A 90359-nucleotide genomic window follows, 5' to 3' on the forward strand; every position below is an offset into this window, starting at 1 on the left:
TTGTTACTACTTGCATTTCTGCGCTGGGCTACCAGGACTCGAACCTAGAATGACGGTACCAGAAACCGTAGTGTTGCCAATTACACCATAGCCCATGGTGTTACAAGTACCCCCGACCGGATTCGAACCGGCGCTACTGCCGTGAGAGGGCAGCGTGCTAGGCCGCTACACAACGGGGGCCCTAGCGATCCTGCATCGAGAGCGTGGGTGCGACCCAGATGATCTCGCGGGAAGGATCTGTACCCCCGACCGGATTCGAACCGGCGCTACTGCCGTGAGAGGGCAGCGTGCTAGGCCGCTACACAACGGGGGCTTGTTACTACTTGCATTTCTGCGCTGGGCTACCAGGACTCGAACCTAGAATGACGGTACCAGAAACCGTAGTGTTGCCAATTACACCATAGCCCACCAAAACTCAACCCCGGCGAGGGGTTTTGTTCGGCTTGCGCTTCTCGTTCGGATCTTTCGTTCCGCTCGGGCGGCGCAGGAAGAACATTACCCGAAGGTGTCCGGCGCTCCAAAACGGGTATTGCCCGCCGGGCCTGTCCGGCGGATCAGGGCCGAGCGGTCCCCAGCAGTCCGGGCAGCTGATCGAGCCCGCCGATGCGGACGAGTTCGGGCCGTCCACCACGCCCGCCCCGGTCCAGCCAGATCCCCCGCAGCCCGGCGGCGACCGCCCCACCGGCGTCGATGTCCGGCTCGTCCCCCACGTACGCGACCTCCCGCGGCTCCAGCGCCAGTGCGTCGCAGGCGGCGTGGAAGGCGCCGGCCTCGGGCTTGGAGACGCCCAGCTCCACGGCGCACACCACAGCCTCGAAACGGTCCCGCACACCGAGCGTGCGCAGCTTGCGGTCCTGGTTGTGGATGCTGGAGTTCGACAGCACCGCGTGCCGGAACCCGTCCGCCAGCAGATCCAGCACGGGCAGCACATCCGGGAAGAGCGACCAGGCGGCCTCGTAGTGGGCCGCGTGCCGAGCAAACCAGAGGTCGGCCTCCTCGTCCTCCAGCGCCGGCGAGACGAACTCCCTGACCCGGTCCCGGCGCTGCCCCAGGAAGTCCGTCTCCCCGGCGGCGAACCGCGCCCAGTGCGCATCGGTGATCGTCCGCCATGCGGCGAGGGCCTGCTCGACGGAGTCGTATCCGTCGGGCAGGCCCTCCTGTTCGAGGTGCTTGCGCATGCCGACGCGGTCGGCGCCGGTGTAGTCGAAGATCGTGTCGTCGATGTCCCAGAGGACCGCGCGGATCGTCATGGGACCCAGCGTATGCGTCTACGCGGCGAGCATGGTGGGCTTCGCAGTGGTCAGCAGGCCGATGAACACGATCTTCAGGCCGTCGATCTCCTCCGGGGAGAACAGATCATCCGGACCGCCGGGCGCGCGGTCATGGAAGGGGCTGCCGACTTCGTACAGGTCTCCGACGTCGAGCACACCGCGCTTGGCGACCACGTCAATGATCAGCGTGATGAAGTCCAACTGTGCGGCACTCAGCTGTTTTCCCACGATGAAGCCCTCGAAGGCCTGCTGAGCCGCCTGCCGGTCGAGTCCGCACAAGGCGCGGACGAAAAGACCCAGACCTCCCATGGCCCGCACGTCGTCCAGATCCTCGGGCGAGGCCACCGCTTCGGCGAGGAAGATCTCTTCCAGGCCGGCCAGGTCGTCTTCGGTGATCTGCTCGTTGTGACGCAGCTTGTGCACGGTCGGCTGGTCCTCGTGACGCAGCAGATATGCGCGGGCCTTCTGGCGGAACCTGTGCTCGTCCGTGCCTGTCGGCATGTCCTTGATGTCCGCCTCGGAGATCTCACCGAACTCGTCCTCGAAGTCGGTGTAGACGATCTTCCGCTTGGCCTTGGCGTCCACCAGTTTGGCCAGCCCTCGCAGCCTCCTGCGCAGGTCTTCCAGCATCGGCAGGGTGGCGTCCTGCCACCACTCTTCGCCCGCTACCGCTTCCAGCAGCTCCACCTGTTCGGCGACGGCCGGGATATTGGTCTTGCCGAGCAGGTCCTCCGCGATGTCACGGATCTTCTGGCGCAGCTTGGCGTATTCCTTGCCGCCGTCCAGCGCCGCGAGCTGGAGCCGGAAGGCGATGAGGTCGAACCGCTTGGCCTCCTCGCGGGTCTCGTCGGGGTCCGGTTCGTGGTCGCTGGGCAGGCGGAGCAGCTTCTCGCGAACCGCGTGTTCGGCGTCTTCGTCGATGCGGTGCCAGGTGCGGAAGTCGGCGAACGTCTCGATCTCACGACGGTGCGGCCGGACGAGGAAGTTGTCCAGGTTCATCCCGGCAACGGTGGCGTGCAGGCGGTGGGCCAGGGCCCACCGGACAGACGGCTCCGTCGCGATGGCGTCGGGGCCGCCGTCACGGGCCGGGTCCGGCTGCTGTCGGCGGTCGAGGCTGCGCAGCAGGTCCAGCTGCAGGCCGAGCAGACGCTCACTCAGGGCAGGCGCCTGGCGGGCTTCTACGCCGGCGAGCTCGCTGTTGAAGAAGTCGATGTTGCCGCAGAAGTCGAAGACCCGGAAGTTCTGCTTGGCGTGATCGGGGTTCGTCTCGTCCGGCCCGAACAGCGCCGGGCGCAGCCGGGTGCCACGGCCGATCATCTGCCAGAACTTGGTCTTGGAGAAGACCGGCTTGGCGAAGACCAGGTTGACGACCTCCGGCACGTCGATGCCGGTGTCCAGCATGTCGACGGAGATCGCGATGTCGGGCTCCTTGCGCGCTGCGGAGAAGTCCTCGATCAGGGCCTGACGGTAGGTCTCCTTGTACGTGATCACTCGCGCCTGATGGCCGGCGCCCTTGGGATAGTTGGCGTTGTACCGGGCCTCGATGAATCGGGCGTGCTCATTGTTCTTCGCAAAGACGATCGTCTTGCCGAGGCGGTCGCCACCCTCGACCCGGTGGCCCTGGGTAACCAGAACCTCCAGCATCTTGTCGACGGTGTCCTCGTTGAACAAGATTCTGTTCATCTCGTGACGGCTGACGGCATCCGGCCTCTCGCCGTCCTCGGACCACTCCTTGTCATCCCATTCGGCCTTCTCCTCCTCGGAGAGATCCTCGTAGCGGATGCCGTGCTCCATGAACTTCAGCGGCACCTTCACGGCCTTCGGCGGCACGAGGTATCCCTCGCCGACCGCCTCGTTCAGTCCGTAGGAGTCGGTGGGGACGCCGTCCTCCAACTGGAACAGCTTGTACGTGTTGCGGTCGATCTCGTCCTTCGGGGTGGCGGTCAGGCCGAGGAGCAGCGAGTCGAAGTAGCGGAAGATCGCGCCGTACTTCGCATAGACGGAACGGTGGGCCTCGTCGATGACGATGAGGTCGAAGTAGCCGGGGCCGAAGCGGCGGCGGCCCGCGGTGTCCGTCACGTCGATCTGGTTCATCATCGTCTGGTAGGTGGAGACGAAGACGTGCGCCGACGCGGACTTGTCGTCCAGAAGACTGGCGACGGGGGTGTTCGGGAGGTGCTCCTTGAACGCCTTCATCGTCTGGATGACCAGGGCCTCACGGTCGGCGAGGAACAGCACGCGTTGAGCCCAGCCGGCCTTCTTCAGCTGGTCGACGAGGGCCACGGTGGTACGGGTCTTGCCGGTGCCGGTCGCCATGACGAGGAGGGCTTGGCGCTGGCAGTCACGTTCGTACGTCTCACCGACGCGCTTGATGGCGCGCAGCTGGTACGGGCGTCCGGCGATCTTCTCGTTCACCGGGGTCGTCGTCAGGGAGAGACGGCCCGCACGCTGCCGCACATGCCAATGGAGCTGGTCGTGGGTGAGGAAGCCCTGGACCTGGCGGGGCGGGTAGCGCAGGCCGTCGTCCCAGAGGTAGGTCTCGTAGCCGTTGGTGTAGAAGATCACCGGACGCCGGTTGAACTCGGCTGCGAGGGCGTCCGCGTACAGCTTGGCCTGCTGCTGGCCGTCGCGGGGGTCGCGGCGGGTGCGCTTGGCCTCGACGACGGCAAGGGGCTTGCCGTCCGCGCCCCACAGGACGTAGTCGACGTAGCCGTTGCCGGAGGCGGTCTGTATGCCGGTCACCGGACGTTCGACGGTGAACTTCCCCGCCGAGTCGGTCCCGGAGGCCGCCAGATCCCAGCCGGCCTCCTTGAGGAGAAGGTCTATGAACGTGTCGCGGGTGGCGGCCTCGTCGTAGTCGTGGGTGTCCTGGACCTTCTGGTTCGCGGCCTTGGCGGCGGCGACCTGGGCCCGGAGCTCGGCGAGCTGGGCGGCGAGGGCTTCGCTCGCGGCGCGGGCCTTGCCGAGCTCGTCCGCCTGCTGCTGGTAGCGCTTCTGGTCCTCCTCTGCCTGCTTACGCAACTCCGCCTGCTTCTTGAGGCGGGCCTCAGGAGAGAGCGGGCGCGGAATGGCGGTGGAGTCGAACTCCATGCCCGCGGTGGGGAGGTCGTGGGCCTGGCCCGTATAAGTGCGGGCGAACCAGTAGAGCGAGTGGAACAGCTCGCGCAGGCTCGCGGCGGCGGCCTGCGGGGGTACGGGGCCCTGTTTGTGGACCGCCTGGTTGCCCTGGCGGCGGATGATGTCCATCTTCGCGTTCACGGTGGGCCCGACGAGCGTCCGGAACGACGGCTCGTGGAGCATCGCGTTGAGGTCCATCTTGTACGGGGCCCGGAGCGAGGTGTCCTTGTCGTACATCCAGTGCACGGCCAGTTCGATCGCCCGACGGGCGTAGAAGCAGGCGGTCCGGGGGTCGGCGTAGGTGAGGCGCTCGGCGCGGCTGGCTTCTTCGTAGAGGGCCGGCCACTCAGCCTTGAGGAAGGCGAAGTTCCCGGCGGGGCGGGCGAGGTGGCGGGCGGCGGCTTCATCGGGCGACCGGCGCGGCATCGGGGGGCCGGGAGTGGGGCGCGGCCCCGGCTTGGGCGGACTCGCCTCTCCGCTGCTGTCGCCGATGCCGTCGTTCCCCTGGTTGCTGGCCATCGCTGTGGCGCCCCTCTCCCCTGTGCCGGTCGCTGTACGCGTCCGTGAGCTACGTGATGTGGCAGCGCCGACCGCACCCCGGGTCTCCCCAGACCGGGCGCGGTCGGCGTGGTGGTGCGGTTGTGCAGTGTTTCGCGTGCGGTGTTACGGGTTACGCGGCTTCATGATCCCAGAGCTGCCCGGCGAAGGCGCGCTGTTGGAGGGATTCGAAGAGCTCGTCGAGGGTGGCGAGGTGCGACTCATGTCGCTTCTTCGTTTCTTCAAGCGCGTCCAAACGCGATGCGAACTCCTGCTGCAGCCTGAGGGGCGGAAGCGAAATGGGGAGTACTTTCAGTTTGGCACCCGTGAGGTGAGCAATAGTGGCCGTCGACACGTGGTCGGACAGTCCGCCCCTCAAGCTAAGGATCCGGAGCATCCATACCAAATACTCCGCTCGCGCCAACTCGACATTGGGCCTTGCCCTATGCAGCGCCTTCTGGAAATAGCAATCCTCGACTTCACCTCGCCAGATCGCAGCCCGCCCCGGCTCCCCGCCCTCACAGATCATCAAGTCACCTGGAACAAGTCCGTAGGTGATCTTATCCTTGCCGTCGAAGTCCATTTCGAGGAGATCCGTGGTATTAATCCGAAACCACTGAACATTCGCATTGCGGAGATACGGGCGACTATTCCTTCCGGTTTCCCTCTTGGCATCGAGCATTTTTCCGAGTCGGGTATCACAGACTTCACCAAAAGGAAGTACTGGCCAGCCCTTTGGATTCAGTACGGGATCGCCGAACATGTCGAGGAAGATGGACTGGGCGAGACCATGGAGGAGAAGGATGGCCTCACGACGCTTGGCACGGAGTGCGTCCACCCGATCAAGAACTGCGGCGATACGATGCTGCTGGGCAAGCGAAGGAAGTTCCATCCCCAGTTCGCCAATGTCACTGCGATTCACCTGAAGGAAGGTGGCACCTTTCCCTTTTGCGACCAGCTCTCTCTCTTTAAATGTGACCCAATGCCACAAGAATTCCTGATTCAGACCCACCCTCGCACGCAAAGCGGCCACGCCACGCCCCAAGCAAAACTCTCCATCCGACCACACTTTCGCACCAATTGATGCGCGAATACTCAGGACAATATCACCGGGTTTTGAGAGCTTACTTGCTTCCGTCGTCCATTTCTTAGGGGCAAGCCTACCCGCCGAGAAATCACCTGCCCCAGCAATGAGAGCCCACCCTTCTCTCGTAGTATTATATGAAGCCCCATTCGGAGCTTGCCCCATGATGATGTCGCACACTCTGGAGAGTTGCGTCTTTTCAGTCACGCGAGCAACTCCTTCAACTCTTCCATGCTCTTGGAAATCTCGGCTTCCAGACGTTCCACGTCGGCCAGGATTTCGAGGGGAGATCGGGTCCTGATCTCCTCATGGATGCTTTGTTTGTAGCGGTTCAGGGACAGGTCGTAGCCCTGGGCCGCAATGTCCGCCTTGGGGATGCAGAAGCTCTGTTCGGTCCTCGCGCGGTCGCGCTCTGAGGTGCCTCGGTTGAACCAGCGAGTCAGAACGTCCGGAAGGTTGTTCCTCTCGTGCTCCTCCTCAGTCAGAGGCTTGTCCGCAGGCGTCGGGCGGACGCCGAGGCGGTCTTCCGGGAGGAGTTCGTTGCGCTTGTCGTCCAGGGAGAGGCCGTCGGCCTTGACGTCGTAGAACCAGACGTCCTCCGTGCCGCCACTGTCGGTGCGCGTGAAGAAGAGAATGGCCGTCGAGACACCGGCGTACGGCTTGAAGACGCCACTGGGGAGCTTGACCACCGCCTGGAGCTGCTGCTCCTCGACCAGCATGCGGCGAAGTTCCTTGTGGGCCTTTGTGGAACCGAAGAGGACGCCGTCGGGGACGATGACGGCCGCACGGCCACCAGGCTTGAGGAGGCGCAGGAACAGAGTGAGGAAGAGGAGTTCCGTCTTCTTGGTCTTGACAATCGACTGAAGGTCCTTCGCCGTCGACTCGTAGTCGAGGCTGCCCGCGAAGGGTGGGTTGGCAAGGATCAGGGAGTACTTCTCGGACTCGCCGGCCGCCGACTCCGCGAGGGAATCGCGGTAGCGGATGTCCGGGTTCTCCACGCCGTGGAGCAGCATGTTCATCGAGCCGATGCGGAGCATCGTGGAGTCGAAGTCGAAGCCGTGGAACATCGACTCGTTGAAGTGCTTGCGCTGTTCCGCGCCGAGCAGTGCTTCCTTATGGGTGCGCTTCACGTACGAGGACGTCTGCACCAGGAAGCCAGCCGTGCCACAGGCCGGGTCACACACCTCGTCGCCAGGGCCGGGCTGGGTCATCTCGACCATCAGGTCGATGATGTGCCGAGGCGTGCGGAACTGGCCGTTCTGTCCGGCCGAGGCGATCTTCGCGAGCAGGTACTCGTAGATGTCGCCCTTGGTGTCACTCCGGTCCATACCGAGGTCATCGAGGAGGTCGACAACCTTCGCGAGGAGGTTCGCGTTCGGGATGGTGAAGCGGGCGTCCTTCATGTGATGCGAGTACGTCGAGTCGTCGCCGCCCATGCGGCGCAGGTACGGGAAGACGCCTTCGGCGACGATCCCGTACATGATCTCGGGGTCGCGGACCTTGAAGTTCTGCCAGCGCAGATCCTGCTGGTCCGCGTCGAAGAACGGGTCGGGGTCAGGCGTGCCCGTGGCGTTCGCCCTGCGGTCCTTGACCGTCTGGAGCTCGTCCAGGCGCTTGATGAAGAGCAGGTACGTGATCTGCTCCATCACCTCCAGCGGATTGGAGATGCCACCCGACCAGAACGCGTCCCAGACGCGTCCCACCTTGCTCTTCACTTCACCGGTAATCACTCTGGGAGCTTACTTCCGCCCGCTGACACCGGGAGTCACTGCGGCATACCCGACTCTACGCTCCGTAACGGCGGAGTCGCAGCCTCATTCAGGGTTGCGTCCCAAGGCTCTCGTTCTCCTTGATCGACGCGACCAGAGCGGACAGGCCAGCCCGGGTTGCGACGAGTATCACGTCCGGGTCGTCGCTCTCACGCAACCGGAGCGTGCCGTCTGGCGCAGCGGCCAGGTTGACGCAGTTCGCAGCCTCGCCGCTGAACGATGACTTCTGCCATACCAAGGGAGCCACGGGATTCCACTTTCTCTCAGAGTGAGCGCATGACGTGCAGGATGAGATCCCGCGACTTCGACGGCCCGAGCGCACACGCCTCCATGCGGTCCAGCACCGTCCGGTACTTGGCGACCTGAGCCTCGCTGTCGACGAATACGGAGCCATGGTCCGTATCCAGTTGAACGGTGTCCAGCTGCGGAAGCGGGCCGCCGAACCCCATTCTCAGTGCGGCCTCGTGGACGATCGCCGTCACCGGAGTCGGCCCGCTCCCGTGCAGAACCGCCTGGCGCTTGAGCCTGTGGGAAACCCGGTGTTCCACCTCGTACGGAGCCAAGGCAGGCACTCGCGCACGACGACGGGAGCGCCCAGGTCGCCGCCGTGGACGGCGGGTTCCGGATGTCGCTGCGCACTCTCCTGACCGTGCTGCCCACATGATCTCCATGCGCCCCGGAAGCGTCGGCTGCCTCGTATGGCCCGGCTCGGCGACTGGCCCTCTCACTCCAGAGGGTTGAACCCGGTCAACTCAGAGCGACGTCACGCTTGACCCTGGGCTCCGGCGCCTGGCAGCATCGGAAGCAGCAAACAAAACATCGCGCATATGGCTGCGCAGACCCTGTGGCCGTCCCTTCGGGGGCGGCCACAGACGTGTTTCAGGGGAGGTTCGGTGCATCTCTGCTACATCGACGAGGCCGGTAACGGGCAGACGCTCGATCCGGCCAAACCGGATGCGCCGCCCGTACTCGTCATCGGCGGATTCACCGTTCCCCGCTCCCAAGTCAATGAGCTGACCTGGGACTTCCTCAACGTCAAGAAGCACTACCGGCCCCAGTTGCAGCACGTCATGCATCTGTCCGAGCTGATCCAGCACGAGATCAAGGGGTCCGACGTCCGCAAGAACCTGCGGGTCGGCAACCACAACTGGCGCCGGGCCGCGATGGAACTCGTGTCGTCCCTGCTCGACATACTGGAACGCCACGACGCGCGGCTCCTCGCCCGCGTCTGGATCAAGGAGGAAGGGCTCGCGTTCAACGAGTCCGGCGTCTACCCGACCTCCGTGGGTTCGTTGACCGAGACGTTCCAGGCTCAGCTGGCGCACGAACATTCACGCGGGATGATGGTCCTCGACAGCCGCACCAAGGTGAAGAACGCGCCCAACGTGCACTACGTGACCACCCGCAAGTACCGCACGGGCGGGGACGGTCTCCGGGGGATCATCGAGTCCCCCGTCTTCGGTCACAGCGACACGCACACCCTGTTACAGGTCGCGGACCTGGTGGTGTCGTCCTTGCTGTTCCCGATCGCCTGCCATGCCTATCTCAACGACCTCACGTGGAACGTGCACTGCGACGACGCCTACACGCCGCTCCGGGAGGAGTTCGGTGAGCGTCTGAAGAAGCTCCAGTTCCGCTACCAGGATCCGAACGGGAAGTGGCGCGGCGGCATCGTGGTCTCGGACCGGCGCACCGCGCAGTCCTCCAGCCTGATGTTCGGCGACGGGAGGCGTGTGGGAGCCGGGGCCGTCATCCCCGGGCAGCAGGCCGGCCCGCGCGGAGTGCCGCAGGCGCCGTGAATGGCCGGGGCCGGGGGCTCCCCGTGGGAACCCCCGGCCTCCACCACGTACGTACGGCCGTTACGCGGCCAGCTTCGCCAGGGCCGCGTCGATGCGGGCGAGCGTCTTCTCGCGGCCCAGGATCTCCAGGGACTCGAAGAGCGGCAGGCCGATCGTGCGGCCGGTGACGGCGACGCGGACCGGGGCCTGGGCCTTGCCGAGCTTCAGGCCGTGCTCCTCGCCCGCGGTGAGGATGGCGTTCTTCAGGGCGTCCGCGTTCCACTCGGCGTCGGCCAGCTTGGCGCGGGCCGTGACGAGCAGGGCGTCGGAGCCCTCCTTCATCGCCTTGGTCCAGGACGCCTCGTCCGTCGCCGGCTCGTCGAGGAAGAGGAAGTCGACGTTGGCCGTGATGTCCGAGAGGACCGTGACGCGGGTCTGGGCGTGCGGGGCGATCGACGCGAACCGGTCCGCGTCGAAGGCCTCCGGGGCCCACGGGGCGAACGGGGCCTTCAGCCAGGGGCCGCAGGCCTCGGTGAACGCCTTCACGTCCATCCGGCGGATGTGCTCCGCGTTGATGTGCTCGCACTTCTTCAGGTCGAAGCGCGCCGGGTTGGCGTTGACGTCCTCGATGTCGAACGCGGCCACCATCTCCTCGACGGAGAAGATGTCGCGGTCCTCGGCGATCGACCAGCCCAGCAGGGAGAGGTAGTTGAGCAGCCCCTCGGGCAGGAAGCCGCGCTCGCGGTAGAGGTTGAGCGAGGCCTGCGGGTCACGCTTGGAGAGCTTCTTGTTGCCCTCGCCCATGACGTACGGCAGGTGGCCGAAGGCGGGGGTGTCCTTGGCGATGCCCAGCTCGATGAGCGCCTTGTAGAGGGCGAGCTGGCGCGGGGTGGAGGAGAGCAGGTCCTCGCCGCGCAGGACGTGGGTGATCTCCATCAGCGCGTCGTCGACCGGGTTGACCAGCGTGTAGAGCGGGGCGCCGTTGGCGCGGACGATGCCGTAGTCCGGCACGTTCTCCGGCTGGAAGGTCAGCTCGCCGCGGACCAGGTCGTTGAAGGTGAGCGCCTCGTCGGGCATCCGGAAGCGGACGATGGACGTCCGGCCCTCGGCCTCGTACGCGGCGGTCTGCTCGGCGCTCAGCTCGCGGCAGTGGCCGTCGTAGCCGGACGGCTTGCCGGCGGCGCGGGCGGCGTCGCGGCGGGCGTCGAGCTCCTCGGTGGTGCAGTAGCAGTGGTACGCGTAACCGCCCGCGAGGAGCCTGTCGGCGACGTCCTTGTAGATGTCCATGCGCTGCGACTGGCGGTACGGGGCGTGCGGGCCGCCGACCTCGGGGCCCTCGTCCCAGTCGAAGCCGAGCCAGCGCATCGACTCCAGGAGCTGGTTGTAGGAGTCCTCGGAGTCGCGGGCGGCGTCGGTGTCCTCGATGCGGAAGACCAGGGTGCCGCCGTGGTGCCGGGCGAAGGCCCAGTTGAACAGGGCGGTGCGGACCAGGCCCACGTGGGGGTTGCCGGTCGGGGAGGGACAGAAACGTACACGGACTGGTGCGTTAACCACGCTTGATCACCTTGTTGGTGAGAGTGCCGATGCCTTCGATGGTGACGGCGACCTCGTCGCCGACATGGAGGGGTCCGACCCCTGCGGGAGTGCCGGTGAGGATCACATCGCCCGGGAGCAGCGTCATGGCTTCCGTGATGTGGACGACCAGATCCTCGATCGAACGGATCATGTCGCTCGTACGGCCCAGTTGGCGTTGCTCGCCGTTGACCGTGGCCTGGATGGTCAGGTCGTGGGGGTCGAGGTCCGTCTCCACCCAGGGGCCGAGCGGGCAGGAGGTGTCGAAGCCCTTGGCCCGCGCCCACTGCTTCTCGCGCTTCTGGGCGTCGCGGGCGGTGACGTCATTGGCGCAGGTGTAGCCGAAGATGACGTCCTTCACGCGCTCGCGCGGCACTTCCCGGCACATGCGGCCGATGACCACGGCCAGCTCGGCCTCGTGATGGAGTTCGTTCGAGAAGGAGGGGTACTCGATCGCGTCGCCGGAGCCGATCACCGAGGTGGTGGGCTTGAAGAAGGCGACGGGGACGTCCGGTACCTCGTTGCCGAGTTCCGCGGCGTGCTCCGCGTAGTTGCGGCCGATGGCCACGACCTTGTTGGGGAGCACGGGCGGCAGGAGGCGGACCTTGCTCAGCGGGACCTTGGTGCCGGAGAGCTCGAACTCGGCGTACGGAATGCCCTTGATGATGTCGAGGACGAGACCATCGGGCCCCTCGCCCTCGACGGCGCCGAAGGCGACATTGCCGTCGATGGAGAACCTGGCGATGCGCACGGGATGCTGTCGCCCCTCACTTGCTGGCTGAAGACTGACGCTCCAGGCTAACGCGTTGCCCGGCGGGGATTGCCCCAATTGCCGGGCGGCGTGACGGGGCGGCCCCGCCGGGCGGGGCATCGGCGCGGGTGAGGGGACGGCGCCCGCGTCACTCCGCGACGGCGGCGGTGACCGGGGCCACCATGAGGATGGTGCGCCGGGGGTTGGCCGTCTGGGTGGGCAGGTCCACGGCGTGCTCCGGCTGCTCCGGCGTCCGCAGATCTTCGGCGTCCTTGAGGTGCGCCAGCGTGGTGCGCCGGGGGTTGGCAATGTTGCGGAACATCATCGTCGTCTTCATCTGCCGTTCGGACCCTGTCGGTACGGGCGCCGCCCGGAGGGGCGCCGGTTGTCGGATTTGCCATCCCTGTAAAGCGTCAGGCTAAACATCCGATTCCCTGCGGGAGCCCGGAAGAGACGGCGATCATCATGTGAGTTTGCTCACGACCGCACCGACAATTCCCTCATTTCAGGCGCTCGATCACATCGACAGAAACGGACATTACGGCACTGAATTAGTCATTCCACTCCTGACCATGGCGACTGGGACACCCTTTACGCTTCGCCGATTCAACCGTAATCGTCCGCTTTATCCATGATCACGCTCCACTGCTTGTTACTCAATCATCACAACGCGTCACCCAGGTCACAGCCCGGCACGGGGCCCTTGTTGGAGATCCGGCACTGTGCTGGAATTCCACGCACCGCCGCGGGTTTCAAGCCGGCGCGCAGGGGCGCAACGGAGCGCCGAGTGGCGGCGGAAAGGGGAAGGACGCCGGTCACTCACGACCACCATGGGGCGGGCACAACGCCCCACGACGCCGACACCGTTCCATCGCTTCGCGCGGAGGAACGCCTGGTCCAGAGGTTGCGACGCTAGTGCAGGGACGTTTCAAGAGGGATGGCAGCGCTGCGGCGGAGCAGGAGCCGCACGGCGGGACCGACCGCGGTCCCTCGGCCCAGCACGCCCAGAACCCCGGGCCTGCCGCGGCCGGTGACAACGGCGACCGTGCTCAGCGCCCCGGTGCCACGGCGAACGGCGACACCGATCCGATCTCGTCGCTCAAGTCCCGAAGCCCCGTCAGCACCGGCTCGCGAGTCGCTCTTCGCAACTGGCGCATCAGTACGCGCCTGGTCTCCCTGCTCGCCCTTCCCGTGGTCGCCGCGACCACGCTGGGCGGACTGCGGATCAACGACTCCATGAACGACATCCAGCAGCTGGACCACATGCAGCTGCTGACCAGGATGACCAAGCAGGCGACGTCGCTCGCCCAGGCGCTCCAGGAGGAGCGCGACCGTTCGGCCGGTCCGCTGGCCAACGGGGTGAAGCCCGACGACTTCAAGGTCACCGAGCCCCGCAAGAAGACCGACCGGGCGAAGACGGCCTTCCTCGACGCGACGACCTCGATCGGCGACCCCTCCGGCGACGAGGCCCTCGAAGGCATCTATTCGAGCGTCACCCAGATCGCGAGCCAGCTGGCCGAGATCCGGGACATCCGCAAGACGGCGTACAGCAAGGACACCCCGAGTCTCCAGACCGTCGACCAGTACAGCCAGCTCATCACCTCGCTGCTGAGCCTCTCGCAGGACATGGCGCAGGCAACCAGCAACTCGGAGATGGTCAAGCGGACGCGGGCGCTGGCGGCCTTCTCCTCCGCCAAGGAGTACGCCTCGGTCCAGCGCGCGATCATCGCCGCGGCCCTGCCCGGCGGCAACGACAAACAGCCGCACCTCGACGAGAACGACAAGCAGTTCGGCCGCGCCGCACTGCGTAAGGAGGGCTCGGCGCTCCGCTCCTTCAAGGCCGTGTACCAGGCGACCGGCAACAACGCCGACGAGCTGACCGCCACGCTGGACGAGGGCAACCCGGAGATCAAGGCGGCCAACACCTACGCGAAGAAGGTGCTGGACAGCCCCTCGGGCATGACCGGCACCGCGCGCCGCTCCTACCTGGACTGGTACGACCAGAGCTCCACCAAGATCCAGGCCATGAAGACCATCGAGGAGACCCTCCTCAGCGACATGGAGGGCAAGGCCCGCGAGCTCCGCGACGAGTCGAAGCGCGAAGCGATCATCAGCGGTGCGCTCATCCTGCTGGTGCTCGGTGTCTCGCTGGTCGGTGCCTTCGTCGTCGCCCGGTCGATGATCCGCTCGCTGCGCCGCCTCCAGGACACCGCTACGCGCGTCGCCCAGGACCGGCTGCCCGAGCTCGTCAAGCAGCTCTCCGAGGCCGACCCGCAGGACGTGGACACCTCGGTCGAATCGGTCGGTGTGCACTCCCGGGACGAAATCGGCAAGGTGGCCGCGGCCTTCGACGACGTGCACCGCGAGGCCGTCCGTCTCGCCGCCGAGCAGGCCCTTCTCCGGGGCAACGTCAACGCGATGTTCACCAACCTCTCGCGCCGCAGCCAGGGCCTCATCCAGCGTCAGCTCTCGCTCATCTCCGAACTGGAGTCGCGCGAGGCCGACCCGGACCAGCTCTCCTCGCTCTTCAAGCTCGACCACCTCGCGACCCGTATGCGCCGTAACGGCGAGAACCTCCTCGTCCTCGCGGGCGAGGAGCCGGGCCGCCGGTGGACCCGGCCCGTCCCGCTGGTCGACGTGCTCCGTGCCGCCGCCTCCGAGGTGGAACAGTACGAGCGCATCGAACTGGCCGCAGTGCCCGCCACCGAGGTCGCGGGCCGCGTGGTCAACGACCTCGTGCACCTGCTCGCCGAGCTGCTGGAGAACGCCACGTCGTTCTCCTCGCCGCAGACGAAGGTCCGGGTCACCGGTCACGCGCTGCCCGACGGGCGGGTGCTGGTCGAGATCCACGACACCGGCATCGGTCTCTCCCCCGAGGACCTCGCGGCGATCAACGAGCGGCTCGCCTCGCCGCCCACCGTGGACGTCTCGGTCTCCCGCCGCATGGGTCTGTTCGTGGTCGGTCGGCTGTCCCTGCGCCACGGCATCCGGATCCAGCTGCGGCCCTCCGACTCCGGTGGCACGACCGCGCTGGTCATGCTGCCCGTCGATGTCGCGCACGGCGGCAAGCAGCCGGTTCCCAAGCAGGCACCCGGGCAGCAGTCCGGCGCCCCCGGCGGCCTGCTCGCCGGTGGCGGCGCGACGGGCGCGGGCAACGGCCCCCGTCCCGGCCTCGGCGGCGCCCCGTCGGGCCCGGCCGGCCGTCTCGCCTCGGGTCCGGGCGCCTCGCGCGGCCAGGTCGGTGCGGGCTCCGCGCCGCGTGCCGCACTGCCCTCGCGCGACGGCGGGCCCCGCCACCAGCAGAACCCGCAGGGCCAGCAGAACGCCGGATTCCAGTCCGCCGGGCTGTCCAACACCGGACCGCAGGACGTCTCCCGCCCGGAGGCGCAGCGTCAGGGCGGCGGCCTCGCCGGCGCCTTCGGCAACGGCGCCCGCCTCGGTGCCCGCGGCCAGGGCGACGGAGCGGGTCGTACGGACTCGGGCCGGCCCGACCTGTTCGGCCAGAACCACCAGGACCAGAACCGCCAGGACCAGAACGGCCCGCAGGGCGGCCGGCCGAACGGCCCCGCCCCGTGGCAGCCGTCGCAGCCGCAGCAGGCCCGGCAGAACCCGGCCGGCCAGGGCGGCTTCCAGCAACCCGGCGGCCAGGGCGGGCCCGACCGTCAGCTGCCCCCCGTCGGCGGCCCGCGTGCCGAGCTGCCCGGTGGCAACCCTTCCCCGAGCTCTCCGAGCAGGGGATACCCCACTCCGCAGCGTCCGCAGACCACCAGCTGGGGCGCCGAGGAGCAGTCCGCGCCACGGCGTACTCCGCTGGACGCCCCGCGCGGTCACGAGGAGCCCGAGTCCACCGGTCAGTTCCAGCGGCCGATGAACCCGCCGCTCACCCCGCGGGCGCCCATGGACGACCGGCAGGGTCCCGGCTCCACCGCCGAGTTCGCCCGCCCGGACTTCTCGGCTCCGGCCCCGCAGGCCCACGCCCCGCAGGACCTCTCCGCCCAGGACCCGGCGGGCACCGCGCAGTTCGCCCGTCCCGACTTCGGGCAGCCGCAGCCCGGCCGGGCGCAGGACCAGGGACTGCCGGCCCCGCGTCAGCGCGGCCGGGACGACGAGGACTTCGGTGCTCCGCGTCCGCCCGCCGCGCCCACCGGTGACGGGCAGTACCGTCCGGTCCTGCCGCCGCAGCCGCAGCCCGAGGCGCTGCCTCCGGCGGCCGGTCCCGGGGACGGTCGTACGCCGCTGTACGACACCCTGGAGACGAACTGGTTCCACGGCCCGCAGCAGGGCGCCCAGCAGCCGCCCGCCGAGCCGCAGGCGCCCGCGCCCCTCCCCCAGCAGTCGGCCCAGGAGCCTTTCGCTCCCGCGGCGCCGCAGCGCGGCGGAGGCGACCCGGGCAGCACCACAAGTTCCTGGCGCCCCTCGCCGAACGACGAACTCGTACGGCAGGCGGAGCGGGTCAAGAAGCCCGCGGCAGGCGGAGTCACCACCTCCGGACTGCCGCGCCGAGTGCCTCGCGCCAACCTGGTGCCGGGCACCGCTCAGCAGCAGAACCATCAGTCCGGTCCGCAGGTGTCACGTGCCCCCGATGACGTACGCGGGCGGTTGACCAATCTCCGCCGGGGCATCCAGCAAGGGCGGCAGGCCAACAACGGCCAGTCGACCGGCAGTTTCCCACTCGGCCCCACTCACCAGCAGGAGCGTTAGTTGAGCCCGATGAGTCAGGCCGCGCAGAATCTGAACTGGTTGATCACCAATTTCGTGGACAACACCCCCGGGGTGTCGCACACGGTGGTGGTCTCCGCCGACGGACTCCTGCTGGCCATGTCCGAAGGATTCCCCCGTGACCGTGCCGACCAACTGGCGGCCGTCGCCTCCGGGCTGACCTCGCTGACCGCGGGCGCCTCCCGGATCTTCGAGGGCGGCGCCGTCAGCCAGACCGTGGTGGAGATGGAACGCGGGTTCCTCTTCCTGATGTCCATCTCGGACGGCTCCTCGCTGGCCGTCCTCGCCCACCCGGACGCCGACATCGGTCTGGTGGGGTACGAGATGGCCCTGCTGGTCGACCGTGCCGGCACCGTCCTCACCCCCGACCTCCGTGCCGAGCTCCAGGGCAGCCTGCTCCATTAGGCGGCCATGGATCGATGACAGACTCGATTGCCCCAGCCCTCAACCCTCGCCCGTCCGGCCGCTTAGAGCCCCCCACCGGCCCCTTCAGACGGCAAGCCGACGCACTGCTGTCACGCCCGGAGGATTCATGACCCCGCCACCCGCCTCACCCGATCCGTACGGCGCACTGCACCACGCGTCGTACGACGGTGAAGGCGACCAGCCACTGGTCCGCCCGTACGCCATGACCGGTGGCCGGACCCGGCCGCGCTACCAACTCGCCATAGAGGCACTGGTCTCCACCACGGCCGACCCCGCGCATCTGGGGACGCTGCTGCCCGAGCACCAGCGGATCTGCCACCTCTGCCGTGAGGTCAAGTCGGTGGCCGAGGTCTCGGCGCTGCTGTCGATGCCGCTCGGTGTGGCCCGGATTCTCGTCGCGGACCTGGCGGAAGCCGGCATGGTGGCCATCCACCAGCCGGGCAATGGAGAGGCCGGCGGCGCGCCGGATGTGACACTGCTCGAAAGGGTGCTCAGTGGACTTCGCAAGCTCTAGTGGCGGTGCTGCCCGCGCCACCACCTCGGCGAAGATCGTGGTGGCAGGGGGCTTCGGCGTGGGCAAGACCACGTTCGTCGGTGCCGTCTCGGAGATCAACCCGTTGCGTACGGAAGCCGTGATGACGTCCGCGTCCGCGGGCATCGACGACCTGACGCACACCGGGGGCAAGACGACGACGACCGTCGCCATGGACTTCGGTCGCATCACCCTGGACCAGGACCTGATCCTGTACCTCTTCGGTACGCCCGGTCAGGACCGTTTCTGGTTCATGTGGGACGACCTGGTCCGCGGCGCCATCGGCGCCGTCGTCCTCGTCGACACCCGCCGCCTCGCCGACTGCTTCCCCGCCGTCGACTACTTCGAGAACAGCGGGCTCCCCTTCGTCATCGCCCTCAACGGCTTCGACGGACACCAGCCCTACACCCCCGACGAAGTACGCGAAGCCCTCCAGATCGGCCCCGACACCCCGATCATCACGACGGACGCGCGACACCGCGCCGACGCCAAGAGCGGTCTGATCACGCTCGTGGAGCACGCGCTCATGGCACGGCTCAAGTAAGCACAAGTCGGTATTGCCATACGGTAGTTACCGTAGTCGGACGGGGGTGGACTGTGTCCTTTGACACGATCCACCCCCGTATTCATAACGTTTCGACAGAGAATTGCCCAGCGTTCGACACCCGACGCATCCGATTGGTGCCACTGCGCTCACCTGAGCCCCGCCTTTTGACGGGGCTCGTTCTTTATGCCCGTTTTATCTGAGGCCTGGGCCACTCGGAATGACAGGTTCCGACTGTTTGGAACGCGGCCGGTCCCCGTGCTGGAATTCGACGAACTCCCGAGTAGTACGGCCCTGAACAAAACACGGCACAGCGTAGGTGCCGACGCCGAGAGGTTGTTGGTCGAGTGAGGCGAAACAACGCGGGCTCCACGGCGCAGCAGGAGCGGGGCAACTTCACCCCGCCGCCGCGCGCCGCGGCGTCGTCCGCCGATGCGTCCGACGCGGCGGTGTCCGCCGGCGGCAGCGGCCGGTTGTCCCCGCGCAACTGGCGGGTGCCCACCCGGCTGAACGCGATTCTCCTGATCCCCGTCCTGGTCGGCCTGGTCATGGGCGGATTCCAGGTGAAGGGGTCGATCGACACCTGGCGCGAGGCACAGGACGCCGAGAAGACCGCGCTGATCGTGCGCGCGGCCGCCGAGTACGGCCAGGCGCTCCTCAACGAGCGTGACCTCTCCGCCCAGCCCCTCCTCTCGAACAAGCGTGACGCCGCCGTCATCGGCCAGGTCCAGGCCGCCACCGACAACGCCGCGGGCAAGTTCAACGAGGCTGTGAAGGGCATGCCCCGGAAGCAGGGCCTGGAGCGGCGCCTCCAGCTCTTCCGACTGGAGGAGCCCACCCTTCCCGAGCTGCGCAAGGCGGCCTTCGCCGAGGCCCTGGACCCGGTGAAGACGGAGGAGGGCTACGTCAAGGTCCAGCACTCCCTGATGGAGTTCAGCAACGAGCTGGGTCTGGGCACCGGCAACATCACCAGCTACGGCCGTACGGTCTACGCGATCGAGCTCGCCAAGGCTGCAGAATCGCTTCAGCGCTCCATCGGTATGCATCTGCTGGTGCGTCCGAGCCAGGAGAGGGCCAAGTTCGACGCCCAGGTCAAGGCCTTCGGCTCGTACAACTACCTGGAGCAGATCGCGCTCGGCGAGTTCACCTCCGGTGGTACGGAGGCCGACGCGGCCCGGCTGAAGCAGGTCTTGGCCGCCAAGGCGGACGAGGGTGCCGAGCAGCTGAAGAAGGCCAAGGAGAAGGCCGACGCGGCGGGGACCCCGTTCGTCGCCCCGCCCAGCATCGACGGCTCGGTGTTCGACGGCATGGCCCAGCAGATCGGTCAGGGCAAGTCGCCCGAGAAGCTGGCCGCGAAGGGCATCACGCCCGAGACCTGGATGGCCGCCGCCACCGCCAAGTTCGACGGCTACACCACGGTCGAGGACGAGCTCGTCGACAAGGCGGTGACCGAGGCCGCGGACATCTCGTCCAGCGCCCGGAACGACGCCGTCGTCAACGCCGCCGTCGTGATCGTCGCCCTGCTGGCCGCCTTCGTCCTGGCCGGCCTCATGGCCCGGCAGATGAGCCGCTCGATGCGCCGGCTGCGTACGGCCGCCTTCGGGATCGCCGAGCAGCGGCTGCCGATGCTGGTCGACCAGCTCTCCCGGGCCGAACCGGGCCGGGTCGACACCCGCGTCCAGCCGATCCCGATCCACAGCCGCGACGAGATCGGCGAGGTCGCCCGCGCCTTCGACCAGGTGCACCGCGAGGCGGTCCGGCTGGCGGCCGAGCAGGCCATGCTGCGGGGCAACGTCAACGCGATCTTCACCAATCTCTCGCGCCGCAACCAGTCGCTGATCGAGGGCCAGCTGACCCTCATCACCGACCTGGAGAACAACGAGGCCGACCCGGACCAGTTGGAGAACCTCTTCCGGCTCGACCACCTGGCCACCCGTATGCGCCGCAACGGCGAGAACCTCCTGGTCCTCGCCGGCGAGGAACCCGGCCGCCGCTGGAACCAGCCGGTCCCGCTGGTCGACGTGCTCCGCGCCGCCTCCTCCGAGGTGGAGTCGTACGAGCGCATCGAGCTCTCCGGGGTGCCCGAGACCGAGATCCACGGCCAGTCGGTCACCGACCTCGTGCATCTACTGGCCGAACTGCTGGAGAACGCCACCACGTTCTCCTCGCCGCAGACCAAGGTGCGGGTCACCGCGACCCGGCTGCCCGACAGCCGCGTGGTGATCGAGATCCACGACAAGGGCATCGGCCTCACCGCCGAGGACTTCGCCGACATCAACCACAAGCTGGCCAACCCGCCGACCGTGGACGCCGCGGTGTCGCAGCGGATGGGTCTGTTCGTGGTCGGCCGGCTCTCCGACCGGCACGGCATCCGGGTCCAGCTGCGCCCCTCGGGCGAGCAGGCCGGAACCACGTCGCTGGTCATGCTGCCGGACGCGATCACCCACGGCGGCGGCGGCGAACCGGCCGCCGCGGCGGACGACTTCACCGTCTCCTCGATCATTCCGGAGCAGCAGAGCTTCGAACAGCAGCCGCCCCAGCCGCACATGCGCACGGCGGCGGAGCTCGGCTTCGACGACTCCCGCTACGAGCAGCCCTCGGCGGAAACGGCGCAGCTGGACCCGGTGGGCCGTTCGCTGATGCGCGAGGAGCGCCGGGCGGCGCTGGGTGCGCAGACGGCGGGCGAGCACCCGCAGTTCCCGCAGGATCCGTACGCCGACGGCCGGTACGCCGGGAACGGATACGCCCAGGAGCCGCAGCAGGCGCCGTACGAGGGCGGGTACGACCCCTACCGCGCCGACCCGGGCTTTGCCCAGCAGCCCGAGCAGGGTCTGCCCGGTGGCTATGCGGAAGCCACGTACGCGACCGGTGAGACCCTGCAGCCGTCGTACGAGGAGCAGTTCGCTCCCCAGCCCCATCAGGACGACTGGCCGGATCAGGGCGCCTACCAGGGTGCGTACGAGCCGTCGGCACCGGCGGAAGCGGAATCCGTCCCGAGCGCCCCCGCCGAGCCGCAGGAGCGCGTAGGCTTCGATCATCCGGGGCCCACGCCCAACTCCGGCCACGAGCTGACCGAAGCCGGTCTGCCGCGCCGGGGCGGTCAGCAGCACTGGCAGCCCACCGGTCGTGGGAACAACCGGCCCGTCGCCGCGCAGCAGCCGCAGCCGCAGCAGCAGCAGGAGGAACTGCCGCAGCAGCCGTCGCCCGCGCAGCAGGACGGGAACGGCTCCGACGACTGGCGCTCGGCCAACGACGAGCGCTGGGAGCGGGCCGAGAAGCTCCGGGAGCCGAAGGCGGGCGGGATCACCCCGTCCGGACTCCCCCGACGGGTGCCCAAGGCCAATCTGGTCGAGGGCACGGCGGAGCAGACTCTGCAGGGCGGCCCTCAGGTTTCCCGTGCCCCCGAGGACATCCGCGGCAGGTTGAGCAACCTGCGGCGGGGCGTACTGCGGGGACGCAGCGCGGGTTCGGACGACAGTAATACCTACAACCAGGAGCGTTAGTGTGAGCCCGATGAGCCAGGCGGCGCAGAATCTGAACTGGTTGATCACCAACTTCGTGGACAACACCCCCGGGGTGTCGCACACGGTGGTGGTCTCCGCCGACGGACTCCTGCTGGCCATGTCCGAGGGATTCCCCCGTGACCGTGCCGACCAGCTGGCGGCCGTCGCCTCCGGGCTGACCTCGCTGACCGCGGGCGCCTCGCGGATCTTCGAGGGCGGCGCGGTGAATCAGACAGTTGTGGAGATGGAGCGCGGATTCCTCTTCATCATGTCCATTTCCGACGGATCGTCCCTTGCCGTTCTCGCACATCCGGACGCCGATATCGGTCTGGTTGGTTACGAAATGGCCCTTCTCGTCGACCGTGCGGGCAGTGTCCTCACCCCGGACCTCCGTGCTGAACTGCAGGGAAGTCTTCTTAACTAGTAGACAGACAGTGCGTTTCACGCCACCGGGCCATAAGGTGCGGTGGCGCGGACCCACTGGGATCGGGACCGGCAGTCGGAGGAGGAATCGTGGACACACCCCAGGACGGACACCCGTACAACGGTGGCCGACAGGTACCGGGTGAGCACGGGGACAACCGGTTCAACTTCCCCTCCACACCCAGCGGACAGGGCGCCCAGCAGCCTTACCGGCCCTACCAGCAGCCGCAGCAGCAACAACAGCCGCAGGGCAGCCAGCAGGGTTCCGGGTGGCCCCCGCAGCGTCCGCACCGTTACGACCCGCCCCGGACGCCCCGTATTCAGCCGGTACAGCCGCGGCAGACCCCCGAGCCTGCCGCGCCCTCCGCGCACAATCCGCTGGTTCGTCCGTACGCCATGACCGGCGGCCGGACCCGACCGCGCTACCAACTCGCCATTGAGGCGTTGGTCAGTACCACGGCCGATCCGTCCCGGCTGCAAGGGCAGTTGCCCGAGCACCAGCGGATCTGCCGACTGTGCTTCGAGATCAAGTCGGTCGCCGAGATTTCGGCACTGCTCTCGATCCCGCTCGGCGTTGCCCGGATCCTCGTAGCCGACCTGGCAGAGGCCGGACTCGTCGCTATCCATCAGCCCGGCGGCGACGAGTCCGCCGGCGGCCAGCCAGATGTGACACTGCTCGAAAGGGTGCTCAGTGGACTTCGCAAGCTCTAGCGGCGGAGCAGCCCGCTCCACTACCTCGGCGAAGATCGTGGTGGCAGGGGGCTTCGGCGTGGGTAAGACCACGTTCGTCGGTGCCGTCTCGGAGATCAATCCGCTGCGCACCGAAGCCGTGATGACGTCCGCGTCCGCGGGCATCGACGACCTGACGCACACCGGGGACAAGACCACCACGACGGTGGCGATGGACTTCGGTCGCATCACCCTGGACCAGGACCTGATCCTGTACCTCTTCGGTACGCCCGGTCAGGACCGTTTCTGGTTCATGTGGGACGACCTGGTCCGCGGCGCCATCGGCGCCGTCGTCCTCGTCGACACCCGCCGCCTCGCCGACTGCTTCCCCGCCGTCGACTACTTCGAGAACAGCGGGCTCCCCTTCGTCATCGCCCTCAACGGCTTCGACGGACACCAGCCCTACACCCCCGACGAAGTACGCGAAGCCCTCCAGATCGGCCCCGACACCCCGATCCTGACCACGGACGCGCGACACCGCGCCGACGCGAAGAGTGCGCTGATCACGCTCGTCGAGCACGCGCTCATGGCGCGGCTGCGGTAGGGCCCCCACGGTCCGGACGTACGAAAGGGCCCCGCACTCCCGAGGGAGTGCGGGGCCCTTTCACGCGTTGCGGGTCAGCCCTGCCAGGAGTGTGGGGCGCGGAAGCCCGGCGTGCGCTCCAGGCGGCGCCACCCGGCGGTGTTGCGGCCGCGGTGGGCGGCGGGAGCGGCGGGCTGGGCTGCGGCGCGGGCGAGCAGGACCGCGGTTATCGCGGCCAGCTCCTCGGGGTCGGCGAGGCCCTTCTCGACGCGCAGGACGGACTCGGCAGCAGTGGTCATGGGTGGTTTCTCCGTCTTCTCGGCAGGCAGGTCTTCGCGGGCTCGGCAGGGGACTGCGCGGAGTGCGGACTACTGCGGGGGGTTGCCGTGCTTGCGGGACGGCAGGTCGGCGTGCTTGGAACGGAGCATGGCGAGCGAGGCGATCAGCACCTCGCGGGTCTCGGCGGGATCGATGACGTCGTCGACCAGGCCGCGCTCGGCTGCGTAGTACGGATGCATCAGTTCCGCCTTGTACTCCTTGACCATGCGCTTCCGCATGGCTTCCGGGTCCTCGGCGTCGGCGATCTGCCGACGGAAGATGACGTTGGCGGCGCCCTCGGCGCCCATCACCGCGATCTCGTTGGTCGGCCAGGCGTACGTCAGATCCGCACCGATGGACTGGCTGTCCATCACGATGTACGCACCGCCGTAGGCCTTGCGCAGGATCAGCGAGATCCTCGGCACCGTGGCGTTGCAGTACGCGTAGAGCAGCTTCGCACCGTGCCGAATGATTCCACCGTGCTCCTGATCGACCCCGGGCAGAAAGCCGGGTACGTCCAAAAGAGTGATGATGGGAATGTTGAATGCATCACACATCTGGACGAAGCGGGCCGCCTTCTCGGAGGCCTCGATGTCCAGGACACCGGCGAGGGACTGCGGCTGGTTGGCGACGATGCCGACGACCTGGCCGTCCATGCGGGCCAGGGCGCAGACGATGTTGCGGGCCCAGCGTTCGTGGATCTCCAGGTAGTCGCCGTCGTCGACGAGCTCCTCGATGACCTTGTGCATGTCGTACGGGCGGTTGCCGTCGGCCGGGACCAGGTCCAGCAGGACGTCGCCGCGCCGGTCGGCGGGGTCGTCGCTCGCGGCGGCGGGCGGGTTCTCGCGGTTGTTGGAGGGCAGCATCCCGATCAGGTAGCGGACCTCGGCGATGCAGGTCTCCTCGTCGTCGTACGCGAAGTGCGCGACGCCCGAGGTCTCGGCGTGCACATCGGCGCCGCCGAGCCCGTTCTGGGTGATCTCCTCGCCGGTGACCGCCTTGACGACGTCCGGTCCGGTGATGAACATCTGCGAGGTCTCGCGGACCATGAACACGAAGTCGGTCAGCGCCGGGGAGTAGGCCGCGCCGCCCGCGCACGGGCCGAGCATCACGCTGATCTGCGGGATGACACCGGAGGCCCGGGTGTTGCGCTGGAAGATCCCGCCGTACCCGGCGAGCGCGGAGACGCCCTCCTGGATACGGGCGCCCGCGCCGTCGTTCAGCGACACCAGCGGAGCACCGGCCGAGATGGCCATGTCCATGATCTTGTGGATCTTCGTGGCATGGGCCTCGCCCAGCGCACCGCCGAAGATCCGGAAGTCGTGCGCGTAGACGAAGACCGTACGGCCGTCGACCGTGCCCCAGCCGGTGATGACACCGTCGGTGTACGGCTTCTTCTCCTCCAGGCCGAAGCCGGTCGCCCGGTGCCGGCGCAGCTGCTCGACCTCATGGAACGAACCCTCGTCGAGGAGCAGCGCGATGCGCTCACGCGCCGTCAGCTTGCCCTTGGCGTGCTGCGCCTCGGTCGCCCGGTCACTCGGTCCGCGACGGGCCTGCTCACGCAGCGCCAGCAGTTCGGCCACACGGCCACGGGTGTCACTCGGCTCGCCCGGGGTTTCGTCCACAACGGTCATGTACCGACCCTACGAAGCCGAGCAACCAAACCCTGCCGTCGACTCCGTACAGTCTCCTGACCCGTTTCCTGGTGAAGCCCGACAGAATCCGGGCGGCGTGCAGGCGAAGTACCAGCCAGTACGGGTCACTCTTTGTGCGAGTTCGACAAAGGCTCACTGTGGTCTGCTGCACACCCCTGTCAGCCTCCGGGTGTGGTCCGGTCGGGCGTTCCGGACGCGTTTGGCGTCCTGGGCGCGTTCAGTGTCCTGGGCGCGTTCAGCGTTCTGGACGCGTTGGACGTCGTCCAGCCGGTCGCGCACCGGGGCATCGGGGTGGGCGATGGTCAGCAGCACCGCCTCGTAGAAGGCGTCCCGTACGGCGGCGGGCATCACGTCGGACGCGTCCAGACAGAGCGGCACCCGCTGGTCGGTGAGACGGTTGCTGATCTGCTTCTCGACCGTACCGCTCCTGGCGGGCACGTCGGAGCTCGGTGAGAATACCCCGGCCCTGCGGCCCCACTCCTCCTGGGCCGGGCGCGAGGTGAGCCGGGTGAGCAGATCGCGGGCCTGTGCGGAGTTGCCGAAGAGCGCGGCGAAGTCGGCGGACACCTCGCGGCCCTTGATCCTCGGGCCCGAGGGCAGCAGCGGCGCGGAGTCGGTGAAGGCGGCCCGCCCGCTGTGGTCCCCGTAGAAGGACCGGGCGAAGGAGCCCTGGTGCTCCAGGTCGCAGCCGCCGTCGAAGAGCAGTCCGCGCCCGCCGGGCACGCCCCGGTGGTCGCTGAGCAGGGCCCGGCGTGCGGCGTCCGGGTCCTGGGCCAGCAGGCCGGCCCACAGGCTCCAGGCGTTGATCACCGGAGCGTCCGTCCAATTCAGGTCCCCGGTCGCCCATCGCTCGTACAGCACCGGGCCCGCCGTCTGCAGGATCAGGTCCTCGATCCAGTCGCTGCCCGGCCAGCCGGACGCCCCGTCGTCGCCCATGCCGATGCACCAGGAGGTCAGCGGCGCGGGGTAGGAGGGCGGCGGCCGGTCCTTGCGGTACCAGACGATGCTCTTGAGGTCCGCCTTGAGCGGTACCCAGAGACCGGCCTCTATGCCCTCCGCCTCCGGCTGCCAGGGCCTGCCGTACTTCGCGCCCGCGCCCTTGCCCAGCGGGTGCAGCCGCCGCTCCGCGGCGTACTCGACGAGGTCCCCGACGCCCGGCAGGATCGCGATGTCGGGCGGGTTGCCCGCCTGCACCGCGGCGAGCAGGACCTCCCGGGTGGCGGCGGTGCCCTGGTAGGTGTACGGGGTGCCCAAGGTGTCCAGGACGGCCTTGAAGTGGGTCTCCTGGTTGTCGGTCCACGGCCCGAGGATCGTCACCTTCGGCTGGTCGTCGCCGCCGCCGGGCGCGGCGAGTCCGCAGCCCGCCGCGGTCAGCGCCAGACACAGGACGAGCAGAAGGGCGCGGGCGCGCAGCATCATCCGGTCCTCCAGTAGTCGGCGTTCAGGTGCCGGCCGATGCCGATGGCGGGCAGCAGCACGATCAGGGCACCGGCCGCGAGCGCCCCGTAGTAGATGCCGCTCTGCCAGCCCTGGGCCGCCAGTCCGGCGCGGACCCGGGTCGATGTGTCGGTGACGGCCTGCTGGGATCCGGCCAGGTCGCTGTGGTCGTGGGCCTGTTGCTCGATCCGGATCAGCCCGTCGCGGGCGGCGCCCAGCCGGTCCTGGGTGTTGCTCGTCGCGATCAGCGGGCCCGTCGCCAGGAAGACGACGGCCAGCAGCGAGACCAGCAGGCAGAGATCGAGGCTGTGGCCGCAGCGGGTGCGCAGCACCCACAGTGCGGAGAGGGTGATCACGACCATGGCCAGCAGGCCGAGTTCGGCGACCGCCCAGCCGGACCACTGCGAGGGACTCATCGAGCTGAACGCGTCGATCCGGGCCATCTGGTGCCCCTGGAGGATGTCCAGGCGCGGCACCACACCGGTGCCCTCGCGGGTGAGGAGCATCTCGGCCTCGGCGAACTTCTCCTTCTGCATCAGGTCGTCCGACACGTACTTCACCGCGCCGGGGGTGATGGAACTGCTGTACGAGGTGAGCACCCCGTTCACGGTTTCGAGCACGCCCCGGCCGCGGTCCCCGTCGATCTGTACGTCGGAGAGCCGGGACAGGCCCTGGTCGGCGGCGGCGAGCTGGTTCTCGTAGCGGGCACCGGCACCGACCACATCGGCGATGCCGTACTTCACGGAGCCCTCGGCCTCCTTGTGGGCGCGCAGCAGGGCGAGCTGGGTGGCGGCCACGCCCTGCACGGCGGGGGCGCCATGGGTGCGCATCTCGCCCGCCGAGATCTGGACCTCGCGGTACGAGACGAGCAGGGCGCTCATCGAGACCAGGGCGGCCACCAGCATCGCGGCCAGGTGTCGCTCCAGCAGCCGCCGGGTCCTGGACCGGTAGACGTTCCTGCCCGATCCGGGTCGGATCCTCACAGCGGCCTCCCGCAGTCGATGCAGAACACGGCCGCGGGTCCGGCCGGATGGTCGCAGTGCGGGCAGGGGACCGCCGGTCCGTCCCGGGTCGTCGCGGGCAGCTCCACGGGGTGTCCGGAGGTGATGCTCAGCATCCCCTGGCGGACGGCGCCCGGGTCGACGGTCGGCCCGACCCGGACGACCCCCCGGGGGCCGTCCACGATGCGGGCGACCTTGCGGACCTCGGCCAGGGCCCAGTCGGCGGCGATCTCGGTGGCGAGCCGGACGGCGAGTCCGAGCTGCGCCTCGGCCCGCTCGCGGCTCTCCAGGTCGAGGGCGGCGTACCCGTGGTTGAGGGCGGTCCGCATCTGCGTGGAGACGTTCATGGTGTGGATGTTGCGGTCGGCGGCGCCGGAGATGCGCGCGGTGGCCGCGGCCGTTCCCGACGGCAGCCAGCGGACCACCACCGCTTCGGTGGCGCCGCCGACGGTGACCGCGGCGAGCTGGAGGGGCACTCCCAGCGGGTCGTTGCTCGCGTCGACCCGGAGGGTGAGGAGGTAGTCGCGGGACTCCGGTTCCCACTGGTGGGTGCGGAACTCCAGCCGACGCGGATCGTCCCGGACCGGGTCCGGCTCCAGCCGCTGCTGGTGCGGGGCGGTCTCGGTGAGCGTCACTTCCCGCACCGCCGGGCGCACGGACACCTCGATGGGGAGCTCGGGGCTGCGGACCCGGCGCAGCCTGCCCAGGGCCGTGGCGACGGCGGGGGCGAAGGCGTCGGGCGAGGAGACCGCGGCGCCGTGCAGCCGTTCCGCGACGGCGATCAGCGGAGCCGGGTCCCAGCCCGCTCCCGGAGCGATGACATCGGCGGTGAACTCTCCCTCGCAACAGGCGAGTTCGATGCTCAGCGCACTGTCCGGGCGTGCGGCGTCGCCCTCCTCCTCGGCCCGGCTGCCGCCGTCGGTGACGAGCAGCAGGTGCCGTACGGGAAGGGCGCGTTCGGCGAAGAGTTCACGGGCCCTGGCCAGCCAGCCGGTATATCCGGCCGGCTGCTGCCCCTCGTCGGCGGCGGCGATCCGTCCGACGCTGAAGGCGGCGTGGCGCCGGTCGTCGGGATCGGCGAGCGCCCACCGGCCGCTCAGCGGGTAGCACTGCGAGGCCCCGCCGCCCAGCACGGTGTAGGAGATTCCGTCGGGCAGGGCGCCCACCGCCTCGGTCAGCGCCGCGACGGCCGCGTCACGCCGCCCGGCGGCCACGTCCACCGCGATGACCAGGGCGATGTCGACGGCGGGAATCCGGTCGCGCGGCCCGACGGCGACTGCCCGGACCCTCACATGGGCGTCGATCCGGGCGTCCTGGTCCGGCCGGTGCTTCTTCGCGACCTGGACGGACAGGCCGATTCCGAGGCCGGACAACGCGGCGGTGCGGCCCATTCAGCTGCCTCCGGGGGTACGGCGTCGGGGTGGGAACCAGAAACGGGTCTGCGGGCGGACGGCGTGCGAGAGGTCGATGAGCTTCTCGTGGTCGGCGGTGTCCTTGCACTGGCGGGCCATCCAGCGGTAGCACCGCGCCAGTTCCTCCCGTACGGCCGGTTCCCCGGGCACCGGTGCCGGTGGCAGTCCGCGCCGCCACCAGCTGCCGTCGTACCGCGGGCCGCGGGCCTCGGCCCGGACGGCGTCGAGCTTCCACTCGTACAGTTCGGTGCGCAGCAGCCGGGCCGCTTCGTCGCCCGTCACCACGGACGCCGGATGCGGTCCCGGGCCGCCCTCGCGCAGCGGGACCGCGGCGAGCACGGCGTCGATCCGCCGCTTCCCGGGCAGCGGCCGGTCGCCCGCCGCGAGCCGGGCCGCCCGGATGCGCAGCGCGGCGATCCGGGCGACGGTGTGGTCCCGCGACTCGTCCGGCACCAGGTCCAGGACCTCGACCGCCGCGTCCCGGTCGCCGCGCGCCAGGGCCAGCCTGGCCAGACCCAGCGCGGCACCGACGTGGGAGGGGTTGCGGGCGTGCACGGCCCGGAAGAGTTCGTACGCCGACGGGATCGCACCGGCCGGGCGGTCCGGGCCGAGCTGTTCCGTGACGTAGGCCAGGGCCAGCTTCGCGGCGTACTCGCCGGGCAGCGCCCGGTGGACGGCGGCGAAGTGCTCCAGGGCGGCCTCCAGCAGCTGCCGCCGGTCGTCCAGGACCTCCGCGCTGCGCAGCGCGACGAGTCCCCAGTGCCAGCTCAGCCGCCACTGGCGCACCGGTCCGGGGCCGGGGATGGCGTTCGCCGCCTCCACCTGTTCGCGTGCCCGGGTCAGCGCGTCGCCGCCCTCCTGGCCGAGCAGCAGCCGGGCGTTGTGCAGGCAGATCTCCACCGACCGCTCCCCCTCGGCGGGCTGGGCCAGCAGCCGGCCGGGGTCGTAGCTGCTCACCAGGAACCGGGCGGCCTCCGGGTCCCCCGGGTAGGGCCTGGGCACCGGCAGCCGCCGGGCGATCTCGGTGGGGGTGGGGAGCCCGGAGTCCAGGGCGGGTGCCTCGCGCGTCTCGTCGCGGCGGTGCGGGGTACGGCCCAGCCAGTGCGCGTAGTCGGGTACGGAGCCCAGTCCGGCGCCGAGCAGTTCGGTGGACGGGGTGAAGTAGGCGGACGGTTCGGTCCGGTCCCCTTTTCCGCGCAGCGCCCGGATCTCGCGCAGCACTCCGCGCAACTGGCCGGCCATCTCCTCGGCGTCGGCGAACCGGCGTTCCGGGTCCCGGTCGGTCGCCCGCTCCACCACCAGGCGGAACGAGCTGATGCCGAGGCCGGGTACATCGTCGCCGACCGCCCAGCCCGCCAGTTCGGCCAGTGTCACCCCGACCGTGTGGATGTCGTGGGCGATGGTCAGCGGACTGCCCCTGACCGTCTCGGGCGCGGCGTACTTGGGGGTGATGACGGGCGGCGGCCCGGCGGACCGGCTGCCCCGCACCCCGCCGAGGTCGATGACCTTGATGCCGTCGTGCTGGTGGACGACGTTGGACGGCTTCATGTCCCCGTACAGGAATCCCATGCCGTGCAGATGGGCGAGGGCTTCGAGGATCTGGCAGCCGTAGGTGATGACGTGTTCGATGTCGAGGACGAAATTGCCCTGCCGGGTCGATTCGACGACGGCGGAGAGCGTGCGGTCGCCGACGTCCTGCATCACGATGTAGCCGCCGGAGACCGTGCCGTCCGCGCTGCTGGTGCTGACGAAGTCCCGAATCTGGACGATGCGTTCGTGCCGGATGGCGACGAGGCTGCGGCGTTCCTCGGCGGCTTGGGCGGCGCCCCGTTCCGCGTACCGGTTCAGCATCCCCTTCACGGCGACGAGGTCTTCCAGGTGGGTGTCGCGGGCGAGGTAGACCCAGCCCTGGCCGCCGTGGGCGATGGGGCCGAGGATCTGGTACTGGTCCTGGAGCAGCGGCCCGTCCCGGTCGAGTTCGGGGCGGTAGGAGTACGGGGCGCCGCACCTGGGGCAGTGGCCCTCGTCGGGCGGTGGGGCGGCGGTGTACGGGGCGACGAAGTACGTGGCGCAGGACTTGGCGGAGCAGCTCATCCTGACGTGCGCCTGTGTCACGGCGGCGCTCAGCCGCTGTGCGGGGGTGCTCGGGCGGAGCCGGGGCAGTTCCAGCAGCGCCCTGGGCCCGCACTTGTCGGGGGCGGTGGGCAGCGGCGGGAGTCCCGGGCCGTCCTCGGACCGGCCGCAGGTGTCGCAGTGGCCGGTGGGCTGCACGGCGCCCTCGCAGGGGGCTCCGGTGAACCGGCGGTGCGGGCAGGGAATCCTCATCGGCGGCCGGCCCTGCCCTGGTCGCCACGCGGTCCGGGTACGCCCGCCGGGCCGCGCCTCGCCAGATCCGCCCGGAGTTCGCGCAGCAGCGCGCGCAGGGCGGTGAGCCGCGCGTACGGGTCGCCGACGGTACGCAGTCGTGCCAGCTGCTGCCGGCGGCGGGCCGCGTCGGTGCGCGGCAGGGGGCTCAGGGAGGCCGACTCCACCAGGCCGTTCAGTCCGGCCCACTCCGTCTCGATGTCCTCGACGCGCTTGACCAGTTCGGCGGCCCGCTCGTCGAGGGCGGGTAACAGCAGGTGCCGCGCCACCTCGGTCGTCTCGTCACCGCCGCTGTCGCGCACGATGACGAGCACCCGGAAGCCGAGCTCCCGCACCCGTGCGAGCAGGGCCACCAGGCGGAGCGGCTGCCGGTCCTCGTCGAGTCCGATCACGGCGAGGCCGGGCCCCGCGCTCCCGGGTTCCCCGTCCGCCGGCCGCCCGGGTGCGGTGCCGCCCGTGAGCAGCCAGTCGCGGTATGCCTGGGCCTGGTGGCGGGGCGGCCGGAGCCTGGTCACCAGCTCGTCGACGAAGTGCTCGGGGGTGGTGCGTCCGCCCCGGTAGACGAGATGGGCGCGGTGCAGATGGTGGCTGAGGGTGCGGTCGCGCCCGCCGCCGTGCGGTACGACGCTGAAGCGCACCGCGGGCTCGTCGCCCCCGGCGAACCACCTCCGCAGCCGCCGGTCCAGCCCGCGGTCCCAGCCGTCCGGCCCGCTCAACTCCGCTACCAGCGGCACGAGTTCGGCGATGCGGTCGACCGGGATCATGTACGAGAACGCCAGATCGTTATCGGCGGGCAGCGCCAGATCGAGATCGCCGCGCCAGCTGACGACCATCCCGACGACCCGCTCGGGCGATCCGGACGGTCCGCCGCGCACCTGGACCGCGGCCCCGCTGAACCCCGGTTTCACCACCTGCTCGTTGCGCACGGCGTCGAGCTGGATCCACGCGCCGTGCGCTCCGCTGATCCGCCCGGTCAGCCACATCCCGTCGGCGAAGGACCGCGCGTACCCGCCGATCCACACCTCGTCGCCGCGCTCCAGGCTCCGTTCGAGTGTCGCGGGGGTGGCGTGCGGGCGTGGGCTCTCCAGGGCGAGTACGGCGATGTCCTCGCGGGTCGCGCCGAGACCGGGCAGCCAGCCGTCCTCGGCCACGTGTGCCCCGACCGGGGCGATGGCGGGGTTCTCGGCGAATTCCACCCGGATCCGGGCGTCCGGCTCCCCCACCACGTGCGCGCAGGTGAGCACCCGGTCCTGGGTGAGCAGCACACCGGCCCCGCAGACGGGCCCGTCCGCGTCGCCCCTCCGCAGCCGTACCCGCCAGTCCGCCTTCAACTCCCCCATGCCGCAAGAGAATACGCGCGTGACGGGCGCCGCTCCCAGCCCCTGGACATACTCCGGTCACCCGGTGTCCACCGGATGTCACGCGACGGGGAGGGCCGCCACCGCATGCGTGATGCGGGACGGGCGCACCGACGAGGGTCTTTCGTTTGCACGATCCAAACGAGAGGCTCCAGGTGCGCCCGCCCCGCATCGCGCGGGTTCAGCCGCCGCAGTGGAAGCGCGCGTCGCCCCAGTCCGCGTGGTCGTTGCCGTTGCCGTCGCCGCCGTCGCCGACGACCAGTTCGACGTACTTGGCGCCGGTGACGTCCGCCGTCAGCGACCAGGCGCTGTCGGCCGCCTTCAGCACGGGCGACTTCACCTTCTCGGTGCCGTCGGCCGTGACGGAGAACTGCACGCTGCCGGCGCTCTTCTGCACGTCGTCCACACCGACCTGGGCGGTGAACGAGGTGCACTTCCCGCCCAGGTAGTAGCGGACCTTCGCCGGTGCGTGGCTGCCGAGGCCCTTGGTGTAGACGGTGCCACCGATGGTCAGCGGGGAGCCGTCGCCGGTGCCGGTCTCACCGTTGGAGAGGTCCTTCTCCACCGGGCCCCAGCCGTTCTCGGAGGCCGTCCAGTCCAGGTCGCTGGCCCAGCTGTCGGTGGTGGGCGGCGGCGGCAGGGTCCGTACGGAGGTCTGCGCGCCGAGCGTGCGCTGTGCGCCGCCGACGGTGTACTTCGCCTCGGAACTCAGGCTGTACGCCTGGTACTTCGCGTCGACCGGCGGGGTGACCTGCCAGCTTCCGGTGACCTTGGCGCCCGCCGCGACGGAGTCGAAGGTGACGGCGCCCGCGGGCTCCGCCTGCCAGCCCTCGGGTACGGACAGGCTCAGGGCGACGCCGGTCGCCGCCGTCGCCTCGTAGTTGGTGAACGAGGCCTTGACGGTGTTGGCCGTGCCCGGCTCCAGGGTCTCGGCGGCCGGCTCGACGCCGAGGGTGCCGCAGGCGGCCTGTTCGGAGGCGGGGGCCTGGCCGAGGTCGGTCACGGTGAAGGAGTCGAGGACGAAGTCGGCGCCCTCGGGGGCGTCGTCGCGCTTGCGCAGTCCGGTCCAGGTGTCGCCGCAGCCCGCGGTGACGGTCTCGGCGAAGTGGCCGGTGGTGCGCTGCTGTCCGATGGCGGTGGTCCGGGTCTCGACCGAGTCGGGCTTCCCGTCGGCGGTGATCCGGTCGTAGCCGTCGACCCACTCGTAGGCGCCCGCGTGGCTGGACTGGTAGTCGTACTCGACCTTGTAGCGGTGCCCGTCCGTCATCGGCACGGTCCAGGGGGCGGTGCGGTAGACGAGTCCGGCGTTCTCCTCGTGGGACTTGAGGGACTCCTTGCCGCTGATCACGTCGTCGATCAGCTTTCCGTTCCAGCCTGCCTGGGTGTACGGGGCGTGCAGCTGGGAGATGACGGTGCGGGGGTCGGTGGAGCCGCCCGCGTCGCCCTTGAGGAAGGGGCCCCAGCCCTGGTCCACGGCCTCGAAGTCCTCGTAGGAGAGGGTGTTCTCCTTGGTCTTCGGGGCATTGGCGACGATGCGTACGTCATCGGCCCGCACGCTTGCGGCGCTGCCCTTGGCCGCCTCGATGCGCAGGGTGGTGCGGCCGTTCGCGGGGGCGGTGAAGTTCACCTTGGCCCGCTGGAAGTACGTATCGTGCCGCTCGGACGCGGCGACCTGGTCCTTGGCGGTGGAGCGGTCCACGGCGACGGACCTGCCGCCGACCGAGAGCGTGGTCTGCCGGGTCTTCCCGGGCTGGACCTCGATGAGCGCGGACGCGGTGTAGCGCTTGCCGGGGGCGAGGCCGTCGATGCGCTGCGAGAGTACCGCGGTGGCGCTGCCGGAGAGCTGGGCGCTGTTGAGGCCGTTGGCGTCGGTCTCCCGGGCGACGGTTCCGGTCTTCGACCAGGCAGTCAGCCCCTTGTCGTTGAAGCCCGGGTCGTCGACCGGGGTGCCCTCGCCCCACGTGGGGTCGGCGGCCTTCGGCGCCTGATGCGGGTACAGGACGTACGGCTGACCGGCCTTGGCGGTCAGCGTGATCTTCCCGCCGGACGGCTTGACCGTGCCGGCCTTGACCCGCCCGTTGTCGGTCAGCTCGTAGACGGTGTACGTGCCGTTCGACGGCACCGCCCAGCTGCTCGTGCCGCCGGACTTGCTGTAGTGGTAGAGCTTCTTCCCGCCGTCCCACGGCAGCAGGTAGTCGGTGCCGCTCAGGACCTTGCGGCCGTGGTCGTAGAAGGTCCGCCTGCCGTCCTCGACCGTGCCCCGGACACCGCCGGTGAGGCTGATGTCGTTGCCGTCCCAGCGGGTGATCTGCTGCTGCTGGAGGTACTTGGCGGGCAGGTTGCGCTGCCAGATGTTGTCGTAGAAGGCGTTCCAGTCGGTCTCGTTGGTCCAGCCCTCGAACTCCTCGATGGCACTCTGCCCGAGGACCGGGTCGTTGTTCCAGACGTCCTTCTCGCCGTTGCGGATGAACCGGATGATCTTCGAGTTGAGGCCCTTGTTGGTGGCGCCGCCGTAGTCGAGGTCATTGGCCCAGTGCGACCAGAGCGAGCCGCGCTCGAATTTGTCGGCCCATTCGGTGCCGACGTTCCAGCCCTGCTTCTGCACGGACTGCAAGGTCTTGTCCGCGATCCAGCCGTGCGTGTAGTAGACGTCGATGTAGAGCAGGCTGAGGTTGGGGTCCGTCTCGTCGCGCAACTGCTGGAAGCGCTTGGCCAGGTCACCGCTGTTGATGTCGCGGCGCTGGTCGATGTAGTAGCTCTGGCCGAGCCAGTTCCAGCCGGGCTTGGTCTTGTCGACGAGCTTCTCGTCGAAGGCCTTGGCATCCGGGTACGCCTCGGTGGCGTTGACGTGGACGCCGAAGGTGGCGCCCCACTTCTTGCCGTCCTTCAGGAGCTCGTTGAGGTCCTTCAGCCCGCCGGCGCGCTTGTTGTAGTTGCCGCCGTAGTCGGGGTGGGCGGAGTCGTGGCCCTCGGCGGCGTACCCCTTGAGGAGCGCCATCTGCCCGAGACCGTCGGTGGCGAGCGAGATCCGCTTGACGTCGTCCAGCGTGCGCAGGAAGGGGTGGGTGACCTGGCTGGCGAAGTTGAACGGGATGTGGGTGACGACCCGGTCCGGGGTGTCCTTGCTGCCGGGCGCCCGGACGCCGATGGAGCGGAACGCGACGGCGCCGTCCTGCCAGTCGACCGCCTTGTCACTGTTGGCGTCGGGGGTGACGACGACCTTCGCCCAGGGCAGGTTGTCCCCGCTCTCCGGCTTCGGCGCCCCGTCCCCGCGGTAGGTCCACTGGCCGGACCAGACGCCGACCCGGACGCTGCCGTCGTCGGCCTTGCGGGCCTGGTGCCAGAACCGGGCGTCGTCGCCACCGGTGGCGCCGGACGGCTTGTCGTACGAGGAGTTGGACTCCACGGCCGCGGCGAGCGAGCCCGTGTTGACGATCGCGTACGAGGCACCCACCGGCGCCTTGTCGGCGGCGGTGTCCGCGGTGACCTTCGAGAAGACGTCGGCGGTCTTCGTCGAGTCGTTGTCCAGCCGGGTGAAGGCGGTGGCCCCGCCGGTGTCCGTGGAGCCGACGGAGACCAGGTCGTGGCCGGGGATGTCGATGGTGCCGACGCGGAACGCCTCGGTGTCGCGGACGGCCGTCACCTTGAAGGTGGTGGCGCGTCCGGAGACAGAGAGCGAGGCGTCGATCTCGATGCCGGGCAGGTCGGTGAAGACCAGCGTGTAGCGGGCGGCCGAGGCGGTGACCACGGGGGCGCCCTTGAGCTTCACCGGGTGCGCGGTGCCGTTGAGGGTCACGGCGGTGACCGGCTGGGTGCTGCCGAACAGCTGACTGCCACTGGCCCTGTCGGTGTACGCCAGGACGCGTGGGAAGTCGTCGGCGACGGCGACCGAGAGCTGCGCGGATCCGATGACGGTGGCGCCCGCGGGCACGGCCGGCTCGACTGCGGCGGGTGAGGGAGCGGAGGCGGCGGTGGCGGGGAGCGCGGTCCCCACCAGCGCCAGGACGGCGGCTGAGGCGGCGGCGACAGCGCCCGCCGAAGTGAATCTTCGCGACATGTGCTCTGAGTAGTCCCCGTGACTGGACAGCGTCAACGACGTGCGGCCCCTGGGAGCCCTCCAGTCCAACAACCGCTTTGCGTAAGTCCAAGTGGACGGTATGTGTCCTGCCGGGGACGCGAGTTCAGGTACGGTGCTCGTCGGCGCCGCCCGGCCCCTCGGGTTCCGCCGCTTCGGTGTTCTTGCCTTCCGCCCAGGTCAGGGTGGCCACCAGGGACCGGAACGCGGTGCGGTAGACGCGCGGCCCGGTGCCTGTGTGGTGCTGGAAGTGGTGGCGCAGGTTGGCGGGTGTGCCGAAGCCGGTGCGCGCGGCGATGCGCTCCACCGGCTCGTCCCCGCGCTCCAGCAGCCGCTGCGCCGCCTGGACGCGGGCGCGCAGCAGGTACTGGAGCGGGGAGAGCCCGGTCTCCGCCTGGAAGCGCCGGTTCAGGCCGCGGACGGTGAGCCCCGCGTGGTCGGCGATGTCGTTCAGCGTCAGCGGGTGGTCGAGGTGGGCCTCCATCCACCGGATCGTGGGCCCGAGGGAGTGCGGGCCGGCCCGGAGGCGGGACGCGGCGGGCGGGGCCTCCTCGGCATCGGCGCCGGCGGGTGCGTGGAGCTGCATGAAGACCTGCCGCTCCGTCTCGATGGCGACCGGCACGCCGTGGTCCAGGGTGATCAGGTGCAGGCAGAGATCGAGGCCGCCCAGCACTCCGGCCGCGCTGTGGAAGGGGTCCGCGTCCACGACGGCCCCCTCCGGGTCGACGTCGATCAGGGGATGGCGCCGCGCCAGCTCCGCCGCGTACTGTCGCCCGGTGGCCGCCCGGCGCCCGTCGAGGAGCCCGGTGGCGGCGAGGGCGAACGTCCCGGTGCCGAACGCGCCGATGCGGGCTCCCCGGTCCGCGGCGGCCCGCAGGGCGTCGGCGACCCCGGGTTCCGGCTCGTCGCGGAAACCGGCGTGGCCGGGCAGCAGTACGGTGTCGGCGTCCGCCAGCCCTTCCAGCCCCCAGGGCGTGTCGATGACGAAGGGCGCCGGGGAGCCGGTCCCGCGAAAGCCCGGGGCGGTGCAGTACCGCAGCTCGTACGCGACATGCGGGTGCTGCCGGGCGGCGGTGCCGAAGCACATTCCGGGCCCGGTGAGTTCATGGCCCGGCACCCCGTCGAGTGCGAGGACGGCGATCACTGGCATGTCCAGAATTTAGCCGAGGGTGACATCAGGGCCGCTTTTTCCGGACGGGCCCGGTACGCAGGATGGGTGTTGCGCGGCACCGGAAGCGAGACGACGCCCGGCAGCCGGTTCGCACGTCCACCACGCGCATGACGCGCATCGGAACGAAGGAATCACCCGTGTTCACACGCAGTTCGACGTCCGCCGCCCCGTCCCGGTCCCGTAAGTCCCGCTCGCGCCGTGCGGGACGGTTCGCCGCCGTCGCCCTGGCCGCGACGGCCTGCGTCACGGCCATGTCCGGCAGCGCCAACGCCATCGTCAACGGGCAGGAGGCCACGCAGCGTTACCCGTTCATGGCCACGCTCCCGCAGTGGGCGGGCGAGGTGCACGCCCAGTGCGGCGCATCGCTGATCAACTCGCGTTGGCTGGTGACGGCGGCCCACTGCGTCAACCCGAAGACATTGGACGGCATCGTCCGCATCGGTTCCGACGACCGCGAGTCCGGCGGCACCGTGCGCCACATCAAGCGGACCGTCACCCACCCCGCCTACGACGTCGAGTCCAACCCCAGCAGGAACGACATCGCGCTCGTCGAGCTGGACCGCCCGGTCTCGGAGAAGCCCATCCGCATCGCCAAGTCGGTGGGCCGACCCGGCACCCCGACGCGCCTGCTCGGCTTCGGCACCGTCCTCGACACGGACGACCTCTCCAAGGCGGTGTTCCCGGACAAGCTCAAGCAGTTGGACACCCGCATCGGCGCCGTGAACGAGTGCTCGCCCGGCCGCGCCGACAAGACCCGGATCTGCACGATCAGCAAGACGCCCGGCGCCATGGCCTGCTTCGGCGACTCCGGCGGCCCGCAGATCCAGCACGGCCGGGACGGACGCTGGGAGCTGGTCGGCGCCACGTCGGGCGACGGCGACACCGACCCGACCTGCGGCACCGGCCCCGGGATGTACACCAACGTTGCCGCGTACGCCAAGTGGATCGACAGGACCATCCACGCGCACCGCTGACACGACACGCACCCGGGCGGACAGTCCGTCGGCCCGCCCGCCCGGGTGCGCCCCGATCACCGCAGCCGCCCGTCCCCTTTGCCCTCGGATAGATTCTGAACATGTCCGTAATCGCCGTTCTTGTGCCCGACAGGCTCCCCGGACACCAGCTGACCACCCCCGGGCTGGTCTTCGGGACAGCGACGACCGGCCACCCCGGCGCCGACTACGAGGTACGCCTCTGCGCCGCCCCCAACCTCACCACCACGGGCGCACCCGCCCCGCTCCGGATCTCCGTCCCGTGGGGGCTCGACGGCCTCGCCGACGCGGACATCGTCCTGATCCCCGGCCAGGACGGCGACGGCCCCCGCGACGAGCCCACGCCCGAGGTGCTCGCGGCGCTCCGGGCCGCAGCCGCGCGCGGCTGCCGCATCGGCGCGATCGGCACGGGGGTCTTCGCCCTCGCGGCCACCGGCCTCCTCGACGCCCGCCGCGCCACGACCGGCTGGCGCCACACCGAGGAGCTGGCCCGCCGCCACCCCCGTATCGAGGTCGACCCGGTCGGCACGGTCGTGACCGACGGCCGGTTCCTCACCTCGGCCGGGATCTTCGGCAGCATGGATGTCTGCCTGCGCCTGCTGGCCCAGGACCACGGCGAGCGGGTGGCCGGTGAGACGTCCCGGGAACTCCTCACCCCGCTCCTGCCCCACGGCGACCGCGTCCAGGAGACCATCGACCGCGAACTCACGGAGAGCGCGGGCATCGAACCGACGCTGCGCTGGCTGGAGGCCCGCCTGCACCTCCCGCTGACCCCGGCGGACCTCGCCGCGCACGCGGGGATCAGCGTCAGCAGCCTCAACCGCCGCTTCCACGCACAGACCGGCACCACCCCGCCCCAGTACCTGCTGCGCCGGAGGCTGGAGCGGGCCCGCGAACTGCTGGAGGACACCGACGAGGGGGTGGAGCGGGTGGCGGCCCGGTGCGGCTTCGCCTCCCCGGCCGGCCTGCGCCACCACTTCTCCCGGCTGACGGGCACCACACCGCGTGCCTACCGCAAGAGCCACCGAGCGGCGCACCCGGCGGCCGATGCGTGACGGCCCCCGCTCACCAGCGCAGGGCCGTGAAGTCGATCGGCCGGGGCCGCAGCAGCGCCGTGCGTTCCGCCAGCGCGTGCAGCCGCCGGGACATCTCGTCGGCGTCCCGGCGCTGCCGGTCGCCGTGGCCGGGCAGCACCCACTCGAACCGCAGCTGCCCCGCCGTCCGCGCCAGGGAGGCGGCCAACTCCTCGATGGAGTACCAGGTCACGCTCTCCGCGACTTCGAGATCATCGGTCGTACGCGACCAGTAGAAGCTGTCGCCGCTGAAGCAGTACCGGCCGTCCGCGAGATAGAGCACGCTGCCCCGCGTGTGGCCGGGCAGCGGATGGGCGGTGACGCCCTCGCCGATCTCCACCGGGTCGAGCCCCCGGATCACCCGGTCCGCGTCCGGTGCCGCGTCGAGGTCCCCTTCGTGGATCCACAGCCGGGCGCCGAAGTGGTCGGCGTATCGGCGCCCGTGCGCGACGTGATCGCGATGGGTGAGCAGCACATCGGTGACGGGCCCGGTCGTCGCCACGTACCGCTCGGCCAGTCGGGGGCTCCAGCGCGGGGTGTCGATCATCATGACCGTGCCGGACGGGCGCCGCAGGAGGTAGGAGTTGGCGCCGGCGGTGTGCCGGGAGTTGTGCCCGCAGACCAGTACGCCGTCGTCCAGCGCCATCGGGAACGGGTCGAGCGAGGGGTCCGGCTGTCCGGACGCGGGCCGGATCGAGCGGGTGTGGCAGGCGAAGACGGCGGCGTGTAAGCGCCGGTTCTCCGCCTCGTCGCTCGGCTGCCGCAGGATCCGCGACGTTCCTTCCTCCTCTCCGATCAGCTCGGGTGCGAACTGTCGGGCCACGTCGCAGTTGGTGCATCGGTCGTCCACGTACCAGTCGTCCACGGCAGGGTTCCTTCCACGTCCACGGAAACGACCCTCGTTCGGGGCCGCCGTTCCAGGGATAGCCCACGCGCTGCCGGAACCGGTAGACCCTGCCGATCTTGTATCTCGGCCCCCGGGGCTATCTCGTCCACGTGCCGCGCCCCACCCCCGCCGACACCTCGAACTCGCACCACACCACCTTGCCCGGGTTCCGCTCCCCCACCCCCCACTTGTCGGCGAGCGCCGCCACCAGCCGCAGCCCACGGCCCCCTTCCTCATCGGAGGCCGCCCACGAATCGGCGACACGGACCTCCCCGTCACCGCTGTCGTGGACCTCGATGCGCAGGGTGCGGTCGGCCGGCTCCAGGTAGAGGTGGAGCCGGAAGCCACGACCGGACGGAACGCCGTGCAGCACGGCGTTGGTGACGAGCTCGCTCACGCAGAGCAACACGTCGTCGGCGCGGGCCTCGCACGCCCAGTCGACGAGAGCCTCGCGCGCGAACTGTCGTGCGAGCGGGACGGACCGGCGTTCCCTGCGGTGGAACACCTCGCGGAAGTGGGGGAGTTGAGTTGTCTCGTTCACGCGTCCAACGTCACACAAAGTCACTACGGTTGAGCAGCGCGTCGGGTCGTACAACGGCGATGTACGACTCCTGACGGGTCATCCGGGGTTCGTGACGGGGAGAGGCAGTTCATGCAACCGGCAAAGAAGAAGAGCAAGCGGATCACGTCCTGGCACCTGATCGGCGCCCAGTTGGCGACGTTCCGCAAGGCGGCCCGAATGACACAGGCGGCCCTGGCCGAGCGGTGCTCCGTGGGCGAGGACACGATCGCGTCGATCGAGCAGGGCCGTAGAGCGCTGCAGTGGGACTTCGCGGTCCTGCTGGATGAACTGCTGGACACGAAGGGGGCGTTGCAAGTTGCGGTGGAGAAGGTACCGAAGAAGGAGCGGTTCCCGGCGTTCGTCCAGGACTTCATCGACTACGAGCAGGAGGCACTGACCCTGCTCTCGTACGAGAACCAGGTGGTGCCGGGACTGCTCCAGACCGAGGAGTACGCCCGGTTCATCTTCTCCTGCCTGTACCCGCCCCTGGAGGAGGACGAGCAGGAGGAGTGGGTAGCAGGCCGAATCGATCGGCAGAAGCTCCTCAACCGCAAACCCCGCCCCATGCTCCACTTCCTGCTGGAGGAGAGCGTTCTGCGCAGCAAGATCGGCGATCCCGCCATGATGCGGGAGCAGATCCGCCACCTGCTCCGGTGCATGGAACTCCCGTTCCTGGGACTCCAGATCGTGCCGATGGAACTCCCGAAGCATGCCGGGCTGGCGGGGCCGATGGTGCTACTGGAGACCCCCGACCACGACCACCTCGTCTACGTGGAGGGGCAGCTGACGAGCTACCTCCACGAGGACCCAGATGACGTCAGTGTGCTCCAGCAGAAATGTGGGATGCTGCGTTCGCAGGCGCTTTCCGTCGAGAAGAGCGCGCGCCTACTGGACGAACTGCTTGGAGAGACATGACCCGCGCAGCACACCCGGCCCCCCGTACCGCCGCCCTCGCCTGGTTCAAGTCCAGCTACAGCAGCGACCAGGGCGGCAACTGCGTCGAAGTCGCCTACGACTGGCGGAAGTCGAGCTACAGCGGCAGCCAGGGCGGTGACTGCGTCGAGGTCGCCACCCACCCTGCCGCCGTCCACATCCGCGACTCCAAGGTCACCGACGGCCCCGTCCTCACCGTTCCTCCCGCCGCCTGGACCGCGTTCCTGGACGCCACGGTCTGACGGTACTGCGGCCCGGCGCACCGGGCCGCAACCCCTCTTTCGATGTATCGAGTTGTGAAGACTTCCCATTTTTGAGAGCGCTCTCAGCCACAAGTCTTGACTCCCCCCTGCGACCGTCACGAGAGTGGTTCGCACCACGGACGCCCCGTCGACTTCACTCCCCGCACGATCACCCCGTCCGTGGCCCCCCACACACCTCGGGAGTCCTCTCGTGATTTCGCGCAGACTGTTCCTGACGGGCGGCGCCGCCGCCACCGCGACCGCCCTCACCTACCCGGCCTGGGGCAGCGCCCTCAGCCCGAGCGCCTCCGCCGCCCCCGCAACCTGCGAACTCGCCCTGGAGAACCGCTCGTTGCCCGGCCGGGTCAACGCCTATGTCACCGGCCACGAACAGGGCACCGACCGCTGGGTGCTGCTGCGGGCCGACGGCAGCGTCTACCACCCCGACTCCCCCGCCGCACCACAGACCCCACTACCGGTCGACTGCGCCATCCCCCTGAACCCGGCGGGCGGGGCTCCGGTGGTCCTGACGCTGCCCCAGATGTACGGCGCCCGCGTCTACTTCGTACGCGATGACACGCTCACGTTCTATCTCAACCCGGGCCCCGCCCTGGTCGAGCCGGCGTTCGCGACGTCCACCGACGCCAACTACGGCCGCACCTGGTCCTTCTGCGAGTTCACCTTCAATCCGCAACAGCTGTACGCGAACATCAGCTACGTCGACCTGGTCACCGCGCTACCGATCGGCCTGACCCTGACCGGCGACGCGACGCACACCGTTGCGCCGCTCCCGGACGGCGCGGTGCAGCGCATCGCGGACGGCCTCACCGCCCAGGCCGCCGCCGACGGCCAGCCGTGGGACAAGCTGGTGATCCGCGGCGCGGACGGCAACGTACTGCGGGTGATCTCACCGCAGAACCTGATGGCACCGTTCTTCGACCGCCCGGACGAGATGCCGTTCCGGGACGTGTTCACTTCCTACATCGACCGGGTCTGGGAGAAGTACCGCTCCACCGACCTGCGCATCGACCTCCAGGGCGGCCGGGGAGTACGCACCGGCCGGGTGAACGGCGACCTCCTGACCTTCGAGGGGGGCCACACCTTCACCAAGCCCGTCTCCAAGGACGTCTTCACCTGCAACCACGGCCCGTTCGCCAACAACCCGGGCGACCCGGACGACAAGAAGGCCCTCCTGGCCCGCCTGGCCTCCGGCTTCAACCGCTCCCTGATGCTCACCCACCCCGACCAGCCGAACGGCACCTCGACCGCCGACTACTACCGGGACCCGGCCACCAACCACTGGTCCCGCGTCGTCCACGCCAACACCCCGATCGGCTACGCCTTCCCCTACGACGACGTCCGCCCCGACGGCGAACCCGACGTCTCAGGCGCCGCCAACGACGGCAACCCCCGCCGCTTCACGGTGACCGTGGGGGCCTGAGCCGACGGGTCCGGCCCGCACCGAGGCGCGCCGGTGCGGGCCCTCTCGCCGCAACGCGTTGATCAACTTGCCGAACTGTCGCGGGCTCAGCCCAGTGGCGCATCAGGCACGTTCGCCCCGTTGCCTGATCGAACTCTGTTGCCGGTCCGGGCAGCGAGTTCTTTGGTCATGAAGACGCGGCTGGTGCCCGGCGGATCGCAGGGGACCTCTCCCAGGCGTTTCCACCCTTGTTTCCGATAGAAGTCGGGTGCCTGGAAAGTGATTGTGTAGAGCACGGCCGCGCGGCAGCCGCGGGCACGGGCCTCGTCCTCGGCCTGCCGAAGGATCTCCCCGCCCAGCCCGCTGCCGCGCAGCTCGGACGGCAGGAAGAAGAGGTCGACGAAGAACAGACCGAGCGAGGTGCGCCCAGTCAGTCCGCCGATCACCTGGTGCGTCTCGGGATCACGAACCAGAACGGCGAGCGGTCTGCGGTCGTCGACTCCCGTCTTCTCGATGTTGAACCGGTCCAACGCGTCGGAGATCACCGCGATGTCCGCGGGCATCGGGGCGTCGGTGACCATGAGGTCCATCCGGGGTTCGGGAGGCGGTGACGCGGTGACGGTCGTGTCGGACGCGGGCATGGTTCCTCCAGTGCGTGAGCGGAGGCGGCGCGGCCTCTGGCGCGGATGCGGGTGCGGGGGCGTGTCGGCGTGCCCTGCGCACCAGCGACGCTAGGGCGTGGACGCTTCGACGGACGCCGAAGTGAGGTCGGCGACAATCGAGGACATGGACATTCAGCGCACAGGTCAGGACGTGGGCGTGGATCTGGCGGCCGTGGCCAGGCTGCTGGCCGACGGGACCAGGGCCGCCTTCTGCCTGGCGCTGCTGGACGGCCGGGCGTGGACGGCGACCGAGCTCGCACGTCATGCCGGGGTCGCACCCTCGACCGCGACATCGCATCTGAACCTGCTCGTCAGCGGCGGACTCCTCGTCGAGGAGCGGCGCGGGCGCCACCGTTACCTGCGGGTGGCCGACCGCAGGGTGATCGAGCTGATCGAGAGCCTCGCCGCACTGGCCCCGCAGCAGACCGCCCGACCGCGTTCGCTGTCGGCGTCCGGCCGTCAGCAGGCGCTCGCCCGTGCGCGACTGTGTTACGACCACCTGGCCGGAGCCGTCGCACTGGCGATCACCGACGCGATGGTCGAACGCGGCCTGCTGGAATGGGGGCCCGAGCCAGGGCTGACCGATAGGGGCGCGGCCTGGCTGGCCGAGGTCGGTATCACGGTGCCGAGCGGGTCGCGCCGCCCGCCGGTGCGCGCGTGCCTGGACTGGACCGAGCGCCGCCCCCACCTGGCCGGCGCGGTGGGTGCCGCCCTGTGCGCCCACGCCCTCACCACCGGATGGATCACGCGGATCGGCACGACCCGCGCCCTAGCCGTGACCCCCACCGGCCGCCGAGCATGGCACGACCACCTCGGTCTGCCGGGAGCCCAGGTGCCAGGTTGTTCGGAGTTCTCGTCCTGGGACTGACGGAGGCCGATCGGTTCACCGCGAGGGAATGCCTGACAGAGGCGGCGTTCCAGTGAGGTCAAGTCCACGAGCTCCATCCGCGGACATTGCTCCGCAGGGGCGATGCCCCAGAGATCTGCTGCGAAAGCAGATCTTGGTTTTTGGTGAACGCGCCGTGAGGCGTGGCGATCTGACGGACAGCCAGTCAATCCCGGCGGCCAGATCGCCACGCTCCGCAATCAGGGCGCTCGGGTTTCTCAGGAAGGCTCGATCTTCGTAATGCATCGATCTATGTGATGCATCGTCAGGAATGCGGCAAGCGTACGAACTGCGCCTGTGCCCAAAGGAGGCGGCGCGCCTAGGGTCGATCGGGTTGCCGCGAGCGACTGCAACCCGCGACGTCTCACGGCGAGTTCGGGGGTCTGGGCCCTGGCCGGCCGGTCAGCCCGAGGTGGGCGGGGTTCGGCCGTCCACCTCGTACTGGCCCACTTCGATGAAGCAGCGAAGCTCTTCCGGGGTGCCGTCCACGGCCTTCTGGGCCGCCGCGCGCAGGGCGTCGCTGATGTTCGGGTCGGCCAGGATCCTGAAGACGGCTACGCGGTCGTCCTCGGCCTGGGCGAGGCGGAGGCCCGTCTTCAGGAAGTTGCGCAGGTCGTCGACCATACCGTCGAGGGCCTTCTGGGCCTCCCGGTAGACGCCCTTGCCGATGTTCGGGTCGGCCAGGATCTTGAGGACGGCGATGCGGAGTTCCTCCTCCGACATCGAGTCGTAGGGGGACTCGTCGTCCTGTGTGGCCGACGCGGTGGCGGGCGAGGAACCCTCTGCGGCGGCGAAGGACGGGGTGGAGAGCAGCAGGGCCGGGGCCAGGGCGCCTGTGGCCACGGCCAGCGCCGCACGGGTGAGTCTCATGTGGGTACCTGCCTCGGGTGGAGAAATGGCCGGTACGCCGTGCACCGGCAGCCGCGCGGTCTCCGGCGGCGAGGCATCTTCCCAAGGAGCGGCATCCGGCTCATTTCCTGGACCGAGCAGTGTTCGCCGCCGGCTCGTTGCCGACGTGATCACGCACCCGTGCGGGTGCCCCGTCCAGCGAAGGGGGCACCCGCACGAACTGACGCTCGCTGCGCGGAAGTCAGCAGCCGCCGCAGTTGTAGAACGTCACATCCCAGTGGTTGCCCTCGTCGGCGTAGATGTTGCCGGAACCCGCCTTGTACTGGGGGGCGCCGTCACCCCGCACACCGATGTAGGTGAAGACGTTGTGGACGTAGTTGGTGAGGCAGGTCGACTTGGCGAAGTCGAGCTTGTAGCCGTTCCAGTGGGAGTACGTGCCACTGGCGTGCCCGGTCTCGGTGCCGCCGGTGATGTTCAGCGCGCAGCCCGTGGCGCTCTTGAGGGTCTGGGCGCCCTGGGCGGTGGCCAGGTTGAGCTGGTCGAACGAGGTGCAGGTGGCGACGTTGCGGTCGGAGCAGCCGCCGGAGGACGACCAGGTGACCCCGGAGGAGTTGAACCGGGCGGCGGCGTCGGCGTGGGTGAGCTTGGTGTCGGCGTGGGCCTGGGTGGCACCACCGCCGAGGACACCGACGCCCGGGGCGAAGAGAACGCCCAGGACAAGGGCGAATGCGGTCAGGACGGGGCGCAGTCTCATATGGGACAGCATGGGGGGACTCCTCCTGCTCATGACAAGTAAGGGTAGGGAGATACTGCCCGAGTTCTACGCGCGTCCGCCAGAGGGTGGCGGCAATGACAGGCGGCAATTGGGCTGCCGTTCGGCCGCCGTTCGCAACATCTCGCAGTTTCGTTCGCGACATCCCGCGGTGTCGTTCGCGACATCCCGCAACCTCGCTCACGGCATCCCGCAGCCTCGTTCGCAACACGCATCACCCTTGATGTTGAACATTGAACTAGATCGCGCTACAGTCAATCTCGTTGAAGGTTAAACAAACGCTTCGACCACCGCTCGACCCCGCGCTCGATCACGTCCCCCGAGGAGGAGCCATGGCTCTGTTCAATCGCAAGAACAACAACGCCCCGTCCGCCACCGCCACCATCGCCCCCGCCGTGGACCCGGCCCTCGCCGCCCTCACCGGTGACTACGCGATCGACCCGGCCCACAGCAGCATCGGCTTCACCGTGCGCCACGCCATGGTCACCAATGTGCGCGGCGCCTTCGGCGAGCACGAGGGCAGCCTGAAGCTGGACGGCTCCGACCCGGCGAACTCCACCGCTTCGATCGACGTCAAGATCGCCAGCGTCGACACCGGCATCTCCGACCGCGACGGCCACCTGGTCAGCGGCGACTTCTTCGACGCCGAGACGTTCCCGCTCATGACGTTCCGTTCCACGCAGGCCGAGCAGCTCGGCGGGGACAAGTACCGCGTCACCGGTGACCTGACCATCAAGGACGTCACGCGTCCGCTCGCCATCGACCTGGAGTTCAACGGCTCCGCCACCGACGTCTACGGCAACGAGCGGGTCGGCTTCGAGGGCAGCGCGGACATCCTGCGCTCCGACTGGGGCCTGACCTGGAACGCGGCGCTGGAGACCGGCGGCGTGATGGTCAGCGACAAGGTCAAGCTCAACTTCGACATCTCCGCGATCAAGTCCGCCGCGACGCAGGCCTGACGCCCCCGACACCCCGTCGCCCGACACCTCACGGCTGAACCCGAGCGCGCCCGTCCTCCCCTCCCCCGCCGGGGAGGGAGGCGGGCGCTCGGCGTGCCCCGGTCAGGTCCGGCGGGCGGCGACCGCGCGGCTCACGTCATCGGCGATCAGGTCCGCGTTGATCGCCGCGGCGGCCTGCACCCCGGCGGCAGCGGCAGCGATGACCTTCCCCTTCGGGTCGGCGACATTGCCGGCCACCCAGACGCCGGGCACCTCCGTCGCCCCGACCGGGTCGGCGGCGACGTACGTCCCGATCACCTGATCCACCGCCTTCATCTCGGCCGCGACCAGGCCCAGATCCGCGAGGAAGTCCGCGCGGGCGGTGAAGCGGGGCTGCACCACGACGGCCTCGCACAGGACCACCCGGCCGCCCGCCAGCCGTGCCCCGGTGAGCCGGTCGTCCGTCACGTCGAGGGCGACCACCTCGCCGTCGACCACGGCGATGCCACGGGCTGCCAGCTGCTCGTACTCCTCGTCGGTGGGCTCGGGCCCGGTGTGGCGGAAGAGGGTGACGTCCTCGCTCCACTGGCGCCACATCAGCGCCTGGTGCACGGCCAGCGGCCCGGTGGACAGGACGCCGACCGGGCGGGAGGCGACCTCCCAGCCGTGGCAGTACGGGCAGTGCAGGACCTCGCGCCCCCACCGTTCGGCCACGCCCGGCACCTCGGGCAGTTCGTCGACGAGGCCGGTGGTCACCAGGAGCCGGCGCGCCACGACCGCGGTCCCGCTCTTCCGTACGACGCGGAATCCCTCGCTGTCGGGCAGCCGCTCGGCGGCCACCACGGCGTCCTGGACGACCTCGCCCCCGTAACGGGTCACCTCGTCCCGGCCGGTGGCCAGCAGCTCCGAGGGCTGGACGCCGTCGTGTCCCAGGTAGCCGTGCATGTGCGAGGCCGGGGCGTTGCGCGGGTGTCCCGCGTCGATCACCAGGACCGAACGACGCGCCCTGGCCAGGGTCACGGCCCCGCTCAGTCCGGCGGCTCCACCGCCGATCACCACCACGTCGTGGCGCCGGTCCGCGCCGCCGCCCCCGGTTGCCTCGTTGCCGCCGTTCACGCTGTCGCCTCCGGTCATGTCGCTCATGAGGAGCACCTCCCTTTCACCGAAGCGTCCGCGAGTCAGCGCCATTTCGGCAAGCCTCGTTGCCGTAACGGCAAATAGCGGAGATACGGGCTCCGCCCGGGAGCCCTGGCCCTGGGCTGCCCTAGAGGTTGTTCTCCTCCGGTTCGCCGACCGTCTGCTCCGACCAGATGACCTTGCCCGTCTCGGTGTAGCGGGTGCCCCAGCGTTCGGCGAACTGGGCGACGAGGAACAGGCCCCGGCCGCCCTCGTCCGTCGTCGCCGCGTAGCGCAGGTGCGGTGAGGTGCTGCTGCTGTCGGACACCTCGCAGATCAGGTTGCGGTCGTAGAGCAGGCGGACCTCGATGGGAGCCGTGCCGTAGCGGACCGCGTTGGTGACCAGTTCGCTCAGGATCAGCTCGGTGGCGAAGGCCTCCTCCTCCAGGCCCCGGTCGGTGAGCCACTCGGCGACGTTCTTGCGGACCCCGGCGACGGCCGCCGGATCGGTGGCCACCGCCCATTGCGCGACCTGGTCCGGATCGAGCGTGCGGGTGCGGGCCACGAGCAGGGCGACGTCGTCGTCCGGCTGATCGTTCAGCAGTGCGTCGAGCACGTCGTCGCAGGTCTCCTCCGGTGTCCGGTCGCGGCTGGCGAGCGCCCCGCGCAGCAAATCGAGACCGGCGTCGATGTCCCGGCCCCGCCGCTCGACGAGACCGTCCGTGTAAAGGACCAGGCGGCTCCCCTCGGGTACGTGGAACTCGGCCGCCTCGAAGGGCATGCCGCCGATGCCGAGGGGAAGTCCGGTCGGGACCTCGGGACACTCGACGGTGCCGTCCGGCAGCACCAGCACGGGCCCGGGGTGACCGGCCCGCGCCACCGTGCAGTTCCCGGAGACCGCGTCGTAGATCGCGTACAGGCAGGTGGCTCCGGCGATCTCGAGATCGCCCTCTTCGGTTTCGTCCCGGTCGATCCGGGCCACCAGCTCGTCGAGATGCCCGAGGAGTTCGTCGGGCGCGGGGTCCAGCGAGGAGAAGTTGTGGACGCTGGTGCGCAGCCGCCCCATGGTGGCCGCGGCGTGCAGCCCGTGCCCGACCACGTCGCCGACGACCAGCGCCACCCGGGCACCGGACAGCGGGATCACATCGAACCAGTCGCCTCCGACCCCCTCGTACGCTGGCAGATAGCGGTGGGCGACATCGAGGGCGTTCTGCTCGGGCAGGACGCGGGGCAGCAGACTGCGCTGCAGCGTCACGGCCATTGCATGCTCCCGCGTGTAGCGGCGGGCGTTGTCCACACCCACCGCGGCCCGTGCCACCAGTTCCTCCGCGAAGGACAGGTCGTCGTCGTCGAACGGTTCCGAATCGCCCGAGCGCCAGAAGTTGGCCATGCCCAGGACGACGCCGCGCGCGTGCAGCGGCACCGACATGAGCGAGTGGTACCCCTGCTCCCTGATCCGCTCGGCCACGTCGGGATCCCAGTTCCGCCAGCCCAGCTTCGTGAAATCGCTCTTCAGATCGGCATCGTCGCTGTGCACGCGCATGGCCCGGGTCCGGGTGGGGACGAAACCCACCGCATGGCCGACCGGGTACAGCGGATGGTTCGGGCGGACCGCCGCGACGGCGGTGCGGCGCATCTCCAGCGTGCCGCCCTCCGGTGTGACCGGTTCGTCCCCGCGCAGTACGGGGTCGGCGAGGTCGACCGTCGCGGCGTCGGCGAAGCCGGGGATCGCCACGTCCGCCAGCTCCTGCGCCGTCCGGGTCACATCGAGCGTGGTGCCGATCCGGGCACCGGCCTCGTACAGGAGCAGCAGTCGTTCGGTCGCGAATTCCGCCTGTCCCGTGACCGCGCGGAGTTCGGTGGTGTCCCGCAGGCTCACCACGGCGCCGGGCGGGCCGCCGTGCGTGTCGGTCGGACGGAGACTGACGGCCAGCAGCCGGTTGCCGGCCCGCAGCACCTCGTCCGTGACGGTGCGGCCGGAGACGAAAAGTGCGGTGGTGCCGGGGTCCAGCCCGAGGTCCGCGACCGCCCTGCCCTCGGCGTCCGGGGGCAGGTCGAGGAGTCTGCGGGCCTCGTCGTTGGCCAGGGTCAGCCGGTCGGCCTCGACGATGAGGACGCCCTCGCGGACCGCGTGCAGCACCGCGTCGTGGTGCTCGTACATCCGGGTCATCTCGGCGGGTCCGAGCCCATGGGTCTGACGACGCAGCCGTCTGCTCAGCAGCGCCGCGCCGCCCGTGGTGAGCGCGAGGGCGACCACCGCGGCGCCCGCGCTGAGCGGGATGGAGCGGTCCGCGACGCTGTTCACCGACTCGACGGAGACCCCCACCGAGACCAGGCCGGCGACCGAGCCGTCGGGCCGGGTCACGGGCACGACCGAGTTGACCGAGGGCCCGCGGGTTCCGCTGAAGGTCCGGGTGAACCCGTGCCCCGCCAGTGCCTCCTTGTAGGGACCGACGATGTGCTTGCCGATCAGTGCGGGATCGGGGTGGGTGTAGCGGGTGCCCTGGGGGCCTGCCACGACGACGTACTCGACATGGGTGAGTCTGCGGACCTCCTCGGCGCTCTGCTGCAACAGCGCGGTGGGGTCCTTGCTGTCCAGCGCCGGTACGATCCCGGGCGAGTGGGCGAAGGTCTCGGCGACGCTCAGGGTGTGGCCGCGGGCCACGGCCATGCTGTCGCGGCGGCCCTGCACGACCAGCGCGACCGCCCCTGCCGTGACGAGCAGCAGTACGAGACCGACGACGAAGCAGAAGACCTGGCCGGCCACGGTGCGCACGCCGAGCAGGGAGCGCAGTCCGCGGCTCGGGGACCGATCGGTCAGGCCCCGGCCGGACGGCGCGGGGGCCGCCTGGCCCGAGCGTCCTCCATCGTGCCGATGTGATCGCCGGACGGAGCGACGCAGCCGCGCCCGGAATCGGCCGATACCAGACATAACTTCAGGTCTAGCATGAATCGCACCTGCCCGAGAGGTCGCTGGTCAGCGGCTCAGAACCCGCCCCCGTCGAATCCACCGCCGCCCCCGAAGCCGCCGCCGCCCCCACCGTCGAAGCCCGACGGGTCGAAGTCGGACCCGGAGAAGTCGCCGCCGCTCCAGTCCCCGCCGGAGCCGAAGTCGCCGCCGCCGTACTCCGCCGCGTACGCGGGACTCGACAGCATGGAGCCGAGCACCGTGCCGACGAGCAGGCCGGGGAGCAGGCCGCCGCCGAAGTAGCCGCCCGCCCAGGGACCGTACGCCGGACCCGCCTCCCAGTACGGGCGGCGGCCGTCGCCGGTGTCGACGGTGCGGCTCAGCGGCTCCTCGCCCTCGCGCAGCCGGAGCTCGTCCGCCGCGCAGACCGGGACCTCGCGCGCCGCGCCGTCGGACGGGGACCACCGGACGTCGGCGACCGAGGGGCCGTGGCGCGGGTCGAAGAAGCACGGCGGGCGGCGGGCCGGCAGTTCGCCACCGGTGCGGCGGGCCTCCAGTACGGCGAGGGAGAAGCGGCCGTCCTCCAGGGCCCGGGTGACCCCGCGCACGTCGGACGGATGCCGGGCCCTGTCCATCCGGGTCTTCGCGGTCTCGTACGAGTCGAGGGCCCGCTCGTAGTCCGCGCGCATGTTGTCGTCGGCGCCCGGTTCGGCCGGGTGGAAGTCGAGCCGGTCCAGGGTTTCGCCGTACGCGGTGATGTCCTCGTCCACGACGACCCGGAGCTTGTCGAGGGCGGCCCGCTCCTCGGTCTCCTTGCGCCTCCGGTTGCGGCGGACGAGCGCGTAGGCCGTGCCGCCACCCAGCACCAGGACCGCGCCGGCCGTGATCAGCCCGACGGCGGACGAGGTCCCGCCGCCCCCGGACGAGCTGTCCCAGGAGGCGGGGGCGCTGCCGCGGGCCTGCTCCACGGCCCGGTCGACGAAGGCGTTCAGCTGCGTCGCGGCGTCCGTGTCCGCACCGGGCGTCTTCACCGCGGCGGTGAGGTTGTGGACCGCTCGGGTGGACATCACCTGGGGGTCGGCGCCCGCGTCGAACCCGTTGCCGAGGCGGACCGCGTAGACGCCGGTGATCCCGGTGTCGGTGCGCAAAGTGGTCAGCAGGGTCTTCGCGGGGAACGCGGAGGTCGGCGGCAGCACCGCCACGAGCACGGGCTTGTCGGCGTCCTTGATCTTCTTCGTCAGGGCGGCGGCCTGGCCCGGTGAGAGCTGGTCGGACGCCGCCGGGTCGACGTAGACCGGGCCCTTGCGCAGCGCCTGTGCGACGTCGTCGACGGTGGACGCGGCGACGGTGGATGCTCCCGCCCGCGCCGGCGCGCCGGGTGCCGTACCGAGGACGGCCGCCGCCAGGATCAGCAGCAGGCCGGCCGGCATGGTCGGGAACAACCTGTTCCGCATACTTCGAAGCTAACCCGGATGGGTGACGCGTGCGACAGCCGTCGCGCGCGGTCCTCACCGGCTCCGGGTGAGCCGGATGGTGTCGCGGTACCACTTGGCACTGTCCTTGAGCGTCCGCTCCTGTGTGTCGTAGTCGACGCGGACGATGCCGAACCGCTTGTCGTAGCCGTAGGACCACTCGAAGTTGTCCATCAGCGACCAGGCGAAGTAGCCCCGGACGTCGGCCCCCGCGGCGCGGGCCGCGGCGACGGCGGCGATGTGGTCGGCGAGATAGGTGGTGCGGTCGGCGTCGTGGATCTGCCCGTCCTCGGAGACGGTGTCGTCGAACGCGGCGCCGCTCTCGGTGATGACCGTAGGGACGCCGTACTCCTTCTCCAGACCCACCAGCAGGTCGGTGAGGGCGGTGGGGGTGATCTCCCAGTCCATCGCGGTACGCGGCAGGTCGCGCTCCACGCCGCGGGTGACCGGCAGCCCCTCGGCGTCCACCGGGGAGCCCTCCTCCGTGACGCCGGAGAAGAGGGTGCCGCGGTAGAAGTTGACGCCGAGGATGTCGATCGGGGTGGAGATGACGTCCAGGTCGCCGTCCCGGACCGGGAGCTCCGCGTTCCGCAGGGCGAGGTCGGCGACGACGTCCTCGGGGTAGGCGCCCTTGACCAGCGGGTCCAGGTAGAGGCGGCGGCCCGTCCCGTCGGCGCGGCGGCAGGCCTCGGCGTCCTCGGGGCTGTCGGTCTCGGGGGTGGCGGTACCGAGGTTGAGCGTGATGCCGAGTTCGAGTTCGTTGCCGCGGGCGGCGGCCGTCTCGCGGATGTACCGCGCGGCGAGGCCGTGGCCGAGGAGCAGATGGTGGACGGCCCTGATCGCGTCGCCGAAGTCCTGCCGGCCGGGTGCCTGGTTGCCGTACGCGTAACCGAGCATGGCCGAGCACCACGGCTCGTTCAGCGTCGTCCAGTGCTTCACCCGGTCACCGAGCGCGTCGTAGGCGAGCGCGGCGTACTCGGCGAAGCGGTGGGCGGTGTCGCGGGCCGGCCAGCCGCCCCCCGCGGTGGAACCGCTGATGTCGCCGGTCTCCAGCTCCTGCGGGAGGTCCCAGTGGTAGAGAGTGATCCAGGGGGTGATGTCCCTGGCCTCCAGCTCGTCGACCAGGCGCTTGTAGAAGTCCAGCCCCTTCGCGTTGGCCGGTCCGCGCCCGCCCGGCTGGATGCGCGGCCAGGACAGCGAGAAACGGTACGTGTCGACACCCAGGTCCGCGATCAGCCGCACGTCCTCGGGCATCCGGTGGTAGTGGTCGCAGGCCACGTCGCCGTTCTCGCCGCGGACGACCATGCCGGGCACCCTGCAGTACGTGTCCCAGATGGACGGCGTCCGGCCGTCCTCGGCGGCGGCGCCCTCGATCTGGTAGGCGGCGGTGGCGACCCCCCAGCGGAAATCGGCGGGCAGGCCGGGGACGGCCGCGGCGGCGATCTCGCGCGCGTATTCCTCGGGGGTGGTGACGGGGGTGACGATGTTCATGGGTCTCCTGTGGTGTACGTCGGTCGCTACGAGCGGATTGCGTCGGCCGCTACGAGCGGTGTGCGTGGGGTCGCTGCGGGCGTGCGGGCGTCGCTACGAGCGGGGGGTCGCGGTCGCCGCCGTCGCCGGTACCGGCCGGTGGAGCCAGCAGGCCACCGTGCGGGAGCCGTCCGCGCCCGGCGCGGCGAGCACCGGGACATGGGTGGCGCAGGCGTCGAGCGCCTTGCCGCAGCGGGGGTGGAAGGCGCAGCCGGCCGGCATCGCGGACAGGTGCGGGGGCGAGCCGGGGATGCCGGTGAGTTCGCGGCGGGCGCCGTGCAGCGCCGGGAAGGAGTGCAGCAGCCCGTCGCTGTAGGGGTGGCGGGGGTCCTGGTAGATCGCGGAGGCACCGGCCTCCTCGACGATCCGGCCGCCGTACATGATCGCGATCCGGTCCGAGAATTCGATCAGCAGCGAGATGTCATGGGTGATGAAGACGACCGAGAAGCCCAATTCCTCGCGGAGTCTTACCAGTTGGCGCAGGATCTGGCGTTGCATGACGACGTCCAGGGCCGTCGTCGGCTCGTCCATGATGACGATCTCGGGCTCCAGCGCGAGCGCCATCGCGATCATCACGCGCTGGCGCATCCCGCCCGAGAGCTGGTGCGGATAGGCGGCGAGCCGGTCGGTGGAGATGCCGACGAGTTCCAGCAACTCCTTTGCGCGGGCCGTCCGTTGGGGCCGTTTCATGTCCGGGCGGTGGGCCCGGAGCACGTCGGTGAGCTGGCTGTGGACGGTGTGCACCGGGTTGAGCGAGTTCATCGCGCCCTGGAACACGATCGACAGCTCCTGCCAGCGGAAGGCCCGCAGCTCGGCGGCCGACAGGGCCAGCAGATCGAGCGCCTCGCCGTCCCGCCGGTGGTAGTGGACCTCGCCGCCGGTGATCACCCCGGGCGGCGACAGCAGCCGGGTCACGGCGTACGCCAGCGTCGACTTGCCGGAGCCCGACTCGCCCGCCAGGCCCAGGACTTCGCCCCGGTGCAGGGTGAGGTCGATGTCGCGCAGCGCGTGCACGGCGCCGCCCCCGGTCCCGTAGTCCACGTTCAGCCCGCGGACGGTGAGGACGGGCTCGCTGCCGCTCATGAGCGGGTCTCCTTGTCGTGCGTACCGCGTGCCGGGGATGCGTGTGACACGGATGCGCGCGCCACGGGGGTGAAGCCGACCCGCATCCGGACCTTCCCGGACGCGCCGGACTCCGTACGCAGGCGCGGGTTGACGAACTCGTCGATGCCGAAGTTGATCAGGGCGAGCGACATGCCGAGCAGGGCGATGCAGAGCCCGGCGGGGACGAACCACCACCACGCGCCCTGGGCCAGGGCCTGGTTGGACTGCGCCCAGAACAGGACGGTCCCCCAGTTCCAGTCGGAGATGTCGGCGACGCCGATGAAGGCGAGGGTGATCTCGGAGAGGATCGCGAAGATCACGGTGCCGACGAAGCCGGAGGCGATGACGGCCGTCAGGTTCGGCAGGACCTCGAAGAAGATGATCCGCCAGGTCGACTCACCGGTGGCGCGGGCCGCCTCGACGTAGTCCCGGCGGCGCAGCGACAGCGTCTGGGCGCGCAGCACCCGGGCTCCCCAGGCCCAGGAGGTGAGGGCGATGACGGCGGCGATGAGCAGATCGCCCGCGTCGGAGACGAAGCTGGCGATGATGATGATCAGCGGCAGTCCCGGGATGACCAGGAAGACGTTGGAGAGCAGCGAGAGCAGCTCGTCGGCCGTGCCGCCGAGGAAGCCGGCGCTGACCCCGATCAGTACGGAGAGGATCGTCGCGAGTATCCCGGCGACGAAGCCGACGACCAGGACTCCCCGGGTGCCGACGAGAATCTGCGAGAGCACGTCCTGACCGGTCTGTGTGGTGCCGAACCAGTGGGCGCCGGAGGGTGGTTGGAGCAGTTGGTCGCTCATCGTGTCGGGGTCGTACGGGGCGATCCACGGTCCGACGACCGCGATCACGACGAAGAAGGCGAGGATCCCGAGACCGACGACGGTCTTGCGGCCGCGCAGAAAGCGCAGCCTGCGCCTGCTGGGCGCCGGGCTCCCGTTCGGGTCGGTCCCGGCCGGGTCGGTCGCGGCGACCTCGGCGGTGGTGACGGCCATGTCCTAGGCCTCCCTTCGGGTACGGGGGTCGAGGACCATGTAGATGACATCGGCGAGGAGGTTCGCCGCGAGGACGGAGAGGGTGATGATCAGGAAGACGCCCTGCATCAGGGGGTAGTCCTTGGCGCCCACGCCCTGGAAGAGCTGGTAGCCGATGCCGGGGTAGGAGAAGACCATCTCCACCAGCAGGGTGCCGCCGACGATGAAGCCCAGCGAGAGGGCGAAGCCGGAGATGTTGGGGAGGATCGCGTTGCGTGCGGCGTACCCGAACATCACCCGGCGCTCGGAGAGCCCCTTGGCCTGGGCGACCATGACGTAGTCCTCCGAGGACACCGTCACCATCATGTTCCGCATGCCGAGGATCCAGCCGGCCACGGCGCTGAGCACGATGGTGAGGCCGGGCAGCGCCCCGTGGTAGAGCGCGCTGGAGATGAACGGCCAGTCGAAGGCGGGCACGAGCGAGCTGTCGTAGCCCCCGGCAGCCGGGAAGAGCGGCCACTTCACGGCGAACAGGGCGATGGCGATGAGCCCCAGCCAGAAGTACGGGATGGCCGAGATGAAGGTGGTGACGGGCAGCAGGCTGTCCATCCAGGAGCCGCGCCGCCAGCCGGTGAAGACGCCGATGCCGGTGCCGAGCAGGAAGCTGATCAGCGTGGTGATGCCGACGAGCGCGAGCGTCCACGGCAGCGACTGGGCGATCACCTCGCTGACCGGTGTCGGGAAGAAGGTGAAGGAGAGACCGAGGTCGCCGTCGAGCAGATGCGACCAGTAGTCGGTGTACTGCTGCCAGAGCGACTGGTGCTTGTCGAGGCCGAAGAGCGCCTTGAGCGAGTCGACGGCGTCGGTGTCGAGCTGGCCCTGGAACCGGGAGAGCAGCGCCTGGACCGGGTCGCCCGGCATCATGCGCGGGATCAGGAAGTTGATGGTGATCGCGGCCCAGGCAGTGACCAGGTAGAAGGCGAGCCGTTGGAGCAGATATTTCACTTCGCGCTCTCCTTCCGGTGCTCGTCGGCTGATTCCGCACCGTCGGCTGACTCCGCACCATCAGCTGTTTCCGCGCCGTCCGCGTACAGCCAGCAGGCCGCCCACTGGCCGCCTTCGAGGTCGAAGCGGGGCGGCGCCTCGGTGCGGCAGCGCTCCATGGCCTTCGGGCAGCGGGGGTGGAAGCGGCAGCCCGCGGGCGGGGCGATGAGCGAGGGCGGTTCGCCGCTGCCGGTCTCCTCCTGTTCCGCCTCGGCGACCACCCGGTCCGGGTCGGGCGCCGAGGCGATGAGGAGCTGGGTGTAGGGGTGGGCGGGGCGCTGGGTGACCGTCTCGCTGTCCCCGCCCTCGACGATCCGGCCCGCGTACATCACCAGCGTCGTGTCCGCGAAGTAGCGGGCCGACGCGATGTCATGGGTGATGTAGAGGATCGCGAGGCGCAGCCGGTCCTTGAGGTCCTTCAGCAGGTTGAGCACGCCGAGCCGGATCGAGACATCCAGCATCGAGACGGGTTCGTCGGCGAGCAGGACCTGGGGATCGGCGCCGAGTGCGCGGGCGATGGCCACGCGCTGGCGTTGTCCCCCCGAAAGCTCGTGCGGGAACTTGTCCAGGTACTGATGCGGAGGCGTCAGCTGGACACGGTTCAGCAGGGCGGTCAGGTTCTCTTCCAGTTCCGCCTTGCCGCTGCCCGCCCGGCCGTGGATCCGCAGTGCCCGGGTGAGGTGGTAGCGCACGGTGTGCACCGGGTTCAGTGAGGCGAACGGGTCCTGGAAGATGAGCTGGACCCGGCGTACGTAACCGCGGAAGGAGCGGCCCCGTCCGGCCTTCACGGCCGTGCCGTCCAGCAGGATCTCGCCCTCGGTGAGCGGATGGAGCCGGGCGAGCAGTCTGGCCACGGTGGACTTCCCGGAGCCCGACTCCCCCACCAGCGCGGTGACCGTGCCGCGCCGCAGTTCCAGCGAGACGTCGTCGACGGCGTGGACGGTGCGGCGTCGGCCCGCGAGGAGGTCGCGTCCGGTGCGGCGTACGGGGAAGTGCTTGGTGACGGAGCGTGCTTCGAGCACGACATGGTTCTGTGCGGGCTGTTTCGACATGGCCGGTCCCTGTGTCCCGTATCCCTGGCTCTACTTGGCGGGCTGGAGCTTCAGCACGATCTGCAGCGCGGACGGCTGGGTGTGCTGCGGCGGGGCGTACGGGTCGGCCTCGGTGGGCCAGCCCACCCAGTTCTTCGTGGAGTACTCGGCCCCGATGGGGGCGGCGGCCGTCGGGATCAACGGCGCCTGCTCGACCATGATCTTCTGGAGGGTGTTCATGGCCTCGGTGCGGGCGGAGTCCTCGGTGGCGCTCGCGAAGTCCTTGAGCGCCTTGGTGGCCTCGTCGCTCTTGAAGCGGCCGAAGTTGCCCTGCTGGGATGCCTTGCCGACGGGCTGGAGCAGCGCGCCGTCCATGATGTTCTGGTACATGTCGTACGGGGTGGCGCCGCTGTTGGTCCAGTGCAGGGTGGCGTCGAAGTTGCCGTTCGCGACGTCCGCGCCCCAGGCCTCGGCGGTCTGCGTCTTGACCTTGGCCTCGATGCCGAGCTGCTTGATGTTGTCCTTGATGATCGCGAGACCGGTGATGTAGTCGTTCCAGCCGGCCGGGTCGGTGAAGGTGAGCTTCACCGGCTTGCCGTCCGGGTCCTTCAGTACGCCGCCGCTGAGCTCGAACCCGGCGTCGGCGAGGATCTTCTTGGCGCCCGCCACGTCCGGTTCGGTGGTGGCGCTCCTGTACTCGGGCGCGAGGAAGGACTCACCGGCGGGCAGCGGGATGCCGGTCGGGTTGGTGATCTCCGGGTAGAGCGTGGCCTCGGCCTGGGTGTGGATCGCCTTGCGGTCGACGACCATCGCCATGGCCTTGCGCAGCGCCGGGTTGTCGAAGGGCTTGCGGGCGGTGTTGAACCACAGTCCGTGGATGCCGAGCCCGGAGGGGAACCACAGCTTGTGGTTCCTGGGGTCCTTGCTGATGAACAGCTGCTTGTAGTTGGGCATGAAGACGAACGACCACTCGACCTTGCCGTTCGCCAGCGCCGTGGTCGCCGCACTGTTGTCGTTGTACGCGGTGTAGCGCAGCTCCTTGACCTTGGTCGCGCCCTTCCAGTACGTGGGCGTGGCGGTCAGCGTGGTGGTCTGCGGGGTGAACGTCTTGAGCTTGTACGGGCCCGAGCCGACGGGCGTGCGGTTGGGCCAGGTCTCGGGGTTCTTGACGCCTTCCCAGATGTGCTTGGGCACGATGAACTGCTGGATGATCTTGTTCTGGTTGACGTACTGGGACTCCTTGAAGGTCAGCACGACCTGCTTGCCCCGCACCGCGATCCCGTCGAAGGGGATGCCGTTCCAGTTGAGCGCCGTGTGCTTCTTGAGCAGGTCGAAGGTGTACGCGACGTCGTCGGCGGTCAGCGGCTTGCCGTCGGCCCACTTGGCCTTGGGGTCGAGGGTGAAGGTGACCTTGGTGAAGTTGGACTCCCACTTCCAGTCGGTCGCCAGCCACGGAGCGGCCTTGTCCGCGGGCCGGATCTGGTTCGTCATGGCGAGGGGCTCGTAGATCATGTAGCGGTAGCCGAGCGTGGCGCCCGCCGAGGTGTTCAGGAACGGGTTGCTGTTGTCGGTCTGCGGCCCGTCCGGCTTGCCCAGGGTCAGCACGCCGAAGGCGCCGCCCCCTTTGTTGGCACCCGAGTTGGCGGACGAGCAACCGGCGGCGAGCGCGACCACGGCGGTGGTGATCGAGAGCGCTCTCAGGATGGCGTGACGTCGTGCGGACATGGCGACTCCAGGAGGTACTGCGGTCGGGGAGATCCGGAGGATACGGAGGAGCAGGCGGCCGGAGGCTCCGGCCGGACCGCTACGGCGCCGAGCGGCGCACGACCAGTTCGGTGGGCAGCACGACCGGTGCGTCGGGTACCGGCGTGCCGCCGAGGTGGGCGAGCAGCATCCGTGCGGCCGTCTCACCCATCCGCCGGGTGGGCTGGCGCACGGTGGTCAGGGGCGGTTCGGTGTGTTCGGCCATCGGGATGTCGTCGAAGCCGACCACGGCGATGTCGTCCGGCACCGACCGCCCGGCGGCGCGCAACGCCCGCAGCACGCCTGCCGCGCTGATGTCGTTGTGCGCGAAGACCGAGTCGAACTCAGCGCCGGAGGCGATGAGTTGCTCCACGGCCAGCCGGCCGCTGCGTTCGGTGAAGTCGCCGTGGACGACGAGATCGGTGGGCAGGACCGTACGGAATCCGTCCAGCCGGTCACGTACGCAGCCGAAGTGCTGGGGACCCGTGATGACCAGGGGTCTGGCGCGTCCGGCGGCGAGCAGATGCCGGGCGGCGCTCGCGCCCCCTTCGCGATTGGTGGTCACGACGGAGGGGAACTCGGGGTGGTGGCCGCGGTCGTCGATCAGCACGATCGGCAAACCGCCGCGGTGCATCGCGGTGAGGTGGTCGAGGGTGTTCTCGGGTTCGACGACCAGGAGCCCGTCGAAGGCGCGCGCCGACACCTGGCCGGTGAAGCGCTGCACGGACTCGGCGCCGCGATTGCAGGTGAAGAGCAGGAGCCCGTAGTCGGCGGCCTCGACGGTGTCCACGACGCCCTGGAGCACTTCGCCCATCCACGGCCAGGTGAGCGAGGGCACCAGCATGCCGACCGTACGACTGCTGCCACGGGCCAGTCCGACGGCACCCGAGCTGGGCACGTAGCCGAGCTGTGCGATCACTTCACGAACGCGGGCGGCCGTGGAACCGTCCACTTCGCCCTTGGTGTTGATGACCCGCGACACGGTCGTCTTGCTGACGCCGGCCACACGGGCGACATCGGCCATGGTGACACGCATCGGGGCCTCCGGGGCAAGGCATGACGGACAACTGGAACCGGTACCGCAACCGGTTCCGGAACCGGTACCGGCGTTGCGGCGTGAGTTAACCCCGCCGGAACAGTGCCGTCAATACTTCACACCGACATTGGTCCGTACCCATCCGGGACCTCATCTCCTGTGCGGGCGAGGCATGTTGTTCGTTCACTTCCTGAACGCGCACTCTTGACGCGACCGGCTCGGAAGCGATTCACTCTCGGCTCGATCGACAACTGCTCCCCCAACGACAGCCGTTAGTGTGACCGGATGACAGAATTCGGCGTCCTCGGCGACCGCACGGACTGGCAGAAGGACTTCGAGCGGCGGCTACGTGCCTCGTACGCGGCGGCCGGGCTCGGTGTGCCCGCGGCGGAGCGCATGCTCGAAGGCGTGCGCGAGAGCATCGGCGGCTGGACCGTCGCCGAGATCACGGACACCGGGACCCGCGTGGGACACGTCGCCGTGGTCGTGTCCGACGACAACGGTGCGCTCGCGGGCCGTATCGGCGACCTTCACGTCGACGCGCCCCACGCCGCCCGGGGGCACGAACAGGCCGCCCGGGTCTGGGCCGAGGGATGGTGCGCGGAGCGCGGCGCGGGCCGGATCGACATACGGCTCACCGAGCTCGCCGGAGAGCTGTTCGACGGTTACGGCGTCCGCGGCCAGATCAGGGCGCGGCGGGTCGCCTCCCCGCCGGAACCGTCGGCGACGTCACCGCCCGGCCGATGACGCAGGCCGAGTATCCCGAGTGGCTCGCCTCCGAGAAGGCCTCCTACGCCGGCGACATCATCCGGGCCGGAGCCCTGAACCACGAAGAAGCCGTGCTCAAGTCCGACCGCGACTTCGCGCAGCTGCTCCCCGACGGCCTGGCCACACCCGACAACACGTTCCTGGTGCTGGAGGCGGCGGGCGAGCCCATCGGCACCGGCTGGTTGAGGCACGGGCACCTTCCGGGGGTCACGTACGGCTACTCGCTGCACGTCCAGGAGCGGCACCGCGGCAAGGGATACGGCCGGGCGGCGATGTCGGCCGGCGAACAGGCGACGCTCGCGGCCGGCGACTCGACGCTGATGTTCACCGTGTGGGGCGGCAACGAGGTGGCCATGAACCTGTACACGAGCGCCGGTTACCGGGTCGTGGAGGAAATGCGCTCCCTCGCCCTTCCGCGCTCCGCCGCCTGAGCGGCACGACCGGTCCGGCGGGCCCACGGCGAACGTGCAGTGGGCCCGCCCCCGCCCGCACTACTCCGTGGGCTCGATCCCCGCCCGCAGCAGACCGTAGGTGTACGCGTCCTCCAGCGCCTGCCAGGACGCGGCGATGACGTTCTCCGCGACGCCGACCGTCGCCCAGTCGCCGACGCCGTCGCCGGTGGTGATGAGGACTCGGGTGGTGGACTCGGTGCCGGTGCGGCCTTCGAGGATGCGGACCTTGTAGTCGATCAGCTCCAGCTTGGCGAGCTGGGGGTAGATCCGTTCCAGGGCGACCCGCAGCGCCCGGTCGAGGGCGTTGACCGGGCCGTTGCCCTCGGCGGTGGCGACGATGCGCTCGCCCTTGGCCCAGAGCTTCACGGTCGCCTCGTTGGCGTGCGTGCCGTCGGGGCGGTCCTCGACGATGGCGCGCCAGGACTCGGTGCGGAAGTAGCGGCGTACCCGGCCCTCGGCCTCGGCGCGCAGCAGCAGCTCGAAGGAGGCGTCCGCGGCCTCGTACGTGTAGCCCCTGAGCTCGCGCTCCTTGACCCGCTCGACGACGCGGCCGACGAGCTCGCGGTCGCCTCCGAGGTCGATGCCGAGCTCCTTGCCCTTGAGCTCGATGGAGGCGCGGCCCGCCATGTCGGAGACGAGCATCCGCATGGTGTTGCCGACCAGGGCGGGGTCGATGTGCTGGTAGAGGTCGGGGTCGACCTTGATCGCGGAGGCGTGCAGTCCGGCCTTGTGGGCGAAGGCGGAAACACCCACATAGGGCTGGTGGGTGGAGGGGGTCAGGTTGACGACCTCGGCGATGGCGTGCGAGACACGGGTCATGTCGGCGAGCGCGCCCTCGGGCAGGACGGTCTTGCCGTACTTGAGCTCCAGGGCGGCGACGACCGGGAAGAGGTTGGCGTTGCCGACCCGCTCGCCGTAGCCGTTGGCGGTGCACTGGACGTGGGTGGCGCCCGCGTCGACGGCGGCGAGGGTGTTGGCGACCGCGCAGCCCGTGTCGTCCTGGGCGTGGATGCCGAGCCGGGCGCCGGTGTCGGCGAGCACCGTGGAGACGACGGCCTGGACCTGGGCGGGAAGCATGCCGCCGTTGGTGTCGCAGAGGATGACGACATCGGCGCCGGCCTCGGAGGCGGCGCGCACGACGGCCTTGGCGTACTCGGGGTTGGCGCGGTAGCCGTCGAAGAAGTGCTCGCAGTCCACGAAGACCCGGCGGCCCTGCTCGCGGAGGTAGGAGACGGTGTCGACGACCATCTCCAGGTTCTCTTCGAGGGTGGTGCGCAGCGCGAGTTCCACATGGCGGTCGTGGGACTTGGCGACCAGCGTGATCACCGGGGCGCCGGACGCCAGCAACGCCTTGACCTGGGGGTCCTCGGCGGCCTTGCCACCGGCCCTGCGGGTCGCGCCGAAGGCGACCAGCTCGGCGTTCTTGAACTCGATCTCCTGCTGCGCGCGGGCGAAGAACTCGGTGTCGCGGGGGTTGGCTCCGGGCCAGCCGCCCTCGATGAAGCCCACGCCGAAGTTGTCCAGGTGCCGGGCGATGGTCAGCTTGTCCGCGACCGTCAGGTTGATGCCTTCACGCTGGGCCCCGTCGCGCAGTGTGGTGTCGAAGACATGGAAACTGTCGTCGGTGACCTTGGCCTTGGTGGTCATGCTGGTCTGACTCCTGTCGGATGAGCGGATCCGGACGATCTGGCTCCACTTGCCCCCATCATCCCGCGCGCGTCTCGCCCCGGCCGAGGTGAGGGCCGGAAAACGAAAAAACCCCTCGCGGGTGCGAGAGGTCTGCGCGCGGGTCTGGGGCACGGTGGCCGTGCCGCACGTGGTGGTGCGGAACGGTCACTGCGGACCGGCGCGCCTGCTGCCAATAATCATGACGGACGAGGACACGGAAGCAGTCTTGCACAGGGCCGCCTCCGTGCCCCGCCCCGTCTCAGGATGCGGGCGTGACGCTGGTCGCTCCGGACGGCTCCGCGCTTGCCCGGTCCGCGTCCTTGGCGCCGACCCGGCCCAGGTCGATGTCGCGGGTCTCGCGCATGGTCAGGTAGACGACCAGGGAGACCGCCGCGCAGCCCGCCACGTACCAGTAGAAGCCGGACTCGATGCCCGCCTTCTTGAACCAGAGCGCCACGTATTCGGCGGTGCCGCCGAAGAGCGCGTTGGCGATGGCGTACGGGAGGGCGACGCCCAGGGCACGGATGCCGGTCGGGAAGAGCTCCGCCTTCACACAGGCGTTGATCGAGGTGTACCCGGTGACGACGACCAGGGCGAGCAGCGCCAGGCCGAAGGCGGGCCAGAACGTGCCCGCGTGCTTGAGCATCGTCATGATCGGCACGGTCAGGAAGGTGGATCCGACGGCGAAGGTGATCAGCAGCGGGCGGCGGCCGATCCGGTCGGAGAGCATGCCGGCCAGCGGCTGGATGCACATGAAGACGAACAGGGCGCAGAAGCTGACGAGCGAGGCGGTGGGCTTGTCCATGCCGGCACTCTTGGACAGGAACTTGGAGAGGTAGGTCGTGTACGTGTAGTACGCGACGGTCCCGCCCATGGTCAGCGCCATCACCAGGAACGCCTCGCGCTTGTGCCGCCACAGCGCCTTCAGCGTGCCGCGGTCGTCCTGCTCGGCGGCGCCGGACTCCGCGTACACCTCGGTCTCCAGCATCGAGCGGCGCAGATAGAAGACGATCGCGGCACCGAGCGCACCGACGATGAACGGGATGCGCCAGCCCCAGCTGTGCAGGGCCGCCTCGGACATGTTGCGTTGCAGCACGATCTGGAGGCCGAGACCGACCAGCTGTCCCGCGGTCATGGACACGTACTGGAAGCTGGAGGCGAAGCCGCGCCGATCGGGTGCGGACGCCTCGGTGAGGTACGTGGCGCTGGCGGCGTACTCGCCGCCGACGGACAGGCCCTGGAGCAGCCGGGCCACCAGCAGGACGGCGACACCGCCGTACCCCGCGACGTCGTACGTCGGCGCGATGGCGATGAGGATCGCGGAGGCCGACATCAGAGTGACGGTGAGGGTGAGCGCGGCCTTGCGGCCCCTGCGGTCGCCGATCCGGCCGAGCAGCCAGCCGCCGACCGGCCGCATGAAGAAGCCGACGGCGAAGATGCCCATGGTGTTCATGAGATTGGCGGTCTCATTGCCTTCGGGGAAGAACGAATCCGCGAAGTAGACCGCGAAGGTCGCGTACACGAACCAGTCGAACCACTCGACCATGTTGCCGGCCGAACCGACCCAGATTTTCTTCCACTGCTCTCGTCCCATGGTCCGTCACCGTGCCCGAACAGCAGGGATCGGAACAAGGGCGCAATGCGCAACGATCGCGCGTACTTACGTGCGTTTCGTTCACGGCCCGGCGGCCGCTACCGGACGGTGAGCGAGTCCTCGATGAACTCCCCGACCTGCGCGAGGACTTGGGAACGGCCGGTGCCGGGGAGGCCGACCGCGACATGGACGCTGAAGCCGTCGAGCAGGGCACGCAGCCGGGTCGCGAACCGTTCGGCGTCGACGGAGCGGAACTCCCCCGCCGCCGCGCCTCCGTCCAGCAGGGCCACCAGGTCGCGGTGCCAGGCGTCCTCGATGGCTGCCTGCCGGGCGCGCGCGTCGTCGTCCGCGTTCTGCGAGCGGTTCCACACCTCCAGCCAGAGCGTCCAGTGCGGATCGCGGTGGCCGTCGGGGAGGTACAGGTCGATGTACCCGTCGAGCCGTTCGCGGGCCGTCCCCGGCCCCGACAGCAGGGCGCGCCGCTCCGCGCCGAGCCGTCCCTCGCTCCACTCCAGGGTCTGGAGCAGGAGCTCGTCCTTGGTACGGAAGTAGTAGAGGAGGTGTCCGCTGCTCATCTGGACCTCACGGCCGAGTCCGGCCATGGTGAGGCCGTCGAGCCCCCGTTCGGCAATGGTGGCCATGGCGGCGGCCAGCAGTTCCTCGCGGGGCGGGGCGGTGTTGCGACGGCGTGGAGCGGGGGGCACGGTTCAGACCTTCGGCTGCTGCTGCGTGATGCAGTGGATGCCTCCACCGCCGGCAAAGATCGTACGGGCGTCGACGAGGGTCACCGTACGGTCGGGGAACAGCTCGCCGAAGATCGCCGCCGCTTCCTTGTCGCGCGGGTCGTCGAAGGCGCAGAGGACCACGCCGTCGTTGCAGAGGTAGTGGTTGATGTAGGAGTAGTCGACCCACTCCCCGTCGGCCTTCAGCACGGTGGGCGCGGGGACCTCCACGACGTTCAGGGAGCGGCCCCTGGCGTCGGTGGCGGCGCGCAGGATGCGGACGGTCTCGCGGGTGATCTCGTGGTCGGGGTGGGCCGGGTCCGGCTGGACGTGGGCGACGACGGTGCCGGGGCGGGCGAAGGCGGCGACGATGTCGACATGGCCGAGGGTGCCGTACGTGCCGTAGTCACCGGCCAGTCCGCGCGGCAGCCAGATGGCCTTCTCGGTGCCGAGCCGGGCATGGATCTCGGACTCGACCTGCTCGCGGGTCCAGTCGGGGTTGCGCTCCTTGCCGAGCTGGACGGTCTCGGTGAGCAGTACGGTGCCCTCGCCGTCCACGTGGATGGCGCCGCCCTCGTTGACCAGCCGGGAGCTCCGCACGGGTACGTCGGCGAGCTCGGCGACGGAGCGGGCGATGTGCTGGTCGTGCTCCCAGCGGGCCCAGCCCTGGGCGCCCCAGCCGTTGAACGTCCAGTCGACGGCGGCCAGTTGCTGTCCGTCGGTGACGAAGGTGGGGCCGATGTCCCGCATCCAGGCGTCGTCGAGGGGGCGGACGGCGAGCTCGATGTCCGGGCCCAGGAGCGCGCGGGCGCCGTCCTCCTGGCCGGGTCCCACCACCATCGTGACGGGTTCGAAGCGGCGCACGGCGCGGGCGACGGTGGCCCAGGCGGCGCGGGCCTCGTCCAGCTCGGCGTCGGTGTCGAAGGTGGGGTTGGGGCCGGGCCAGGCCATCCAGGTGCGTTCGTGCGGGGCCCACTCGGGCGGCATGCGGAAGGTCACGGGGGTCCTTAGAGGAAGTAGAGGCGGTTGAGGGAGACGGAGTCTGCGGGCTCGGAGCGCAGCGGGTCGCCGTCCAGGGTGACCAGCCCGCTGCGGGCGTCCACGGCGACCTCTCCGGTGCGGGAGTTGTGGATCAGGTCGCCGGGGCCGATGCCCCGGGTGCCGTGCACGCCGACGCGGCGGCGGCGGGTGGGCATCGAGTCCGCGCCGAGCTGGGTCGCCGCCTGCGAGACGAAGGCCACGGAGAGATCGGCGGCGGTGGCTCCGTACGCCCCGAACTGCGGTCCGAGGACCAGGGGTTCGCAGGTGTCGGTGGCGGCGTTCGGGTCGCCCGTGACCCCGTACGCGGGGAAGCCGGACTTCAGTACGAGCTGCGGCTTCGCGCCGAAGAACTCGGGCCGCCACAGCACGATGTCGGCGAGCTTGCCGGTCTCGATGGAGCCGATCTCGTGCGCGAGGCCGTGGGCGATGGCGGGGTTGATGGTGAGCTTGGCGATGTAGCGCAGCACCCGGGCGTTGTCGTCCGCGGGGCCGTCGCCGTCCATCGGGCCGAGCTCGGCCTTCATCTTCCCCGCCATCGCGAAGGTGCGGCGCACCGTCTCGCCGGCCCGCCCCATGCCCTGCGCGTCGGACGAGGTGATGCCGATGGCTCCCAGGTCGTGCAGCACGTCCTCGGCGCCCATCGTCCCGGCGCGGATGCGGTCGCGGGCCATGGCGGCGTCGCCCGGCAGGTCGGTCTTGAGGTCGTGTACGGAGACGATCATCCCGTAGTGCTCGGCGACGGCGTCCCGGCCGAAGGGCAGCGTCGGGTTGGTTGACGAGCCGATGACGTTCTCGACGCCCGCCATCTTGAGGACGTTGGGGACGTGCCCGCCGCCGCAGCCCTCGATGTGGAAGGCGTGGATCGTGCGGCCCTCCAGGACGCGCAGGGTGTCCTCGACCGACAGGCACTCGTTCAGCCCGTCGCTGTGCAGGGCGACCTGTACGTCGTGCTCCTCGGCGACCCGCAGCGCGGTGTCCAGGGCGCGGGTGTGGGCGCCCATGTCCTCGTGCACCTTGAAGCCGCAGGCCCCGCCCTCCGCGAGCGCCTCGACCAGCGGAGCCTGGTGGGAGGACGAACCGCGGCCCAGGAAGCCGATGTTGACCGGCCAGGCGTCGAACGCGTTGAAGGCGTGGCGCAGGGCCCAGGGCGAGTTGACGCCGACGCCCCAGACCGGGCCGAACTCCTGGCCGATGATCGTGGTGACGCCGGAGGCGAGCGAGGCCTCCATGATCCGCGGCGAGAGCAGATGGACGTGGGTGTCGACGGCGCCCGCCGTCGCGATCATCCCCTCGCCGGAGACGATGGTGGTGCCCGTGCCGACGACGACGTCCACGCCGTCGAGGGTGTCCGGGTTGCCGGCCCGGCCGATCGCGGAGATCCGGCCCTCGCGGATGCCGATCGACACCTTGCGGATGCCCTGCACGGCGTCGATGACCAGCACATTGCTGATGACGACGTCGCAGGTGTCGCGGACCGCGGCGGCCTTGAGGTGCAGCCCGTCGCGGGCGGTCTTGCCGAAGCCGGCGAGGAACTCCTCGCCGTACTGCTGCGCGTCGGACTCGACGCGGACGGTCAGCCCGGAGTCACCGAGCCGGACCCGGTCCCCGGCACGCGGGCCGTGCACGGAGGCGTACTCGTACGGATCGATGCTCATCGTTCAGCTCCCAGATATCCGCAGGCCGCGGCGCGACGCAGGGCCTCTTCGCGTGCGCCGGGGGCGTCCAGCGGGCCGTCGACCAGGCCCGCGAAGCCGATCGCGATCCGGTCGCCGCCGATGGGCACCAGACCCACCTCGACGGTTTCGCCGGGGCCGAAGCGGACGGAGGACCCGGCGGGGACGCAGAGCCGCATCCCGTAGGCGGCCGCGCGGGCGAAGTCGAGCCGGGGGTTGGCCTCGAAGAAGTGGAAGTGCGAGGTCACGGAGACCGGCACGGTCGCGGTGTTGTGGACGGTCAGCCGCACCGCGGGCTCCGGCTCGGGCGTGGCGGGCCCGGGGACGACGGCCCCGGGCGCCTCGTCGCCCAGCCCGTCGCCCAGCGGCCGGGAGACCACGGCGAGCCGCGAGCCGTCGTCGAAGACGGCCTCCACATGGACCTCGGTGACGACATCGGCGACGCCCGGCAGCACGTCGGCGGGGCCGAGCACCGACCGGGCGGCCTCGATGGCCTCGGCCAGCCGGCGCCCGTCCCGGGCGGCCTCGCAGACCGTGTCCGCGATCAGCGCGGTCGCCTCGGGGACATTGAGCTTGAGCCCCCGGGCGCGGCGGGCGCGGGCCAGTTCGGCGGCGCCGAAGAGCAGCAGCCGGTCACGTTCCGTCGGAGTCAGTCGCACGTCTCCACACCTCTCGGTTAGAGCAGCACTCTAACTCATGGTTAGAGCGGCGCTCTAAGAATGTGAGAGGGCACACTCCGGAAAGCTGGCGGACGTGTCCGGGCGCATACGAAGGCCGCGCCCGGCGGTCGCCGGCTCCCGCGGGGTCCCGCCGGTGCCGGCCCGGCTCAGTCGCGGCGGATGAGCTCCGGATCGATACGGCGCCCGACCAAGGGCCAGGTGCCCACCGTCGCGAGCACGAGGACGCCGGCCATGGCGGCCACCAGCAGGGGGACCCCCGCGCCGTCCCAGAAGATCTCGCCACCGCCCGTGATCAGGTAGGCGGACTCGGCGGCCTTGCCTGCCACCAGCGCGAGAACGAGACCGAGGGCGAGCGGCAGGAGCACTTGTGTGCACTGGACCAGCCGCAGGGTGCGCGCCCGGGCTCCGAGCAGGGAGAGCGCCGTCACCTGCGGGCGGCGTTCCACGGCCCGGTCGGTGACGGAGACAAGGAACGCCGCGACGCCGATGACCAGACCCATCACCATGCCGAGCGCGAGCAGTGTCTCGATGACGGTGATCTGCCGGAGACCGTCGATGTTGATGCCGGCCGGGTCGACATCGGCGGTCGGTGCGATGGCGCCGATACGGTCGAGGACCGCGCGCACACTCGCGGGGTCGGAAGCGCCGGCGAGGACGAGCCTGCCGGAGACCGGCTTCGCGTGCGCCGGGAGCGCCGAGGGGGGTACGAGCAGGCCGGGACTGGGCATGTTGGTGACATCGAAGCCGTCGAACAGCACGGTGGCGCGCGGCACTTCGACCTTCAGTGAGGTCTGCCGCCCAGCCGCCGTCAGGAGGAAGGTGGAGGTGGTGAGCGGCTGATCCGAGACCTGCGGGTCGCTGAGGCGGAGCACCTTGCCCTCGACGCAGCCCTCGGCGTGCCGAACCAGCTTCGCGAACTGGGCGCAGGTGGCGACCAGAGCCGGGGCCTGCGCGTCGGACGCGGCATCGGGATCCGTCCGCGGCTCCATGACGAGGGCGTGCGCGGCCACGCCGGGAATGTCGCGCAGTCGCCGCTGCTGGTCCTCGGTGAGCCGGGACTGCGACAGGCTGTACTCCTGCGACGGCGAGTCGTTGTGGGTGATCTGGCGTTCCTCCACCAGGACGCCCTGGGCGAGCGACGCGGAGAAGACCAGCAGGACCAGGCCGGTGACCACACGCATGGCACTGCCGGGTTCGACTTCGTTGCGCCGCATGGCCATGCTGAGCGCGAGACTGCCCGACCGGGCGAGCCGCCTGGCCAGCGCGTACGAGAGCAGCGGCATCACCATGACGAGTCCGGCCCCGGTAAGCAGCACGCCCGCGGGAACCAGGAGGGAGTTCATACCGGTGCTCTGCGCCGGGTGGTCGGTGAAACCGGTCGCGCAGTATCCGGCGACGAGGCCGAGCCCGGCAATGAGCAGGAGGCCGCCCCAGAGGCGGGGCGCGCGCGGCGCCGCGGTGCGCCGGGTACTGAGCGGGTCGGCCGCCGCCGTGCGGGCACTGGCCCGGCCGACGAACCAGGCGAGGGCCGGACAGCCGATCAGACAGACAGCGATGGTGGAGGCGGACAGCGAACCGTCGTCCGGATACCACTTGAGGCCGGGCAGTCCGGTCCTGGCCATGATCTGGTTGAGCACCCAGAACTCACCGAGACCGAGTGCGGCACCGAAGAGCGCCGCGACCACGGTCTCCGCCGCGTTGACGCGTTGCGTGCCCCTGCGGCTGAGGCCGAGCAGACGCAAGGCCGCGAGGCGCCGGTTGCGGCTGGCCGCCGAGAGCTTGGCGCAGACGGAGAGGAAGACGGCCAGGGGCAGCAGGACGAGCGCGGCGAGCGTGAAGCGCAGGATGTCGAGGGTGGAGGCTTCGACGGCCGTGGTGGGGGGATGCTCGGAACCGAAGCTCTTCAACGCGCGTGCCTCGGGGCCGAGTCGATCCCTGCTGGTGCCGACGTAGGCGTACAGCTCGTTGGGATCGGTCAGACCGGCAGGCCCGATCAGGCCCTCTTCCCGGCCGGGCAGCAGTCCCCTCAGCCCGGGCTCGCGCCGGAGCTGATCGCGCAGCGCGGGAGAGACGAACACCTCGCCGGGGCCCGGCAGCGCGCTCAGGCCGGGTGGCGGCTCCGGGTTGTCGTCCGTGCCGCGCGCGACGAAGACACGACTGAACGGCTTGGAGCCGTGCGGGTCGGAGCGCTGGAGCACGAGAGTGGGCTGCCCGGCCTTCCTGCCCACGAAGACTTGGGGTTCCCGGTCGGCGGATCGGCCGTCGTGGGCGTCGAGGATCGCCGGGATAGTGAGGACGAGTGCGAGGCAGCACACCCCGAGCGACCCGCCCAGCACCATCAGCAGGAATCGCGCCCGGTTGCCGCGCCCGGATCCGAACAGCAGCCGAAGGCCGAGGCTGAACTCCCTCATGATTACTGGCCCTTCGGATCGAGTACGCCGTCGGCCATCGTGTAGCGCCGGTCGGCCCGGGCGGCGACCGCCGGGTCGTGGGTGACCAGGAGGACGGCGGTGCCCTGCGAGCGGGCCAGCTCCAGGAATTCCTGCAGGACGGTGGCCGCGTTGGCACTGTCCAGCGAGCCGGTCGGTTCGTCGGCGAAGACGACGGCCGGCCGGTGCACGAGCGCCCGTGCCACGGCCACGCGCTGGCTCTGGCCGCCGGACACCTGTGAGGGACGCCGCTCGCGCAACTCGGCCATGCCGAGGCGGTCGAGTACCTCGGCAGCCGCCTGGAGTGCCGGACGCTTGCGCTGTCCGGCGAGTCTGAGCGGCAGGGCGGTGTTCTCCTCGATGGTCAGCTCGGGGAGCAGTTCGCCGTACTGGAAGACGAAACCGAATCGCTCGCGGCGCAGCGTGCTGATGTCCTCGTCGTCGAGTTCGTCGTACGCGCGGCCCTCGAACCGCACCTGTCCGCGGACGGGCGGCAACACCCCCGCGAGGCAGTACAGGAGCGAGGACTTGCCGGATCCGCTGGCGCCGGTGATGGCCGCGATCTCGCCGCGGGCCAGGGACAGATGGACGTCCCGGACGGCGAGCGTGGGGCCGTAGGAGAGGTCGACTCCCTTGGCGCTGAGCACTTCTGACGTACTGATCGCTTCCCCCAAGAGGCGAAAGGCCCGGGGCGAAGCCCCGGGCCGGTGGTGTGCGGGTCGGCCGACTACCGCTTGTAGTGCTTGGTCACCGAGCAATTGTCCGGGTGGAACGAGCCGCGGTCACGACAGGCACGGATCCAGGCGTCGCTGGTGTACCGGGCAGCACCGTCGTACGTGTAGTAGTCCTTGTGGACGGTCTTCTTCTGCTTGCCGTTGTAGCGGTTCCAGCTGTAGCCCTCGACCTTGACCTGGACATAGACGTTGTGACCATCGCCCGCAGAGGTGTCCTGGAGATCGCCCTTCCAGTGGAAGGCTCCGTACTTGGCGCCGGGCGCCTCGAACTTGTAGTAGCCGTTCTTGAACTTGACACCGGAACTCGACAGGGTCGGGATCTTGTGCCACGAGGCGGCGGCTTGGACATTCCCATTCGCACTTGCGAAAGAGACTCCCGCGCCCGCGACAAATAGTCCGGTGGCGAGCACGCCGACGGCCAGCTTTCGATTCACTGTGTTCTCCCCGTTTACGATGATCCGTTCGCGTTGGATCGCGAACTCCGGCACACTAACACGGCAGATCTATGGGACAGTTGGATTTTTGACGAGCCGATGCGAGGCGGAGTTTCACTCTGTCGCTGCTCTGTGCGGGCTCGGCAATCATTGCGCGAACACCCCGCTTGACCCGTTCGAACCGTCTAGCGTGGGACACAGGAAGGTATGCAACTGCACAGCAATGCCAGGAATGATCCGAGGCCCCGCCACCCCGCCCCGTCCCACGGAGCGCTCCTGCCACCGGGCAGCGGCGCCGTCCGGCAGGAGGCAGCCGACAGTGCGCACGCATGACGCGCGAAGGCCGCGCCCGGCGAACAGCCGGGCGCGGCCTTCGTACGTGCAGGGTCTGGACCGAGGCATCCCGTCCGGACCGCCGCGACCCTCGACAACGCGGTGGTCCGGCGTGCGTGCCGGACCTAGGCCATGATCCGCCGGGCAGGCCCTAGCCGAGCGGGTGCATCCAGCCGTGGGTGTCCTCGGCGACGCCGCGCTGGATGTCCAGCAGGCGCTCGCGCAGCTTCATCGTGACCTGGCCGGGCGTGCCGTCGCCCTGGACCCACTCGCCGCCTTCGGACTTGACGGTGCCGACCGGGGTGATGACGGCGGCGGTGCCGCAGGCGAAGACCTCGGTGAGGGTGCCGTTCGCGGTGTCCTCGCGCCACTGGTCGATGGAGACGCGGCCCTCCTCGGACTCGAAGCCGAGGTCGCGGGCGACCTTGAGCAGCGAGTCACGGGTGACACCGGCGAGCAGGGAGCCGGTCAGAGCCGGGGTGACGATCTTGTTCCCGTACACGAAGTACAGGTTCATGCCGCCGAGCTCCTCGACCCACTTGTGCTCGACCGCGTCGAGGTAGGCAACCTGGTCGCAGCCCTTCTCGGCGGCCTCGGCCTGGGCGAGGAGGGACGCGGCGTAGTTGCCGCCGGTCTTGGCGTCGCCCATGCCGCCGGGGACGGCGCGCACCCGGTTCTCGGAGAGCCAGATCGAGACCGGCTTCACACCGCCGGGGAAGTACGCACCGGCCGGCGAGGCGATCACCAGGAACAGGTACTCGTTGGCGGGCCGCACACCGAGACCGACCTCGGTCGCGATCATGAACGGGCGCAGGTAGAGGGACTCCTCGCCGCCGTGCGCCGGAACCCAGGCCTCGTCCTGCTTGACGAGTGCGTCGCAGGCCGCGATGAACGTCTCGACGGGCAGCTCGGGCATGGCCAGCCGGCGGGCGGAGGCCTGGAAGCGCTTGGCGTTGGCCTCGGGGCGGAAGGTGGCGACCGAGCCGTCGGGCTGGCGGTACGCCTTGAGGCCCTCGAAGATCTCCTGCCCGTAGTGCAGGGTCATGTTGGCGGGATCGATCGAAAGCGGTGCGTACGGCACGAGCTGGGCGTCGTGCCAGCCGCGGCCCTCGGTCCACCTGATCGTCACCATGTGATCGGTGAAGCGGCGGCCGAATCCGGGATTGACCATGCTCGCCTCACGCTCCGCGTCGGACAGCGGGTTCGAGGAGGGCTTGAGCTCGATCGTGGGCGTCGTCATGAGTGCGTGTCCTTCACCGTTGTGTGTGTTGGACCGCGCTCACGCCACTCCTGTCAGACAGGTGCTAGGACGTCCGAGCTTTGTTGCGAGCCACGGCCCCGTTCGATTATCGCTCCCGGGTGGCCGTGCACGAAACGGCGTGTTTGCGGTCCAGTGGTCGATGGTGGCACCCGGGGCCGCACAGGTGAAGCCGCCGGGTGCGGCTGCTACCCGGCGGCTTCGAAACGGAGTCGTCGGGTCAGTTCGCTACGCGTACCGCGAGCGCGTCGCCGATCTGGTCGGTCGTGCGACTCGTCGCCCCTCCCCCAGAGCCCGAAAGGCCTGGGAGGTGCCCCCCTCGCTCCGCGAGATCGGCGGAGACGGCGTCCTCGATGCGCACGGCCTCGGCCTCGTAGCCGAGGTGGCGCAGCAGGAGGGCGACGGAGAGGATCGTGGCCGTCGGGTCGGCCTTGCCCTGGCCCGCGATGTCGGGGGCGGAGCCGTGGACCGGCTCGAACATCGACGGGAAGGTGCCCGTCGGGTTGATGTTGCCGGACGCGGCCAGGCCGATGCCGCCGGTCACGGCAGCGGCGAGGTCGGTGAGGATGTCGCCGAAGAGGTTGTCGGTGACGATGACGTCGAAGCGCTCCGGCTGGGTGACGAAGAAGATCGTCGCGGCGTCGACGTGCAGATAGTCGGTGGTGACCTCGGGGTACTCGGTCGCGACCTTGTCGAAGATGTTCTTCCACATGTGGCCGGCGTACACGAGGACGTTGTTCTTGTGCACCAGCGTCAGCTTCTTGCGCGGGCGGGCGGTCGCCCGCTCGAACGCGTCACGGACGACGCGCTCGACGCCGTACGCGGTGTTCACGCTGACCTCGGTGGCGACCTCGGCCGGCGTACCGGTGCGCAGCGAGCCGCCGTTGCCCGTGTACGGGCCCTCGGTGCCCTCCCGGACGACGACGAAGTCGATGTCCGGGCGGCCGGCCAGCGGGGTCGCGGTGTTCGGGAACAGCTTGGACGGCCGCAGGTTGATGAAGTGGTCGAAGGCGAACCGCAGCTTCAGCAGGAGCCCGCGCTCCAGGACGCCCGACGGCACGGAGGGGTCGCCGATCGCGCCGAGCAGGATGGCGTCGTGGCCCTTGAGGGCTTCGAGCTCCGCGTCCGGGAGGGTTTCACCGGTGCGGTGCCAGCGCCGGGCACCAAGGTCGTACTCCTTGGTCTCCAGCTTCACGTCCTGCGGGAGAACAGCGTTGAGGACCTTGAGGCCCTGGGCCACGACCTCCTGGCCGATACCGTCACCGGGGATCACTGCGAGATTGAGGCTGCGAGACATGTCCGCACCTTACTGCGCGTCCCACCCCATGACACGTAACGTCCACCATACGGACACATGGGGAGTTGTACGTGCACCGTTCACCTACTCGACGGTACGGAGTCAGGCAGCGGGTGGATGTTCTGGTCCATGGACATCCCCCGCTTCGGAATCCCCGAGAAGCTCGCCGACCGCATGAGCATGGCAGAGCAGCACGACTACCTGCGTGCCCGGCTGACCCGGCGCGGCGTGCTGCGTACGAGCGTGGCGACCGCGGCCGTCGCCGGCGCCGGTCTCGGCACCGGGCTCGCCACCTCGCCCGCCTACGCCGCCCCCACCGTGCTCGCCTCGCGCCGCACCTCCACCCAGGTGGACGGTTCGCTGGTGGCGCCGTTCGGCCGGCACCTGGCCTACGGCGCCGACCCGAGGACGCAGATGGCGGTCTCCTGGCAGGTCCCGTTCGCCGTGAAGCGGCCGTACATCCGGATCGGCCACAAGCCGTGGGCGCTGAGCCGCCGGATCGACGCCGAGGTGCGCCACCTGACCACCCCCGAGCTGAACGGCGGCAAGATCGCGGCCACGGAGCAGTTCTACGTGCACGCGAGCCTGGAGCGGCTGCAGCCCGGCACGACGTACTACTACGGCGTCGGCCACGACGGCTTCGACCCCGCCGACACCCGCAACCTGGGCACGCTCGGCACCTTCACCACCGCGCCCTCGCGCGCCGAGGCCTTCACCTTCACCGCCTTCGGCGACCAGGGCGTCAGCTACCACGCGCTCGGCAACGACCAGCTGATCCTGGGCCAGAACCCGGCGTTCCACCTGCACGCGGGCGACATCTGCTACGCCGACCCGTCCGGCTCCGGGCAGAGCACCGACACCTACGACGCCCGCACCTGGGACCAGTTCCTGGCGCAGACGGAGACCGTGTCGAAGACCGTGCCGTGGATGGTGACCACCGGAAACCACGACATGGAGGCCTGGTACTCCCCGGACGGCTACGGCGGCCAGAACGCCCGCTGGACGCTGCCCGGCAACGGCCCGGACCCGGTGAACCAGCCCGGCGCCTACTCGTTCGTGCACGGCAATGTGGGCGTCGTCGCCCTCGACGCCAATGACGTCTCGTACGAGATCCCGGCCAACTTCGGAATCAGCGACGGCCGCCAGACCCGGTGGCTGGACCGGCGCCTCGGCGAGCTGCGGGCCCGCCACGACATCGACTTCGTCGTGGTCTTCTTCCACCACTGCGCCTTCTCGACGACCAACGCGCACGCCTCCGACGGCGGGGTGCGCGAGGCATGGGTCCCGCTCTTCGAGAAGCACCAGGTGGACCTGGTCATCAACGGCCACAACCACGTCTACGAGCGCACCGACGCGATCCTGAAGAACGCCGTCCAACGCAAGGTGCCGATCGGCGAGCGGACCGACCCGACGCGGGACGGCATCGTGTACGTCACGGCGGGCGGCGCGGGCAAGGCACTGTACGACTTCCCGGCGCCGGACACCTACGAGGGGCACGTCCAGGATCTGGACAGCGTGGACACGTACCACGTGGTCAAGGGCGGCGGAAAGGCGACCGAGACCGTGGAGTGGTCCCGGGTGCGCTACACCGGCTTCTCGTTCCTGGCAGTGGAGGTGGAGCCCGGCCGGCACGCCCGGATGAAGGTCACCGCGCTCGCCGAGTCGGGCGAGCGCATCGACCACTTCGAGATCAGGCGGGGCTGAGGCGAACCGGTCTCAGTGACCGGTGGAACCGCCGTTGTCCCTGCGGTCGAGGGCGCGCTGCAGGGCGGCGGCGGCATTCCGGCGCTCCGACTCGGTCGGGCGGGGGGTGTGACGGACACGGCGGACAGTCGTCTGGACCATGATGGATCGACTCCTTGAGATCGCGAGGACTTCGAGATCGAACATCGTGAAGATGATTTCGAGATCGGGATTTCGAGGCGCCGGAGGGGCGGGGAGCGGGCGCCGCAGGGGTTGCCTGCACAAGGGCGCGCACTCACGACCGCCATTCGCTGGATCTAGCGTGACGTTCGGCTTCTACAAAGCTAGGGCAGCTCGGCCGGTCTGTCTCCACAATTACTCGGACGTCCTACTATCTGAGACGGAGGTTTGGGCCCGCCCGCCCGCGCCACCCGGACGAGAACCCGGATTTCCGGCGATCGTGCCTGCTCAGGGGCGGTGACACAGCCGACGGACCGCGCCCGGCGCCCCCTTCGCACACATGTCGCTCACATCACGTCCCCGTCCCGCCAGTCGAAGACCAGCGTCCCGGAGCCGGCGGGCAGCACCCGGCCGGCCGCGCCACGGACGTAGGTGCTGCCCTCCTCGTCCGGCAGCCGCTCCACCCCGCACCGCGCCTGTACGGCGATCCGCCCCGGCCACACCCGCCAGCCGCGCCCGGCGTACAGCGCCGCCCCGGCGGCCGACGCGGACAGGGCGCCGAACGCGTACGCCCCGTCGACGACCTCCTCCAGCGCGGTCATGATCCGCCCGCCGAGCCCTTCCCGACGCCGGTCCGCGCGGACCGCCACGGCCTCCACGTAGCCGATCCGGTACGAGCGGCCCAGATGGATGACCCGGCGCTGGATCACGCTGCCGTGCGCCAGCAGCCCGCTGCTGTCGCGCACGCACGCGTGAATGCCGCCGAGACCGTGGTCCCAGTCGTCGTCGCTGAAGTCGCCCTCGAAGGCGGTGTCCAGCAGCGTGCGGATCTCGTCGAGTGCGGCCGGGGCCAGCCGGCTGGTGTGTGCGGTACGCAGGATCGCCTCGGTCATACGCCCCAGCCTCTCAGAGGCTGTCGGGTGACCTCGGCCACCAGGTACTCAGTCGGCATATGAGTACCTGCCACGTGTCGAAAGGCTGTGCGTCGCAAGAGAGTTGGGCCCATGAACGGCCTCTACGCTCTCAAGCCCTGGTACGCGGACCGGCTCTCCGGTGTCCGCGCCTCGCTGGTCCGCCGTGCGGTGTCGCCCGACACCCTCACCGCGGCCGGTGTGGTCTCGGCGGCCGGTGCCGCCGCCGCGCTGGCCTGGCTGCCCACCGGCCTCGCCGCCCTGCCGGTCGCCCTGCTGCTCGCCGCCCGGCTCGCCTTCGCCAACCTGGACGGCGCGCTGGCCCGCGACATGGGCCGGACGACCAGGCGCGGCGCGGTGCTCAACGAACTCGGCGACCGGGTGGCGGATCTGGTCGTGCTGGCCGGTTTCCTGGCGCTCGCCCCGCTGTGGCTGGTGGCGGTGGCCGGGCTCGCGGCGACGCTGCCGTCCTGGGTGTCGCTGGCCGGCGCGGCGGCGGGCGCGCCCCGGCGCAACGGCGGCCCGGTCGGCAAGACCGAACGCTGCCTGCTGGTCGTGGTCGCGGCGGCGAGCGGCTGGGCCGTGCCCGTCCTGATCGTGATCGCGGCCGGTTCGCTGCTCACCGCGGCGCTCCGGCTGGCGGGCCTGTGGCGGGAACTGGCATGAGCGCCGTACTGATCGCCGAGGAGGCCGCGGCGCGGGCCGTGCCGCTGGTCGCAGGGGTGCTGGGGGCGGGCGGTGTCGCCGTCGCCGTACTGCCGTCGAAGGTCCGGATGCGGGCCGAGCTGCGCAAGCGGTGGCGTACCTGGGCGCTGGTGGCGCCGGTCTTCCTGGGGGCGTACTTCCTGGGCGGCGGCGGGACGTTCGCGCTGGCCGCGGGGCTCGGGGTGGTCGCGGCGGGCGAGTTCGCGCGGATGGCGGGGCTGCGCCGGGGTGACCTCGCGGTGCTCGTGGCGGCCTCGGTGGCGCTCCCCGCGCTGGCGTGGCTGGCGCCGCAGCTCCTCGACGTCCGGGCGGCGGCGCTGCTGCTGGTCGCGGCCGCGCTCGTGCCGGTGCTGGGCGGGGACGACCGGGCCGGCTTCACCCGCACCGCGCGTACCGCCTTCGGGCTGCTGTGGATCCCGGTCGCCCTGACCGGTCTGGTGACGCTCGGGGACACGGGTGTCGCGGTGGGGCTCGCGGTGGCGCTCGGCGATGTCGGCGCCTGGTGCGGCGGTACGGCCCTGGGCCGCCGGGGCCCGCTCGCCCGGCCGCTGTCGCCGCTCTCCCCCAACAAGACCTGGGCGGGGGTGCTCGGTGCGGCGGTGGCGACGGCCGCGGGGCTGCTCGTGCTCGGCGAGTTCGCGTTCCCGCTGTGGGCCGCGGTGCTCGGCGGCTGCGTCCTCGGCGACCTGATCGAATCGATGGTCAAGCGCGAGTCGGGGGTGAAGGACGCGGGCAGCTGGCTGCCCGGCTTCGGCGGCCTCCTCGACCGGATCGACTCCCTGCTGGTGGCCCTTCTCCTGGCGATGGTGATGACATGACCCCCACCCCTGCGCGCGTCCGCGAGCAGGTCGCGCTGCCCGTACGCTCCCGGTTCACCGCCGCGCTCCGGCGCGGTCTGTGGTGGGGCGTCCTCAGCCTCACCGGCGGGGTGGAACGGCGCGGCCGGCTGCCGCGCGGCGGCTGTGTCGTCGTCGCCAACCACTCCTCGCACGCGGACACTGCGGCGCTCCTCGCCACGCTCGACGCCCGGCACACCCCGGCGATCGGCGCGGCGGCCGACTACTGGTTCGCCTCGCCGTGGCGGCGCCGGATCTGCCGCAGGCTCGCGGCCGGCTTCCCGGTGCGGCGCAGTGGCGGCGGCATGGACGACCTGCTGTCCATGGCGGACGAGCTCCGCTCCGGCCGGGCGGTCGTGCTGTTCCCGGAGGGAACCCGGGGCAAGGACGGCGAGCTGGGCTCCTTTCATCGCGGCGCACTCGTCCTGGCCGAGCGGGCCGGGGTCCCGGTCGTGCCGGTCGGGATCGCGGGCACGGACCGGCTGCTGCCCAAGCACGGCCGGCTGCGCTCGGCACTGGTGCGCGTGTCGATCGGTGACCCGCTGCCGTCGACGACCGGTCCCCGGGAGGCCCGCGACGCGGTGGTCGCCCTGCACGCGCGCACGGTCGCCGAGCCGCTGAAGGACTCCGCGACGCGGCGCCGGGTGGCCGCGGTCGTGACCTCCCGCCGGGGTGTTCCGCTGGCGTTCTGCTGGGCGCTGGCGGAGGCGCTGAGCTGGCCGCTGATGCCCGAGCTGCTGCTGGCCGCGGTGTGTGTGGCGGTGCCGCGGGCGGCGCTGAGGATGTCGCTGGGCGCGCTCGCCGGCAGCCTGGCCGGTGGCCTGCTCGCCCTTCAGCTGGCCGCCGCGGGCGCGCACCTGCCCGCTCCGCTGACCACCGACCGGATGCGGGACGAGGTCCGGGCCGAGCTCGCCGTGGAGGGCGCGTCCGCGGTGCGGCACCAGCCGTGGAACGGCATTCCGTTCAAGGTGTACGGGGCCGAGGCGGGCCGCGCCGGTGTCCCCGCGCTCGACTGGCTCGCCGCGTCGGCGACGGCACGGGGTTCCCGGACGCTCACCGTGGGGCTCGGCTTCGCCGCCTTCGGGTTGCTGATGCGCCGCCACCGCCGCCAGTACGCCCGCTATCTGGCCCTGCTGGGCGGCGGGTTCACGGCGGGGCTCTCGCTGATCGTCGCGGGCTGGAGCTGACCGGACACCGACCGACGGGCGTACCGGTTCTGTCCGACGGCACCCTGGTCCGGACCAGTCCTCGCCCGCCACACTGCCGACATGTCCGACACCACAGCCGTACCCCCGCAGTGGACGCCCATCCATGGCGCGCCCTACCAGCCGGTCCCTTACCGTCCCGAACGGATCGCGGCCGAGGATTCGCTCGCACGTGCCGCCCGCCTGCGACAGCTGATGGCCGGGCGCAGAACCGTACGCCGGTTCTCGTCCGATCCCGTTCCCGAGCAGGTCGTGAAGGACGCGATCGCCTGTGCCGCGACCGCCCCGTCCGGCGCGCATCAGCAGCCGTGGACCTTCGTCCTGGTCAAGGACCCGGAGGTACGCCGGCGCATCCGTGAGGCGGCCGAGCGCGAGGAGCGGATCAGTTACGACGGCAGGCTCGGCGAGGAGTGGCTGGCGGCGCTGCGACCGCTGGGCACGGATGCGGTCAAGGCCCATATGACGGACGCCCCGGCCCTGGTCGTGGTCTTCCAGCAGCGGTACTGGGTGGGCGAGGACGGCACCAGGCACAAGCACTACTACGTCGACGAGTCGGTCGGGATCGCCGTCGGCATGCTGCTCTCGGCCCTGCACCTCTCGGGCCTGGCGGCGCTGATCCACACGCCGAGCCCGATGCGGTTCCTGCGCGAGGTGCTGGACCGCCCGGCGAACGAGAAGGCGTTCGCGGTGATTCCGGTCGGGTATCCGGCCGACGACTGCCAGGTGCCCGGCCTGGTGCGGAAGTCGCTGGATCAGGTGCTCAAGGAGATCTGACGCCCTCGGCGGGACGGCGGAACCGGCCCCGGAATGGAAACCGCCTCCCGGCCGGCAGGGGAACCGGGCGGGAGGCGGAATTCGTGGCGGGGCGCCGGGGTGGGGCGCCCCGAGGGGTGTCAGCCCTGGTGGGGGTAGGTGTAGTCGGTCGGCGGAACCAGCGTCTCCTTGATGGCCCGGGTCAGGGTCCAGCGCTGCAGGTTCTGCGGGGCGCCCGCCTTGTCGTTCGTACCGGAGGCACGGCCGCCACCGAAGGGCTGCTGGCCGACGACGGCACCGGTCGACTTGTCGTTGATGTAGAAGTTGCCCGCGGCGTACCGCAGCTTCTCCATCGTGTACGCGGCCGCGGCGCGGTCGTTCGCGATGACGGAGCCGGTCAGCGCGTAGTCGGAGACCGACTCCATCTGCTCCAGCATCTCGTCGTACTTGTCGTCCTCGTAGACGTGCACGGCGAGGATCGGGCCGAAGTACTCGGTCGTGAAGACCTCGTTGGCCGGGTCGCTGCACTCGATGACGGTCGGGCGGACGAAGTAGCCCACCGAGTCGTCGTACGTGCCGCCCGCGACGATCGTGCAGCTCGGGTCGGACGCGGCACGGTCGATCGCGGCCTTGTTCTTGGCGAACGAGCGGTCGTCGATGACGGCGCCGATGAAGTTCGACAGGTCGGTGACGTCACCCATGCTGATGGCGTCGACCTCGGCGGCGAACTTCTCCTTGAAACCGGAGTTCCAGATGGAGGCCGGGACGTAGGCACGGGAGGAGGCCGAGCACTTCTGGCCCTGGAACTCGAAGGAGCCACGGGTCAGCGCGGTCTTCAGAATGGCGTGGTCGGCCGAGGGGTGGGCGACGACGAAGTCCTTGCCGCCGGTCTCGCCGACGAGCCGCGGGTAGGTGCGGTAGTTGGCGATGTTGTTGCCGACCGTCTTCCACAGGTGCTGGAAGGTGGGGGTCGAGCCGGTGAAGTGGATGCCGGCCAGGTCGCGGTGGTTCAGGGCCACCTCGGAGACGGCGATGCCGTCACCGGTCACCAGGTTGATGACGCCCTTGGGCAGACCGGCCTCTTCCAGGAGCTGCATCAGCAGCACGGCGGCGTGGGTCTGCGTCGGGGACGGCTTCCACACCACGACGTTGCCCATGAGGGCGGGGGCGGTGGGCAGGTTGCCCGCGATGGCCGTGAAGTTGAACGGCGTGATCGCGTAGACGAAGCCCTCCAGCGGGCGGTGGTCCATACGGTTCCACACGCCCGGCGAGTTGGCCGGGGGCTGCTCGGCGAGGATCTGGCGCGCGTAGTGCACGTTGAAGCGCCAGAAGTCGACGAGCTCGCAGGGGGTGTCGATCTCGGCCTGCTGCGCGGTCTTGGACTGGCCGAGCATCGTGGACGCGGCCAGCGTTTCGCGCCACGGGCCGGACAGCAGCTCGGCGGCGCGCAGGATGATCGCGGCGCGGTCGTCGAAGGACATCGCGCGCCAGGCCGGGGCGGCGGCGAGCGCGGCGTCGATCGCGTCCTGCGCGTCCTTCTGCGTGGCACCCGCGAACGTACCGATGACGGCCTTGTGGTTGTGCGGCTGCACGACGTCGAAGCGCTCGCCGCCGCCCATCCGCTTCTCGCCACCGATGGTCATCGGAAGCTCGATCGGGTTCTCGGCGAGCTCCTTGAGCTTCACCTCCAGGCGGGCACGCTCCGGGGAGCCCGGGGCGTAGGAGTGGACCGGCTCGTTGACCGGCGCGGGGACCTGGGTCACAGCGTCCATGGGTTCCGTTGCTCCTTGGATAGAGAGGTGGAGGGGGCTCAGCCCTTGGTGAGGATGGAGCGGCCGAAGAACAGCAGGTTCGCCGGCTTCTCCGCGAGGCGGCGCATGAAGTAGCCGTACCAGTCGGTTCCGTACGCCGTGTAGACGCGCATCCGGTGGCCCTCGGCCGCGAGCCGGAGGTGCTCGTCGCTGCGGATGCCGTAGAGCATCTGGAATTCGTACTCGTCCAGTTTGCGCCCGGCCTTGCGGCCCAGCTCCTGGGCGATGGCGATCAGGCGGGGGTCGTGGGACCCGATCATCGGGTAGCCCGCGCCCTCCATGAGGATCCGCAGGATGCGGACGTACGCCTTGTCGATCTCGGCCTTGTCCTGGTACGCGACGGAGGCGGGCTCCTTGTAGGCGCCCTTCACGATGCGGACGCGGCTGCCGGCGGCGGCCAGGCGGCGGGCGTCGTCCTCGGTGCGGAACAGGTAGGCCTGGATCACACAGCCGGTCTGCGGGTGGTCCTTCCGCAGCTCCTCGTGGATGGCGAACATCGAGTCGAGGGTGGTGTGGTCCTCGGCGTCCAGCGTGACCGTGGTACCGATCTCGGCGGCGGCCTCGACGACCGGGCGGACATTGGCGAGCGCCAGCTCGTGGCCGCCGTCCAGCGCTTGGCCGAACATGGAGAGCTTGACGGACATCTCGGCCTTGGTGCCCAGGCCCAGGTCCTTGAGGCGGCCGATCAGTTCGAGGTAGGCGTCGCGGGCGTCGGAGGCCTGCTCGGGGGTGGTGATGTCCTCGCCCACCACGTCGAGGGTGACTTCGAGGCCCTTGTCGGCGGCGTCCTCGATGATCGGGACGACCTGGTCGACGGTCTCACCGGCGATGAACCGGTCGACGACCTGCTTGGTGCCAGGTGCGGCCGAGATGAAACGGCGCATCTTGTCGCTGCGGGACGCGGCGAGAATCACGGGACCCAGCACGGGGCACCTCCACGGAAAGTACGAACGAAGGCCATACCGGAAATCGGGGAACAGACCGGTACAGCACGGAGAACCACCGTGAAATCTAAGGATCTCTCCGATCCTGTGCCATCGACAGCTGTCACGCATCCGTTCCCCGGTTCTCAGACATATGTCTGAAGGGGTGCGAGAATGGCCGGGTGAAGGGCGATTACCAGGAGCTGGTCGACGAGATCTCCGGGCTGCTCGGCGCCCCCGCGACGCTGGAGAACCGGGACTTCGGCCTGGTCGCCTTCGGCGCCCATGACAGCGACGACGACACCGCGATGGACCCGGTCCGCACCCGCTCGATCCTGACCCGCCGCTCCACACCCGCCGTCCGCGCCTGGTTCGAGGGCTTCGGCATCACCCGCGCCACCGGCCCGGTCCGCATTCCGGCGGCCCCGGAGGCCGGGGTCTTCCGGGGCCGGATCTGTCTGCCGGTACGCCATCGAGGGGCCGTGCTGGGTTACGTCTGGCTGCTCGACGCGGACCCCGGGCCGACCGACGCACAGCTGAAGGCGGCGATGGAGGTGGCGGCCCGGATCGGGGCGCTGCTCTCCGAGGAGGCGCGGGCGGGCACCGACCTGTCCCGGGAGTTCGGTACGGTCCTGACTGCCGGGCGGGGCTGGCAGCGCGACATGGCGGTGGCCGCACTGGACGAGGCGCTGGGGCCGGACGCGAAGGGGCTGCACACGCTGGTGTGCGTGGCCCCGTGGCCGGACGATCCGCCGTCGGTCCGTACGGTGCCGTCGACGGCGGCGCTCGCCCCGGTCCCCGTGACCGGGGGGCTTCCCTCCCTGGCCGCGCTGGTCCGGCTGCGCTCCACCGACGTGCTCGACCCGGCGCTCCTGGCCGCGGACCGGCTGCGTGCCACCGCGGGCCGGGACACCACTGCCGGGATCGCGGCGCCCCGCCGGGGACTGGCGGACCTGGCCGCGGCCTGGCACGAGGCGGTGGCCGCCGCCCGCGCGGCGACGGCCGAGTCACGGTTCGGCCCGGTCGTCGAGTGGTCGGCGATCGGGCCGTACCGGCTGCTGACCGCGCTCCCCGCGGAGGCTTCCGCCGACCCCGTGGTCCGTACCCTGCTCACCCCGCCGCACAGGGATCTGGCCCGCACCGCCGAGGTGTTCCTCGACTGCGCGGGCCAGGCGTCCCGGACGGCCGCCGCACTCGGCGTCCACCGCCAGACGCTCTACTACCGGCTCTCCCGGATCCAGCAGCTCACCGGCCTCGATCTGAACGACGGCGAGGACCGGCTGCTGCTGCACATGGCACTCAAAGGCGCACGGCTCGGGGGCTAGGGCCTCTCGTTTGGATCATGCCGGGCTCGCGGGGTCCGGCATGATCCAAACGAAAGACCCTAGGGCCTGTCCGCCCGGCCCTCCAGCATCACTTTCAGACCGTCCGTCAAGTCCTGTGCGGACGGGGCGGATTCGCTGTCCATCATCCACTGGACCATCACGCCCGCGAGCAGCGCCTGACAGAACAGCCCGGCCACCCGCGCCTTCTCCGGGTCCTTCTCCGGGTCGATGCCGAGCATGTTCTCGGCAAGCCCGTCGCGCCCTTCGCGCTGCGGGCCCATCAGGGCCTTCCGCAGCTCCGGGTCCTTGTCGATCCGGGAGACGACCTCCATCTGGAGCTGCCAGACGGACCGGGTCTCCGGGTAACTGTCGATCACCCGCTGCCAGGTGTCACGGAACTGGTCGAGCGGCGACCGGGGCTCTTCGCCGGCGTCCGCGCCCTCGTCCGGCTTCTCGGTGAGCACATCGCCCCACTCCTCCGTCACCTTGAGGAAGGCGAGGTTGAGCAGGGCCTCCTTGGAGCCGTAGTGGTAGCCGATGGAGGCGAGGTTCGTACCGGAGGCGGCCACGATGTCGCGTGCCGTCGTCCGGGCGTATCCCTTCTCCAGCAGGCAGCGCTTGGCGCCTTCGAGCAGATCCTCACGGTGTCCCATGACAGCAGCGTACCCGGCATGCAGACGCCTGTGTAAGACGCGCGTCTAGATGCCGGGTACGTGGAAACGCCGCGACCGTCAGTCGGTCAGGTTCACCGTGCGGGCCGAGGCGGCACCGATCTCCGAGGAGATCTCGGCGAGCACCGAGGCCGGGACGTCGTCGTCGACGGTGAGCACGACCAGCGCCTCGCCGCCCGCGTCCGTCCGCGAGACCTGCATGCCCGCGATGTTCAGACCCGCCTCGCCGAGGATCCGGCCGACCGTGCCGACGACACCGGGACGGTCGTCGTAACGCAGCACCACCATGTGGTCGGCCAGCGCCAGGTCCACGTCGTACTCGCCGACGGCGACGATCTTCTGGAGGTGCTTGGGCCCGGCCAGCGTGCCGGAGACCGAGACCTCCTCACCGCCCGAGAGCGTGCCGCGGACGGTGACCACATTGCGGTGGTCCGGCGACTCGGAGCTGGTGGTGAGGCGGACCTCGACACCGCGCTCCTGCGCGAAGAGCGGGGCGTTGACGTAGGACACCGTCTCGTCGACGACGTCCTCGAAGACGCCCTTGAGCGCGGAGAGTTCGAGCACCTTGACGTCGTGCTGGGTGATCTCGCCGTACACCTCGACATCGAGGCGGACCGCGACCTCGCCCGCGAGCGCGGTGAAGATCCGGCCGAGCTTCTCGGCGAGCGGCAGACCCGGGCGCACGTCCTCGGCGATCACGCCGCCCTGGACGTTGACCGCGTCCGGCACGAGCTCACCGGCGAGGGCCAGACGCACGGACTTGGCGACCGCGATGCCCGCCTTCTCCTGGGCCTCGTCGGTGGAGGCGCCGAGGTGCGGGGTGCAGACGACCTGGTCGAACTCGAAGAGCGGGGAGTCCGTGCAGGGCTCCTTCGCGTACACGTCGAGGCCGGCGCCGGCGACGCGGCCCTCCTTGAGGGCGGAGGCGAGCGCCGCCTCGTCGACGATGCCGCCGCGCGCGGCGTTGACGATGCGGACCGAGGGCTTCACCTTGTGCAGCGCCTCGTCGCCGATCAGGCCGAGCGTCTCGGGGGTCTTGGGCAGGTGCACGGTGATGAAGTCGGCGACCTCCAGCAGCTCGTCCAGCGTGAGGAGCTTGACGCCCATCTGCGCGGCACGCGCGGGCTGCACATAGGGGTCGTACGCGACGATCTTCATGCCGAAGGCGGACATGCGCTGCGCGACCAGGACGCCGATGCGGCCGAGGCCGACGACACCGAGGGTCTTCTCGCTGAGCTCGACGCCGGTGTACTTGGAGCGCTTCCACTCGCCGTTCTTGAGGGCGGTGTTGGCCTGCGGGATGTTGCGCGCGGTGGCGACCAGCAGACCGCAGGCCAGCTCGGCGGCGGTGACGATGTTGGAGGTCGGCGCGTTGACGACCATCACGCCGGCCTTGGTGGCGGCGGAGACGTCGACGTTGTCCAGACCGACGCCCGCGCGGGCGACGACCTTCAGCTTCTTCGCGACGGCGATGGCCTCGGCGTCGACCTTGGTGGCGGAGCGCACCAGGATGGCATCGACGTCGGCGATCGCAGGGAGGAGCTCGGCGCGGTCCGCGCCGTTGCATTGCCGGATGTCGAAATCCGGGCCCAGCGCGTCCACCGTGGCGGGCGACAGCTCTTCAGCGATGAGTACGACAGGTTTCGAGCTCACGTGAGTCCTCACAGGTCCAGTGCGGACGGCCGTCCCGACGGCCGCAGGCGGTGGAGGGGCTTGCCGCGTGGAAGACGCACGACACTGTGGGCCTGACGCGTGTATGTGTGGAGAAGTGTAGTCATGCGCCAGGACGCATACTGCGCCCCGTTGGAAGGATCACCCACACGGGGGTGGACGACTTGTACACACGTACGACGCCGCCTCTTCCAGCGGTGAAGCGGGGAAACACCCCGGGGGCGGGTCCGTGGACCCGCCCCCGGGGCGTCGGTGTTACGCGTCCTCGTCGTTGACCCAGCTCATGAGCTTGCGCAGCTCGCGGCCGGTGGTCTCCAGGAGGTGGTCGCTGTCGGCCTTCTTGTACTCGTTGTACTTGGG

At 70.1% G+C, this 90359-nt stretch carries 73 protein-coding genes, 4 tRNA genes and 2 pseudogenes; 24 read left to right on the forward strand and 55 right to left on the reverse strand.

Translation table 11 applies throughout. The annotated features are described in order from the left end of the window. Positions 1 to 23: 23 nt before the first annotated feature. From ACFVX4_RS26655 to ACFVX4_RS26700, 10 genes and pseudogenes are all read right to left on the reverse strand, one after another. Positions 24 to 95 (reverse strand) — tRNA-Gln (locus ACFVX4_RS26655). Positions 96 to 107: 12 nt separating this feature from the next. Next, positions 108 to 180, reverse strand: a tRNA-Glu gene (locus tag ACFVX4_RS26660). A 60-nt stretch (positions 181 to 240) separates the two neighbouring features. Continuing rightward, positions 241 to 313, reverse strand: a tRNA-Glu gene (locus ACFVX4_RS26665). 23 nt (positions 314 to 336) lie between these two features. Next, positions 337 to 408 (reverse strand) — tRNA-Gln (locus tag ACFVX4_RS26670). 146 nt (positions 409 to 554) lie between these two features. Continuing rightward, complete coding sequence (locus tag ACFVX4_RS26675) at positions 555 to 1250, reverse strand: HAD family hydrolase (protein WP_389981534.1); 696 nt, start codon at positions 1248 to 1250, stop codon at positions 555 to 557. An 18-nt stretch (positions 1251 to 1268) separates the two neighbouring features. Then, entirely contained in the window at positions 1269 to 4907 is a 3639-nt protein-coding gene (locus tag ACFVX4_RS26680; protein WP_389981536.1) for a DEAD/DEAH box helicase family protein, read from the reverse strand. A 151-nt stretch (positions 4908 to 5058) separates the two neighbouring features. After that, positions 5059 to 6216 (reverse strand): restriction endonuclease subunit S, encoded by a 1158-nt coding sequence (locus ACFVX4_RS26685; protein WP_389981538.1) that lies wholly within the window; start codon positions 6214 to 6216, stop codon positions 5059 to 5061. Further along, complete coding sequence (locus tag ACFVX4_RS26690; RefSeq protein ID WP_389981540.1) at positions 6213 to 7739, reverse strand: N-6 DNA methylase; 1527 nt, start codon at positions 7737 to 7739, stop codon at positions 6213 to 6215. The genes ACFVX4_RS26685 and ACFVX4_RS26690 overlap by 4 nt, the downstream gene beginning before the upstream one ends. 88 nt (positions 7740 to 7827) lie before the next feature. Then, the gene (locus ACFVX4_RS26695; RefSeq protein ID WP_389981542.1) at positions 7828 to 8100 is read right to left on the reverse strand and encodes a DUF397 domain-containing protein; all 273 of its coding nucleotides are present in this window, start codon (positions 8098 to 8100) and stop codon (positions 7828 to 7830) included. Next, a pseudogene (locus tag ACFVX4_RS26700) lies at positions 8042 to 8350 on the reverse strand (Scr1 family TA system antitoxin-like transcriptional regulator); the annotation flags it as partial. The gene ACFVX4_RS26695 and the pseudogene ACFVX4_RS26700, both read right to left, overlap by 59 nt. 321 nt (positions 8351 to 8671) lie before the next feature. Here ACFVX4_RS26700 and ACFVX4_RS26705 point away from each other — a divergent pair. Continuing rightward, positions 8672 to 9577 carry a DUF3800 domain-containing protein gene (locus ACFVX4_RS26705; RefSeq protein ID WP_389981544.1) on the forward strand — a complete coding sequence of 302 codons (906 nt, stop codon included), beginning with the start codon at positions 8672 to 8674 and terminating at the stop codon, positions 9575 to 9577. Positions 9578 to 9637: 60 nt separating this feature from the next. On the opposite strand, the gene gltX is transcribed toward ACFVX4_RS26705, so the two are convergent. The 3 genes from gltX to ACFVX4_RS26720 form a co-directional block, all read right to left on the reverse strand. Then, complete coding sequence (gene gltX, locus ACFVX4_RS26710; RefSeq protein ID WP_389981546.1) at positions 9638 to 11110, reverse strand: glutamate--tRNA ligase; 1473 nt, start codon at positions 11108 to 11110, stop codon at positions 9638 to 9640. Next, positions 11103 to 11879: a fumarylacetoacetate hydrolase family protein gene (locus tag ACFVX4_RS26715; protein WP_093545179.1), complete on the reverse strand. Its 777-nt coding sequence runs from the start codon at positions 11877 to 11879 to the stop codon at positions 11103 to 11105. The genes gltX and ACFVX4_RS26715 overlap by 8 nt, the downstream gene beginning before the upstream one ends. A 148-nt stretch (positions 11880 to 12027) precedes the next feature. Continuing rightward, the gene (locus tag ACFVX4_RS26720; RefSeq protein ID WP_266427080.1) at positions 12028 to 12216 is read right to left on the reverse strand and encodes a hypothetical protein; all 189 of its coding nucleotides are present in this window, start codon (positions 12214 to 12216) and stop codon (positions 12028 to 12030) included. 578 nt (positions 12217 to 12794) lie between these two features. Between ACFVX4_RS26720 and ACFVX4_RS26725 the strand changes: the two genes are divergently transcribed. The 8 genes from ACFVX4_RS26725 (at position 12795) to ACFVX4_RS26760 (ending at position 23299) form a co-directional block, all read left to right on the forward strand. Further along, positions 12795 to 16580: a nitrate- and nitrite sensing domain-containing protein gene (locus ACFVX4_RS26725; RefSeq protein WP_389981548.1), complete on the forward strand. Its 3786-nt coding sequence runs from the start codon at positions 12795 to 12797 to the stop codon at positions 16578 to 16580. Continuing rightward, complete coding sequence (locus tag ACFVX4_RS26730) at positions 16581 to 17003, forward strand: roadblock/LC7 domain-containing protein (protein ID WP_003966009.1); 423 nt, start codon at positions 16581 to 16583, stop codon at positions 17001 to 17003. Between the two features lie 127 nt (positions 17004 to 17130). After that, positions 17131 to 17538, forward strand: a complete 408-nt coding sequence (locus tag ACFVX4_RS26735; RefSeq protein ID WP_003966010.1) for a DUF742 domain-containing protein — start codon at positions 17131 to 17133, stop codon at positions 17536 to 17538. Next, entirely contained in the window at positions 17519 to 18100 is a 582-nt protein-coding gene (locus ACFVX4_RS26740) for an ATP/GTP-binding protein (protein ID WP_072487286.1), read from the forward strand. The genes ACFVX4_RS26735 and ACFVX4_RS26740 overlap by 20 nt, the downstream gene beginning before the upstream one ends. Before the next feature lie 347 nt (positions 18101 to 18447). Beyond that, the gene (locus tag ACFVX4_RS26745; protein WP_389981550.1) at positions 18448 to 21603 is read left to right on the forward strand and encodes a nitrate- and nitrite sensing domain-containing protein; all 3156 of its coding nucleotides are present in this window, start codon (positions 18448 to 18450) and stop codon (positions 21601 to 21603) included. A gap of 10 nt (positions 21604 to 21613) precedes the next feature. Beyond that, entirely contained in the window at positions 21614 to 22027 is a 414-nt protein-coding gene (locus ACFVX4_RS26750; RefSeq protein WP_006127847.1) for a roadblock/LC7 domain-containing protein, read from the forward strand. 89 nt (positions 22028 to 22116) lie between these two features. After that, on the forward strand, positions 22117 to 22737 hold the full coding sequence (locus ACFVX4_RS26755) for a DUF742 domain-containing protein (protein WP_389981552.1): 621 nt from the start codon (positions 22117 to 22119) through the stop codon (positions 22735 to 22737). Further along, positions 22718 to 23299 (forward strand): ATP/GTP-binding protein, encoded by a 582-nt coding sequence (locus tag ACFVX4_RS26760; protein WP_014048542.1) that lies wholly within the window; start codon positions 22718 to 22720, stop codon positions 23297 to 23299. The genes ACFVX4_RS26755 and ACFVX4_RS26760 overlap by 20 nt, the downstream gene beginning before the upstream one ends. Before the next feature lie 74 nt (positions 23300 to 23373). On the opposite strand, the gene ACFVX4_RS26765 is transcribed toward ACFVX4_RS26760, so the two are convergent. From ACFVX4_RS26765 to ACFVX4_RS26805, 9 genes are all read right to left on the reverse strand, one after another. After that, positions 23374 to 23577 carry an acyl-CoA carboxylase subunit epsilon gene (locus ACFVX4_RS26765; protein ID WP_266427068.1) on the reverse strand — a complete coding sequence of 68 codons (204 nt, stop codon included), beginning with the start codon at positions 23575 to 23577 and terminating at the stop codon, positions 23374 to 23376. Positions 23578 to 23646: 69 nt separating this feature from the next. Then, the gene (locus ACFVX4_RS26770) at positions 23647 to 25230 is read right to left on the reverse strand and encodes an acyl-CoA carboxylase subunit beta (RefSeq protein ID WP_389981554.1); all 1584 of its coding nucleotides are present in this window, start codon (positions 25228 to 25230) and stop codon (positions 23647 to 23649) included. Positions 25231 to 25383: 153 nt separating this feature from the next. After that, a complete protein-coding gene (locus ACFVX4_RS26775) occupies positions 25384 to 26670 on the reverse strand; it encodes a carbohydrate ABC transporter substrate-binding protein (protein WP_389981556.1) in 1287 nt (428 codons plus the stop codon). After that, on the reverse strand, positions 26667 to 27671 hold the full coding sequence (locus tag ACFVX4_RS26780) for a hypothetical protein (protein WP_389981558.1): 1005 nt from the start codon (positions 27669 to 27671) through the stop codon (positions 26667 to 26669). The genes ACFVX4_RS26775 and ACFVX4_RS26780 overlap by 4 nt, the downstream gene beginning before the upstream one ends. Then, complete coding sequence (locus ACFVX4_RS26785; RefSeq protein WP_389981560.1) at positions 27668 to 29080, reverse strand: hypothetical protein; 1413 nt, start codon at positions 29078 to 29080, stop codon at positions 27668 to 27670. The genes ACFVX4_RS26780 and ACFVX4_RS26785 overlap by 4 nt, the downstream gene beginning before the upstream one ends. Beyond that, on the reverse strand, positions 29081 to 31426 hold the full coding sequence (locus ACFVX4_RS26790; protein WP_389981562.1) for a tetratricopeptide repeat protein: 2346 nt from the start codon (positions 31424 to 31426) through the stop codon (positions 29081 to 29083). It lies immediately after the preceding gene. Next, the gene (locus ACFVX4_RS26795; protein ID WP_389981564.1) at positions 31423 to 32805 is read right to left on the reverse strand and encodes a serine protease; all 1383 of its coding nucleotides are present in this window, start codon (positions 32803 to 32805) and stop codon (positions 31423 to 31425) included. The genes ACFVX4_RS26790 and ACFVX4_RS26795 overlap by 4 nt, the downstream gene beginning before the upstream one ends. A gap of 199 nt (positions 32806 to 33004) precedes the next feature. Then, positions 33005 to 36880: an endo-alpha-N-acetylgalactosaminidase family protein gene (locus tag ACFVX4_RS26800; protein WP_389981566.1), complete on the reverse strand. Its 3876-nt coding sequence runs from the start codon at positions 36878 to 36880 to the stop codon at positions 33005 to 33007. A gap of 124 nt (positions 36881 to 37004) precedes the next feature. Beyond that, entirely contained in the window at positions 37005 to 38048 is a 1044-nt protein-coding gene (locus ACFVX4_RS26805) for a GlxA family transcriptional regulator (RefSeq protein WP_389981568.1), read from the reverse strand. A gap of 158 nt (positions 38049 to 38206) precedes the next feature. On the opposite strand from ACFVX4_RS26805, the gene ACFVX4_RS26810 reads away from it, so the two are divergent. After that, positions 38207 to 39043, forward strand: coding sequence for a S1 family peptidase (locus ACFVX4_RS26810; protein WP_389981570.1), 837 nt, complete (start codon positions 38207 to 38209; stop codon positions 39041 to 39043). Positions 39044 to 39144: 101 nt separating this feature from the next. Continuing rightward, positions 39145 to 40116: a GlxA family transcriptional regulator gene (locus ACFVX4_RS26815; RefSeq protein ID WP_389981572.1), complete on the forward strand. Its 972-nt coding sequence runs from the start codon at positions 39145 to 39147 to the stop codon at positions 40114 to 40116. 10 nt (positions 40117 to 40126) lie between these two features. Here the strand turns inward: ACFVX4_RS26815 and ACFVX4_RS26820 are convergent, their stop codons facing one another. Both ACFVX4_RS26820 and ACFVX4_RS26825 read right to left on the reverse strand, forming a co-directional pair. Next, entirely contained in the window at positions 40127 to 40999 is an 873-nt protein-coding gene (locus tag ACFVX4_RS26820) for an MBL fold metallo-hydrolase (RefSeq protein WP_389981574.1), read from the reverse strand. Between the two features lie 118 nt (positions 41000 to 41117). After that, positions 41118 to 41561, reverse strand: a complete 444-nt coding sequence (locus ACFVX4_RS26825) for an ATP-binding protein (protein WP_389981576.1) — start codon at positions 41559 to 41561, stop codon at positions 41118 to 41120. Between the two features lie 111 nt (positions 41562 to 41672). On the opposite strand from ACFVX4_RS26825, the gene ACFVX4_RS26830 reads away from it, so the two are divergent. From ACFVX4_RS26830 to ACFVX4_RS26840, 3 genes are all read left to right on the forward strand, one after another. Further along, a complete protein-coding gene (locus ACFVX4_RS26830; RefSeq protein ID WP_389981578.1) occupies positions 41673 to 42497 on the forward strand; it encodes a helix-turn-helix domain-containing protein in 825 nt (274 codons plus the stop codon). Beyond that, positions 42494 to 42757 (forward strand): DUF397 domain-containing protein, encoded by a 264-nt coding sequence (locus ACFVX4_RS26835; protein WP_389981580.1) that lies wholly within the window; start codon positions 42494 to 42496, stop codon positions 42755 to 42757. The genes ACFVX4_RS26830 and ACFVX4_RS26835 overlap by 4 nt, the downstream gene beginning before the upstream one ends. A gap of 211 nt (positions 42758 to 42968) precedes the next feature. Then, positions 42969 to 44198: a glycoside hydrolase family 64 protein gene (locus ACFVX4_RS26840; RefSeq protein WP_389981582.1), complete on the forward strand. Its 1230-nt coding sequence runs from the start codon at positions 42969 to 42971 to the stop codon at positions 44196 to 44198. Positions 44199 to 44284: 86 nt separating this feature from the next. On the opposite strand, the gene ACFVX4_RS26845 is transcribed toward ACFVX4_RS26840, so the two are convergent. After that, positions 44285 to 44818, reverse strand: coding sequence for a GNAT family N-acetyltransferase (locus ACFVX4_RS26845; RefSeq protein ID WP_389981584.1), 534 nt, complete (start codon positions 44816 to 44818; stop codon positions 44285 to 44287). A gap of 145 nt (positions 44819 to 44963) precedes the next feature. Here ACFVX4_RS26845 and ACFVX4_RS26850 point away from each other — a divergent pair, with 145 nt between their 5' ends. After that, on the forward strand, positions 44964 to 45707 hold the full coding sequence (locus ACFVX4_RS26850) for an ArsR/SmtB family transcription factor (protein ID WP_389981586.1): 744 nt from the start codon (positions 44964 to 44966) through the stop codon (positions 45705 to 45707). 420 nt (positions 45708 to 46127) lie between these two features. Here ACFVX4_RS26850 and ACFVX4_RS26855 read toward each other — a convergent pair whose 3' ends face one another. Both ACFVX4_RS26855 and ACFVX4_RS26860 read right to left on the reverse strand, forming a co-directional pair. Beyond that, a complete protein-coding gene (locus ACFVX4_RS26855) occupies positions 46128 to 46595 on the reverse strand; it encodes an ALF repeat-containing protein (protein WP_389981588.1) in 468 nt (155 codons plus the stop codon). Between the two features lie 220 nt (positions 46596 to 46815). Then, positions 46816 to 47340: a hypothetical protein gene (locus ACFVX4_RS26860; RefSeq protein WP_389981590.1), complete on the reverse strand. Its 525-nt coding sequence runs from the start codon at positions 47338 to 47340 to the stop codon at positions 46816 to 46818. 338 nt (positions 47341 to 47678) lie between these two features. Between ACFVX4_RS26860 and ACFVX4_RS26865 the strand changes: the two genes are divergently transcribed. Further along, entirely contained in the window at positions 47679 to 48305 is a 627-nt protein-coding gene (locus ACFVX4_RS26865; protein WP_389981592.1) for a YceI family protein, read from the forward strand. 102 nt (positions 48306 to 48407) lie between these two features. Here ACFVX4_RS26865 and ACFVX4_RS26870 read toward each other — a convergent pair whose 3' ends face one another. From ACFVX4_RS26870 to ACFVX4_RS26915, 10 genes are all read right to left on the reverse strand, one after another. After that, positions 48408 to 49418, reverse strand: coding sequence for an NAD(P)/FAD-dependent oxidoreductase (locus ACFVX4_RS26870; RefSeq protein WP_389981655.1), 1011 nt, complete (start codon positions 49416 to 49418; stop codon positions 48408 to 48410). 130 nt (positions 49419 to 49548) lie between these two features. Further along, positions 49549 to 52185 (reverse strand): SpoIIE family protein phosphatase, encoded by a 2637-nt coding sequence (locus tag ACFVX4_RS26875; protein WP_389981657.1) that lies wholly within the window; start codon positions 52183 to 52185, stop codon positions 49549 to 49551. A 200-nt stretch (positions 52186 to 52385) separates the two neighbouring features. Beyond that, positions 52386 to 53762, reverse strand: a complete 1377-nt coding sequence (locus ACFVX4_RS26880) for a hypothetical protein (protein WP_389981594.1) — start codon at positions 53760 to 53762, stop codon at positions 52386 to 52388. Between the two features lie 54 nt (positions 53763 to 53816). Beyond that, positions 53817 to 55271 carry a GH1 family beta-glucosidase gene (locus ACFVX4_RS26885; protein WP_389981596.1) on the reverse strand — a complete coding sequence of 485 codons (1455 nt, stop codon included), beginning with the start codon at positions 55269 to 55271 and terminating at the stop codon, positions 53817 to 53819. Positions 55272 to 55364: 93 nt separating this feature from the next. Further along, positions 55365 to 56393, reverse strand: coding sequence for an ABC transporter ATP-binding protein (locus tag ACFVX4_RS26890; protein ID WP_389981598.1), 1029 nt, complete (start codon positions 56391 to 56393; stop codon positions 55365 to 55367). Beyond that, complete coding sequence (locus tag ACFVX4_RS26895) at positions 56390 to 57409, reverse strand: ABC transporter permease (RefSeq protein ID WP_389981600.1); 1020 nt, start codon at positions 57407 to 57409, stop codon at positions 56390 to 56392. The genes ACFVX4_RS26890 and ACFVX4_RS26895 overlap by 4 nt, the downstream gene beginning before the upstream one ends. A 3-nt stretch (positions 57410 to 57412) precedes the next feature. After that, complete coding sequence (locus ACFVX4_RS26900) at positions 57413 to 58393, reverse strand: ABC transporter permease (RefSeq protein WP_389981602.1); 981 nt, start codon at positions 58391 to 58393, stop codon at positions 57413 to 57415. Further along, a complete protein-coding gene (locus tag ACFVX4_RS26905; protein ID WP_389981604.1) occupies positions 58390 to 59484 on the reverse strand; it encodes an ABC transporter ATP-binding protein in 1095 nt (364 codons plus the stop codon). The genes ACFVX4_RS26900 and ACFVX4_RS26905 overlap by 4 nt, the downstream gene beginning before the upstream one ends. Positions 59485 to 59514: 30 nt before the next feature. Beyond that, complete coding sequence (locus ACFVX4_RS26910; protein WP_389981606.1) at positions 59515 to 61188, reverse strand: ABC transporter substrate-binding protein; 1674 nt, start codon at positions 61186 to 61188, stop codon at positions 59515 to 59517. A gap of 79 nt (positions 61189 to 61267) precedes the next feature. After that, positions 61268 to 62242: a LacI family DNA-binding transcriptional regulator gene (locus ACFVX4_RS26915; RefSeq protein ID WP_389981608.1), complete on the reverse strand. Its 975-nt coding sequence runs from the start codon at positions 62240 to 62242 to the stop codon at positions 61268 to 61270. 285 nt (positions 62243 to 62527) lie between these two features. On the opposite strand from ACFVX4_RS26915, the gene ACFVX4_RS26920 reads away from it, so the two are divergent. After that, entirely contained in the window at positions 62528 to 62989 is a 462-nt protein-coding gene (locus ACFVX4_RS26920) for a hypothetical protein (protein ID WP_389981610.1), read from the forward strand. Next, entirely contained in the window at positions 62986 to 63441 is a 456-nt protein-coding gene (locus tag ACFVX4_RS26925) for a GNAT family N-acetyltransferase (RefSeq protein ID WP_389981612.1), read from the forward strand. The genes ACFVX4_RS26920 and ACFVX4_RS26925 overlap by 4 nt, the downstream gene beginning before the upstream one ends. Positions 63442 to 63501: 60 nt before the next feature. Here the strand turns inward: ACFVX4_RS26925 and cimA are convergent, their stop codons facing one another. From cimA to ACFVX4_RS26980, 11 genes are all read right to left on the reverse strand, one after another. Then, complete coding sequence (gene cimA, locus ACFVX4_RS26930) at positions 63502 to 65109, reverse strand: citramalate synthase (protein ID WP_389981614.1); 1608 nt, start codon at positions 65107 to 65109, stop codon at positions 63502 to 63504. Between the two features lie 280 nt (positions 65110 to 65389). Next, the gene (locus ACFVX4_RS26935; protein WP_389981616.1) at positions 65390 to 66724 is read right to left on the reverse strand and encodes an MFS transporter; all 1335 of its coding nucleotides are present in this window, start codon (positions 66722 to 66724) and stop codon (positions 65390 to 65392) included. A gap of 98 nt (positions 66725 to 66822) precedes the next feature. Continuing rightward, complete coding sequence (locus ACFVX4_RS26940) at positions 66823 to 67428, reverse strand: TetR/AcrR family transcriptional regulator (protein ID WP_389981618.1); 606 nt, start codon at positions 67426 to 67428, stop codon at positions 66823 to 66825. 3 nt (positions 67429 to 67431) lie between these two features. Beyond that, positions 67432 to 68433 carry an agmatine/peptidylarginine deiminase gene (locus tag ACFVX4_RS26945; protein ID WP_389981659.1) on the reverse strand — a complete coding sequence of 334 codons (1002 nt, stop codon included), beginning with the start codon at positions 68431 to 68433 and terminating at the stop codon, positions 67432 to 67434. A gap of 20 nt (positions 68434 to 68453) precedes the next feature. Then, on the reverse strand, positions 68454 to 70142 hold the full coding sequence (locus tag ACFVX4_RS26950) for an urease subunit alpha (RefSeq protein WP_389981620.1): 1689 nt from the start codon (positions 70140 to 70142) through the stop codon (positions 68454 to 68456). After that, positions 70139 to 70819: an urease subunit gamma gene (gene ureA, locus ACFVX4_RS26955; protein WP_389981622.1), complete on the reverse strand. Its 681-nt coding sequence runs from the start codon at positions 70817 to 70819 to the stop codon at positions 70139 to 70141. The genes ACFVX4_RS26950 and ureA overlap by 4 nt, the downstream gene beginning before the upstream one ends. Before the next feature lie 167 nt (positions 70820 to 70986). Further along, positions 70987 to 73251 (reverse strand): FtsX-like permease family protein, encoded by a 2265-nt coding sequence (locus ACFVX4_RS26960; RefSeq protein ID WP_389981624.1) that lies wholly within the window; start codon positions 73249 to 73251, stop codon positions 70987 to 70989. Positions 73252 to 73253: 2 nt separating this feature from the next. After that, entirely contained in the window at positions 73254 to 73916 is a 663-nt protein-coding gene (locus ACFVX4_RS26965; RefSeq protein WP_266426956.1) for an ABC transporter ATP-binding protein, read from the reverse strand. An 80-nt stretch (positions 73917 to 73996) separates the two neighbouring features. Next, positions 73997 to 74437 (reverse strand): hypothetical protein, encoded by a 441-nt coding sequence (locus ACFVX4_RS26970; protein ID WP_124716211.1) that lies wholly within the window; start codon positions 74435 to 74437, stop codon positions 73997 to 73999. A 484-nt stretch (positions 74438 to 74921) separates the two neighbouring features. Further along, positions 74922 to 76010 (reverse strand): branched-chain amino acid aminotransferase, encoded by a 1089-nt coding sequence (locus ACFVX4_RS26975; RefSeq protein WP_389981626.1) that lies wholly within the window; start codon positions 76008 to 76010, stop codon positions 74922 to 74924. 238 nt (positions 76011 to 76248) lie between these two features. Continuing rightward, on the reverse strand, positions 76249 to 77325 hold the full coding sequence (locus tag ACFVX4_RS26980) for a 3-isopropylmalate dehydrogenase (RefSeq protein WP_389981628.1): 1077 nt from the start codon (positions 77323 to 77325) through the stop codon (positions 76249 to 76251). Between the two features lie 129 nt (positions 77326 to 77454). Here ACFVX4_RS26980 and ACFVX4_RS26985 point away from each other — a divergent pair, with 129 nt between their 5' ends. Beyond that, positions 77455 to 79029 carry a purple acid phosphatase family protein gene (locus ACFVX4_RS26985; protein ID WP_389981630.1) on the forward strand — a complete coding sequence of 525 codons (1575 nt, stop codon included), beginning with the start codon at positions 77455 to 77457 and terminating at the stop codon, positions 79027 to 79029. Between the two features lie 12 nt (positions 79030 to 79041). Here the strand turns inward: ACFVX4_RS26985 and ACFVX4_RS26990 are convergent, their stop codons facing one another. After that, positions 79042 to 79170, reverse strand: a complete 129-nt coding sequence (locus tag ACFVX4_RS26990) for a hypothetical protein (protein WP_266426945.1) — start codon at positions 79168 to 79170, stop codon at positions 79042 to 79044. Positions 79171 to 79535: 365 nt separating this feature from the next. Next, positions 79536 to 80081, reverse strand: a complete 546-nt coding sequence (locus tag ACFVX4_RS26995) for a GNAT family N-acetyltransferase (RefSeq protein ID WP_389981632.1) — start codon at positions 80079 to 80081, stop codon at positions 79536 to 79538. A gap of 111 nt (positions 80082 to 80192) precedes the next feature. Here ACFVX4_RS26995 and ACFVX4_RS27000 point away from each other — a divergent pair, with 111 nt between their 5' ends. The 4 genes from ACFVX4_RS27000 to ACFVX4_RS27015 all read left to right on the forward strand — a co-directional run bounded on the left by ACFVX4_RS27000 (position 80193) and on the right by ACFVX4_RS27015 (position 83619). Further along, positions 80193 to 80765, forward strand: a complete 573-nt coding sequence (locus ACFVX4_RS27000; protein WP_389981634.1) for a CDP-alcohol phosphatidyltransferase family protein — start codon at positions 80193 to 80195, stop codon at positions 80763 to 80765. After that, a complete protein-coding gene (locus tag ACFVX4_RS27005) occupies positions 80762 to 81622 on the forward strand; it encodes a phosphatidate cytidylyltransferase (protein ID WP_389981636.1) in 861 nt (286 codons plus the stop codon). The genes ACFVX4_RS27000 and ACFVX4_RS27005 overlap by 4 nt, the downstream gene beginning before the upstream one ends. Further along, entirely contained in the window at positions 81619 to 82827 is a 1209-nt protein-coding gene (locus ACFVX4_RS27010; RefSeq protein ID WP_389981638.1) for a lysophospholipid acyltransferase family protein, read from the forward strand. Before ACFVX4_RS27005 ends, ACFVX4_RS27010 begins: the two co-directional genes overlap by 4 nt. An 81-nt stretch (positions 82828 to 82908) precedes the next feature. After that, on the forward strand, positions 82909 to 83619 hold the full coding sequence (locus tag ACFVX4_RS27015; RefSeq protein ID WP_389981640.1) for a nitroreductase family protein: 711 nt from the start codon (positions 82909 to 82911) through the stop codon (positions 83617 to 83619). Positions 83620 to 83738: 119 nt separating this feature from the next. Here ACFVX4_RS27015 and pruA read toward each other — a convergent pair whose 3' ends face one another. Then, the gene (pruA, locus tag ACFVX4_RS27020) at positions 83739 to 85370 is read right to left on the reverse strand and encodes an L-glutamate gamma-semialdehyde dehydrogenase (protein WP_389981642.1); all 1632 of its coding nucleotides are present in this window, start codon (positions 85368 to 85370) and stop codon (positions 83739 to 83741) included. A 38-nt stretch (positions 85371 to 85408) separates the two neighbouring features. After that, complete coding sequence (locus ACFVX4_RS27025) at positions 85409 to 86335, reverse strand: proline dehydrogenase family protein (protein WP_389981644.1); 927 nt, start codon at positions 86333 to 86335, stop codon at positions 85409 to 85411. A gap of 179 nt (positions 86336 to 86514) precedes the next feature. Here ACFVX4_RS27025 and ACFVX4_RS27030 point away from each other — a divergent pair, with 179 nt between their 5' ends. Continuing rightward, entirely contained in the window at positions 86515 to 87657 is a 1143-nt protein-coding gene (locus ACFVX4_RS27030) for a PucR family transcriptional regulator (protein ID WP_389981646.1), read from the forward strand. A gap of 59 nt (positions 87658 to 87716) precedes the next feature. Here ACFVX4_RS27030 and ACFVX4_RS27035 read toward each other — a convergent pair whose 3' ends face one another. The 3 genes and pseudogenes from ACFVX4_RS27035 to ACFVX4_RS27045 form a co-directional block, all read right to left on the reverse strand. After that, positions 87717 to 88310: a TetR/AcrR family transcriptional regulator gene (locus tag ACFVX4_RS27035; protein ID WP_389981648.1), complete on the reverse strand. Its 594-nt coding sequence runs from the start codon at positions 88308 to 88310 to the stop codon at positions 87717 to 87719. A 78-nt stretch (positions 88311 to 88388) separates the two neighbouring features. Beyond that, positions 88389 to 89981 carry a phosphoglycerate dehydrogenase gene (gene serA / locus ACFVX4_RS27040; RefSeq protein WP_389981649.1) on the reverse strand — a complete coding sequence of 531 codons (1593 nt, stop codon included), beginning with the start codon at positions 89979 to 89981 and terminating at the stop codon, positions 88389 to 88391. A 273-nt stretch (positions 89982 to 90254) separates the two neighbouring features. Beyond that, positions 90255 to 90359: pseudogene (locus tag ACFVX4_RS27045) on the reverse strand (ketol-acid reductoisomerase); the annotation flags it as partial.

It is taken from the genome of Streptomyces sp. NPDC058240, assembly GCF_042882135.1.
Taxonomy (GTDB): domain Bacteria; phylum Actinomycetota; class Actinomycetes; order Streptomycetales; family Streptomycetaceae; genus Streptomyces.

Coding starts and splice junctions, on each gene's coding strand:
- ACFVX4_RS26675 (WP_389981534.1), bottom strand. CDS start 1,250: ATGACGATCCGCGCGGTCCTCTGGGACATCGACGACACGATCTTCGAC.
- ACFVX4_RS26680 (WP_389981536.1), bottom strand. CDS start 4,907: ATGGCCAGCAACCAGGGGAACGACGGCATCGGCGACAGCAGCGGAGAG.
- ACFVX4_RS26720 (WP_266427080.1), bottom strand. CDS start 12,216: ATGAAGACGACGATGATGTTCCGCAACATTGCCAACCCCCGGCGCACC.
- ACFVX4_RS26735 (WP_003966010.1), top strand. CDS start 17,131: ATGACCCCGCCACCCGCCTCACCCGATCCGTACGGCGCACTGCACCAC.
- ACFVX4_RS26750 (WP_006127847.1), top strand. CDS start 21,614: ATGAGCCAGGCGGCGCAGAATCTGAACTGGTTGATCACCAACTTCGTG.
- ACFVX4_RS26765 (WP_266427068.1), bottom strand. CDS start 23,577: ATGACCACTGCTGCCGAGTCCGTCCTGCGCGTCGAGAAGGGCCTCGCC.
- ACFVX4_RS26770 (WP_389981554.1), bottom strand. CDS start 25,230: ATGACCGTTGTGGACGAAACCCCGGGCGAGCCGAGTGACACCCGTGGC.
- ACFVX4_RS26775 (WP_389981556.1), bottom strand. CDS start 26,670: ATGATGCTGCGCGCCCGCGCCCTTCTGCTCGTCCTGTGTCTGGCGCTG.
- ACFVX4_RS26785 (WP_389981560.1), bottom strand. CDS start 29,080: ATGGGCCGCACCGCCGCGTTGTCCGGCCTCGGAATCGGCCTGTCCGTC.
- ACFVX4_RS26790 (WP_389981562.1), bottom strand. CDS start 31,426: ATGAGGATTCCCTGCCCGCACCGCCGGTTCACCGGAGCCCCCTGCGAG.
- ACFVX4_RS26795 (WP_389981564.1), bottom strand. CDS start 32,805: ATGGGGGAGTTGAAGGCGGACTGGCGGGTACGGCTGCGGAGGGGCGAC.
- ACFVX4_RS26800 (WP_389981566.1), bottom strand. CDS start 36,880: ATGTCGCGAAGATTCACTTCGGCGGGCGCTGTCGCCGCCGCCTCAGCC.
- ACFVX4_RS26805 (WP_389981568.1), bottom strand. CDS start 38,048: ATGCCAGTGATCGCCGTCCTCGCACTCGACGGGGTGCCGGGCCATGAA.
- ACFVX4_RS26815 (WP_389981572.1), top strand. CDS start 39,145: ATGTCCGTAATCGCCGTTCTTGTGCCCGACAGGCTCCCCGGACACCAG.
- ACFVX4_RS26830 (WP_389981578.1), top strand. CDS start 41,673: ATGCAACCGGCAAAGAAGAAGAGCAAGCGGATCACGTCCTGGCACCTG.
- ACFVX4_RS26835 (WP_389981580.1), top strand. CDS start 42,494: ATGACCCGCGCAGCACACCCGGCCCCCCGTACCGCCGCCCTCGCCTGG.
- ACFVX4_RS26845 (WP_389981584.1), bottom strand. CDS start 44,818: ATGCCCGCGTCCGACACGACCGTCACCGCGTCACCGCCTCCCGAACCC.
- ACFVX4_RS26850 (WP_389981586.1), top strand. CDS start 44,964: ATGGACATTCAGCGCACAGGTCAGGACGTGGGCGTGGATCTGGCGGCC.
- ACFVX4_RS26855 (WP_389981588.1), bottom strand. CDS start 46,595: ATGAGACTCACCCGTGCGGCGCTGGCCGTGGCCACAGGCGCCCTGGCC.
- ACFVX4_RS26860 (WP_389981590.1), bottom strand. CDS start 47,340: ATGCTGTCCCATATGAGACTGCGCCCCGTCCTGACCGCATTCGCCCTT.
- ACFVX4_RS26865 (WP_389981592.1), top strand. CDS start 47,679: ATGGCTCTGTTCAATCGCAAGAACAACAACGCCCCGTCCGCCACCGCC.
- ACFVX4_RS26870 (WP_389981655.1), bottom strand. CDS start 49,418: ATGACCGGAGGCGACAGCGTGAACGGCGGCAACGAGGCAACCGGGGGC.
- ACFVX4_RS26880 (WP_389981594.1), bottom strand. CDS start 53,762: ATGCGGAACAGGTTGTTCCCGACCATGCCGGCCGGCCTGCTGCTGATC.
- ACFVX4_RS26885 (WP_389981596.1), bottom strand. CDS start 55,271: ATGAACATCGTCACCCCCGTCACCACCCCCGAGGAATACGCGCGCGAG.
- ACFVX4_RS26890 (WP_389981598.1), bottom strand. CDS start 56,393: ATGAGCGGCAGCGAGCCCGTCCTCACCGTCCGCGGGCTGAACGTGGAC.
- ACFVX4_RS26895 (WP_389981600.1), bottom strand. CDS start 57,409: ATGGCCGTCACCACCGCCGAGGTCGCCGCGACCGACCCGGCCGGGACC.
- ACFVX4_RS26905 (WP_389981604.1), bottom strand. CDS start 59,484: ATGTCGAAACAGCCCGCACAGAACCATGTCGTGCTCGAAGCACGCTCC.
- ACFVX4_RS26910 (WP_389981606.1), bottom strand. CDS start 61,188: ATGTCCGCACGACGTCACGCCATCCTGAGAGCGCTCTCGATCACCACC.
- ACFVX4_RS26915 (WP_389981608.1), bottom strand. CDS start 62,242: ATGCGTGTCACCATGGCCGATGTCGCCCGTGTGGCCGGCGTCAGCAAG.
- ACFVX4_RS26920 (WP_389981610.1), top strand. CDS start 62,528: ATGACAGAATTCGGCGTCCTCGGCGACCGCACGGACTGGCAGAAGGAC.
- ACFVX4_RS26925 (WP_389981612.1), top strand. CDS start 62,986: ATGACGCAGGCCGAGTATCCCGAGTGGCTCGCCTCCGAGAAGGCCTCC.
- cimA (WP_389981614.1), bottom strand. CDS start 65,109: ATGACCACCAAGGCCAAGGTCACCGACGACAGTTTCCATGTCTTCGAC.
- ACFVX4_RS26935 (WP_389981616.1), bottom strand. CDS start 66,724: ATGGGACGAGAGCAGTGGAAGAAAATCTGGGTCGGTTCGGCCGGCAAC.
- ACFVX4_RS26945 (WP_389981659.1), bottom strand. CDS start 68,433: ATGCCGCCCGAGTGGGCCCCGCACGAACGCACCTGGATGGCCTGGCCC.
- ACFVX4_RS26950 (WP_389981620.1), bottom strand. CDS start 70,142: ATGAGCATCGATCCGTACGAGTACGCCTCCGTGCACGGCCCGCGTGCC.
- ACFVX4_RS26960 (WP_389981624.1), bottom strand. CDS start 73,251: ATGAGGGAGTTCAGCCTCGGCCTTCGGCTGCTGTTCGGATCCGGGCGC.
- ACFVX4_RS26975 (WP_389981626.1), bottom strand. CDS start 76,010: ATGACGACGCCCACGATCGAGCTCAAGCCCTCCTCGAACCCGCTGTCC.
- ACFVX4_RS26980 (WP_389981628.1), bottom strand. CDS start 77,325: ATGTCTCGCAGCCTCAATCTCGCAGTGATCCCCGGTGACGGTATCGGC.
- ACFVX4_RS26985 (WP_389981630.1), top strand. CDS start 77,455: ATGGACATCCCCCGCTTCGGAATCCCCGAGAAGCTCGCCGACCGCATG.
- ACFVX4_RS26990 (WP_266426945.1), bottom strand. CDS start 79,170: ATGGTCCAGACGACTGTCCGCCGTGTCCGTCACACCCCCCGCCCGACC.
- ACFVX4_RS26995 (WP_389981632.1), bottom strand. CDS start 80,081: ATGACCGAGGCGATCCTGCGTACCGCACACACCAGCCGGCTGGCCCCG.
- ACFVX4_RS27000 (WP_389981634.1), top strand. CDS start 80,193: ATGAACGGCCTCTACGCTCTCAAGCCCTGGTACGCGGACCGGCTCTCC.
- ACFVX4_RS27005 (WP_389981636.1), top strand. CDS start 80,762: ATGAGCGCCGTACTGATCGCCGAGGAGGCCGCGGCGCGGGCCGTGCCG.
- ACFVX4_RS27010 (WP_389981638.1), top strand. CDS start 81,619: ATGACCCCCACCCCTGCGCGCGTCCGCGAGCAGGTCGCGCTGCCCGTA.
- ACFVX4_RS27015 (WP_389981640.1), top strand. CDS start 82,909: ATGTCCGACACCACAGCCGTACCCCCGCAGTGGACGCCCATCCATGGC.
- pruA (WP_389981642.1), bottom strand. CDS start 85,370: ATGGACGCTGTGACCCAGGTCCCCGCGCCGGTCAACGAGCCGGTCCAC.
- ACFVX4_RS27035 (WP_389981648.1), bottom strand. CDS start 88,310: ATGGGACACCGTGAGGATCTGCTCGAAGGCGCCAAGCGCTGCCTGCTG.